The organism is Ruania alkalisoli (assembly GCF_014960965.1).
Classification (GTDB): Bacteria; Actinomycetota; Actinomycetes; order Actinomycetales; family Beutenbergiaceae; genus Ruania; species Ruania alkalisoli.
In genome coordinates, this window is the sequence record NZ_CP063169.1 from 574,489 (window position 1) to 689,831 (window position 115,343).

84 protein-coding genes, 3 tRNA genes, 1 pseudogene and 1 riboswitch (1 of these 89 running past the window's edge) are annotated in these 115,343 nt (G+C 69.4%); of the genes and pseudogenes, 52 read left to right on the forward strand and 36 right to left on the reverse strand.

The genetic code is table 11. The features are described from left to right. Positions 1 to 129: 129 nt before the first annotated feature. Positions 130 to 531, reverse strand: a complete 402-nt coding sequence (locus tag IM660_RS02390; RefSeq protein WP_193497845.1) for a WYL domain-containing protein — start codon at positions 529 to 531, stop codon at positions 130 to 132. A 102-nt stretch (positions 532 to 633) separates the two neighbouring features. Between IM660_RS02390 and IM660_RS02395 the strand changes: the two genes are divergently transcribed. From IM660_RS02395 to IM660_RS02410, 4 genes are all read left to right on the forward strand, one after another. Next, the gene (locus IM660_RS02395) at positions 634 to 2,337 is read left to right on the forward strand and encodes an HNH endonuclease signature motif containing protein (RefSeq protein WP_193497846.1); all 1,704 of its coding nucleotides are present in this window, start codon (positions 634 to 636) and stop codon (positions 2,335 to 2,337) included. A gap of 248 nt (positions 2,338 to 2,585) precedes the next feature. Beyond that, positions 2,586 to 2,726, forward strand: a complete 141-nt coding sequence (locus IM660_RS02400) for a hypothetical protein (protein ID WP_193497847.1) — start codon at positions 2,586 to 2,588, stop codon at positions 2,724 to 2,726. Between the two features lie 119 nt (positions 2,727 to 2,845). Further along, on the forward strand, positions 2,846 to 6,325 hold the full coding sequence (locus IM660_RS02405) for a hypothetical protein (RefSeq protein WP_193497848.1): 3,480 nt from the start codon (positions 2,846 to 2,848) through the stop codon (positions 6,323 to 6,325). A gap of 44 nt (positions 6,326 to 6,369) precedes the next feature. Beyond that, positions 6,370 to 7,434 carry a LacI family DNA-binding transcriptional regulator gene (locus IM660_RS02410; protein ID WP_193497849.1) on the forward strand — a complete coding sequence of 355 codons (1,065 nt, stop codon included), beginning with the start codon at positions 6,370 to 6,372 and terminating at the stop codon, positions 7,432 to 7,434. Between the two features lie 55 nt (positions 7,435 to 7,489). On the opposite strand, the gene IM660_RS02415 is transcribed toward IM660_RS02410, so the two are convergent. Beyond that, positions 7,490 to 8,620 carry an RNA polymerase sigma factor gene (locus IM660_RS02415; protein WP_193497850.1) on the reverse strand — a complete coding sequence of 377 codons (1,131 nt, stop codon included), beginning with the start codon at positions 8,618 to 8,620 and terminating at the stop codon, positions 7,490 to 7,492. Then, positions 8,620 to 9,030 (reverse strand): YciI family protein, encoded by a 411-nt coding sequence (locus IM660_RS02420; protein WP_193497851.1) that lies wholly within the window; start codon positions 9,028 to 9,030, stop codon positions 8,620 to 8,622. Before IM660_RS02420 ends, IM660_RS02415 begins: the two co-directional genes overlap by 1 nt. A 166-nt stretch (positions 9,031 to 9,196) precedes the next feature. Here IM660_RS02420 and IM660_RS02425 point away from each other — a divergent pair, with 166 nt between their 5' ends. Beyond that, complete coding sequence (locus IM660_RS02425) at positions 9,197 to 9,886, forward strand: hypothetical protein (RefSeq protein WP_193497852.1); 690 nt, start codon at positions 9,197 to 9,199, stop codon at positions 9,884 to 9,886. A 116-nt stretch (positions 9,887 to 10,002) separates the two neighbouring features. Here IM660_RS02425 and IM660_RS02430 read toward each other — a convergent pair whose 3' ends face one another. Continuing rightward, the gene (locus IM660_RS02430; RefSeq protein ID WP_193497853.1) at positions 10,003 to 11,277 is read right to left on the reverse strand and encodes a mechanosensitive ion channel; all 1,275 of its coding nucleotides are present in this window, start codon (positions 11,275 to 11,277) and stop codon (positions 10,003 to 10,005) included. A 258-nt stretch (positions 11,278 to 11,535) separates the two neighbouring features. Here IM660_RS02430 and IM660_RS02435 point away from each other — a divergent pair, with 258 nt between their 5' ends. The 3 genes from IM660_RS02435 to IM660_RS02445 all read left to right on the forward strand — a co-directional run bounded on the left by IM660_RS02435 (position 11,536) and on the right by IM660_RS02445 (position 15,407). Continuing rightward, entirely contained in the window at positions 11,536 to 13,401 is a 1,866-nt protein-coding gene (locus IM660_RS02435; protein ID WP_193497854.1) for a sigma-70 family RNA polymerase sigma factor, read from the forward strand. Positions 13,402 to 13,730: 329 nt separating this feature from the next. Further along, positions 13,731 to 14,852 (forward strand): alanine dehydrogenase, encoded by a 1,122-nt coding sequence (gene ald / locus IM660_RS02440; protein ID WP_193497855.1) that lies wholly within the window; start codon positions 13,731 to 13,733, stop codon positions 14,850 to 14,852. Positions 14,853 to 14,921: 69 nt separating this feature from the next. Further along, complete coding sequence (locus IM660_RS02445) at positions 14,922 to 15,407, forward strand: DUF1269 domain-containing protein (protein WP_193497856.1); 486 nt, start codon at positions 14,922 to 14,924, stop codon at positions 15,405 to 15,407. Between the two features lie 19 nt (positions 15,408 to 15,426). Here IM660_RS02445 and IM660_RS02450 read toward each other — a convergent pair whose 3' ends face one another. Continuing rightward, positions 15,427 to 16,401 carry a cation diffusion facilitator family transporter gene (locus IM660_RS02450; protein ID WP_193497857.1) on the reverse strand — a complete coding sequence of 325 codons (975 nt, stop codon included), beginning with the start codon at positions 16,399 to 16,401 and terminating at the stop codon, positions 15,427 to 15,429. A gap of 108 nt (positions 16,402 to 16,509) precedes the next feature. On the opposite strand from IM660_RS02450, the gene IM660_RS02455 reads away from it, so the two are divergent. Both IM660_RS02455 and IM660_RS02460 read left to right on the forward strand, forming a co-directional pair. Further along, the gene (locus IM660_RS02455) at positions 16,510 to 18,807 is read left to right on the forward strand and encodes a heavy metal translocating P-type ATPase (RefSeq protein WP_193497858.1); all 2,298 of its coding nucleotides are present in this window, start codon (positions 16,510 to 16,512) and stop codon (positions 18,805 to 18,807) included. 162 nt (positions 18,808 to 18,969) lie between these two features. Further along, positions 18,970 to 26,724: a DUF2341 domain-containing protein gene (locus tag IM660_RS02460; RefSeq protein ID WP_193497859.1), complete on the forward strand. Its 7,755-nt coding sequence runs from the start codon at positions 18,970 to 18,972 to the stop codon at positions 26,722 to 26,724. Between the two features lie 100 nt (positions 26,725 to 26,824). Here IM660_RS02460 and IM660_RS02465 read toward each other — a convergent pair whose 3' ends face one another. Then, positions 26,825 to 27,790, reverse strand: coding sequence for a diacylglycerol/lipid kinase family protein (locus tag IM660_RS02465; RefSeq protein WP_193497860.1), 966 nt, complete (start codon positions 27,788 to 27,790; stop codon positions 26,825 to 26,827). Between the two features lie 114 nt (positions 27,791 to 27,904). Between IM660_RS02465 and IM660_RS02470 the strand changes: the two genes are divergently transcribed. Next, entirely contained in the window at positions 27,905 to 28,816 is a 912-nt protein-coding gene (locus tag IM660_RS02470; protein WP_246465095.1) for a ribokinase, read from the forward strand. A 73-nt stretch (positions 28,817 to 28,889) separates the two neighbouring features. On the opposite strand, the gene IM660_RS02475 is transcribed toward IM660_RS02470, so the two are convergent. Further along, positions 28,890 to 30,458 carry a patatin-like phospholipase family protein gene (locus IM660_RS02475; RefSeq protein WP_193497861.1) on the reverse strand — a complete coding sequence of 523 codons (1,569 nt, stop codon included), beginning with the start codon at positions 30,456 to 30,458 and terminating at the stop codon, positions 28,890 to 28,892. 243 nt (positions 30,459 to 30,701) lie between these two features. Here IM660_RS02475 and IM660_RS02480 point away from each other — a divergent pair, with 243 nt between their 5' ends. Then, a complete protein-coding gene (locus IM660_RS02480; protein WP_193497862.1) occupies positions 30,702 to 30,983 on the forward strand; it encodes a HesB/IscA family protein in 282 nt (93 codons plus the stop codon). A gap of 74 nt (positions 30,984 to 31,057) precedes the next feature. On the opposite strand, the gene IM660_RS02485 is transcribed toward IM660_RS02480, so the two are convergent. Then, positions 31,058 to 33,022 (reverse strand): thioredoxin domain-containing protein, encoded by a 1,965-nt coding sequence (locus IM660_RS02485; protein ID WP_246465251.1) that lies wholly within the window; start codon positions 33,020 to 33,022, stop codon positions 31,058 to 31,060. Further along, positions 32,917 to 34,065: an EamA family transporter gene (locus IM660_RS02490; protein ID WP_246465096.1), complete on the reverse strand. Its 1,149-nt coding sequence runs from the start codon at positions 34,063 to 34,065 to the stop codon at positions 32,917 to 32,919. The genes IM660_RS02485 and IM660_RS02490 overlap by 106 nt, the downstream gene beginning before the upstream one ends. 79 nt (positions 34,066 to 34,144) lie before the next feature. On the opposite strand from IM660_RS02490, the gene IM660_RS02495 reads away from it, so the two are divergent. Then, positions 34,145 to 35,020, forward strand: a complete 876-nt coding sequence (locus tag IM660_RS02495; RefSeq protein WP_193497864.1) for a LysR family transcriptional regulator — start codon at positions 34,145 to 34,147, stop codon at positions 35,018 to 35,020. Between the two features lie 20 nt (positions 35,021 to 35,040). Here IM660_RS02495 and IM660_RS02500 read toward each other — a convergent pair whose 3' ends face one another. Further along, a complete protein-coding gene (locus IM660_RS02500) occupies positions 35,041 to 35,949 on the reverse strand; it encodes a class I SAM-dependent methyltransferase (protein ID WP_193497865.1) in 909 nt (302 codons plus the stop codon). A gap of 166 nt (positions 35,950 to 36,115) precedes the next feature. Between IM660_RS02500 and IM660_RS02505 the strand changes: the two genes are divergently transcribed. Both IM660_RS02505 and IM660_RS02510 read left to right on the forward strand, forming a co-directional pair. Continuing rightward, positions 36,116 to 36,772, forward strand: coding sequence for an MBL fold metallo-hydrolase (locus tag IM660_RS02505; protein ID WP_193497866.1), 657 nt, complete (start codon positions 36,116 to 36,118; stop codon positions 36,770 to 36,772). Positions 36,773 to 36,880: 108 nt separating this feature from the next. After that, the gene (locus IM660_RS02510; RefSeq protein ID WP_425503877.1) at positions 36,881 to 38,104 is read left to right on the forward strand and encodes an IS30 family transposase; all 1,224 of its coding nucleotides are present in this window, start codon (positions 36,881 to 36,883) and stop codon (positions 38,102 to 38,104) included. Between the two features lie 50 nt (positions 38,105 to 38,154). Here the strand turns inward: IM660_RS02510 and pgm are convergent, their stop codons facing one another. Further along, positions 38,155 to 39,834 carry a phosphoglucomutase (alpha-D-glucose-1,6-bisphosphate-dependent) gene (pgm, locus tag IM660_RS02515; protein WP_193497868.1) on the reverse strand — a complete coding sequence of 560 codons (1,680 nt, stop codon included), beginning with the start codon at positions 39,832 to 39,834 and terminating at the stop codon, positions 38,155 to 38,157. An 84-nt stretch (positions 39,835 to 39,918) separates the two neighbouring features. Between pgm and IM660_RS02520 the strand changes: the two genes are divergently transcribed. After that, the gene (locus IM660_RS02520) at positions 39,919 to 40,818 is read left to right on the forward strand and encodes a DUF5926 family protein (RefSeq protein WP_193497869.1); all 900 of its coding nucleotides are present in this window, start codon (positions 39,919 to 39,921) and stop codon (positions 40,816 to 40,818) included. A gap of 60 nt (positions 40,819 to 40,878) precedes the next feature. Beyond that, positions 40,879 to 41,661, forward strand: a pseudogene (locus tag IM660_RS02525) (glycosyltransferase family 2 protein); the annotation flags it as partial. A 151-nt stretch (positions 41,662 to 41,812) separates the two neighbouring features. Here the strand turns inward: IM660_RS02525 and IM660_RS02530 are convergent. Both IM660_RS02530 and IM660_RS02535 read right to left on the reverse strand, forming a co-directional pair. Continuing rightward, a complete protein-coding gene (locus IM660_RS02530) occupies positions 41,813 to 44,170 on the reverse strand; it encodes a hypothetical protein (protein WP_193497870.1) in 2,358 nt (785 codons plus the stop codon). 86 nt (positions 44,171 to 44,256) lie between these two features. Further along, the gene (locus tag IM660_RS02535; protein ID WP_193497871.1) at positions 44,257 to 45,369 is read right to left on the reverse strand and encodes a diacylglycerol/lipid kinase family protein; all 1,113 of its coding nucleotides are present in this window, start codon (positions 45,367 to 45,369) and stop codon (positions 44,257 to 44,259) included. Positions 45,370 to 45,406: 37 nt separating this feature from the next. Here IM660_RS02535 and serS point away from each other — a divergent pair, with 37 nt between their 5' ends. The 3 genes from serS (at position 45,407) to IM660_RS02550 (ending at position 48,577) form a co-directional block, all read left to right on the forward strand. Continuing rightward, a complete protein-coding gene (gene serS, locus IM660_RS02540) occupies positions 45,407 to 46,684 on the forward strand; it encodes a serine--tRNA ligase (RefSeq protein ID WP_193497872.1) in 1,278 nt (425 codons plus the stop codon). Positions 46,685 to 46,689: 5 nt separating this feature from the next. Then, the gene (locus IM660_RS02545) at positions 46,690 to 47,547 is read left to right on the forward strand and encodes an HAD family hydrolase (protein WP_193497873.1); all 858 of its coding nucleotides are present in this window, start codon (positions 46,690 to 46,692) and stop codon (positions 47,545 to 47,547) included. 85 nt (positions 47,548 to 47,632) lie between these two features. Next, the gene (locus IM660_RS02550) at positions 47,633 to 48,577 is read left to right on the forward strand and encodes an aldo/keto reductase (RefSeq protein ID WP_193497874.1); all 945 of its coding nucleotides are present in this window, start codon (positions 47,633 to 47,635) and stop codon (positions 48,575 to 48,577) included. A 43-nt stretch (positions 48,578 to 48,620) separates the two neighbouring features. Here IM660_RS02550 and IM660_RS02555 read toward each other — a convergent pair whose 3' ends face one another. After that, on the reverse strand, positions 48,621 to 49,205 hold the full coding sequence (locus IM660_RS02555) for a bacterial proteasome activator family protein (RefSeq protein ID WP_425503878.1): 585 nt from the start codon (positions 49,203 to 49,205) through the stop codon (positions 48,621 to 48,623). A 229-nt stretch (positions 49,206 to 49,434) separates the two neighbouring features. On the opposite strand from IM660_RS02555, the gene IM660_RS02560 reads away from it, so the two are divergent. Next, positions 49,435 to 50,670 carry an AGE family epimerase/isomerase gene (locus IM660_RS02560; RefSeq protein WP_193497875.1) on the forward strand — a complete coding sequence of 412 codons (1,236 nt, stop codon included), beginning with the start codon at positions 49,435 to 49,437 and terminating at the stop codon, positions 50,668 to 50,670. A 208-nt stretch (positions 50,671 to 50,878) separates the two neighbouring features. Here the strand turns inward: IM660_RS02560 and IM660_RS02565 are convergent, their stop codons facing one another. Then, positions 50,879 to 51,889 (reverse strand): NAD(P)H-quinone oxidoreductase, encoded by a 1,011-nt coding sequence (locus IM660_RS02565; protein WP_193497876.1) that lies wholly within the window; start codon positions 51,887 to 51,889, stop codon positions 50,879 to 50,881. Positions 51,890 to 52,004: 115 nt separating this feature from the next. On the opposite strand from IM660_RS02565, the gene IM660_RS02570 reads away from it, so the two are divergent. From IM660_RS02570 to IM660_RS02590, 5 genes are all read left to right on the forward strand, one after another. After that, a tRNA-Ser gene (locus IM660_RS02570) sits at positions 52,005 to 52,093 on the forward strand. A 38-nt stretch (positions 52,094 to 52,131) separates the two neighbouring features. After that, positions 52,132 to 52,524: a hypothetical protein gene (locus IM660_RS02575; RefSeq protein WP_193497877.1), complete on the forward strand. Its 393-nt coding sequence runs from the start codon at positions 52,132 to 52,134 to the stop codon at positions 52,522 to 52,524. A gap of 71 nt (positions 52,525 to 52,595) precedes the next feature. After that, positions 52,596 to 52,684: transfer RNA gene (locus tag IM660_RS02580), tRNA-Ser, on the forward strand. A gap of 493 nt (positions 52,685 to 53,177) precedes the next feature. After that, a complete protein-coding gene (locus IM660_RS02585) occupies positions 53,178 to 60,380 on the forward strand; it encodes a DUF5979 domain-containing protein (RefSeq protein WP_193497878.1) in 7,203 nt (2,400 codons plus the stop codon). Between the two features lie 284 nt (positions 60,381 to 60,664). Next, positions 60,665 to 63,454 carry a discoidin domain-containing protein gene (locus tag IM660_RS02590; RefSeq protein ID WP_193497879.1) on the forward strand — a complete coding sequence of 930 codons (2,790 nt, stop codon included), beginning with the start codon at positions 60,665 to 60,667 and terminating at the stop codon, positions 63,452 to 63,454. Here the strand turns inward: IM660_RS02590 and IM660_RS02595 are convergent. Further along, positions 63,396 to 64,343: a MurR/RpiR family transcriptional regulator gene (locus tag IM660_RS02595; protein ID WP_193497880.1), complete on the reverse strand. Its 948-nt coding sequence runs from the start codon at positions 64,341 to 64,343 to the stop codon at positions 63,396 to 63,398. The two genes, IM660_RS02590 and IM660_RS02595, sit on opposite strands and share 59 nt — an antisense overlap. 64 nt (positions 64,344 to 64,407) lie before the next feature. Here IM660_RS02595 and ligD point away from each other — a divergent pair, with 64 nt between their 5' ends. Beyond that, positions 64,408 to 65,334 carry a non-homologous end-joining DNA ligase gene (gene ligD / locus IM660_RS02600; RefSeq protein ID WP_193497881.1) on the forward strand — a complete coding sequence of 309 codons (927 nt, stop codon included), beginning with the start codon at positions 64,408 to 64,410 and terminating at the stop codon, positions 65,332 to 65,334. A 64-nt stretch (positions 65,335 to 65,398) separates the two neighbouring features. Next, positions 65,399 to 66,361, forward strand: a complete 963-nt coding sequence (locus IM660_RS02605) for a bile acid:sodium symporter family protein (RefSeq protein WP_246465097.1) — start codon at positions 65,399 to 65,401, stop codon at positions 66,359 to 66,361. Positions 66,362 to 66,380: 19 nt separating this feature from the next. On the opposite strand, the gene IM660_RS02610 is transcribed toward IM660_RS02605, so the two are convergent. Beyond that, positions 66,381 to 67,688, reverse strand: coding sequence for an FtsX-like permease family protein (locus tag IM660_RS02610; RefSeq protein ID WP_193497883.1), 1,308 nt, complete (start codon positions 67,686 to 67,688; stop codon positions 66,381 to 66,383). Next, positions 67,685 to 68,413, reverse strand: coding sequence for an ABC transporter ATP-binding protein (locus IM660_RS02615; protein WP_193497884.1), 729 nt, complete (start codon positions 68,411 to 68,413; stop codon positions 67,685 to 67,687). Before IM660_RS02615 ends, IM660_RS02610 begins: the two co-directional genes overlap by 4 nt. A gap of 202 nt (positions 68,414 to 68,615) precedes the next feature. Between IM660_RS02615 and IM660_RS02620 the strand changes: the two genes are divergently transcribed. After that, a tRNA-Arg gene (locus IM660_RS02620) sits at positions 68,616 to 68,688 on the forward strand. Positions 68,689 to 68,979: 291 nt separating this feature from the next. Here the strand turns inward: IM660_RS02620 and IM660_RS02625 are convergent. Beyond that, complete coding sequence (locus IM660_RS02625) at positions 68,980 to 69,459, reverse strand: hypothetical protein (RefSeq protein WP_193497885.1); 480 nt, start codon at positions 69,457 to 69,459, stop codon at positions 68,980 to 68,982. A 235-nt stretch (positions 69,460 to 69,694) separates the two neighbouring features. Here IM660_RS02625 and IM660_RS02630 point away from each other — a divergent pair, with 235 nt between their 5' ends. The 10 genes from IM660_RS02630 to ribH all read left to right on the forward strand — a co-directional run bounded on the left by IM660_RS02630 (position 69,695) and on the right by ribH (position 79,058). Beyond that, positions 69,695 to 70,102, forward strand: a complete 408-nt coding sequence (locus IM660_RS02630; RefSeq protein ID WP_193497886.1) for a hypothetical protein — start codon at positions 69,695 to 69,697, stop codon at positions 70,100 to 70,102. A 148-nt stretch (positions 70,103 to 70,250) separates the two neighbouring features. Continuing rightward, on the forward strand, positions 70,251 to 70,988 hold the full coding sequence (locus IM660_RS02635; RefSeq protein WP_193497887.1) for a sugar phosphate isomerase/epimerase family protein: 738 nt from the start codon (positions 70,251 to 70,253) through the stop codon (positions 70,986 to 70,988). Next, positions 70,988 to 72,085 (forward strand): Gfo/Idh/MocA family protein, encoded by a 1,098-nt coding sequence (locus tag IM660_RS02640; RefSeq protein ID WP_193497888.1) that lies wholly within the window; start codon positions 70,988 to 70,990, stop codon positions 72,083 to 72,085. The genes IM660_RS02635 and IM660_RS02640 overlap by 1 nt, the downstream gene beginning before the upstream one ends. A gap of 206 nt (positions 72,086 to 72,291) precedes the next feature. Continuing rightward, positions 72,292 to 73,668 (forward strand): dicarboxylate/amino acid:cation symporter, encoded by a 1,377-nt coding sequence (locus IM660_RS02645; RefSeq protein ID WP_193497889.1) that lies wholly within the window; start codon positions 72,292 to 72,294, stop codon positions 73,666 to 73,668. 63 nt (positions 73,669 to 73,731) lie between these two features. Then, complete coding sequence (locus IM660_RS02650) at positions 73,732 to 74,256, forward strand: helix-turn-helix domain-containing protein (protein ID WP_193497890.1); 525 nt, start codon at positions 73,732 to 73,734, stop codon at positions 74,254 to 74,256. A 111-nt stretch (positions 74,257 to 74,367) separates the two neighbouring features. Continuing rightward, a complete protein-coding gene (locus IM660_RS02655) occupies positions 74,368 to 75,036 on the forward strand; it encodes a rhamnogalacturonan acetylesterase (RefSeq protein WP_193497891.1) in 669 nt (222 codons plus the stop codon). 103 nt (positions 75,037 to 75,139) lie between these two features. Next, a riboswitch (FMN riboswitch) is annotated at positions 75,140 to 75,270 on the forward strand. Positions 75,271 to 75,362: 92 nt separating this feature from the next. Beyond that, on the forward strand, positions 75,363 to 76,526 hold the full coding sequence (ribD, locus tag IM660_RS02660) for a bifunctional diaminohydroxyphosphoribosylaminopyrimidine deaminase/5-amino-6-(5-phosphoribosylamino)uracil reductase RibD (protein ID WP_246465098.1): 1,164 nt from the start codon (positions 75,363 to 75,365) through the stop codon (positions 76,524 to 76,526). A gap of 57 nt (positions 76,527 to 76,583) precedes the next feature. After that, a complete protein-coding gene (locus IM660_RS02665; RefSeq protein WP_193497892.1) occupies positions 76,584 to 77,237 on the forward strand; it encodes a riboflavin synthase in 654 nt (217 codons plus the stop codon). After that, entirely contained in the window at positions 77,230 to 78,576 is a 1,347-nt protein-coding gene (gene ribB, locus IM660_RS02670; protein ID WP_193497893.1) for a 3,4-dihydroxy-2-butanone-4-phosphate synthase, read from the forward strand. Before IM660_RS02665 ends, ribB begins: the two co-directional genes overlap by 8 nt. Continuing rightward, on the forward strand, positions 78,573 to 79,058 hold the full coding sequence (gene ribH / locus IM660_RS02675) for a 6,7-dimethyl-8-ribityllumazine synthase (protein WP_193497894.1): 486 nt from the start codon (positions 78,573 to 78,575) through the stop codon (positions 79,056 to 79,058). The genes ribB and ribH overlap by 4 nt, the downstream gene beginning before the upstream one ends. 140 nt (positions 79,059 to 79,198) lie before the next feature. On the opposite strand, the gene IM660_RS02680 is transcribed toward ribH, so the two are convergent. Together IM660_RS02680 and IM660_RS02685 are read right to left on the reverse strand one after the other, a co-directional pair. Then, the gene (locus tag IM660_RS02680; protein WP_193497895.1) at positions 79,199 to 79,675 is read right to left on the reverse strand and encodes a DUF1801 domain-containing protein; all 477 of its coding nucleotides are present in this window, start codon (positions 79,673 to 79,675) and stop codon (positions 79,199 to 79,201) included. Positions 79,676 to 79,829: 154 nt separating this feature from the next. Next, on the reverse strand, positions 79,830 to 80,567 hold the full coding sequence (locus tag IM660_RS02685; protein ID WP_193497896.1) for a glycerophosphodiester phosphodiesterase: 738 nt from the start codon (positions 80,565 to 80,567) through the stop codon (positions 79,830 to 79,832). 165 nt (positions 80,568 to 80,732) lie between these two features. On the opposite strand from IM660_RS02685, the gene IM660_RS02690 reads away from it, so the two are divergent. Continuing rightward, positions 80,733 to 81,485, forward strand: coding sequence for a ParA family protein (locus tag IM660_RS02690; RefSeq protein ID WP_193497897.1), 753 nt, complete (start codon positions 80,733 to 80,735; stop codon positions 81,483 to 81,485). 85 nt (positions 81,486 to 81,570) lie between these two features. Here IM660_RS02690 and IM660_RS02695 read toward each other — a convergent pair whose 3' ends face one another. The 4 genes from IM660_RS02695 to recC all read right to left on the reverse strand — a co-directional run bounded on the left by IM660_RS02695 (position 81,571) and on the right by recC (position 91,964). Continuing rightward, a complete protein-coding gene (locus tag IM660_RS02695; protein ID WP_193497898.1) occupies positions 81,571 to 82,518 on the reverse strand; it encodes a PDDEXK family nuclease in 948 nt (315 codons plus the stop codon). A gap of 217 nt (positions 82,519 to 82,735) precedes the next feature. After that, the gene (gene recD / locus IM660_RS02700; protein WP_193497899.1) at positions 82,736 to 84,727 is read right to left on the reverse strand and encodes an exodeoxyribonuclease V subunit alpha; all 1,992 of its coding nucleotides are present in this window, start codon (positions 84,725 to 84,727) and stop codon (positions 82,736 to 82,738) included. Next, complete coding sequence (locus IM660_RS02705) at positions 84,724 to 88,485, reverse strand: UvrD-helicase domain-containing protein (protein WP_246465099.1); 3,762 nt, start codon at positions 88,483 to 88,485, stop codon at positions 84,724 to 84,726. The genes recD and IM660_RS02705 overlap by 4 nt, the downstream gene beginning before the upstream one ends. Then, positions 88,482 to 91,964, reverse strand: coding sequence for an exodeoxyribonuclease V subunit gamma (gene recC, locus IM660_RS02710; protein WP_210769062.1), 3,483 nt, complete (start codon positions 91,962 to 91,964; stop codon positions 88,482 to 88,484). Before recC ends, IM660_RS02705 begins: the two co-directional genes overlap by 4 nt. A gap of 100 nt (positions 91,965 to 92,064) precedes the next feature. Between recC and IM660_RS02715 the strand changes: the two genes are divergently transcribed. The 3 genes from IM660_RS02715 to IM660_RS02725 all read left to right on the forward strand — a co-directional run bounded on the left by IM660_RS02715 (position 92,065) and on the right by IM660_RS02725 (position 93,677). Beyond that, on the forward strand, positions 92,065 to 92,292 hold the full coding sequence (locus IM660_RS02715; protein WP_193497900.1) for a FitA-like ribbon-helix-helix domain-containing protein: 228 nt from the start codon (positions 92,065 to 92,067) through the stop codon (positions 92,290 to 92,292). Further along, a complete protein-coding gene (locus tag IM660_RS02720) occupies positions 92,292 to 92,708 on the forward strand; it encodes a type II toxin-antitoxin system VapC family toxin (protein WP_210769063.1) in 417 nt (138 codons plus the stop codon). The genes IM660_RS02715 and IM660_RS02720 overlap by 1 nt, the downstream gene beginning before the upstream one ends. Before the next feature lie 72 nt (positions 92,709 to 92,780). Further along, positions 92,781 to 93,677 (forward strand): SMP-30/gluconolactonase/LRE family protein, encoded by an 897-nt coding sequence (locus tag IM660_RS02725; RefSeq protein ID WP_193497901.1) that lies wholly within the window; start codon positions 92,781 to 92,783, stop codon positions 93,675 to 93,677. A gap of 90 nt (positions 93,678 to 93,767) precedes the next feature. Here the strand turns inward: IM660_RS02725 and IM660_RS02730 are convergent, their stop codons facing one another. The 5 genes from IM660_RS02730 to IM660_RS02750 form a co-directional block, all read right to left on the reverse strand. Next, positions 93,768 to 94,313, reverse strand: coding sequence for a cyclodeaminase/cyclohydrolase family protein (locus IM660_RS02730; protein WP_193497902.1), 546 nt, complete (start codon positions 94,311 to 94,313; stop codon positions 93,768 to 93,770). A 5-nt stretch (positions 94,314 to 94,318) separates the two neighbouring features. Beyond that, positions 94,319 to 95,104, reverse strand: coding sequence for a cysteine hydrolase family protein (locus IM660_RS02735; protein ID WP_193497903.1), 786 nt, complete (start codon positions 95,102 to 95,104; stop codon positions 94,319 to 94,321). Positions 95,105 to 95,114: 10 nt separating this feature from the next. Continuing rightward, positions 95,115 to 96,719, reverse strand: coding sequence for an amidase (locus IM660_RS02740; protein WP_210769064.1), 1,605 nt, complete (start codon positions 96,717 to 96,719; stop codon positions 95,115 to 95,117). A gap of 146 nt (positions 96,720 to 96,865) precedes the next feature. After that, a complete protein-coding gene (locus IM660_RS02745; RefSeq protein ID WP_193497904.1) occupies positions 96,866 to 97,477 on the reverse strand; it encodes a pyridoxine/pyridoxamine 5'-phosphate oxidase in 612 nt (203 codons plus the stop codon). 99 nt (positions 97,478 to 97,576) lie between these two features. Next, positions 97,577 to 98,200 carry a helix-turn-helix domain-containing protein gene (locus tag IM660_RS02750; RefSeq protein WP_193497905.1) on the reverse strand — a complete coding sequence of 208 codons (624 nt, stop codon included), beginning with the start codon at positions 98,198 to 98,200 and terminating at the stop codon, positions 97,577 to 97,579. A 107-nt stretch (positions 98,201 to 98,307) separates the two neighbouring features. Here IM660_RS02750 and IM660_RS02755 point away from each other — a divergent pair, with 107 nt between their 5' ends. The 7 genes from IM660_RS02755 (at position 98,308) to IM660_RS02785 (ending at position 106,127) form a co-directional block, all read left to right on the forward strand. After that, a complete protein-coding gene (locus tag IM660_RS02755; RefSeq protein ID WP_193497906.1) occupies positions 98,308 to 99,375 on the forward strand; it encodes an MBL fold metallo-hydrolase in 1,068 nt (355 codons plus the stop codon). Next, on the forward strand, positions 99,372 to 100,862 hold the full coding sequence (locus IM660_RS02760; RefSeq protein WP_193497907.1) for an amidohydrolase family protein: 1,491 nt from the start codon (positions 99,372 to 99,374) through the stop codon (positions 100,860 to 100,862). Before IM660_RS02755 ends, IM660_RS02760 begins: the two co-directional genes overlap by 4 nt. Before the next feature lie 3 nt (positions 100,863 to 100,865). Continuing rightward, positions 100,866 to 101,651 carry an ABC transporter ATP-binding protein gene (locus IM660_RS02765; RefSeq protein WP_193497908.1) on the forward strand — a complete coding sequence of 262 codons (786 nt, stop codon included), beginning with the start codon at positions 100,866 to 100,868 and terminating at the stop codon, positions 101,649 to 101,651. Beyond that, the gene (locus tag IM660_RS02770) at positions 101,648 to 102,676 is read left to right on the forward strand and encodes an ABC transporter permease (RefSeq protein ID WP_193497909.1); all 1,029 of its coding nucleotides are present in this window, start codon (positions 101,648 to 101,650) and stop codon (positions 102,674 to 102,676) included. Before IM660_RS02765 ends, IM660_RS02770 begins: the two co-directional genes overlap by 4 nt. A gap of 125 nt (positions 102,677 to 102,801) precedes the next feature. After that, complete coding sequence (locus IM660_RS02775) at positions 102,802 to 103,995, forward strand: hypothetical protein (RefSeq protein ID WP_193497910.1); 1,194 nt, start codon at positions 102,802 to 102,804, stop codon at positions 103,993 to 103,995. 3 nt (positions 103,996 to 103,998) lie between these two features. After that, positions 103,999 to 105,351, forward strand: coding sequence for an FAD-binding oxidoreductase (locus tag IM660_RS02780; RefSeq protein ID WP_193497911.1), 1,353 nt, complete (start codon positions 103,999 to 104,001; stop codon positions 105,349 to 105,351). Then, complete coding sequence (locus IM660_RS02785; RefSeq protein ID WP_193497912.1) at positions 105,351 to 106,127, forward strand: creatininase family protein; 777 nt, start codon at positions 105,351 to 105,353, stop codon at positions 106,125 to 106,127. Before IM660_RS02780 ends, IM660_RS02785 begins: the two co-directional genes overlap by 1 nt. A gap of 251 nt (positions 106,128 to 106,378) precedes the next feature. Here the strand turns inward: IM660_RS02785 and IM660_RS02790 are convergent, their stop codons facing one another. Beyond that, on the reverse strand, positions 106,379 to 107,485 hold the full coding sequence (locus IM660_RS02790; RefSeq protein ID WP_193497913.1) for an acetamidase/formamidase family protein: 1,107 nt from the start codon (positions 107,483 to 107,485) through the stop codon (positions 106,379 to 106,381). A gap of 45 nt (positions 107,486 to 107,530) precedes the next feature. Next, a complete protein-coding gene (locus IM660_RS02795; protein ID WP_193497914.1) occupies positions 107,531 to 108,088 on the reverse strand; it encodes a flavin reductase family protein in 558 nt (185 codons plus the stop codon). 145 nt (positions 108,089 to 108,233) lie between these two features. Here IM660_RS02795 and IM660_RS02800 point away from each other — a divergent pair, with 145 nt between their 5' ends. Together IM660_RS02800 and IM660_RS02805 are read left to right on the forward strand one after the other, a co-directional pair. After that, positions 108,234 to 109,664: an amidohydrolase family protein gene (locus IM660_RS02800; RefSeq protein WP_210769065.1), complete on the forward strand. Its 1,431-nt coding sequence runs from the start codon at positions 108,234 to 108,236 to the stop codon at positions 109,662 to 109,664. Continuing rightward, positions 109,661 to 110,698, forward strand: a complete 1,038-nt coding sequence (locus IM660_RS02805) for a methylenetetrahydrofolate reductase C-terminal domain-containing protein (protein WP_193497916.1) — start codon at positions 109,661 to 109,663, stop codon at positions 110,696 to 110,698. The genes IM660_RS02800 and IM660_RS02805 overlap by 4 nt, the downstream gene beginning before the upstream one ends. A gap of 118 nt (positions 110,699 to 110,816) precedes the next feature. Here the strand turns inward: IM660_RS02805 and IM660_RS02810 are convergent, their stop codons facing one another. The 4 genes in view from IM660_RS02810 to IM660_RS02825 are tightly spaced (at most 26 nt apart) and all read right to left on the reverse strand, a layout consistent with a single transcriptional unit that may run on beyond the window. Next, positions 110,817 to 111,818 carry a LacI family DNA-binding transcriptional regulator gene (locus tag IM660_RS02810; protein ID WP_246465100.1) on the reverse strand — a complete coding sequence of 334 codons (1,002 nt, stop codon included), beginning with the start codon at positions 111,816 to 111,818 and terminating at the stop codon, positions 110,817 to 110,819. Between the two features lie 26 nt (positions 111,819 to 111,844). Further along, the gene (locus IM660_RS02815) at positions 111,845 to 113,422 is read right to left on the reverse strand and encodes a glycoside hydrolase family 1 protein (RefSeq protein WP_193497918.1); all 1,578 of its coding nucleotides are present in this window, start codon (positions 113,420 to 113,422) and stop codon (positions 111,845 to 111,847) included. Positions 113,423 to 113,431: 9 nt separating this feature from the next. After that, entirely contained in the window at positions 113,432 to 114,355 is a 924-nt protein-coding gene (locus IM660_RS02820) for a carbohydrate ABC transporter permease (RefSeq protein WP_193497919.1), read from the reverse strand. Next, positions 114,352 to 115,343: the 3' portion of a carbohydrate ABC transporter permease gene (locus IM660_RS02825; protein ID WP_193497920.1), read on the reverse strand. Its footprint extends 181 nt past the window's final position; 992 of the gene's 1,173 nt are visible here — the last part of the coding sequence; its start codon lies beyond the right edge, outside the window; it ends in the stop codon at positions 114,352 to 114,354. The genes IM660_RS02820 and IM660_RS02825 overlap by 4 nt, the downstream gene beginning before the upstream one ends.

Consider the following 115,343-nt stretch of genomic DNA (forward strand, 5'->3'; position numbering starts at 1 on the left):
CGGCCAGGAAGGCGCGAACGTTCTGCCCGCCCTACCGAGCCGATCGATCCGCACCACTGTGGTGCAGATCACGGTCGGCGGCAACCGGAATGGGACACGAGATGTCACAGGAGTTCTTCACGATCGTGTTCACATTCCTGAAATGCCGGGATTCGCAGCCAGGATCTGATCCAGGCGGAACATCCGCTCCTCGCCCTTGGAGTGACAGAAGCCCAGCAGGTGTGATCCAGTGACCGTCATCTCGGAGACCAACCGCACACTGGTGCGCCCGGAGGCGTTGCAGTAGCGGATCTGCACCGGCCGCCCAGCACGAACGGCGTCGGCCAGTTCGTGTGATTCGGCGGAGGACCGGTGACGTGCCTGGGCGGCCACTGCCTCCTCCAGCTCGTCCGTGCCGTGGTCGGCGGAGCTCTCGACTACTTGCGGTAGCTCTTTGGGCGGCGACATATCGCGCAGTGCGGCGAGAGGGTTGTCGCCCGGGAGCACCTCGACCGGCACTCCATGGCAGAGGTCGGGTGTGCGGGTGGGCACGGGTGGCGTGCTGAGGGCGGTGGGGACCGTTGGCGTCGTGCTGTCAGTGGTGCGCTGTGAGTGGTCTTGCATGGTGTGGGCACATCACCTAGTGTGGAACACATGTTCGACGCATGGTGGGAGGAAGTTCCCGGGTCGCAGGAGACCCGGGAACGCCTGCTGCGCGAGCTGGGACGGTCCGAGGCCGAGCTCTCGGGTATCGAGGCGGGCATGCTGGCGACCCTGGTTGCTCACGAGACCCCGTGGCAGGACCGGTTACATGCCCAGGCTGGTAGCGCGGGGTTGCTGGCCGATCTGGAGGGCCTGGACCTGGAACAGCTGGACGAAGCAGGCCTGGTGGAGGTCGCCGCTGCCGCGCAACGGGTGGCATCCCGTGCCCAGCAGATCCAGCTGCGGGCTGCAGCGACACTCACCAGCCGTGAGCCGATGAATCCACAGGTGCTGGCCGAGCACACCACGGGCCCGGCTGGGGTGGCCGGTGACTGCCTGGCACTGCGGTTGCGGTGCAGCAAGCGTCAGGGGCATGACCTGGTCCGGCGTGGGCACCAGTTGTCGACCTACCTGACCCGGACCGAGGAGGCGCTCGCGGCCGGGGTGATCGATCAGGCCCGGGCAGTCGTGATCGCCGACGGGGTGGAGCACGTGCCCTGGCAGGTCGCTATCGCGGTCGAGGGCGAGGTGATCGAGCGTGCCCCGGGCCGCACCCCGGCGCAGCTACGTGCCGACGTCGCAGCCGCGTTGATCGCGGTCGACCCGGATGAGGCTCACGCGCGTGCCCAGCGGCGCCGCCACGAGCGGCGCGTCACTCGCCCCCGTGCCCACCCCGACGGCGTCGCCTCGCTGCGGGTGGAAGGCCCCGTTGGGGACGTGCTCGCCCTCGACCTTGCCCTGGACGGCGCCGCCCGAGCTGCGAAGGCCAGCGGGGATACCCGCACCCTGGACCAACTACGCTTCGACGCCCTGACCGGCCTCGGCCACCACGCCCTCGCCACCGGCACCCTCCAGACCGGTGCCCTCGATACACCCACCGCACCCACACCACCCACCGAGCAGAGCGGGCAGAACGAGCAGAGCGGGCGGAGCGGGTCGAATGCAGGGTGGCCGGTCGCGACCCGTAACGGGCACCGGCCCAGTGTTCACGTCACGATGAGCCTGGAACAGCTCCTGCCCGAACCTCTCGAGGGTGCTACCGGCCACCAGGGCGGTAGCAGCGCCAGCCACCGGCCCGAGCACACCACCGGACGCCCACCCGAGGACGCCACCGGACGCACGCTCGAGGGTGCCACCGATCCCGGGGCGCCGATCCCGATCGGTCAGGTACCCGTGATCGAGGGGTACGGTCCGATCGACCCGGCTACCGCCCGCGCCCTGGCGGCCGGTGGGATCTGGCGACGCCTGGTCACCGACCCCTTGACCGGTTCCCCGGTCGATATCGGCACCACCCGCTACACACCACCCGCGGCCATGGCTGACCGGATCCGCGCCCGTGACCGTACCTGCGTGCGCCCCGGCTGCACCCACCCTGCCAGCGAGGCCCAACTCGACCACACCACCGCTTACAACGACGGCGGCCACACCAGCGACGCCAACCTCGGCGCGTTGTGCACCCGTGACCACCTGATCAAAACCCACGGCGACTTCACCCTCACCCAACCCGAACCCGGCATCTTCGAATGGACCACCCCCACCGGCCACCGCTACCGACGAGAACGCGACGGCACCACCACCGACCTCACACCCGGCGGGCCACGCACCCCAGGACCCACACCAGCCCAACCCGGGGATGACGAGGACCCACCCTTCTAAGCGGAACCTCGCACTAGCACGCCGCACCACGAGCACGCCGCACCGCACCGCACCGCACCGTGCCGTGCCGTGCCGTGCCGCCGGCCGCCCACCGTCGACCGTCGACCGCCAGGAGTGCCCTGGCCGTCGCGATTCCTTCTCGTCCCCACCCGGGTTCGGTCACCGGCCCGTCGCGCGCCTGGAGCCCTCCCCGCGCGCACCGGACCCCACCGCACTATCGTCACCACCACAGGCGTGAGGAGGTCGCGATGTCCACACCAGCCGATCCGGCCGAGTACGACGAGGTGCAGCTGCTGGAGGAAGACGAGAACATCCCACCGCGGCCCGAGGAGGAGGCGGCCGACCTCTTGCGATCCGAGCCCGCGGATCGGACGCCGGACCAGCACTGACCAACCTCACGACTGCAGATCCGCACGCTCAGTGTTCAGTTGTGTGCAGATCCGTGCACTCCGGTCGAACGGGTGCCAGAGTCGGGTCGCCGACCTTCCTCTGCAAGGAGATCCCACCGATGTCGATATCCCTGCGCCCCCGACTCCGAACCGCGGCCGCGACCGTCCTCACTGCGGCGCTGCTGGCGGCGATCACTTCACTGGCACCGACGGCGGCCCAGGCTGCCGAACTCCCAGCCCTCACCAACCCCACCTTCGCCGACGTCAGTCCGAACGGAGTCCCGGCCGGCTGGGGAACCTGGGCACCTGCAGGCGCCGCCACGGTCACCGTGGACCAGAGCGCCGGCCCCGAGGGTGGCCCTGCGGTCGCGATCGCCTCGGACTCCGGCCCCGACGCCCGCCTCGCTCTCACCCAGCGCATCGACGTCGACTCCTCGACCGCCCGTGAACTCACCTTGACCGGCTGGGTCCGCGGCGATGGCCTGACCGGCGGCTTCAGCATGTTGCGGATCCAGGCCTATGACGCGGCCGGGAACGTGGTCGTGCCCGTCAACTCCGGGCCGTACCTCACCGGCACCTTCGACTGGCGCACCTACTTCACCGACATCGTGCTGCCCGAGAACGCGGCTCGGATCTCGGTCGAACCGATCCTCGACCGGGCCGGCGGCACCATCTGGTTCGCCGACCTCTCGATCACCGAGACCGTCGACGACGGCGCCACCCTCACCGCCTCCCCGAACGAACGCGGTCCGGTCGAGCTGTCGTGGGCCTTCGAGGACGTCCAGGCCGACCGCTACGCGGTTCACCGCACCGAGGGGACCACGCCGCCGACGGCGTCCCCCGAGACCCGCCTCAAGGTCGCCCTGGCGCCGACCACCGCCGACGCCACCGCCGAGCCCGGCACCACCTACACCTACCTCGTGCTCGCCCTCGACGCCGAGGGCGAGGTGCTCGCGACCAGCCCGTCCGCCACCACCACGACCGCCGGCACCTTCGCCGACCGGACCGTGCTGAGCCTGGTCACAGCCCTGGTCACCGACGACGGCACCCACATCAGCTGGGCGGTCGCTGATGGCGAACCCACCTCCGACCTGACCGTTCAGGTCGGGAGCGCGGGGCCGACCTCGGTCGAAGGTTACGAGGGCAGCGTTCAGGCGGCTGCCGCGAGCCCAGGCACGGAGGTCGTGTTGCGCTCGGGCGGTACCGAGCTCGCACGCGCCGAGGTCGGTGCCTCCCAGCATCCCCGCTCACTCGTCGACGCCGATGTCGCCGCCCGAATCCAGGCGGATCTCGCCGCCGGCGAGCCGACGATCACCGGTGCCTGGAATGCCCTCACCGCCCGCCTCGACGGGACCGGATCCGCCTACCCCGGCTCGGCCACCGAGCTCTACCGTGCCCGCGATGCCGCCTTCGCCTACGCCGTCACCGGCGAGCAGTCCTACGCCCAGGACGCCTACGACGCCATCATGGCCGGTGCCGACTGGATCACTGCGCGCGAGACGAACATGGGCCTCGAACTTGGGCGCGGGGCGCTGAATCTGGCACCCGCCTACGATCTGGCCCACGCGGGCTGGACCGAGGCCCAGAGCGCCGACGTACGCGACCTCATGACCCGCACCACCGACCTGCTCTCGACCTATCACCACGACACCCTCGACGGCGCCGACCGGGCCTCCAACTGGGTGGCCGTGACCCACGGCACCGAGCTCGCGCTGCTGCTCGCCGCCCGCGGCGACGGCGACTTCGGCACCCATGACGAGCGGATCACGTACCTGATCAACCAGGTGGCACGCCACCTGCAGGACGGCTACACCGAGACCGGATGGACCCAGGAGGGGTGGGACTACTTCCACTACGCCCAGCTCTACCTGTTCCCCTCCCTTTTCATGGCTCAGGATGCCGGAGTACGCGCCCTCGATCCGGTGCTGGCCGACGTCGACTTCTGGAACCTCGCCCTGCACGTGGTCTCCTCCAGGGCTGACGGCGATGTCTCCCAGTTCGGCGTCTCGGGGCCCGCGAACCAGGTCAGCGGCACCTTTCCGCTGCTGTTCTCGACCGCGCCCGACGGCGTCCTGCCGGGCCTGAAGCACCTGTACGACCACGTTCAGGGCGTCGCCACCGCCGAACCCCGCTTCGACGACGTGCACAGCATGTTCGCCGTCCTCTACTACCCGTCCGAGGTGAGCAGCGACCCGGCCGACATGAGCGGCGAGGCCGTGCAGCAGGCCCAGCAGGCGCTGCTCGACGACGAGGCGGGCTTCTACGCCTTCCGCTCCGACGTGGCCGGCACAGACGACACCCTTATCTCCACGTCCAACCGCAACACCCAGCACAAGGGCTGGGCCGCGGCGGAGACCTTCGCCCTCTCCTGGATGGGGCACGACACCACCTGGGCGCAGCAAGGCAGCAAATCTCATGACCCGCTGCTGTGGAGCAAACCGCTCGTCGACGGCGAGCTGGAGCCCTTCGAGAACCAGTACAACACCGTGCGCGGGGAGGGCGTGAGCCTGGCCTCCCGGGCATTCGAGGGGCAGGGTGGCGGGTACGTCCAGCTCGACGGCTCAGCCAATTTCGAGGTCACCACCGCTGAGCGCGAGCAGGTCGTCGACCTCGCACCGGGCGGAGACGCCGACGCGATCGTGGCCATCCACGACACCTTTGCCGACACCACCTCCCACAGTTGGGACTGGCAGCTACGCCCGGACGAGACCGTCACCATCGCCGCCTTCCCCGACGGCGCAGCCCACGAACCGCTCTTCACCTTCACCGGCACCGACGGAGCCACGCTGTCCGGATTCGTGCCCGATCGGGAGGACTTGACGGTCCAGGTCATCGACCAGACCCTGCGGCTGACCCGCACCGGCGCCACTGCGGAGTTCGGGATCGTGCTCGCCACCTCTGCCAGCGGAGCGTTGGAGGCAGAACTCCTCGACGGAGTCCTGCTACTCGACGGCCGCGTCATCGACCTGGCCGCCCTCGCCTCAGTCGAGGACGGTTTCCCCACGGAAACTGACGATGCGACGCAACCCCCCGCCGTCGGCGTCCTCAGCTCGGACAACGGCTGGGACACCGGTCTGCGCGACGGTGACTACACCATCACCATGAACATGTGGTGGGGCAGCAACGCGAGCCGGGTGCACCTGTATGAGGACGGCACGCTGATCGCCTCCGAGCGCCTCGACGCGGCGAGCCCGGCGGCTCAGGAGGTGGAGTTCGACCTCACCGGCCGCACCGACGGCGACTACGTCTACACCGCCACGCTCGTCAACAGTGCAGGATCCACCACGACGGCGCCCCTCACCGTTGCCGTGACCGATGCCTCTCCCGGGGTCCCCGTGCTCAGTCACGACAACTGGGACGGCGACGGTTCGTTCACACTCACCGCCGACCTGTGGTGGGGGACCAACGCCGACCGCTACCGGCTCTACCAGGGCGAGGAGCTCATCGCGAACGGCGAGCTCGAGACCGCAACCCCCGGCCACCAGCGGATGGCGCACGAGGTCGCCTCCCTTGAACCGGGCAGCCACGTCTACCGGGTGGAGTGGATCAACGATGCGGGGTCCACCTCGTCGCGGGAGCTGACCGTGCGCGTGCGCTGACGGGCGGGCGCTGACGGCACTGACGGCGGGGCACAATGGGCGCCATGCTCCCGACCGAGCGGCGCGCCCGGCTCCTGCGTGAGTTGCGGGTGCACGGCACCGTGCGCACCGAGGAGTTCGCGCTCAGGGTCGGCGCCTCCGGGATGACCCTCCGCCGCGATCTGGCCGAGCTCGAGCAACAGGGACTCCTCAGGCGGGTCCATGGTGGCGCGGTCTCATCGAGTGAACCCGCCACGTCACCCCGGTCCAGCGCACCCGTGGCCACGATCGGGATGGTCATCCCCTCGGCCAGCTACTACTTCCCTGACGTGATCCGCGGTGCGCAGGCTGCGATCACTGCCGCCGGGAGCAGGATGATCCTCGCCGTCTCGGAGTACTCACCCACGCGTGAGCGCGAGCAGATCACCCGGCTGCTGGACCGTGGAGTGGACGGGCTGCTCGTCGCACCTGCCTCGCACGCCACCGAGGACCCGGAGACCTACCGACTGCTCGCAAACGCTCCGGCGGCGGTGGTGGTGCTCGAGCGGAGCCTGGAGGGCTCGCCATGGCAGGGAGAGCTCGACGTGGTCCGATGTGATCACGAGGTGGGCGGACAGCGGGCGGCGACGCACCTTCTCGAGTCGGGCTGCACCCGGCTGCTCGTCGCCACTCGGCGCGGCCCGACGGCGCCACTGGTTCGAGCGGGCGCGCGCCAGGTCGCGCAGGCGGCCGGCCTGAAGCTGGAGGTGCTCACCCTGCCGCCGGCCACCGCACCGGGGGCGGAGCTGCACCAGGCATTGGCGGCGATCGCCGACCGGGCACGCACGGGGGACGTTGACGGAGTGATCGTCGTCCCCGACGAGGTGGCGATCGGTCTGGTCGACCTGGCCGAAGATGCGGGTCTGGCGGTACCTGGCGATCTGGCCGTCGTCGCCTATGACGATGAGGTGGCTGCACTGTGCGCGACACCGCTGACCGCCGTAGCGCCCCCTCGCCGCGACGCCGGCACGTCCGGCGCCGAACTGTGCCTGCGACGGGTGATGGCCCGCCTCAGATCCGACGTCGCTCCGGCACGGTCGAACCTGGCGCTGTCTCCCGCGCTGAAGATCCGGGAGACGACGATCAGCTAGTCGCATGTTCGACGCCGTAGTCACTGCCACCGCGCAGAGGGCCGCGACCCCTCGATCACCGCAACCGCGCCGCGCGCTTCAGCAGATGCACCCGCTCAGCCTCACTGCTGGCCGCATCCGCGGCCTCCACGTACAGCTCACTCGCCCGGTGGGCGTCGCCTGCGTGCTCGTGCAGCCAGGCGGCGACAGCGGCTCGGCGAGGGACGCCGTCGGGAACCTCCGCCAGGGCCCGCAGGCCCGCGGGTGGGCCGTCCACCTGCGCGACGGCCACGGCCCGGTTCATGACGATCGCCGGATTCCGCGGCACCAGGCGCGCCAACTCGTCGTACCAGGAGAGCACCTGCAGCCAGTCGGTCTCCTCTGCCCGGGTAGCGTCGTCGTGCAGTGCCGCGATGGCCGCCTGCACCTGATACTCACCGAGCCTGTCGCGGGTCAGCGCACCCTGCAGGATCTGCACACCCTCGGCGATCATCGCCGTGTCCCAGCGGGTGCGGTCCTGCTCGTCCAGCGGCACCAGTTCGCCGGTCGAGGTCAACCGTGCGGCCCGGCGTGCATGATGCAGCAGCATCAGTGCCAGCAGCCCGTCGATCTCCGGATGTCGGTCGGCATTGGCGAGCTGGCGTGTGAGGCGGATGGCCTCCTCGGCCACGTCCACCGGACCGGTGAACCCGTGGTCGAACATCAGGTACAGCACCCGCAGTACCGCAGCGGCGTGGCCGACCCGGTCAAACCGGGCATCACGCAGGGTGCGTTTGGCCCGGCTGATCCGCTGCGCCATCGTCGCCTCCGGCACCAGGTACGCGCGGGCGATCTGCGCCGTCGTCAGCCCGGCCACCGCACGCAATGTCAACGCGACCGCCGACGCCGGGCTCAACTCCGGGTGGCAGCAACGCGTCAGCAGCAGGAGAGTGTCGTCCGCCTGCTCCGCAGGCCCGGTAGGAGGCTCGACGGCGACTCTCACCTCCCGCTGCCGGCGCGCCTGCTCCGAGCGCACCTGATCGAGGAACTTGCGCCAGGCCACCCGCACCAGCCACGCGGGCGGGTCCTCCGGCATCCGTTCGGGCCAGCGGCGCACTGCCTCGATCAACGCCTCCTGAACCGCGTCCTCCGCGGCTGTGAACTCGGCCCCGCGCCGCACCAGCACTGCCAGCGTGCGGGGGCCGAGTTCGCGCAGCAGACCCTCCATCAGGCGATGGCAGGCGGTTCAGACATGAACGGCCGCACCTCGATCCACTCCCCGATCGGACGTCCACCGGGTCCGGGGGCCGAGGAGAGGAACGCCGCCGCCTCGTGCGCTCGCTCGGTCGAGTCGACGTCGATGATCATCCAGCCGGCGATCAGATCCTTCGACTCCGCGAACGGGCCGTCGGTGAGCGGCGGCCTGCCCTCGCCGTCGAAGCGCACGAAGGTCCCCTCCGGGGAGAGCGCCTGAGCATCGACGAACTCGCCACGCTCGCGCAGCGTGTCGGCTACGTGGTTCATGAAGGTGATGTGCGCGTCGATCTCCTCCGGGGTCCACTGGTCCATCGGCACAAAGTCCTCGCAGGCAGGTTCCGGTGCGCCGCGGTAGTGCTTCAGCAACAGGTACTTCGCCATGACTCTCTCCTCTGTCGTCCTTGCCGGCCGGTCCACCGACACCCAGGAGACGGAGCCGGGCCACCGTTCTCGACATCGTCGCTCGATGACCTCTCCGTCGGCGCCCGCTCGTCTCCGGATACGACTCCGACGTGGGTAGCCAGCGTTGAGCGCGTAGGTTGCGGGGATGCACTCCTTCCACCTGGTGCAGGTGCCTGCTCGAGTCACGGTACGGGCGATCACACGCCCGCCACGTGAGATTCCCGGGTTGCGGCACCTCGAGTGCCTGGCCACGATGCGACTTGGCGCGCCTGTCGTATCACCGGACCGGATGCAGGTGCGACGGTTGGCAGTGTTCGCTGCGTGGGAGACGGAGGCGGCGCTGGAGCGCTTCCTCCGTGAGCACCCCTGGGGTGAGCGACTTGCCACGGGCTGGCATGTGCGGTTGGAGTTCCTTCGCCGCTGGGGCCATGTCGCTGAGATGGGGGACCTGCCCGAGATCGCCGCCAGGTCCGATCCCGGTGAACCTGCTGTTGCGGTCACCCTCGCGCGCATGCGGATGCCTGAGCTGCCCCGCTTCGTCCGCTGGGGCCGGCCCGTGGAACGACTCGTCCGTGACCACCCGGGAACCACATTGGCGCTCGCAGCCGTACGCCCCCCACGGACGGTCTCGACGTTCTCGGTGTGGCGCTCGACGCGGGAGATGACCGACATGGTGCATGGCCGCAGCGATGTGGACGCCGCGGCGCGCCATGCCGACGCCATGGGTGAGCGTGAGCGTCGTGACTTCCACCACGAGTTCACCACCCTGCGGTTCCGGCCTCTCTCCGAGCACGGCGTCTGGGAGGGCAGAGGCGACTACACCGCGAGGCGCTGAGCTTCGCACGTGCCGGAGAAGCGCGACGTGGAAAGTGACACGACGGGGCACCCACCGCGAACGGTGGGTGCCCCGTCGTGCCCTGTCACGTGGTGGCGCAGCCGCGCCGGGCATCTTTACGGCCCAGTGGGAGGCTGCGGCGTCGAGGTCGGGTTCGAGGGCGGGGGAGTGTGACTCCCGTCGGATTTCTTCTCGTCGAGTTTCGCCAGCGTCCGGGCAGCCGCGTCCCGGCCGCCGAGACCGAAGGCGAGTGCCGCTGCCAGCGCGCCACCCACGACCACCGCACCGAAGGCGAGGTTGATGATCGAGTCGGCGATCTCCATGTACTTCAGGCCCATGGCTGTGAAGAGGGCGATCGTCACCCACTTGATCACCGTGCTGGCAGTGCCGCTGCCGACGAGGCGCGAGAGGAGACTCGCCACCAGGAAGCCGGCTGCGATGATCACGCCACCGAAGAGCACCTTGCCACCGAGCTCGAGCACCTCGTTCAGGATCGCGGTGACCTCGGGGAAGTCCAGCGCCCGCGCGGCCATGATGGCGAAGAACACCATGATCGCCACCTGAGCGATGCGGGTGATGATCGTCGATGCGCTCTGACCCTCCGGCACGATCTCCAGCTTGGCGATCGCACGGTCGGTGCCCAGGCCCTGCAGTGTGGACTCGAGCAGATTGCCGACGAAGGTGGAGATCAGGTACCCGAGGCCGAGAATGATGGCGGCCGCGATGATCGCCGGGATCGCGTTCAGAATGAGACTGAGCATCTGCTCGGCCGGATCGGAGATCGCGGAGATTCCCAGGATCTGCAGTGCGGCGATCGAGACGACGATCAGGATGATCGCGAAGACGAGGTTGCCGACGAGGCCGGCGATCTTGTTGGCGTCGAACCCGCTGCTCGGTTCCTGCGGCTGGCTCGTGGGTGCACCCGACTCGCTGCCCCTCGCCTCGTCGAGCACCGTATCGGTCCCCGACTTCACTTTCTCACTGAGCTTCGAGAAGTTGACCGCCCGGATCGCGGTCTCGACCAACTGGCGCACGATCTTCGCCAGGACGTAACCGATCACGAAGACGAATGCGGCTCCGATGAGATTCGGCAGGAACCCGAGAATGCCGCTGAGCAGCGACTGTATCGGAGCCAGCACCTGGGTGAGGGCGAACAGCTGCAGGATTGCTGTCAGGCCGAACAGCCAGACCAGCAGCGAAGCGACCGTGCCGATCGATTCCCCGAGTGATTGTCCATCTTGACCCTGCCGTTGCAGGAAGGACACCTTCCCGACAAGTTTGCCGATCGCCCATCTGACGACCCGGGCAAGGATCCATGTCACCAGAATGATGACGATCGCGAGAAGCACCTTCCCGAGAATCCCCCACCAGTCGATATTGTCGAAATCCATCGCCTACTCCTTTGTCACGTGTCTGACGCCGCTGAGGCATTGGTACGCGTCTGAGACGCTAGCAGTGGTCGGTGGCGGCTGCATATGGTGCGTTGTACATCCGGTCAAGCTCTTCGGCGGTGTTCAGGCCGTGGTGTTGCTCTCATTTGCTAGCGGGAGATTCGATTCGTTCGTAGCCTCGGGCAGAGAGTCAGCGCCCGAGGGCGGCGTGCAGCTGCAACGACGCCCGGCGCGCAAGCCCCCAGAAAGTGGACATCCATGTCACTCGCGCACGATGAGCCTGCTACGGCGGAGCCTGGTTCCGATCAGGCGATCGTCGACGCCGTGCGCGCCGGCCGCATCAGCGAGTTCGCTCTGTTGTACGAGCGTTACCGCGCAGAGGCCATGCGCATTGCCCGCCGCAGCGCCGCATCTGACGACGCGGCCGACCTCGTGCAGGAGACGTTCGCTCGGGTGCTGCGCGCGATCCGCAACGGTGGCGGCCCCACGCAGGATGTCGCCGGCTACATCTTCCGCACCTTGCGCAACCTCCGGATCGACCGGGGTGGGCGTCGTGAGGCCCCCTCTGACGACGTCGAGGCGCTCGGTCCTCCCGGACTGTGGGTGGTCGACGGCGAGGCAGAGCGCTCGATCGACCGGCGGTTGGTCGCCGAGGCGTTCGGAGAGCTGCCACCTCGGTGGCGTGAGGTGCTGTGGCTCACCGAGGTCGAGGGAATGGGCCCGGGTGAGCTTTCCGGCCGTATGGGAATGAAGCCGACGGCGATCGCCACCCTGTCCTCGCGAGCTCGCCGGGGCTTTCGGTCGGCGTGGCTGCAGGCTCACGTGCGCACGGGTGGCGTGCCGATCGCGTGCCGGCCGTTCGCTGCCCGGCTCGGTGACTATGAGACCGGCCGGCTCTCTCCGCGGCGTCGGCTCGAGGTGGAGCGTCACCTTGAGTCGTGTGATCGGTGCCCGGCCGTGGTCGCCGAGCTGGCTGCGGTCTCCGAGCGTCTCGGGGCGGCCATCCTCCCGGTTGTCCTCCTCGCTCCCACCTCCTTGTGGTGGGTCTTTGGCGGTGTCACCAAGGTCGGGCTCGTGCTGGCGGGGACTGTCAAGGCGGCGGCCTGGACGCTACGTGACCCGAAAGTTGCGCTCGGCGCCGGGGCGGGGACGGGGACCACGCTCATTGCCGCCGCGGCGTTGGCTGTCGCGCTCACCGGCGAGCCCCCGGTGGAGACCATCACCACCCCGCCCGCCCCCACCCCCAGTGCCAGCGCGTCGCCAGCGCCCTCCCGCCCGGACCCCGATCCTGTGGAGGATCCGACCCCCGTCGAGAACGCGACACCGGATGCGGAATCGCCGGCCGAACCGCCATCTCCCGATCCTGCCTCCCCGAGCCCGGAGCCGGTGGCGCCAACCCAGCCCTCGTCCGAACTGTCCGCACCCGCGGTCGAACCCAGCCCGGTCGCGCTGCACGCCCCTCCTGAAAGTCCGGACGCCGGGGCAGCCGCCGAGCCGGTGGACCCGGTAGACCCGGTGGACCCGGTAGACCCGGTCGAGGAACTGACGGTGCCGCCACCCCCGGTGATCACCACTATGCCCGCATCTGGCCTGCTCGTGGCGCCCACGATCACAGGCACGGCGCTTCCTGGTGCGCTGATCGCCCTTACGGGTGATGACGGATCCTCCACCACGACGGTCGTCGCCGGCGAGGACGGCGGATGGACTCTCGTCCCGTCGTCACCCGCTATGAACTACCACGCGACTCAGCTCATGGAAGCCGGTGGTTCGGAGCAGTACGAGGGTGAGTCCGAGCCCAGTGGGCCCGCCGGGCCGTTCGACTACTTGGTGCCGACCTGGCAACAGCCCGCCCCGGGAAGTACTGCTGTGCTGGAGGACCTCGACCAGGATGGTGAGGAGGATGACCTCCGGATCCTGGTCATGGGTGAGAGCGGTGCTCAAGTCGAGGTGAGGACCGATGGCAGTCTGCTCGGTGGTGTGGCCATCGGACCCGGTGTGGTCGGCCACCACGTCATCCCCGATGCCGAAGTTGGTGAACGCACCTTCGAGATCCGCTATGTCGATACGGAGACCGGTGCCGTAGGTCAGGTGGTTTCCGTGACGGTCACCGTCGTCGAACCCTGACGTCGTTCTGGTCGCGTCACCTGGCCCTGTGCGACGACCAACTCCCGTTGCTGTGACGTAGTTCACAATCTGGATGCGTGACGCATGCCCTCCTTCTGGGTCGTACTCCATGTGCGCGGGTCCTTCGCCGCACTGCCGCTCACGAGCGGCCCGGGTGCGGAACGCCGCAGGGGGGTGTTCCGCACCCGGGGCAGGGGCGAGCTGGTCGAGGACGAGCCAGCACCTGCGTGCGGTGGCGCTGGGACGTGGCCGGTGCGACGCTGTCCATGCCCGGACCTGGGCGCCGGAGTTCGTAGGCCCCTCACCCCGGGCCCGGAGAGCGAGTGCTGATGCGCGTCGGTGTCGTCACCGAGATCAAGAACAACGAGTACCGAGTATCGGCCACCCCGGCCGGTGTCCACGAGCTGGTCGGCCACGGTCACGAGGTGCGGGTACAGGCCGGTGCTGGCCTCGGATCCGCTTTCGACGACGAGGTCTACCGGCTGGCAGGAGCCGAGATCGTTGCCGAGGCAGGCGCGGTCTGGGAGTGGGCCGACCTGGTGCTCAAGGTGAAGGAGCCGGTGGCAAGTGAGTACGGCTACCTGCGTGAGGGGCTGACGCTCTTCACCTACCTGCATCTGGCAGCCGATGAGGATCTGACCCGGGCGTTGCTCGACTCCGGCGCGACCGCTATCGCCTACGAGACTGTCCAGGCGCCGGGTGGGGCGCTCCCGCTGCTGGCGCCGATGAGCGAGGTTGCCGGACGTCTGGCCACCCAGGTCGGTTCCTTCCACCTCATGCGCCCCCACCGTGGCCGGGGCCAGTTGCTGGGCGGAGTCCCTGGTACCCCGCGCGGTGAGGTGCTGATCATCGGCGGCGGTGTCGCCGGCGAGCAGGCGGCGACGATCGCGGTCGGCATGCAGGCCCGCGTCACCATCGTCGACGTCTCCCTTCCCCGGCTGCGGGCGCTCGACGATCGGTTCGGTACCCGGATTCAGACTGCCCGCTCCAGCCCATACATCATCGCCGAGCAGATCCGTCAGGCGGACCTGGTTATCGGGGCGGCGCTCGTCCCAGGGGCGCACACACCCACCCTGGTCACTGACGAGATGGTGGCCACGATGCGCCCTGGGTCGGTTCTCGTCGACGTCGCGATCGATCAGGGCGGCTGCTTCGAGGGGTCCCGGCCCACGACCCATGACGACCCGATCTTCTCCGTGCATGAGTCGCTCTACTACTGCGTGGCGAACATGCCCGGAGCAGTTCCGATCACCTCCACCATCGCGTTGACGAACTCCACCCTTCCCTACGCTCTGGCCATCGCCGATGCGGGATGGGCGGGTGCCGTCGACGCCGATCCTGCGCTCGCGGGCGGTGTGAACGTGACCGCCGGCAGCCTCGTCAATGCAGCGGTCGGCGAGGCGCACGGGATCCCGGCTGAGTCGCTCGCCGATCTGAACCTTCCCCGGTGACCGTTGGGCCTGCGGCGCCGCGTCCGGCGGGCCAGAATACGCGTGTACCCGAGTCCGAGAGGATGCATCATGACCACGTTCACTGCATGGAAGTTCGCCACCGTCGAGGGCGGGGAGACCGCCGCGCAGACGCTCAAGCAGGCATGGGGCGAGGGGCTGGTGAAGGTCGAGGACTACGCCGTCGTGGAGTGGCCCATCGGCGCTGACCACCCGAAGGTCAAGTACGAGGACCGGGACAACTGGCGCGCGGCCGGCTGGGGTGCGCTCATCGGCGCCGTGCTGGGCTCGTTGTTCTTCCTGCCCGCGGTCGGCGCCGCTGCCGGCGCGGCGATCAACCTGCTGCGCAAGCGCGCCGAGGGCATCGGCATCACCTCCGATCAGCTCGACGCGATCGGCAAGGAGGTCGTGCCAGGCACGTCGGCGCTGTTCGTCGTCACCTCCGATGCCGACCGCGACCGGCTCGCCGAGCGCTTCCACGGGCAGCAGGCCGAACTGGTCGCGAGCAACCTCGTGCAGGGTGAGGCCCGCGATGTCGAGCGGGCCTTCGAGAACTGAGGAACCGCCTCGTCGCGGCTCAGCCGTGCACAGCCGCCTCGTGCCGGACGTGGCCGACCGGTTCGATCTGGAACGTACAGTGCTCGACGTCGAAGTGTCCTTCCAGGCACTCGGCGAGACCGTCCAGAACCCGGCACTCGAGGTCGCGGTCGAGGTCGCGGCCAGCCTCGACGACCACGTGCGCGGAGAGCACCGGCACCCCACTGGTGATCGTCCAGGCGTGCAGGTCGTGCACGTCGACGACCTCCTCGATCGCCGTGATGTGCGCTCGCACCTCGTCCAGGTCGATCCCCCGTGGGGTCGACTCGAGCAGTACGTCGGCTACGTCCTTGAGCAACATCAGGGCGCGGGGCAGGATCAGTAGCCCGATCGCGAACGACGCGATCGCGTCGGCCCGGGCCCACCCGGTCGTCATGATCACCACCCCCGCCGTGATCACCGCAATCGAGCCGAGGAGGTCGCCGAACACCTCCAGATAGGCACCGCGCATGTTGAGGCTTTCGCCGCGGGAGCTCGTCAGCAGCAGCAAGGACACCAGGTTGGCCACGGCTCCGATCGCGGCCGCCACCAGCATCGGCGTGGTCTGAATCTCCGGCTCGCTGCCCCAGCGGGTGAGTGCCTCGCGGATCACCAGCACTCCGACGGCGCACAGGACCAGTGCATTGACCATCGCCGCAAGTACCTCGGCCCGCTGCCACCCGAACGTCCTCGCCCGTGTCGGCGGGCGCGTTGCCAGGTGGGCGGCGACGAGCGCGATCGCTACGCCCGCCGCGTCGGTGAGCATGTGCCCGGCGTCGGCCAGGAGTGAGAGCGATCCTGAGATCCACGCGCCGAACGCCTGGGCGACCATCGCTGTCAGCGTGATGCCCAGCACCAGCTGGAGCCGGCGCCGGTTCGCCTGTGTCGCGGTGATGGCGTGGTCGTGGTGGCGGCGGTTCTCGCGGGAGTGGCCGCCGTCGCCCGCCGCGTCGTCGTCATGGCCTGCGTGTGCCATCTCGTCCTTCCGCGATCGGCTGCTCGGTCCTTGCAAACTATACCGCCTAGGGGTATCTTTTCCATACCCCCTGGAGGTATCTGTTTGGGGCTGTGAAGGAGACAAACGATGAGCACCACTGACCAGACGCAGGGCGAGCTTCAGCGCATCGAGCTGGGGATCGGCGGGATGACCTGCGCCTCCTGCGCGGCACGGGTTGAGAAGCGCCTCAACCGGCTCGCGGGAGCCAGCGCGAGCGTCAACTACGCCACGGAGAAGGCCCGGATCTTCCACCCGCCGAGCATCACGGTCCCCGAGCTCATCGCAGCAGTCGAGCAGGCCGGATACAGCGCCCATGAGGTCCATGCTCCCGGAGCCTCCGACGGCGGAGCTTCAGCCGCCGAGTCAGGTGCGGCCGGGCAGCAGGAGGAGCAGGAGCAGACCGGCCCGCACAGTCTCGCCGCGATGCGTCACCGTCTCATCATCAGCGCCCTGCTCTCGGTCCCGGTGATCGTGCTCGCCATGGTGCCCGCGCTGCAGTTCACGAACTGGCAGTGGCTCTCCCTCGTGCTGGCCGCCCCGGTGGTGGTGTGGGGAGCTGCTCCTTTCCACCGCGCCGCCTGGACCAATCTCAAGCACGGTGCCGCCACGATGGACACTCTCATCTCGATGGGCACCTCGGCGGCGTTCGCCTGGTCACTGTGGGCGTTGTTCTTCGGCACCGCCGGCCACCCCGGGATGACGCACCCGTTCTCCTTCACGCTCGGATCCGCCGATCCCTCCGGTGCCCTCTATCTCGAGGTGGCGGCCGGCGTGACCACCTTCATCCTTGCCGGCCGGTACTTCGAGCTGCGCGCCCGCCGCAACGCCGGTGCGGCCCTGCGAGCGCTGCTCGATCTGGGCGCCAAGGACGTCGCGATCCGGCACGGCGGTCAGGAGATCCGCCGCCCGGTGAGTGAGCTGGCCGTCGGAGACGAGTTCGTGGTCCGCCCGGGCGAGACCATTGCCACCGACGGTCAGGTGGTCGAGGGACGCTCCGCCGTCGACGTCTCGATGCTGACCGGAGAATCGGTGCCGGCCGAGGTGGAGGCGGGGGACGCCGTCGTGGGTGCCTCGGTGAACGTGGGCGGCCGGCTCGTGGTGCGTGCGACCCGGATCGGAGCGGACACCCAGCTCGCCCGGATCGCCGCGCTGGTTGAGGAAGCGCAGAACGGCAAGGCGGCCGTGCAGCGGCTCGCCGATCGCATCTCCGCAGTCTTCGTGCCGATCGTCATCCTGATCGCGTTGGCGACGCTGATCGTGTGGTGGGCCGTCTCGGGCGAACCCGCCAGTGCATTCACAGCGGCGGTGGCCGTGCTCATCATCGCTTGCCCGTGTGCACTCGGACTAGCCACCCCGACGGCGCTGCTCGTCGGTACCGGGAGAGGCGCCCAGCTCGGCATCCTGATCCGCGGCCCCGAGGTGCTCGAGTCCACCCGCGCTGTCGACACTGTCGTCCTGGACAAGACCGGCACCGTGACCACGGGTGCGATGGCGGTGCGCAGCGTGCACCCGCTCGCCGGCACCAGCGAGGAGGAGGTGCTGCGTCTGGCCGGTGCCGTTGAGCACGCCTCCGAGCACCCGATCGGAGCGGCCGTGGCGCGGGAGGCGCAGGAACGGCTGGGTGAGCTGCCCGCCGTCGCCGACTTCGAGAACCTTGCCGGGCGAGGTGTGCGCGGAGCGGTGGATGGCACGACGGTGCTCGTCGGGCGGCCGTCGGTGCTCACCGACGAAGGATGGGATGTCACCGGTCTTGACGCTGCCTTCGCACAGGCATCGACCGGTGGGGCGACCGTTGTCGCGGTCGGTGCCGACGGCGTGCTGCGCGGGCTCATCGAGGTGGGCGACACCGTCAAGGAGACATCCGCCGAGGCTGTGCGGATGTTGCGCGGGCTCGGGCTCACACCTGTGCTGCTGACGGGTGACAACACGCGCGCCGCCGAGCAGGTGGCGGCCGAGGTGGGGATCGAGGAGGTCATCGCCGAGGTGCTCCCCGAGGAGAAGGTGAACGAGGTGCGGCGCCTGCAGGAGTCGGGCCGGGTGGTTGCGATGGTCGGTGACGGGGTGAACGATGCCGCGGCGCTCGCCACCGCCGACCTGGGGCTGGCGATGGGCACCGGAACGGACGCTGCGATCGAGGCCAGCGACATCACCCTCGTGCGCGGCGACCTGCGGGCCGCCACCGACGCGGTCCGCCTCTCCCGTCGTACCCTGGGCACCATCAAGGGCAATCTGTTCTGGGCGTTCGCCTACAACGTGGCGGCCATCCCGGTGGCTGCGCTGGGGTTGCTCAACCCGATGATCGCCGGCGCGGCGATGGCGTTCTCCTCGGTGTTCGTGGTGACGAACAGCCTGCGGTTGCGCGGCTTCCGGTCCGTCACGCGCTGACGAGTTGCCGCCGCGTGCGGCGCTGCCCAGGCGGGATCGCGGACTGCCATCGAGGTATTCGCCAGCCGTATGCCAGGCGGACAGGTGCCGGACATCTTCCCTGTATTGACTACCGGGGTTGCCCGCGCATTCCAGCACCCCTGTCGCGCCGATCACCAGCGCGTGGGCGACGTCGTGGCCGGCGCTGTGGAGATCTTGATGCGTCGCCTTGCCACCTCCGCGATCGGTCTGGCACTCGCTGCAGGCTTGGTTGTGGGCGCTCTCACTCCTGCCGCGGCTGCCGACCCGCTCGACGATGTCGAGGGCGCCGGTACAGCTGACTCGCCGTATCTCATCGAGACGGCAGCCGAGTTCGTGGCGGTGGCCGATCAGATCAATACCGGCGACGCCGCCTGGATCGATACTCATCTTGAACTCACCGCGAATCTCGACTTCGCTGGGCAGGAGTTCGGTGGCATCGACCGGTTCACCGGTGTGCTCGACGGAGCCGGGCACAGCATCCGCGACATCGTCTACGGACCGGGCGCGACGAGCAGCGAGTTGGGTCTCTTCCGTGAACTCGATGCCGCCGTCGTGCACGACCTCACCCTCGACGGCGTCAGTGCGCAGACCACGGCGGACACACGCGTCGCCGGCATCGCCGTCGTGGCCACGGGCGGAACCCGCATCGAACGCAATGCGATCCTCGACGCCACGCTCGTGTCCGGGCATCAGTACACGGCGGGTATCACCACGAACGCACAGGACGGCGTCAGTATCGTCGACAACGCGATCGAGGGAGTCTTCGACTCCGCGCGGTACCCGAGCGCAGTGGTGGGGTATGGGCGTTACGACGTCCAGATCGAACGCAACCTCGTCGACGCCACCGTCGTCTCGGGTGGGTCGCGTGCCCACGGCGCGATGCTGCTCGGATACGCCGGTGCCTACTCGGACACCTCGAAACCTGAGGTGGAGATCCTCGACAACGTCCTGATCGGGGGCGAGGTGACCTACCGCGGGGGAGACAGCGGCATCGATCCTGCCCGGGTCGCCGGAGTCATCCGGAGCCCCGGAGTGGTGGCCGAACGCAACCTGGCTGCCGTCTCCATCCTCGTCGCTGGTGAACGCCCGGAGGCGCCCGGTGAGCTGAACCGCCAGGGCGAGGACGCCACCGCGGAGGAACTACGCCGTCAGGCCACATATGAAGGGCTTGGCTGGGCCTTCCCTGGCACCTGGCGGTGGGACCAGGATCGCGAAGGACCAGTGCCTTCGCTCTCCGGGACCGGTGCAGACCTGCCCGAACCCGAGCCGCTGCCCGAACCCGAGCCCGGGGAGGAGCTCACGGGCGTGGACGGACGAGGTACCGAGGCCGACCCCTATCAGATCGCCGATGCCGATGACCTGATTGCCATCACCGAGGCAATCAACGGCGACATGGCCACCTACGGCGGCGCGCATGTGCGCCTCACCGCGAATATCGACTTCGGCGGTGGCGTGTTCGCTGGCATCGACCACTTCAGCGGTGTACTCGACGGAGCAGGTCACAAGATCTTCAGTATCGGCGACTACGCCGTCCGCGACAACGCGAACGGCGAGCCTCAGCGCGGCTTCATCCACACGCTGAATGGAGGCACTGTCCGTGACCTCACTATCGATGGACTCCGCGTGACCGACCGTGGGAACGTCCGCGTGGCGGGAATCGCGCTCGATGCGGTGAACGGCGCCGTGCTCGACGGCAACTCGGTCCTCGATGCCACCCTCATCTCCGGCAGCCAGTACGCGGCAGCGATCGCTGCCAAGGCCGAGGGTGCCGTCGTCACCGACAACTGGGTCACGGGAACCTACGACAGCGCCCGTTACCCCGCCGCTGTCGTCGGCTACGCCCGGCACGGTTCCGAGATCAGCAGGAATCTGATCGACGCCACCGTCGTCTCGGGTGGGGCACGTGCACACGGTGCCATGGTGGTTGCCTACCAGGGTGGCGGCAGCGTGGTCGGAACAACCCGGATCACCGACAATGTGCTCTACGACGGCGAGGTCACCTACCGCGGTGGGCGCACGGCGATCGCACCCGGCCGGGTAGTCGCCATTCACCGCGCTGACGGATTCGAGGTCGAGAACAACCTCGCGCGGGAGACGATCCTGGTCGCCGGAGAACTGCCGGACGCCCCCGGGGAGCGCAATATGCACGGCACCGATACCAGCGCCGCACAACTCGCCCAGCAGGCAACCTATGAGGGGCTCGGCTGGGACTTCTCCGGCCAGTGGACGTGGGACGTGTCCCGCGGTCACCCCGTGCCCGACCGCGAATACCTCCTGGGCGCCGGTACACGCGAGGTTCCCTTCGAGATCCGCAGCCCCGCTGACCTGCAGATGCTCGCCGATGGCCTCAATGGAGGCGACGCCACTCTTGAAGGCGACCGGCAGTTCACCCTCACCAGCGACCTCGACTTCTCCGGTCAGGACCCCTTCACTGGAATCGACCGTTTCGAGGGCGTGCTCGATGGTCGAGGTCATACCATCACCGGTCTTCGATACGCCCCGAGCGGAGCGCACGACTCGCTCGGACTGGTGCGGACGCTCACAGGAACCATCCGGAACATGCAGTTCGACGATCTGGTCGTCGGCGACAGCACCGAGCCCGTCGCGGCTGTCGCGGTGCACGCTGCGGGTACAGCCTCTCAGCGTGCCCTCATCGAGATGATCTCCGTCGACGTCACCGTCGACGCCCCGTCCTCCCCGCTGGCGGGCGGACTCGTGGCCACGGCAGAGAACGCGGACGTGACCTTCAACGAGGTCGACGCCACGGTCGCGGCTGAGACTGCAGCGGCGGCCGTGGCCCGGGCCGATGATGGTGCCCTGATCTCGACCCTCCTCGTTCACGGAGAGGTGACCGCAACCGAGGCGTCCGGCCTCGTGGTCGCCACCGTGCAGGCGGGCGCCGAGGTGACCCGGAACATCGTGCTCGGTCGCGCCGTCACCGATGCCGGCGGTGGTCGCGTGCTCGGTGACGTCAGTGCAGATGGCTGGGACGCCGCTGAGAACCTGGCGAACGTCGAGACCACGGTCGGTGGCGAGACTGTCACGGGCCCCGGTGAGCGCGGACGGCACGGGATCGACGTCAGCGCCGAGGATCTCGCTCTTCGTAGCACCTACGACGAGATCGGCTGGAGCTTCGTGGAGCATTGGCGGTGGGATCCGGAGACGGGCACCGCGTCGATCAAGCACACAGCACCCGAGGAGCTCCCGAACCGCATCACGACGACCTTCCATGGCGACCCCAGTACGCAGCGCGGCTTCTCGTGGTACCAGACCGTGGACACCGATGACGCGGCCGTGCTGCTCAGCACCGACCCCTCGTTCCCCGTTGGGGAGTCGACCTTCCAGGTCACGGCAGACCAGGCGACGACGCGCCACGACGAGTTGCACTACTCGGCGGTCGCCCACGGCCTCGTGCCCGGCAACACGTACTACTACCGCGTCGGCGACTCTCTCACCGGGGTCTGGAGCGCCACCGGCGAGTTCGTGACTCCGACGTCGGGGAGTGAGGACTTCACCTTCATCGACCTGACCGACACTCAGGCCAAGGCCGAAGAGGAAGCGGCGTTGGCCGCCACGACGCTGCGCCACGCTCTGGCGACCGTGCCCGAGGCCGAGTTCATGGTGCACAACGGCGACGTGGTGCAGGACGGTCATATCGAGGACGACTGGTCCGACATGCTCGGTGCCGCGCAGGACAGCCTGCTCGCCACCACCATCGCCCCAGCCGCCGGCAACCATGAAGACCGGAACAACTCCTTCGTCGACCACTTCACGCTGGAGGCCCCGAACGGTCAGAGCACCGAGACCGGCGCCTACTACGCCTACCGCTACCAGGGCGCTCACTTCATGGTTCTCAACACCAACGAGGATCCCGAGGAAGGGATCTCCGACGATCAGCTCCGCTGGCTGCGCGAGGAGGCACAGGCGGCACGCACAGACGGAGCCGACTGGTTGTTGCTCGTCATGCACAAGGGTCTGTACACGGCAGGCACTCATGCGACCGATGCCGACGTCCACGCGATGCGCGAGAAGTTGGTGCCGGTGATCGATGAGATCGGGATCGACCTCGTGTTCCAGGGCCACGATCACTACATGTCGCGCACTGAGGTGCTTCGCCACGATCCTGATGGCGCGGCGTTTGCAAGCCCGGTGGAGGCCTCGGTCATCACCGAGATCGTCGACGGGCACCGGTTCGAGTACACCGTCGATCCGGACGGGACGCTCTACTTCATGCCCAATACAGCGGGCGCCAAGCACTACGCGCAGATCGCCGAGGCGGAGATCTTCGACCTGGAGTCCTATCTCCGGCTCTTCGACCGACTCGGTACGCCGCGTGCCGGCACGGCCGAGACCTTCACCGCGGTCGACGTCACTGAGGAGCGGTTGACTGTCGAGGTGTACAACATCACCGATGGGGGCCAGCCGCGGCTCTCCGAAGGGTTCGGTATCGACCGTCAGCTGACCGGTGTCGAGCAAATGATCGAGGGCCTGCCTGCCGCCGAGAGCCTCAGCCTCGACGACCAGGTGCTTGTCGAGGCAGCGAGAGAGGGTGTCGCCGCCCTCACCAGCGGCCAGCGGGATGCGCTCGACCTCGCGCGACTGGAGGCTGCAGAACTGAGGTTGCGTGAGCTGCGCGGGCTCGTCTCCACCGATGGCATCACCCTGGCGTGGGCTGACCCCGAGGCGACCGCGCGCGAGCCGATCACCGTCCGCAACGAGACTGCGCGTGAGTTCCGTGATGTACCCGTGCGGCTGACCCTCGCCGACAGCCCCGGCGTCACCGGGGACGAACTCGCCTTCGCCGCCGCGGACGGCGCCTTGCTCGATTATGAGGTCGAGCACTGGAACCCGGGTGGCTCCAGCACCGTCTGGGTGCGGATGCCGCGACTAGCGGCTGGCTCGATCACTGTGCTGTGGGCCTACTACGGCGGCGGCGATGAGGGCAACGACCCCGCCGAGGTATGGAACGCCGACTACGCACTCGTCGAGCACTTCGACGAGGCCACGACGGCTGGCCAGACCCGGGTCGACTCCACCGGGCAGCACACCGGCACCCTCTTCGGGGCCGATCTGAGTGTGGAGGCGACCGCGGGTGGGGCGCTCGCGAGCCGCTTCGAGGGGTCCCTCCTGCAGTACCCGGGCAACGTAGGAGGGGGGCACCAGACCATCTCCGTGAGCGGGATCTACTCGTTCACCGACGAGGACGTCCTCGCGGGCGGCCAGGACGGCACGATCGTCGCCAAAGAGGACCCGGCTGGCGGCACGCCGTCGGCGTTCCTGCAACGCCTGAGCGGGGGAGAGGGGGCGGTGCGGACGACCCTGGGCTCCTCGGAGTTCATGGCCGCCGTTCCGGCCGACGGCGAACCGCACCTGGTCACCCAGCTCTATGACGGCATGACCTACGCGGTGTTCGTCGACGGCGTGCAGCAGTACGAGACGATGGCCGAACGCCGGCCGACGCGAAGCGACTTCGGCGTCCTGACAACCATCGGTGCGCTATCGGCAGAGGGCGACTCGCTCGTCGCGCCGTTCCAAGGCACCATCGAGGAGGTGCAGATCGCGAGCGCTCCCGTCCTGCCCGAATTCGAGCAGTTCCGGTATGCGAACTACTTCGGAGACGCCGTCCGCTACGGCGAACGCACCGAGCGCTCGCAGGACGGGCTGTCCCTGATCGCTGATAGCGCCGCCCCGGATGCTGAGATCGAGGCGGGGCTCGTCCCGATCACCGGTGCGCTCTCCCACGGAGCCGAGATCACGGCCACCGTCGGAGATCGCATCGTCTTCCAGGAGACCGTCGACGCGGGCGCCTTCACGCTCGACGTGCCGGTCCACCTGCCCGGTGATCAGAATGTCTCGTTGGTGGCGGCCCTCGGTGACGACGCGGCTGAAGCCACCGTTTCCCTCAGCGTGACCGACAGGGTGGCTCCGGAACAGCCTGAGGTGGACACCGAGCGGGTCGATTCCGCCGCGGACCAGGTACGCCTGAGCGCCACGCCGCTCAGCGACGGTCGTGAGCCCGTTGAGGCACGCTTCTTCATGAACGAGGCGATAGACCTGACCGAGGCGAACGTGAGTGTGCGTACCGGAGCCACCGAAGACCGGGTGCCCACGTCACTGACACCCGAGTCCGGCGAGGCGGCTGAAGACCTCCTACCGGAGACAGTCGGCGAGGATGCGAATCCCTACCAGATTTACTCCATCGCGCTGACCCCAGAGCAGGCAGAGGAGGAGACATTCCATCTCACCTGGACCGGAACCGGCGACGACCGTCGCATCTCCGCCTGGGTCTGGGACCACACGGCCGGGAGCTGGTTGGTCAAGGACAGTGATGCGGACATCTCCGGAGGTGAGGTCTCGCTGGACATCACCGCCCTAGCGAAAGAGAACGCTGTCGGGCCCGAGGCTGAGCTCCAGTTGCTGATCTGGCGAGGTCTCGTGGCTGAGCCGTTCGGAGACCGTGTACACGAGCAATACCCGGACCGGGCCGATTTCGACTGGGGCTTCAGCCACGTGCCGGACACCCAGCTCTACGCCGAGTCCACACCGTGGATGATGACCGAGATGTTCGAGCACCTCGTCGACAACGCCGACGAACGCCAAACCGAGCTCGTGATCCATGCCGGTGACTGGGTCAACCGTGAGTACCTGCGGGACGAGTACCAGTGGCGCGACGCGGAACCATCAGCCCGTGCACTCGAGGAGGCCGGCATCCCGCTGATGGTCTCGTGGGGCAACCACGACTACTCCGAGGACCGCAACGGTCGCCTGATGCTCGAGCAGTATTTCCCGATGTCCCGATTCCAGGAAAACGTCGAGGACACTCCCTTCACCTTCGGCGGGCACTACGACATCGACAACTATTACTACACGGCCGAGATCGAGGGGGCGCCGTTGTTGTTCCTCGCGCTCAGCTACTGGTCGGCGAACACCGACGACGACCCCGGGATCCAGTGGGCGAGGGAAGCCATCGAAGCACATCCGGATCACACGGTGATCCTGGCCACGCACGACTACATGTTCGCCCGTGACGCGAGCGACCCGTACACCAACCCGCGGATCAACGATCAACTCGTCGATCCTTATCCGAACGTGGCGCTTGTGCTTGCCGGTCATAACTCCGGAAGCTACGTGGCTGCTCGGGAGACCGATCACGGCACCACCTCCTACGGTCTGCTCACCGACTACCAGACGCGCCCCTGGGGTGGCCACGAGTTCTACAAAAACCTCAGTGTGGATGCGGAGAACGGTCTTCTGTACGTGAACACGTACTCGCCGTGGCTGGACTCATGGACCTCGGACGGGCGTTGGCATTCCCCCATCTCCTCGGAGAACGTGCCCGGGTTCCACGGTGACGACTCGGAGAACTTCGTCCTCGAGCTCGACCTCGGTGGAACAGGCGATGACCGTACTCTCGGCGCCCTCGGGCTCACCCTGGACGTCGGCGCACCGATACCAGTGGGTGAGGCGCAGACGGTTGTCGGCACAGATACTGCGGACGTCATCGTCGCTGATCTGGCACCGCAGGCCCGGCACTCGTGGTTCGCCGAGGTGACAGATGCTGCGGGGAACGTGACGCGCAGTGTCACCACGGTGTTCTCGCTGGCGGCTCTGTCGGAGCCGACCCCAGATCCGGAACCCACTGAGCCGGGCGACCCGGGCGACGGGCAGGATGGCACCGACCCCGGTGATGGGCAGGGTGGCGCAGACCCGGGTGATGGGCAGGGTGGCGCAGACCCCGGTGATGGCGGGCAGACGGACGGCTCCGGTTCGGACGGTGAACTCTCCGAGACCGGGACCGGCTTGCCGATGCTTCTCTGCCTCGTTGCCCTGGGCTTGCTCGTGAGCGGGGCCGCAGTGCTGATGATCAGACGACACCGGCGGCCTGGTCAGGGCTGATCCGTCCGCAGCATGGGTGGTGCCGACTCAGGCGGGTCGGCACCACCCATGCGCCTGTGACGGCGGGTGCGGCACTCGGCCCGCCAGATTCCTCGGTGGCCTACGTGCAGATCAGCAGCGACGCCTGCTGCACCTGCGCGTGCAGAGCGACGACCTTGCCCAGGTACTCGCCGTCCACCTGAAAGTGCTCCGGACGGCTCAGCACGACCCGCACGTCCTTCGCGCGGCGCAACTGGACCGCTTCCCCGGTCCGCAACGGCCGGCGCCGGCCGGTCCGGCGGCGGACCTGACGCACCAGCGAGTTCTCCTGCACGAACCAGGACGCGACCTCACTCCAGGTGCGCGCATCGTCGGCGTGCAGCATCAGGACGTCGAGCTCGCCGTCGTCCACCTCGGCGTCCGGCAGCAGCACCAGCCCGGCGGGAAGAGCGCCACCGTTGGCAATGGCCAAGGTGAGCAGCCGGGCCTCTTGCGGCGCTGCGCCGTCGAGTGAGTGGGTCACATCCAGCCGGTCTGGGCGGGTGACACCCCGGGTCACCCCGGCCACGTACGCCAGCCACCCCAGGTGTGCCTTCGCCTCGCTGGAGGTGTGCACCACCATCTGGGCGTCCACACCGAAACCGGCCAGGACCAGAAAGGTCCTGCTCGTGCGGTCCCCGTCCGCCAGGTCCACCCTCACCCGGCCGGTGTCGACCCGCCGGTGCATCCCCGAGAACGAGACACGCAGCGCGGCCACCTGGTCCAGCACCGGCAGGCCCACGTTGCGGGCGAACAGATTCGTCGACCCGACGGGCCATACCCCGAGCGGCTGGTCTGTGCCGACAAGCATCTCCGCGACGGCCCGCACGGTCCCGTCACCGCCGGCAGCGATCACCACGTCCGCCTCGCCGGCGGATGCCTCGGTCAGGCGCCTACGCAGGGAGGCTGCGTCGTCATCGGCCTGGGTGGGCACCCAGACGGACGGGCCCCACCCGGCGCGCCGCTCCTCACGTGCCACGATGCGCCGCCAGCGCTCACCGGTGAGCTTCTCCGGGTGGTAGACGACGGCAGCCATCGGTGGCGTCATCGTGTCTCCCTCCCAAGCCCCGGCTTCTGGTGCCAGTATCCGTCATCGGGCGGGTGGTGCGTGCGTTCTGGCGTAGTCTTCCCCGGTACGGCAGACGGAGGAGAAGGAGAAGTGATGGGCGTCGTCGTGGTGGGTTCGGCGAATATGGACGTGGTGGCACGAGTACCGCGCATCCCCGGGCCGGGTGAGACGCTCCTGGCGCGATCCTTCTCCCGCGGTGGCGGCGGCAAGGGCGCCAATCAGGCGGTGGCGGCAGCCCGTGCTGGTGGCGTCGAGACGGCGTTCGTCGGCGCGCTCGGGTCGGACGGGGACGGCCAGTCGTTACGGGAGTCGCTCACCGGTTCCGGAGTCGACATGAGCGTCGTGGCCCAGTCCGGCGAGCCGACCGGCACGGCCCTGATCTCGGTGGCCGACGACGGGGAGAACGCGATCGTCGTCGTCGGGGGCGCCAATGCCGACTTCACCGCGCTCGATGCCCGCCAGCAGCAGGTGATCGGGGCCGCGGACGTGCTGCTCGCCCAGCTCGAGATCGACGCCGACGTTGTCCTCGCGGCCGCGCAGGCCCGCCGCGAGGGGGCGGTATTCGTGCTGAACGCCGCACCCTCGCAGCCGCTGTCGGAGGCGATGTGGGCGCAGCTGGACGTTCTGGTCGTCAACGAGCATGAGGCCGCCGACCTGGCCGTCGCGCTCGGTGCGCCGGACCGGGAGCTCGACGGCGCCGTCGACCTCCTGGCCGGAAGAGTCGGATCGCTTGTGGTGACCCTCGGCGGGGAGGGCTCCCTCGTGGTCGAGGGCGGTGAGCGCACACGGGTACCGGCCGTACCGGTCACTCCGGTGGACACCACCGGCGCCGGGGACACCTTCGTCGGCGTCCTCGGGGCGCGTCTGGCCCTGGGCGACTCGCTCGTGGAGGCCGCCCGGTGGGGGTCAGTCGCGGCAGCACTGGCCGTTCAGCGTCCGGGCGCCCAGGATGGCGTCCCATCCGCTGCCGAGGTGCGCACGGCGTACACGAGCGGACAGAACTAACGGCCCACGAGATCTCCGTGCCACATGTGGCACGCGGGTCCCCTCGGCCGTCGGTTCCGTTCGGGGTGGTGACTCAGGGGAGCCAGGCGGGAGCGGGCAGATCGTACGGATGGGCCTCCCAGCCCCGCCACCAGCCGTCCGCCCCAGGCGGCAGCAACGCCGGGTCGGCGGCCACGACGGCGTCCCGCAGGTCGACCTTCAGTCTTGCCACCAGGTCGAGGTCGGGGGAAGCCTCCTCACCCGACTCCGTGCGGAGCGCATCGGAGTGGCCCTCGGCTGACTCCGGCTGCAGGACGGCATTCTCCACCGCCCAGATCCGCCGCCGGAGCTCGATGATCGCGCGGGTGGCCGCTCGTTGCGTGGCGGAGGCGGCCGTGCAGACCTCGGCAGCGCGGATCCAGCCGTAGTCCATCGCGATGCGGATGAGGCCGGGGTCCACGGTGAGGATGTCGTGGATGTCGAGTTCGGGCTGGATGACGATGGCTCCGGCGGCCTCGGCGCGGCGGACCTCATCGGCCTGAATCTCGTCGGTCATCACCCCGAAGCCGGCGCGCATCACGATCTCCAGCATGTCCTTGTCCGCGAAGCTCGATGCCGGGCTGAGCCCGGGTGGTGAGGCGACTACGGCGTAGCACCGGGTGACGCCCAGGTGATCGACAGCCACTTCCACAGGCAGGGACTCCCGGGCTCCGCCGTCGACGTAGTGCTCTGATCCGAGACGGATGGGTGCGAACACGCTCGGGATCGCACAGGAGGCACGGATGGCTGTCACGAGGTCGACCACCGGTTCGCCCGGGACGGGTTGATCGAGCCGGTCCCGGATCTCACCGGTCTCGGTCACATACCGCAACTCACCCGATTCCAGCGCGACCGCAGCGATACGCAGCTTCACCCCGGAGCCGGCCACTCGAGTGGGGTCGAACATGGTCGGGTCGACGAGGCGTTCTACCAGCGGCCCCGGGCGGAATGCCGCACGCTCGGTCTGGGCCCCGCTCAGGATGAGGTCGACGTCGGTGCTGGTGCGTCCCGCCTCCCACAGCGTGGCCATGGTGTCGAGGACGTTCGTTACCGACCATGACAGGCTCTGCTCCGGCGGTGTGCGCTGCTGGGTGACTGCGTCCGGAGTGCGGCGGCGTTCGCGCGACTCGGAACGGCTCGCGCGGTTGTCACGGGAACCGGCCATGCGAGCCGTGCGACCCGGGTTGCGGGTGCGGCCGGCCTGAGCGGCTCGCGCGTCCCGATGACGCAGCGCCATGACCTTGCGCCAGGTGGGCATGTGCTCGTTCAGCTTGGTGAACCACTCCAGCTCGGCGAACATGTCCGCTGAACTCTCCATGCTCAGCCACAACTGCCGTAGTTCGCCCACAGCCTGGTGCTGCTGGGTGCGAGTGGGATGCTGGGCCAGGACAGCCGCGAGGATCGACCCGGCAGAGGTTCCGGTGATCACAGCCGGGGTGATGCCCTCGCGATCGTAGAGGTAGTCTAGTGCGCCGATCTCGAAGCTGGAGCGGGCCCCACCTCCGGCGATCGCCAGGCCGACGATCTCGCGCTGCGGTGGTTTCGGCCGGGGCGGGACCTGCCCGCCCAAGGCTGTGATGAGTCGATGGCGCAGGTGGTCGAGGGGACCGGACGGGCCAGGCATGAACTCAGCGTAGGTCACATGTTCCTCACGTGTCCGGCAGACGGAGGGGAGCAGGCGGCCCGCCCGGTTCCATCCGCACCGGCATAGCGTCCATCATGTGAGCCCAACGATCTTGCAGACCGGACGGACCGGTTGCGGGCAGCACCCCGAGGGTGTTTCGGTGGAGTGGTCCCCAGGCGCCACGCGTGTAGTGAGCACGTACTGCTCGTCAGCGTCTATGCCGAAGGAACGAGAGGGAGCATCATGCTCACCCTGACCGAGAACGCCCAGACCGCGATCAAGTCGATCACCGAGCAGGCCGGGCTCCCGGCCGAGGGTGGCGTCCGGATCGCGATGGCCGAAAGTGGCACCGAGCTCCAGCTGTCGCTGGTCCCGGAGCCGCAGAACGAGGACCAGGTGATCGAGGAGGACGGTGCCCGCGTCTTCGTCGCCACCGAGACCTCGGAACTGCTCGACACGCAGCAGCTCGACGCCAATCAGAGCGCCGAGGGCACCGGCTTCACGCTCACCAACCAGGAGGGCTGACCCCCACCCGCGAGAATCGCTCGTCGATCTGGCTGCCGACCGAACGGGTCGAACCGCCAGATCGACGAGCGATTTCAGTTCGGGCCGCCGGCGAGCTGTCGGCGCAGATCCGCCACAGACGTCACTGGCAGGTCGCAGGTGAAGCCGCGGCACACATAGGCCGCGGACCGGCCGCCCACGAGGCCGCGTCCTTCGAGCAGCGGGTGGGTGGTGTCAGGGCCCGCTGCGAGCACCAGGCCCGGACTTGTCGCAGCCCGCGCGACGGCGAGCATCTCGCGCGCGCTGGCATCCTCGCCGACCACGGCCACCTGCAGCGGACCGGCGACGGCCGCCTCGGCGACCGCGAGGAACCAGCCCGCGAACCGAGGATCAGCGCTGACCGTCCGCGCCCCGGTAGCCAGTGCCCGTTCTGCCTCCTCCCGTCGCGTCCCGGTCAGCGCCGAGTACGTCAGCAACGCCCCCGCCAACGACGACGTCCCGCACGGTTCGGCGTTGTCGGTCACCCCTTGTAGTCGCAGCACCAGGCGCTCGGCGTCGGTCGCGGTGTCGTAGAAACCCCCGCCCGGGGCGGAGAACTGGTCGACGGCGGAGCTCAGGATCTCCCCAGCCGCATTCAGCCACTGCATCTGCCCGGTCGCCTGATGCAGGGCGAGCAACCCCTCGGCGAGATTGCCGTAGTCGTCGGCCACCCCGGCCGGTTCGCCTGGGCGACCCTCGCGGGAGGCTCGGAGCACGCGGACCTGGCCCTGCGCCGTCGTGGGGTGCTGAGTGTGCGCAGCGAGCAGCAGCTCGGCGCACGCGGTCGCCGCCTCCACCCACTCCGGCTCCTCCAGCAGCGCCCCTGCCTCGGCCAGTGCCGCGATCACCAGCCCGTTCCACGAGGTGACCACCTTGTCGTCCCTCGCCGGCTGCGGGCGCCGGGCCCTCGCCGTCAGCAAGGCTTCCCGCCACGCCGGCCACTCGGGAGGTGGCTCGGCCATCATCTGCAGCGTGGACGCGCCGCCCTCGAACGTCCCTGACTCGGTGACTCCCAGCAACTCGGCGGCACGAGCGCCGTCGGCGGCTCCGAGAACCTCGGCCAGCTGCGCCGGGGTCCACACATACGTCAGGCCCTCGACGCCGTCTGTATCGGCATCGAGGGAGGCGGCGAAGGCGCCCTCGGGGGTGCGCATCTCCCGCAGGAGGAACTCGGCCGTCTCACCTACCACGCGGCGGGCGAGCGGGTCGCCGGTGGTTTGGTACCAGTGCAGGTAGACCCGCAGCAGCAGCGCATTGTCGTAGAGCATCTTCTCGAAGTGCGGCACCACCCAGGCCGCGTCCACGCTGTAGCGGGCGAACCCGCCGGCGAGCTGGTCGTAGATCCCGCCGTGGGCCATCGCTGTGCACGTCCGGTTGACCAGCTCCAGCGCCGCCTCGCTGCCCGTGCGGGCGTGGTGGCGCAGGAGGTGCTCGAGCGTCATCGACGGCGGGAACTTCGGGGAGGAACCGAACCCGCCGTGGCGGGTGTCGGCATGAGCAGCCAGGCGCCCGACGGCGGAGGCCAGCATGGTCTCGTCCGGCACCTGGGCGCGCGGGGCGCCGGGATCGTTGGGGTTGCCGGGATCGGTGGCGGCCTCGGTGGCTTCCCGCAGCCGGCGGGTGATCTGCTCGGCTCCGGTGAGGATCTCCTCGCGCCGCTCGGACCACACCTCGCTGATCGCCTGCAGCAGACTGAGGAACTGCGTGCGCGGGAAGTAGGTGCCGCAGTAGAACGGCTCACCGGCGGGGGTGAGGAGGCAGGTCATCGGCCACCCGCCCTGACCGGTCATCGCCTGCGTGGCCTGCATGTACACCGCGTCGACGTCCGGGCGCTCCTCCCGGTCCACCTTCACGGGAACGAAGTGCTCGTTCATCACGGCCGCGACCTGCTCGTCCTCGAAGGACTCGTGGGCCATCACATGGCACCAGTGGCAGGCGGCGTATCCGACGGAGAGGAGGATGGGCACCTCGCGCTGCTTCGCCTCGGCGAATGCCGCCTCACCCCATTCGTGCCAGTGCACGGGGTTGTCTGCGTGCTGGAGCAGGTAGGGGCTGGTGGCCTGGCTGAGGCGGTTGGGCATACATCCAGCGTGACATGCTGGCTCCACTCATCCCGGTGGCGAGGGTGCCGATGCTGGTGGTCGCTTCCGATGGGGTTGAGCTGACCGGCAACGAGAGCCGCCAGAGCGAGGATGAAGCCGGCGAGCTGGGCCGGCGTGAAGGCCTCGCTGAGCGCGAGCGCTCCGATGAGCGCCGCGACCAGCGGGGAGAGCAGGCCCAGCAACGCGATCGCGGTCACGGGCAACCGTCCGATGCCGCGGATCCAGAGGGCGTAGGCGATGAAACCACCGACGCTGCCCAGCCACAGGTATCCACCGATGGCAGGGGCGTCGATGACGGGCGGTAGTCCGTCGACCAGAATCGTCAGCGGCAGCAGGATGAGCCCGCCCGCAGTGAGTTGCCAGCCAGTGAAGGCCAGTGGACCCACGTTCTCGGGGCGGCCCCAATGCTTGGTCAACGCCACGCCGAGGGCCATGCAACCGGCCGCCATGAGCCCTGCAGCGATACCGGCCCCATCGAGGGCGGCGGCCGGTCCGAGGGCGACGAGCCCGACCCCGACGATGCCCGCGCCGCCCCAGCCGATCCGCCAGAACGAGGGGGGTTCACGGAGCACGGCCACGGCCAACCCAGCCACGATCAGCGGTTGGACGGCACCGAGTGTTGCGGCGACACCACCCGGAAGACGCTCGGCCGCAACGAAGAGCAGCGGGAGAAAGGCACCGATGTTCAGGGCCCCCAGAACACCTGCCTTCCACCACCATTGACCGCGGGGAAGGGTGCGGGTGAGCAGTATCAAGACCAGCCCGCCGGGAAGCGCTCGCATCAGTGCTGCGAAGATCGGGTGGTCGGGTGGGAGCAACTCCGTGGTCACCGCGTAGGTGGTGCCCCATGCGGCAGGTGCGAGCGCGGTCGCGGCGATCAGCGCCGCCGTGGAGATCCGCAGCGGGGCTCTCGTCGGGGGCCGAGGCGTTTCACCTGGTGCGCGAGCTGCGTCAGTGGTCATGCGGGAAGTCTCGGTCCGGCCCAATCGATATGTCCAATACATCGTTGCGATGACATCAATCGTGTAGCACGATGAATCGATGGAGTTCCGCCAGATCAGGTATGTCCTCGCCGTGGCTGAGACCCGCAACTTCACCCGGGCCGCAGCTCAGTGTTACGTGGCGCAGTCGGCCCTGAGTCACCAGGTCAAAGCGCTCGAACGGGAACTGGGCGTGCCACTGTTCGCGCGCAGTAGCCGTCGCGTGGAACTCACTCCTGCAGGTGAGGCCTTCCTGCCCGCTGCACGGCGCTGCCTGGCCGAGGCCGAACACGCGGCAACCGAGGCGGCTGCGGCAGTCGGCGAGGTGCGCGGGCGGCTGGCAATCGGCATCATCCCCACTGTCGCTGCTGTCGACATTCCGGCGACCTTGCAGCGATTCCGTGGCCTGCACCCGCGGGTGCGAGTGAGCCTGCGCGTGGGAGCCAGCCACGAGATGGCCGCCGCCGTAGCCGCCGGGGACCTCGACATCGCCTTCCTCGGCCTACCGGTGAACGACCGTCCCCGCGGGGTGTCGGCGCGTGAGCTGGCCCGCCAGGACCTGGTCGCCGTCGTTCCGGCCGGCCATCCCTATGCCGACCAGGGCACCGCCACCCTTCATGACCTCGCCACGTCACCGTTCGCCGACTTTCCCGCCGGCAGCCCGGGCCGCAGCCAGAGCGATGAGGCCTTCGCGGCTGCGAAACTGGAGCGGGATGTCGCCTATGAGGTCTCCTCGGCTGAGCTGATGGTGCAGATCGTGAGTCAGGGGCTCGCGGTCGCCTTTCTGCCCGCACCGATCGTGCGCATCGATCCCGGCATTCGCGTTCTCACCGTCGCGGACGGTCCGAGCAGGGTCGAGCACCTCGTCTGGAGCGAGTTCAATCCAGCGGTGGCCACGAGAGCCTTCCTGGCCGTGTTGGAGCTCGATGGGCCGTAGAGTTTCGCCGGCCGCTGCGATCAGAGTGCCGGCTTGCGCGCCACGATCGAGAGGGTCATCGGTACCCGCTCGCGCCACGGCTGCGGGAGCACGAACGCGTCGCCGTCTTGCACCATCACCGGCAGCGCCTGCCACGGCAACGTGTCGTGCTCACCGACTGCGACCAGCTGCAGACCCGCATCCAGCAGCGCCTGCAGCGTCTCTGACACCGGATGTGGCCACTCGAAGTTGCGGGTAGAGGTGATCTGGTCGTGATCGCCATCCACGTAGGTGGCGCCGTCGTCGTACGTGAATGCCCGGCCCTCGGGCAGTGACCAGTACCGGTTCCCCACACGGACGTCGTCGGTAACCAGATCGTCCATCGTGGCCAGCATCGGGTGCTGGTCCCGGAAGAAGAACGTGCCACCCGGGCGCAGCAACGCGGCAATCGCGCGCGCCCAGGCACGGAGGTCTTGCACCCAGCAAATCGTCCCGATCGAGGTGTGCACGTGATCGAACGTCTCTCCGACGGCGGAACCCGCCTGCGTCACCTCGCTCTCCACCCAGCGGGCCTCCAGCCCGCACCGGTCGGCCAGCTCGCGCGCGTGCCCGAGGGACACCGGGGACAGGTCCACGCCGGTCACGCGAGCCCCGAGCCGGGCCATAGAGAGAGTGTCGGTGCCGATGTGGCACTGCAGGTGGCAGACGTCGAGGCCGTCCAGGAGTTGGTCCGGTCGATCGGCCCGCTCCCCGAGGTGCGGGGCGAGCAGGCCCATGTCCTCTCGGATCACCGAGGAGATACGGGTCGGGTCAGCGGCGAAGCCGTCCAGGTCGTAGGCGTTACTCGCGGCATGGACGTTCGCGCGGTCGTCCCAGTTGGCGCGGTTGGCGGTGTAGGCCTCGGCGGTGGTCGCATCGGTCTCGACGATCGGGTCGGTCGGCAGGCTCATGGAGGTCAGCCTGGCATGTACCCAGGTTGGGGCACACCGGAAATTCGGACCAAGCCGACGGCCCTCAGCGTCGCTGTGCCACATATGGCACGGACCCGCTGGGTGCCGTTAGTTCTGTGCCGGCGGGCACTCGCGGAGCATCAACCCGCGGCCTACGCTCGGCGGTATGGAGATCGTGCACCGTGGCCACGCCTGCCTGGATGTGACCAGCCGGGGCATGCGGGTACTCATCGACCCTGGGAGCTACTCGCACGTGCCCTCACTCGCTGGGGTCGATGCGCTCGTGCTGACCCATTCCCACGCCGATCATGCCGATCTTGAGGTCGCTCGCCGCGTGCATCACGAAAGTCCGCAGGCGGTGCTGCTCGCACCCCCGGATCTCGCTGCCACGTGGCAAGCCGAAGGACTACCGGTGGAGGCGGTGCGGCCTGGCACTGCCGTGACCATCGGCACGGTGGCGCTCGCGTTCACGGGCGGTCGCCACGCGGTGGTGCACCGGGATCTGCCGGTGGTCGACAACGTCGGCGTGCTCGTGGACGGCACGCTCTACCACCCGGGCGACTCCTTCGACCTGCCGGAGGCGCCGGTGCGGGTGCTGGCCGTGCCGGTGAGCGGCCCCTGGTTGAAGCTCGGCGAAGTACTGGACTTCGTGGCGCAGGTACGGGCCAGCACGGTGCTCCCCATCCACGAGGTGCACCTGTCCGAGATCGGCAAGCGAATGGTGCTCGCGCGCGTCGAGCATGTGACCGCCGAGTACGGCGGCCGGTTCGTCACTGGCCGCTGGCAGGAATCGACGGACAAGTCGCCCACCAGTCGGGACTAGGCAAGCCGTGTACACAACTGACGGCCCTCAGCGTCGCTGTGCCACATAGGCGGTGTCAGACGATGAGTGCACTGTGCTGGTCGTGTGGATGGGGTTGCTGTGGTTCGGGTGTTGTCGTGGGAGTTCAGGGTTGAGGCGCTGTCCAGGGTCGAGGATGGTGAGGCGTTGGCGTCGGTGGCACGACGGATGGGGTTCAACAAGGAAACTCTCAGGGATTGGGTGGCCGAGTATGGGTACCGGTTCCGCTCGGGCCGTCACGGGGGCGGGGCTCGCCCTCGGGTCGAGTTCGCTGATGGCTGGCAGACTCGGCCGGTGGTGCACACAGGTCATGGACGCCGGTTGGATATCTACCATCGAACGCTGATCGAGGTGTATCGGGCCCAGGGCAAGACTCATGCCCAGATCGCTGGGCTGGTGGGCTGCTCGGCCTCGACGATCACTCGCGAGATCAACAAGCATCGAACCGCTGGCGGGCACTATTTCGCCCGCCGCGCCCAGGTGGGGGCGGATCGGCTCAAGCGGCGCCCCAAGATGGCGAAGCTGGAGCAGAACACCCACCTGCGCCGGGTCGTGGTGGAGTGCTTGAATAAGCACTTCTCCCCGGGACAGGTAGTTTTGCACCTGCGGCGCCACTACCTCGACCGTGAGGACATGCGAGTGTCACACGAGACGATCTATCAAGCACTGTATGTGCAGGGGCGCGGCAGTCTGCGCGAGGAGATCCGGCGCGAGAAGGCCCTACGAACCGGCCGGACGACGCGGATCCCGCGATCACGGCTCACCACGGGCCGCACCCGCAGTTGGGTGGAGGGCTGTCATATCTCGACCCGACCCGCTGAGGCGGCCGACCGGGCCGTTCCCGGGCATTGGGAGGGTGATCTCGTGCTCGGGGCCAAGAACCAGTCCGCGATCATCACCCTGGTCGAACGTGCTTCACGCTTCACCTTGATCCGGCGTCTTCCTGCCGATCACCTCACCGGAACCGTCACCGCAGAACTCGTCGCGATGATGAGCTCACTACCGCAAGCCCTGCGTAAGAGCCTGACCTGGGACCAAGGCGATGAACTCGCTCGACACCGCGACTTCACGATAGCCACCAACATGGCGGTCTACTTCTGCGACCCGCACTCACCATGGCAGCGTGGCACCAACGAGAACACGAACGGCCTGATCCGGGAGTTCTTCCCCAAAGGCATCAACTTCCGCACCGTCTTTGACGCCGACATCCACACCGCCCAGGACCTCCTCAACATCCGACCCCGCGCGACCCTCGACGGGATGACACCGGCAGAGAAACTCGACCAACTCATCACCAGTGCACTCACCACTTGACACCGCCCATATGGCACGGACCCGCTGAGCGCCGTCAGTTCTGTACAGACCTACTCGCCCAGCGCGGCCGAGACCACGTCCTTGGCTGCCGACTGCACCTGCTCGAGGTGCTCGGCCGAGACGAAGGACTCGGCGTAGATCTTGTACACGTCCTCGGTGCCGGAGGGGCGAGCCGCGAACCAGGCATCAGCGGTGGTCACCTTCAACCCCCCGATGGCAGCGCCATTGCCCGGCGCCTCCACGAGCGAGGCCGTGATCGGCTGTCCAGCGAGTTCGGTGCTGGTGACGTCCTCGGCCGACAAAGCCGCGAGCTTGGTCTTCTCCTCCCGGGAGGCCGGTGCGTCCACCCGGGCGTACCAGCTCTCCCCGAACTCGGCCACCTGCTCCTCGTGCAGCTGACTGGGGGAGCGGCCGGTCACCGCGAGGATCTCCGCCGCGAGCAGCGACAACAAGATGCCGTCCTTGTCCGTGGTCCACACCGACCCGTCCCGGCGCAGGAACGAGGCGCCAGCGGATTCCTCGCCGCCGAAGCCGAGCGAGCCCTGCAACAGCCCCGGCACGAAGTGCTTGAACCCGACCGGCACCTCCACCAGTCGTCGCCCCGTGGCGCCCACCACCCGGTCGATCAGGGCAGAGGAGACCAGCGTCTTGCCGACACCCGCGTCTGCAGCCCATTCGGGGCGATTCCGGAACAGGTAATCGATCGCCACAGCCAGGTAGTGGTTGGGGTTCATGAGCCCACCGTCGCCGGTCACGATCCCGTGCCGGTCGGCATCGGCGTCGTTGCCGGTGGCGATGTCGAACGGTGGTGCGCCACCTTCTCCCCGCATCTTCTGCACCAGCGAGGTCATCGCCGAAGGAGAGGAGCAGTCCATCCGGATCTTGCCGTCCCAGTCCAGTGTCATGAACGACCAGCGCGGATCCACGTGCGGGTTCACCACGGTCAGGTCCAGATTGTGGCGTTCGGCGATCGCGGCCCAGTACTCGACGGCGGCACCGCCGAGCGGGTCCGCCCCGATCCGCACCCCGGCCTCCCGGATCGCATCGAGGTCGAGTACTGCCTCCAGATCGTCCACGTACGTCAGCAGATAGTCGTGCCTGTGCACGTTCGGGGAATCGAGCGCCTGTGCGTACGGCATCCGCGGTACCGACGAGACGCCGCTGCGCAGCAACTCGTTCGCGCGGGCCGCGATCGCTGAGGTCGCCTCGGACCCGGCCGGACCACCGTGCGGCGGGTTGTATTTGAAGCCCCCGTCTCGCGGGGGGTTGTGCGAGGGGGTTACCACGATCCCGTCGGCCAATCCCGGACCGCGTGTGCGCACCCCCTCGCTGGAACCCGCACCGTTGTGCCGCAGGATCGAGTGCGAGAGCGCAGGGGTGGGGGTGTAGGAGTCGCGGGCGTCGATGCGCACCTCAACACCGGCGGCGGCCAGCACCTCCAGCGCTGTGCGCTGCGCCGGATCGGACAGCGCATGCGTGTCCCGCCCCAGGTAGAGCGGACCGTCGATGCCCTGAGAGGCCCGGTACTCCACGATCGCCTGGGTGATCGCGACGATGTGCGCCTCGTTGAATGCCGAGTCCAGGCTCGACCCGCGGTGTCCCGAGGTCCCGAACACCACCTGCTGAGCGGGATCGTCGACGTCCGGGGTGCGGTCGTAGTAGGCGGAGACCACGGCATCGACGTCGATCAGGTCCTCAGGAAGGGCTACCTGCCCAGCGCGGGAATGCATGACGCCATCGTGCCACTCGCGCCGCCTGGAAGCAGCCTCGAAGCGATGCGAACGTCACAGCGCCGGTCTCGATAGGGTGAAGCCATGGCAAAGCGCAAGAAGCAAGGCCCGGTGAACGAGAAGGTCGCCGCACGGCGTGCTGCCCGCAAGGCGGCCAAGGCAGCGGGAGGTGCCGTCGCACCACGGCGATCCTTCGAGGGGCTTCCCGGCGAAGCCGACTGGGTGGCGATGCGCGAGGTCGTCCCAGCCGCCAGCGCGACAGCCCGTACCACCGCCGAGCACGGCTCCCGCGATGTCACGGTCGTCACCGTGCTTCCGGGTCTGCTGCCCGCGATGCACCGTGAGGACGGCCAGATCCTCGTCGCCCTCCAGAACGTCACGTCCAGCGGTGATCCGAGTCGGGACGTGGCCGCGGCATTGCTGCAGGTACTCGATTCCGAGCCCGGGACGAGCCTCACCCATCTCGATCTGCCGGGTCCGGGGCCGCGCCTGCAGGACGTGCTCGACCTCGACGCCCCGTTCGAGGTGACGCTGCACGAGACCTTCGACTTCGTCCTTCCACCGGACAGTGATCCCAGCCCCGAGGTGAACGATGCGCTGGAGGAGTTCGCCGGGGCGATCGTGCCCACCGTCAAACTCTCCTCCGTCGAGGGTGCGTATTGGTGCCGGATGGGTGCGCGGGAGTTCCTGCGCTGGTCCCGCACGGAGGACGAGGAGCAGCTCCTCGATGCCCTGGCCCGTCTGCACGCCGAGCGCCACTCCGCCGTCGACGATGGTGCCCGGTTCATCGGAGCGTTCCGCTCCTGCGGACTGGTGGTCCCGGTGTGGGAACTCGAGCCGGGGACCGAGGCGGAGGAACTGGAGAAGCCGGCCCCGCAGTTCGAGGCGAGACTCGCCGAGGCGCTGGCCGTGACCGACCCGTTGAACGCCGAAGAACGGCGGGCCCGGGCGGGTATCGTGTCGCGCCAAGTCACACTTCGCTGACGACGTTAGGCTGAGGGCGTGAGCCGGGTGTCGGGCGAGGGGATCAATCCCCTACGGATCATCCGTCGCCGTGCGCCTGAGACCGGTCCGATCCCGGTGCCACCAGCCGATCCCGATCATCAGCGGGTCGCCGCTGTCATCCCTGCCAAGGACGAGGCTGCCCGTATCGCCGCGACCGTGCGTGCCGTCCGGGCGATCCCGTACGTCGACCTGGTGCTGGTGGTCGACGACGGCAGCGAGGACGATACGCAGCATCTCGCACGCTCTGCCGGTGCGGTGGTGGTGCGCCACTCGCACAACCGCGGCAAGGCGTCAGCGATGGAGACCGGTGCCGCTGTCGTCGCCATGCGTGACATCGAAGACGGTCCTGCCCGGCTGCTGCTGTTCGTCGACGCGGACCTGGGCGCGACCGCCGTGAACGCTGCACCGCTCGTGCCGCCGGTGGTCACCGGCCGGGCCGACCTGTCGATCGCGACCCTGCCGAAACAGTCCGGTGCCGGGGGCCGCGGCATCGTCACGGGTCTGGCGCGCCGCGCCATCCAGCGCGCCACCGGATGGGCGCCCAGCCAGCCCCTCTCCGGGCAGCGTTGCATGACTCGCGCTGCGTTCGACGCCGCCACGCCCCTCGCGCACGGATGGGGGGTCGAGACCGGCATGACGATGGACGTCCTGATGCAGGGCTTCGCCGTGGTCGAGGTGCCATGTGACCTGCGGCACCGCGCCACCGGCAACGACCTGGCCGGGCAGCTGCACCGCGCCGGCCAGTACCGCGATGTGGCGATGGCCATCGCCGCCCGCCGGTTCCGCCACTACAAGCAGAAGGTCACCCGCGACGCGGCCGAGCCGGGGCCCGATCTCGACCAGGCCGATACTGACGGGACTCTGATCGACCAGGGCGATGGTCGTACCGGCGACAGCACCGGCGACCACCCAGCGCCATCGGGGCCACAGACGCCGGCCCCGCCACAGGAGCCCGGGCGCCGCTCCCGTTCGCTCAGGCGGGCGGTGGAGTCTTCCCGACGGCGCAGGTCGCGTCCTCGTTGACCTGGGCTTCGCGTAGCCCCAGCATCCAGGTGGCGCAGGCCGCGATCAGCAGCGGCACGCCGTGCGCCACCCCGAGCGCCGGGATCGCGATTCCGGAGTCGTTGACGGCCAGGCCGAGTCCGAGCGCGATCGCCAGGGCGATCAGCCCTGGTCGCAGCATGGGCGCCTGACGTCCCATCAGCGAGATCGGGTTGCCTCCGGAGAGCCAGGCGAAGTCGCCGCCACCCGGTGAGGTCAGCGCCACCCGGATCGGCCGGGACAGCACGAGTAGCACCGTGAGCACTCCGCAGATGGCAAGGATCGTCAGGGGCCGGTTTCCGAACAGGATGGAGATGTTCTGGTCGAGCTTGCGCCACACCACATCCCACAGCCCACCGTCGAGCACGGTCTGGAAGAACCGGCCCAGGTGCGTCGGGTCTGGGCGCAACCAGTCCACGAACGCGATAGCCATCGTCGCCACGGCCGCACCGACGAGCACCATCACCACCCGCTGCCACGTCAGCCGTACCCCGGCGGCGAGCAGGGCCAGTACGGCGAAGGCCGGCAACAGCGCAGGCGGGCCCCCGAAGTCGGCGCCCAGGCCAGGCGCCCCGTCGAGCACCACCACGACCGCCCCGACGGCGAGGGTGACCCCCGCGGCCAGCCTCCGGCGGCCTGCCCGCACCAGCGGGTTGGTGACCGCGATGGTCACCAGCAGCGACGCCGTCGTGAACAGGGCGAACGTGGTGTTGTTCATCCCGTAGAAGCGCCCCGCCACCAGCGTGGGCACTCCCATGACGGCGGAGAGCTGCAGCGTCGCTCCGGTGGCGACGTCCACAGCGAGCACGAGCGCCGTCAGGCCCGCGACCACGGTGACCGACCCGAAGAGGTGACGACGCCATGGCCCGGCTAGAGACGCCGTCACGATGATCGTGACGATGGCCGCTGTGATGCCGAGCAGCGCCAGCATCGGCGTCCCGGCACGCCACCAGGGCAGCAGATTCGTCAGGTACGAGGCCACGGGAATACTGGCGATCCCGAGGGCTACGGCACGCAGGACCCGCAGGGCCGGTTCGCGTTGGGCCAGCACTCGCCTCAGGGCGCGGCTGCCCGGGAGGCGGCCGAGATGGTCGGCCGTCCAGGCGCGCAGGCGCGCGGCAGCGGGGCGCTTCAGCGCCAGGGCCACGACGGCGAAGAGCACCAGGTTCAGGGCCACCAGCCCGGCGTAGAACACGGGCACGATGGGGCGGACGACGCCGGCGTGCACGGCGTTGTCCTCCAGCTGGGCGCGGCGATCTTCTGCGGAGGATCCGGGATCGGGTAGCACCTGAGTGACGGCGCCGATGGCCGATCCGGTCGGCCCGGCGTCCTCGATGTCCAGCAGCCGCAGCAGGGTCGGCAGCAGATCGGTGGTGAGAACGAACCCATCCTGGCGGGTGGAGGGGGAGGTGAGCAGCCCGGGCTCCACGCCGGGGCCGGTCAGCGCAAGGACGCGCAGGCCAGGCGTGTAGCCATCATCGGCCAGGCCCGCCAGCAGCACCGTGGGCTCTGCCGACTCTGCCGGCGTCCCTGGGAGGCCCTCGAGCACGTCGGCCACCCGGCGCTCGATCACCCGCAGCTGGTCCTCACGATAGGTTTGCGTGCTCGTGGAGAGGGTGAAGCCGTCCTCGCCGGTGCGCAGGGACCCGGCGTCGATCATCAGCAGATCGGCGCGAGTGAGGGTGTCGCTGGTCCAGCGTGTGAGGTCGGTGCCGGTCAAGGTGGTGTGCTCGGTGACGATGCCGGCGGAATCTGCCGCCGCGATCGCCGCCCCGGGCCCGATGCTCGCCGCGGTGACGTCACCGGCGGCCAGCAGCTCACCGAACAGCCCGGGCTCGGCCTGGAAGTTCTGCGATGCCAGCTCGGCTGAGTACTCCTCCCAGCCAGGGACCTGACCGGCCGAGGGCTCCAGGAGGAACCGGCACTGCCCCTGACTATCGGGCCCCTCGAGATCGGCGGCGCGCGTGCCGGTGCTCAGGGCGAGCCAGCCATCCGCCGGGCAGGTGAAGGACCGCACGCTGCGGACCACCAGGGATCCCACCGCCTGCTCGGTGAGAGACGCGAGTGCGGGGGTCGTCGCAGGGTCGATGTCCGACCATGCCAGCCCGCCGACGCCGATCACCACGACCGGCCCGGCGGACGCGGTGGCTGGCTGCGGGGCGGCATGGGCCGGGACGGCGATCCCGCAGGCGATCAGCACACCGACCAGGACCGCCAGGATCGAGTTGCCAGCTGCGGCTCGTGCGCGTTGGCCGGCACGGACCACAGGTGGCAACTCGTGTGTAGTCATCGCCGATCAGCCTACGGTTGCGGGTGTGGAGGAACGGTGAGGGCCCAGCGGAGAGTTCAGTAAGAGGTCTCGCGATCTCTCAGAGTTCAGCGGGTGCGCACCCGCAACCCGCCTGGCTGCACGCGTGCGGTCACGCCGGTCGCCTCACCGATGAGATCGCCGTCGATCTGCACGTGCTCGGGCTGTTCGCACGTGACCGACACCTCCCGCCCGCGCCAGAACTCGATCGAACTGGCCGAGACCGGCAGGTCGCGGCGGAAGCCGAGCCCCTGCGCCACCACCTTCCCGAACAGCGAAGCCCAGCCGAACACCCCACCCCGGGTGTCCAGTGCCGCCACGTCGAGCCATCCGTCGTTCAGCTCGGCATCGGGCAGCAGCACGATCCCGCCGGGCAGCCGGCCGCAGTTCGCGAACAGCAGGCTGCGCACCTTCAGGGGCCGCACCTCCCCCTCGCCCACGCGCATCCGCAACTTCAGCTTGCGGCCGTGCAGGTGACGAGCGCCGGCGAGGAAGTAGGCGAACCAGCCCACCTTCGACTTCAGTTCGTCATCGGCACCCGCCACCATGGCGGCGTCGAAGCCGATGCCCGCCATCACCAGGAAGAGGTGCTCGTCCTCCTCGGTGCTCAGGTCCGGGCCCTCATCCTCGGCAGGATCGAGCCGCCGCGGGCGGATCCAGCCGATGTCGATCGGATGGTCACTGCCCCCGAGCGCAGTCCGCACCAGCGACGCCGTGCCCTCCAGCGGCAGATCAAGGTTGCGGGCCAGCAGATTCCCAGTGCCCATCGGCAGCAACGCCATCGGGATGTCCGAGCCCGCCAGCGCGGTCGCCACGGCACGCACCGTGCCGTCGCCGCCGGCAGCCACCACCACCGATGCCCCGGCAGCCAACGCCTCGCGTGCCTGCCCGACTCCCGGATCCTCCGGTGTGGTCTCGAACCACAGCGGCTCCGGTAGTGCGAGCTCCTCGGCGATCTGGATCGCCATGCGGCGCAATCCCGCCGGATCGTTGGCCTTCGCCGGGTTCACCACGAACGCCGGCGGGCCCTGCGAGGGCACCCGGTCCGGTTCCGGGGGGCTGATCAGCGGTTCGACCCGGGCGCCCCGCTCCCGGATCCGCTTCAGCACCAGCAGTCCCACCACCAAGGCGGCGATCGCCACTGCCAGCGCCACCAGACTCACCGTCTGTTCCCAGGTCATGACCTGAACGGTAGCCCGTCCCCGATAGTCTCGGGGGGTGATCGACCTGAAGAGCCTGCGTGAGGATCCGGACGTCGCCCGAGCCAGCCAGCGGGCCCGGGGTGAGGACCCCGAGCTGGTGGACCGGGTGCTGGCAGCCGACGAACGCCGTCGGGCGCTGCTGACTGCCTTCGAGCAGCAGCGAGCCGAGCAGAAGGAGGTCTCCCGCTCCGTGGGGAAGGCCTCGCCGGAGGAACGCGAGCACATCCTCGCCAAGGCGAAGGCGCTCGCCGAGCAGGTCAAGGCCGCCGAGGCGGAGGCGGGCGCTGCTCAGAGTGAGCTGGACGAGCTGCTCGCGCAGTTGCCGAACCTCGTGCTCGACGGCGTCCCTTCCGGTGGTGAGGACGATTACGTCGTCCTGAAGGAAGTGGGCACGCCGCGGGACTTCGCCGCTGAGGGTTTCGAGCCGGCAGACCACCTCGACATCGGGAACGGCCTCGGCGGGATCGACACCGAACGTGGCGCGAAAGTCTCCGGTGCGCGGTTCTATTACCTCACCGGTATCGGCGCCCGACTGGAGCTGGCGCTGCTGAACGCTGCGATGGACACGGCTCTCGCAGCGGGGTTCACCCCGGTGATCACCCCGACGCTGGTCAAGCCCGAGATCATGGCCGGTACCGGGTTCCTCGGCGCGCACGCAGATGAGATCTACCGGTTGGAGGCCGACGACCTGTACCTGGTGGGGACTTCGGAGGTGGCGCTCGCCGGGTACCACGCGGGCGAGATCATCGACCTGAGCGATGGTCCCAAGCGGTATGCCGGCTGGTCGGCGTGCTACCGCCGCGAGGCCGGCTCCTATGGCAAGGACACTCGCGGCATCATCCGGGTGCACCAGTTCCACAAGGTGGAGATGTTCTCCTACGTCCGGGTCGAGGACGCCGAAGCCGAGCATCAGCGTCTGCTCGGCTGGGAGGAGCAGATGCTTGCCCTCGTGGACCTGCCCTACCGGGTGATCGACACCGCCGCCGGTGACCTGGGTTCCAGTGCCGCCCGCAAGTTTGACTGCGAGGCGTGGCTGCCGAGCCAGCAGCGATACCTGGAGCTGACCTCCACCTCCAACTGCACGACCTTCCAGGCCCGCCGCCTGGGTGTGCGCGAACGCGGCGAGCGGGGCACCCACCCGGTGGCCACCCTGAACGGCACCCTTGGGACGACCCGCTGGATCGTGGCGATCCTGGAGAACCACCAGAACGCCGACGGGTCGGTGCGCGTGCCGGAGGGTCTGCGCCCCTACCTGGGCGGGCTCGAGGTGCTCGAACCGGTCACTGCTCGATGAACCCGATGAGCGTCCGGGATGCAGGCGTGCGGCCGGTCACCGGGCCCGAGGGCAGGTCCGCACTGGCCCGGCTCCGGGAGGCGCCGGAGCAACTGGTGGCGCTCGACATCGACGGGACGATCCTGGGGCACGACCAGAGCCTGAGCGCGAACGTGACCGACGCCGTCGGGGCGTTGCGTGAGGCCGGTGCGCACGTGGTGCTCTCCACCGGGCGCTCCATCCAGGCGGTGCTTCCCGTGGCTGAGGAACTCGGGATCACCGATGCGTGGGCGGTGTGCTCCAACGGCGCAGTGACCGTGCGGCTGGCCGAGGGTGGTTTCACGATCGACGACGTCGTCACCTTCGATCCGGCGCCGACACTGCGATTGCTGCGTGAGCACCTGCCGGAGGGCATCTTCGCCGTGGAGGACCTGGGACGTGGCTTCCTGCTCTCGGCGCCGTTCCCCGATGGCGAGCTGACCGGAGAGCTGCGGGTGGTGGGCTTCGAGGAGCTGTGCGCCACCCCGGCTTCCCGCGTGACGCTCCGGGCTCCGGGCCTGGGATCGGACGACTTCCACGAGCTCGTCGACCGGTCGGGCCTGCACGGGGTGAGCTACGCCGTCGGGTGGACCGCCTGGCTGGACATCGCCCCCGAGGGGGTCTCCAAGGCGTCTGCGCTGGAGCGGGTGCGTGTGCGCCTGGGCGTCCCGTCGACGGCGACACTCGCCGCTGGCGATGGGCGCAACGATATCGAGATGCTCTCCTGGGCTCAGGTGGGTGTGGCGATGGGCGGGGCGGATGCCGATACCCGGGCGGCCGCCGACTTCGACGCAGCGCCGGTGAGCGAGGATGGGTTGGTGCCGGTGCTGACGGCGCTGGTCTGAGGGCTGCCTGAGCCCAGAGGGCGCCAATGACAGCGCCGGCCGGTTCTGCTGCACACTGGATCTCATCGACGACGAGGAGCACACCGTGAAGACGTTCACCCTGCCCGGTACCCAGATCACCGCACCGAATGTGGTGCTCGGTCTGATGCGGATCGCCGAGAAGAGCGACGAGGAGATCCGCACCCTGGTGGCCACCGCGCGTGAGGCCGGGATCGACTTCATCGACCATGCCGACATCTACGGCCGTGACCACGGCTGCGAGGAACGCTTCGGTGCGGCGATGCAGCTCACCGGCTCCCAGCGCGAGGAGCTGACGATCCAGACCAAGTGCGGGATCGTGCCGGGGCAGAACGGTCGACCGACTCATTTTGATTTCTCCTACGAGCACATCGTGGCGCAGGTGGAGGGGTCGTTGCGGGCGCTGCGCACCGACTACCTCGACATCCTGTTGCTGCACCGGCCCGATGCGCTGGTGGAACCGGAGGAGGTGGCGCGTGCCTTTGACGAACTGCAGGCCACGGGCAAGGTGCGTCACTTCGGCGTCTCCAACCACACGCCTCGTCAGATCGACCTGCTGAAGACGGCGGTCATGCAGCCGCTGGTGGCGAATCAGGTCCAGCTCTCGATCACGCACTCGCCGATCGTGGCGCAGCCGCTGGCGATGAACATGCAGGGCGAGGACCAGTCGATCGTGCGGGACGGCGGAGGCCTCGTCGAGTACTCCCGGCTGCACGACATCACCCTGCAGGCGTGGTCACCGTTCCAGGCGGGCTTCTTCGACGGGGTGTTCCTAGGATCGGAACGCTACCCGGAGCTGAACGCCGTGATCGATCGGCTGGCCGCCGAGTACGGGGTACCGCCCATCGCGATCGCGGTGGCCTGGATCACCCGGCACCCGGCGCGCATGCAGGTGGTGCTCGGTACCACCACGCCGGAGCGGGTGACAGGTGCGGCGCAGGGCTCGGACATCCCGCTGACGCGGGCGCAGTGGTACGAGTTGCTGCATGCGGCGGGATATCTGATTCCCTAGCTGCCTCGCGGGCCGGATCGCTCCGTCATCACAGGCACTGACATCACAGGTACTGACCTGTGCCGTGGTGCGGCTCGCTGCCCTCCTGCTTCTGCAGCCCCAGCGCCTGACCGGGGTGGACGCCGGGAGGCAGTGCCTTGCGCATCTGGGAGAGCTGGTTCTGGGCGGCCATCTGCTGGGCCACCAACGCCGTCTGGATCCCGTGGAACAGGCCCTCGAGCCAGCCCACCAGCTGCGCCTGGGCGATCCGCAGCTCGGCGTCAGAAGGAGCACGGTCGTCGGTGAACGGCAGGGTGATCCGGTGCAGCTCGGCGATGAGGTCCTCGTTGAGTCCGTCCTCGAGCTCGTGCAGGGACCGTTCGTGGATCTCAGCCATGCGTTCGCGTGCGGCCTCGTCCAGCGGGGCGCTCCGCACCTCGTCCAGGAGTTGCTTGATCATCGTGCCGATGCGCATGACCTTCGCGGGTTCCTCCACCATGGCGGAGGGGTCGCGGGCGTCGTCGGCGGAGGCGACGCCCAGGCCTTCGGAGGAGGAGACGACCACGCGAGGGCTCTTCTCCTCAGCACTGGCGGGATCGGACTGCTCGGACTGCACGGACTGCTCGGACTGCTCGGACTCGCTGGGCACGCCTTGGTCAGTCTTGTCCTGGTCGGTCTTGTCCCGGTCGGTCTCCCCTTGGATGGTCTGGTCCTGATCCGGCTCGTCAGCGCTCGCGTTCTCGTGCGCGGACTGTTCGGCCGTGTCGGGCGGGATGTTCTCGTCTCGACTCGCGGATTCCATGGCACCATCATGCCTGCTCCCGGTTCGTGGGGACGGGGAAGATCAGGCCCACGAGCAGAAGCACTAGCCTTCGGGTATGAACTGGTTGACCAACGCCGCTCACGCCCGCTGGCTGGAGAACGAGACCGATGCCCTGCTGGACTTCGCTTCCGGCGCGATGGTGGAGGAAGGTTTCGCCTACCTCAGCAGCGAAGGCGAGCAGATTCCGGCCGAGGGGAGCCAGCTGTGGCTCACCTGCCGAATGATCCACTGCTTCGCACTCGGGTCCCTCCTGGGGCGGCCTGGTTCGGCCACGATGGTCGACCACGGCCTGCGGGCTCTGTCCGGGCACTTCCGTGACGACGTCAACGGCGGCTGGTATGCCCAGGTGGGTCCGGACGGGCCGATGGATGACACCAAGGCGGCCTACGCGCACGCCTTCGTGATCCTTGCTGGAGCCAGCGCTGCATCTGCGGGCCGCCCAGGTGGCAAGGAACTGCTGGAGGAAGCCCTGACCGTCTCCCTCCAGCGGTTCTGGCGGGAGGACGAAGGCATGGTCGTGGAGTCCTACGACCGGACTTTCACCGATCTGGAGGACTACCGCGGCGTCAACGCGAACATGCACACCGTCGAGGCCTATCTCGCCGCCGCTGACGTGACCGGCGACGACACCTGGCTCGAGCGGGCCACCCGCATCTCCCGCCGTGTGGTGGACGATTTCGCACGCAACCAGTCCTGGCGGATCCCCGAGCACTTCGACGCCAACTGGCAGCCGCTGCTCGACTACAACATGGACTCCCCGTCCGATCCTTTCCGGCCGGCAGGGGCCACGATCGGGCACTGGTTCGAGTGGTCCAGGCTGGTGCTGCACGTGCGGGCCGCGTGGGCTGCCCGCGGTGTCTCGGCCGAGGACTGGATGCTCGAAGGCGCCCAGGCACTGTTCGACCTCGGCGTCACCGAGGGATGGGATGTGGACGGCGCCGACGGCTTCGTCTACACGGTCGACTGGGACGGCAAGCCACTTGTGCGGGAGCGGATGCACTGGGTGGTGACCGAGGCGCTCGCAGCCGCCGCAGCGCTGTACCGGGTGACTGGGGACGCGAACCTCGCCGCCTGGTACCAGCTGTGGTGGGAGTACGCGGCCGTGCACCTGATCGACACCGAGAACGGCTCCTGGGTGCACGAGCTCGCCCCGGACAACGGGCCCAGCGCCACCGTGTGGGCCGGGAAGCCGGACACGTACCACGCGGTCCAGGCGACACTGATCCCGCGCCTGCCCCTGACCCCGGTGCTGGCTCCGGCGCTCGCGCAGGGCTTGCTCGATACGCACTGACGCTGAGCCGGCTGTACTCCCACTGCCGGTCGTACTCCCACTGCCGGCTGTACTCCCACTGCCGCCCGTACACCCACTGCCGCCCGTACACCCACCGGGGGTGAAGTTGATGTCGATGATGGGCCCATAACCGACGTCAACTTCACCCCCGGTGGAGATCCGGTCGGTCCTTGTGTCCGGCAGGCGCCCCCGACGGCGTTCCCCCGCCTCAGGGGAGGAGTAGCACCTTCCCGAACACCTCGCCTTCGGCCATCATTCGGTGTGCCTCGGCCGCTTCGGCCAGTGGCACCCGTGCGTGCACGACCGGGCGGACCTTGCCCTCGGTGACCAGTGGCCAAGCACGCTTGCGGAGGTCGGTGAGGATCGCCGTCTTCTGCTCGGTTGGGCGCTGGCGCAGCACCGTGCCGTGGATCGATAGCCACCGGGTGAGCAGCCGAGCCAGGTTCAGTTCGCCGGTGGCTCCCTTCTGCATGCCGAGGACCACGAGGTGGCCGAACGGGGCCAGCACGTCGATGTTCTGGTGCAGGTACTTCGCCCCGACGACGTCCAGCACCACGTCGGCGCCCGCGCCGCCGGTCTCGGCGCGCGTGATCTCGACGAAGTCCTCGTTGCGGTGGTCGATGGCGCGGTGGGCCCCCAGCTCGGCGCACCGGGCGGTGCGGTCGGGGCCACCGGCCGTGGTGAGTACGCGGGCACCGAGGGCGGTCAGCACCTGGATCGCGGCGGTACCCACACCGCCGGAGCCGCCGTGGACGAGGCTCGTGATGCCGGGGAGGGCGTGCGGGGCCAGGCCGACCGTGGCAGGCAACTCGGGGACTGCGATCAGGTTCGACCAGAGTGTCGCCAGGGCCTCGGGAAGTCCCGCAGCGTCGACGAGGTCGAGGCCATCCGGGACCGGAAGCAGATGCTCGGCACGGGCGAGCGCCTGCTCGGCGTACCCTCCGCCGTCGACGAGGGCGCAGACCCGGTCGCCCACGTGATGACCGGTGACGCCGTCGCCGAGCGTGGCGATCGTTCCGGAGACCTCCAGGCCCGGCCAGTCGGGCGCACCCGCGGGCGGCGGGTGCAGACCTTTGAGCTGCAACAGGTCGGCCCGGTTCACTCCGGCGGCTGCCACATCGATCAGCACCTCGCCCGGCCCGGGCGAGAGGGTGGGGACATCGGATCCGGTCAGCGTGGCGGCCGAGGACTCGGGGGAGGAGATCAGCATCGCGCGCATGGCTCCACCCTACGAACGCGGCACGCGTGCGCACACCCGGAGCGGCCCGGCGAGAGGAGCCGTCGGGTTACCGGTTTGGGCCTCCTCGTCGGTGTGGGACAGAATGGGGTCACCAGGAGGGTTGACAGAGCGGCCGAATGTGACGGTCTTGAAAACCGTTGTGCCTCAACAGCACCAAGGGTTCGAATCCCTTACCCTCCGCCAGGTTCCGGCGTACGGTGGCAGACAGGAGGGATGCCATCGTGCCGCGCGGATGGGAATGGTTCAGGTTTGCCGCCGGAGTGGTCGTTGCACCGGGGATGGCCCATGGCGTCGTGTGGTGGGCCTCCTGGTTGACACCGCTGACGATGGCGGTGGCGCTCGTGGTCTTGGTCGCTGTGGTGATCGTTGCGCTGGTGCATGAGCAGCGCGCAGCGGGGCAACGGACCGTGCCTCAGCAACGGCGCCGCGAACGTGTGAATCTCGCGTTCGGCCGCGGTATGGCGCTGGGTGGGATGGGAGCTCTCCTCGCTTCACTGCTCGGGGTGCCATGGCTTGAGTCAGCCCAGGTGGCGTGCGTGGTGATCGCTGGGGGTGGAGCGGGTATGGCCGGCGGCGCGCGAGTGCGTCTGGGCCGCCTGGAGACGGCGACATGACAGCGTTCCCGGCGCCTCGGGAGGGGTGGTTCGCATCATCCCGGTGAGCCCGTTATCCTGGTGGGCACCTAGGAGACGTCGCATAGTCTGGTCTAGTGCGCATCCCTGCTAAGGATGTGAAGGGGCAACCCTTCCGTGGGTTCAAATCCCACCGTCTCCGCCCTGTGATGAAGCCCCGCCCACGCGTTTCGGGCGGGGCTTCATCACATATCTGGCTTGTGGGATTTGGGAGGAGCGAGCGCCAGCGAGGGACGGCTCCCACCGTCTCCGCCCTGTGATGAAGCCCCGCCCACGCGTTTCGGGCGGGGCTTCATCACGTGCTGCAGAGGGGATTTGAGAGGAGCGTCAGCGACGAGCGACGGCTCCCGCGGCCTCCGTGTGACGCGATGGGCATGCAGCAGCGTGCGCATCACCCCGGCTGATTGCCTTACCACGGAGATGTCATGTTCGTCACATCCGAGGGTCGTCCCCGGAGCGTGAATCGTGGCGTTTAGCCCGCAATCGTGCGGGTCAGCGCGCCTCGCGGCCGCTGCTGCCACCTTCCCTCGCTGGTAGTTGAACGAATGAGAAGTCGTGTGACGCTGTCCTTAACTCCTGCCCAGCCAGTCAATCGGGCGGGGCATTCCACACTCTCCGGGGGAAGGTCCATCACTGTGCTGCGCGCAACGAACTCGCCACACCGAGGTATCCGACGGGTGCTCGCGAGCGCCCTTGCGCTCCTACTGACCGGCGGTGCGGTGATCGCCGGAACGACGCCCGCCGTCGCGGACGTCGGCGATCCGCAATACCTGACCGTCGACAAGCGCGTCAGTGCGGACGAGATCTCCGTAGATGAGCCGTTCACCTACACGATCGAAGTGAACTGCTCCGAGGCGACCTGCCTCGAGGCGCACCTGCAGGACCAGTTCCCGGCAGAGCTGGATGGCTACGCCCTGCAGAACGTGACCATCACCCCGTCTTCGTCCGCCGTGCCGCGGGACGTCACGTGGACCGTCGACGGAGCCGAGACCTCACAGCCGAGCGTGCTGACCGATGACACGGTGCTCGACATCCACTTCCAGCAGGAGGGCACCAACCCCGAGGGGACTGGACTCGAGTTCGGCACCCGCGTGAGCGTCAGCATCACCCTCCAGGCACCGGAGAAGGCCCCGGGCGAGTACGCGTTCACCAACACCGCCACCACCGAGGCGTCCAACTCCAACCCGGATTCCTCCGACGCCACCACCACGCTGATGGTCCCGTCCGTGCTCGACGTCGACGTCACCAAGGACTGGGCTCCTGCTGAGGAGACCTTCACCCCCGGCGCCGAGTCCACCATCAGCCTCGGCGTGACGAACACATCCAACGGCCCGGTCGAAACCCTCACCATCCAGGAGCCGCAGAACGCTCCCGACGGCGCCACCTCCCTCGACCCCAGCAACCCGTTCACCCTCACCGACCTCGCCGGACCCGACGGCTTCTCCGCGACCATGCCCCCCGGTGCCGAGCAGGCGCAGGTGGACGTGTACGTGCTGCAGTCCGACGGCAGCTACGGCTGGGAGACCGGTACGCCCGACGCCACCCCCGCGCTGCCCGTCGGCGTCGACCCCGGTGACGTCGCCGGTATCCGGATCACCTACACCGGTGCGGCGATCGAACGGCAGGCGAGCTCCGCCGTCGAGCTGGACCTCGCCCTGCGCGAGACCCACCGCGACACCGGCGACGACCTCTCCGTGGCCACGCACACAGTGGACAACACCACGGTCGGAAGCGCCGCCGTCGCCGATCGTGACCCGGCCACCGCTACCGCCGACGCCAGCTACACGGTGACCCCGCCGGCCCTGGGTGTGGAGACCAGCAAGAACATCAGCCCGAACCGGATCGCCGCTGGTGACAGCGCCGAGGCCACCCTCACCGGGACAAACGCCTCCGACATCCCGGTGGCCGAACTGCGTCTGGCCGACCTCGACTACTTCACCGCCGACCTCACCTTCGATGGCTTCACGGCGGCACCCAGCTGGCCGGCGGGCGCCACCGGCGCCGAGGTGATCTACCACCCGCTTGACGGTTCCGACCCGGTCAGCATCCCGTTCGCTGACGGCGAGACACCTGCCGCGCCGGCCGAGCCGATCTCTGGCTTCGAGCTGGTGTTCACAGCCGACGCACCCGGGATCGAGCCGGCTGCGAGCACGAGCGCCGACTTCGTGATCGGCTCGACCGAGGCTGCCGTCAGCACCGGTGAGACGCTCCCCACCACGAACACCGTCGACACCAGCATCACCACGTTCAACGACCGCACCGCCGAGGCGAGCGACGACGCGAACCTCACATTGGTGGCCCCGGCCGTCGAGGTCGAACTCACCAAGACGATCCGCCCGGGCGCCACCGTGCGCCCCGGTGAGGATGTCGTCACCGAACTGCGCTCGAACCTGACCACCACCTCGGATTACGTCACGGCCACTCAGATCGTGGTCGAGGACTCCCTCACCGGTGACGGCGGCTTCTGGGACGCCTTCAACGTCGACTCCGTGGCACCCACCCAGGTGCCGAGCAACACCGACCTGACCGTCGAGGTGCAGTTGCCCGACGGTAGCTGGACGTCCGTGGCCGTCTTCGACGCCCAGGCCGGTCCCTTCCTCGCCTCGCTCAGCCAGGCCGAGATCGCCGCCGCGCTCCCCGGCGGCGTGACCACCGAGGACCTCACCGGCATCCGGTTCATCTTCGACAACGCCGACGGGTTCGCCGCCGACACCACCGTGACCCCCTACGTGGTCTCCACCGCACGCGACGCGCTGCGCTCGGGCGGTGAGATCACCGAGGACGGTGTGGACGTGGAGAACCTCGCCACCACCACCGGTACGGGTGAGACCGAGGCGGGTACCCCGCTCACCGACACGGATGAGGACGTCGACTCCGCCGGCGTCGCGCCCCAACCGGGCGGACCCGGACCCGGAGTCGGCATCGACAAGTCCTGGGACCGGGCCACCATTCCGGCCCAGACCGACCAGCAGGCGGGTACCACCCTCTCCTGGCGTGTCTCGCCCGGATTCGAGCAGGTGGTCATCAGCGACCCCGCCGCGCCCGTGCCCGGCGATGTGTCCGACACCGTGTACGACACCTTCGACCTGGTCCAGCTCGACCCGATCGCCGGCAGTGACGAGCCGTACAGCAACGGCTGGTTCCTGAAGTACGACACCATCACCGCCGTCGAGCTTTACGACGGCACCAGCTGGCAGACCGTGGCCGAGCCAGCGGACGGCTGGCAGTCGAACGGTGCCTTTGTGGGCTACACCCTCACCACGGACGAGCGGGCCTCCACGGTGGCGATGCGGATCGTCCTCGAAGAGAACACCGCCGCCCGCGAGGCAGCGGCCACCGCCGGTGGTGCCTACGACCCGTACGCGCCGACCCCCGGCACCGGCGTGGCGACCAGCAGCGTCGACCGTACCTTCGACCAGACCTGGCGCCTGCGCGACCAGTTGCGCTCCGACGGATCCTGGATCACCGATGAGGCGGTCTACAACGCCGGTGAATCCGGCGTGGTGGACAACACCACCAGCGTCACCGGCACGCCCATCGGCGGGGGCGACCCCGTGACCGACAGCGACAACGCGGTGATCACCATCACCACCACGCCGCCGGGGGTGCAGGTCGGCAAGAGTGTGGATCCCACCAGCGAGCTATACGTGCCGATGGAAGGCACCACCGAGCCCGGTGACTACCCGACGGCGACGTTCACGCTCACCGCGCGTAACGACTCGGTGACCCCCGCCTCCTACGTGCGCCTCATGGACCCGCCCGCATGCACCGATGCCGAGAGCATCTCCGTCTGCCAGAGCGAGGCGAGTGAGGCCGGTGCCCTCGCCGACCCGTTCACCGCCGACATCGACTGGCTGCGGGAGGGGAGTCCGTTCGACCGGTTCAACCTGACCGGTCTCGACATCTCCGCCGGGATCGCCGACCAGGTGGATCTCGCCGAGAGCGTCGTGTGGCTGCTGCACGAGGACGGCACCACCAGCCAGGTCACGGCCGAGGAGGCCACCGCGCGCACCGCGCAGGAGCTGGCCGATGTGATCGGCCTGAGCGTGACCTACGCCGGTGCAGATCTGGCGACGATCACCTCAGACAACACGCTCACCGTGGTGCTCGAGACCCAACTGCGCACCACCCTGCGGTCTACCGGTGAGCTCCAGGTGCTCTCGGCGAACGACCACCTGCAGATCCCGAACCGGGTATTCGCCCAGTCCTACGACCCGCTGCTCAACGACGGTGCACTCACCGGCGCCAACGCGAGTGCCGCCGTCGGGCTCACCGGCGGGGACATCAACGTGGCCCCCTCCAAGTCGGTCTCCCCGGATGCGCTCACCGAGCCCACCCGAGACGAGCCGGTCACGGTCACCCTGGGGGCGGACCAGGGCACCGACCCGGTGAGCACGCTGGCACCGGCCGAGGTGCGCCTCACCGATGACGTCACGACGTCGCCGGACTTCTGGAACACCTTCAACCTCACCGGCCTCGGGGAGATCACTGCTCCCGACGGCGCAGACCAGGTCGCGATCGGGGTGTACGGACCGTTCGGTACCGACGGCGAGCTGGAGTGGGTGAGCGGCGCGCCTACCGGTATCGACACGGCCGCCCTGCCGGATGTGGACCTCACCGAGGTGCAGGGTGTCCGGTTCGCGTTCTCCCGCGCAGACGGCGAGTTCTTCTCCGACGATGTGCCGGCGCCGGGCTGGTCGGCCAACGCCGCGTTCACCGTGCAGCTGCGCGAGGACTACCGTGACTCCGGCGAGGCCGTGCAGCTCGAGGGAGAGGTGACCAACACCGTCACCGTCATCAGTGACCGGTTGAACGGAGAAAGCTCCGAGGCCAAGGCGACGGACGCCGTCGTGGGCCTGAGCGAAGGCACCGCCGAGCTCGAGGTGAACAAACTCGCCAACGACGGCAACCGCACGGCAACTGTGGGCGACCTGGTGCCGTGGGACCTGACCGTGCACAACTCCGGAACCGGATACCTGGACCTCACCGAGGTGCGGGATGCACTCCCGGAGCACCTCGCCTACCTCGGCGACGAGCCCACCTACACCGCCGACGACGACGGCGCGCTCAGTGAGGACGTCACGCTGACCCAGGAGGGTGAGGAGCTGGTCTTCACCTGGCCCGAGGGTGAGAACCGGATGCTGCCGGGGGAGACGTTCACCATCCGGGTGCTGCTCGAACTTCAGCCGGGCCTGAGTTCCGGAGAACGCACCACGAACACGATGGTCGCCTCCACCGTTCAGACGCTGGAACGGTGCGAGAACGTCGTCTCCGGTGGGTCCACCACCGACGACTGGGCCGGTGATCCCACGACCTGTGGCGCCACCGACTACGTTCAGCCCGCCCAGGGGACCAACCTCTACACCCTCAAGGGTGTGCGCGGGGAGCTGGAGGGTGCGCACCACAGCTCCTCGGTGGACCGGCTGTGCGAGCCGACGCTGACGGCCACCGGCGGCGACTACTACCGCGCACCGTGTGCCGCCAACAGCGTGATCGGCGGGACCGACGACTGGGTGCTGCAGACCGTGAACGCCGGCACCACCGATATCACCGAGATGGTGGTCTTCGACCAGCTACCCGTGGCCGGGGACCTCTCCCTGGTCGCGGGCAGCGACCGCGGCTCGGTGTACCGGCCGCAGCTGCTGGACAACCTGCTGGTGACCGCCCCCGAGGGCACCGAGACCGTCATCGAGGTGACCACCAGCGACGACGTCTGCGTGGGCACCTGGTCGGAGGTCACCACGGCCGAGCCCTGCACCGCCAGCGGTGAGGAGTGGACTGAGCTGACCGACGGCACCGACCTCTCGCAGGTGTCCGGCCTGCGGATCTGGCTGGACTTCAGTGCCACGGCTGCGGGTGCTCTCGTGCCCGGACAGGGCGTGGACGTGACCTACTCCAGCGAGAACGTCCCGGCCACTGATGTCGATCCGAGCGGTGCCCCGGTGGACGTGCCGGTGACCGACACGTACGCGTGGAACCAGTTCGGGGTCAAGTACCAGGTGGCGGGCGAGGACCGCTACGAGAGGCTCGCACCGTCCCCCGTGGGCGTGCACCTGCGTACGGGCTCGCTCGAGGTGGTCAAGGACGTGACCGGCCCCGCTGCCGGCTACGCCGCGCAGGAGTTCCTGGCCGACCTGGTCTGCACCGTGCAAGGAGCGCCGCTCGACATGGGCGAGTACTCCACGCTGACCCTCATCGACGGTGAATCGGTCCGGGTGGACGGCATCCCACTCGGGTCAGAGTGCGTGGTCACCGAGCAGGGTGAGGTCGGCGAGTTCGGCGAGACCAGCCGGGAACCGGGTTCGGTCACCCTCGACATCACCGAGATGACCGGTACCGAGGACGAGGTTCCTGCTGCTCAGGTGGGCCAGCTCGGCAATGACTACCAGTACGCCGGCCTCAGCGTCACCAAGAATGTCGACACCCAGGCCACCTCCGGTGAGCTCGGACCGTTCGACTTCACCCTGACGTGTACTACGGCACTGGGCGTTCCGGTCGACTTCGGCAACGGCGCGACGGAGCTCGCGTTCACGCTTGCCGACGGCGAGACGTTCGACGCGCCGGCCGGCACTATTCCTGCTGGTTCCGACTGTGTGCTCACCGAAGCCGACGCCGCCCAGGACGAGGTGGTGATCGTCGGCACCAACGTCACCGACAACGGCGACGGGTCGGCCACGATCGGCGTCGATGTCACCGGCGCCGAGGTCGAGGTGACCAACGGGTACGACGCGGGTGTGCTGTCGGTGACCAAGGTTGCCGAAGGAGACGGGGCCGACCTGTACGGCACCGGGCCGTTCGGTTTCGAGGCCGTCTGCACCTACGACGGGCAGACCCTGCTCGAGGAGTCCTTCGAACTCGCGGCCGGCGGGGAGCGCTCGTTCGGCACCTACCCGGCCGGCACCGAGTGCGTCGTCACCGAGACCGCGACCGGGGGAGCGAACGCCTCGGCGCTCGATCCTGCTGATGGTGTGGTCACCATCGCGGGCCCGGAGACCGACGACGAGAACGTGGGCACCGTGGGCGTGACCGCCACGAACACCTTCGTCCTCGGTGAGGTCGCCATCGAGAAGGTCGTCGATGGGCCGGGTGCTGAGCTCTATGGCGCCGGTCCGTTCACCGCGCAGGCGGTCTGTACCTGGGACCGCGACGGCGAGCAGGTGAGCGTCGAGCTGCCGAACGACGGTCTCATTCAGCTCAATGCTGCGAACGGTTACGCCGCCACCATCGGCGACCTGCTGGTGGGCACGGAGTGCGTAGTGACCGAGGTTGCCGACGGCGGAGCTACCGCAACGCAGATCCTCCCGGCCGACGGGGTGGTCACCGTGGGAGAAGAGACCGCTGTGGTCACACTGACCAACACCTTCGACGTGACGTCACTGACGGTGACCAAGCAGATCGAGGGTGAGCCTGCCGGTGAGGCGAGCTTCGCCGTCACCCTGGTCTGTTCCTGGATGGTGGACGGCGAGGAACGCGACGTCGAGATCCCCGGTGGTGCAGTGCGTGAACTGCAGGCTCCAGATGACCTGACGGTCACCTACCAGGACCTGCCGATCGGCGCCGACTGTGTGGTGAACGAGTCCGAGACCGGTGGTGCGGACGCGACCACGATCACCGTGACGGCCGCTGGTGAGGAGGTCACTACCGAGGGCGACTCGGCTGAACTGACCACGCTCGCCGACGCCGGTACCACGGTCACGGTGACCAACGTCTTCGACCCGGAGCCGGGCGCCGGTGACCTGCCGGGCACGGGCACCGAACCGGTGTGGTGGATCGCCGGTGCGGCGCTGCTCATGCTGGCCGGAGGCATCCTGCTGGGGGTGCGACGGCGACAGATCTGATCACGCTCCCCCGAGCCTGATCACGGGTTGCACCATGGTGCGGCCGATCCGCAGGCGTGCCCCATCCGACAGGGTGGGGCACGCCTGTGGCGTTTGGTGCGTCCTCCAGGAGCAGATGTGTCCTCGTTTATCCACCGCTCGATCTGGGCGCGGTTCCGCAACGTGAGTGCTTCGCAAGGAATGAAAGTGTGTTTCACACAATTGACATTGTCGTGGAACAATCACTAATCTCATCGTGACAGTGGCGAAGGCGTCACGAGAGCACAGTCACAAGGGAGAGGCTCATGCGGGATCGAACCCGACGGGTGTCCGGATCGAAGAGAGCGGCAGGGACAGGGCTGATTGCTGCGCTCGTGGGCTCGTTGCTGGTGGGTGCTGCCGCACCTGCATTCGCAGCGCCGGACCCGACGTCCGTGGATTCCTATGCGCCTGAGGGGACCGCCAACCTCGCCCTGGCAGGTCTCGTCACGGTGAGCAGCTCCCAGGGCGGCGCGTCTCCGGATGTCCTCAACGACGGCGAATCGGGCAGTCCCGAACTCGGCGTGTGGGTCGCCGCTGAGACCGGACCCGATGCCGGCGGCTTCGTCCAGGTGGATCTGCCGCAGGAGGCCGAGATGTCCAGAGTCGTGGTCTTCCCTCGCGGCGACCCGGGCTTCTACGGCGTCTACTACCCGATCGACTTCACCGTCAGTGTGCTCGACGCCCAGGGCGAGACCGTCGTCGAGGAGCGGATCGAGCACGAGGACAGCGCCGAAGCGGTGGTGAGTGAGCCCGACGTCGTCGACTTCGACGGGCCCGTGACAGGCGTCGCGGTGCGGATCGACGTCACGACGCGGCAGTCCCGTGAGGGCGGGGTGCTGCAATTCTCCGAGATCGCCGTCTTCGGGATCGGGCAGGAGGCGCCCGACTATCAGCCAGATGGCACCGACAACCTCTCCCTGACCGCATCGGTCACCGCCTCCTCCAGCTATGAGCAGCCGGGCGAGTCCTGGTCGGCACGCTTCGCCATCGACGGCGATACCGGGCGAACCAGCGGCTGGAGCACCGATCCCTACGCGCGCGTCCAGGACCCGAGCACGAGCGCCAGCCTGCTGCTTCAGCTGCAGTGCGCATCGGATCTGTCCCGGGTGGTCGTGTTCCCGAGAGACAAGTCCTTCCCCCGCGACTATCGCATCGAGACTTCCGACGACGCTGTCACGTGGACAACAGTCGCCGAGAGTCTCGACAACCCGCCGAACCAGTCCGAACCGCAGGTCTTTGACCTGGCGGCTGGGACCACGGCCCGCTACGTACGGCTGTTCGTGGACACCCGCAACGGACCCGCCGGCGTGGACGGCTATCTCGTCCAGCTCGCCGAGATCGCGGTCTACGGCCAGGGCGCAGGCTGTGTGAACCAGGTGAAGCCGGCATTGCTGCTGGAGCCGGGTGCGAGCGATGACACATGGTTCGCCGACACCGCGGAAGACGGTCAGTACGACGTGACCTCCTCGGCGCCGGAGGTTGCCACCGTCGGCGCCGACGGCACGATCACCGCCGTCGCACCGGGGCAGGCGACTATCACGTTGGTGGCCGGTGAGACCACGCTGAGCGTGCCGGTGGAGGTCGCAGCCGACGTCGAACGCATCGGTGACGACTTCGCGATCACCGTCTTCTGGGCCCCGCTGCCCGAGTACGTCAACGACGAGCAGTACGACTATCTCGCCGACGCCGGGATCGACATCGTGCAGGCTTCGCAGCTGACGGCCACGCGGGAGATCAATCTGGAGATGGCCCGCCTCTCTCACGAGCGTGGGATGCAGACCATCGTCCAGGATCAGTCGGCCACCGGTGCGTTCACCACCTGGTCGGAGCAAGAGGCCGGCGACTGGGCGCAGAGCTATACCAACGTGCCCGGAGTGGGTGGCTTCTACCTGATCGACGAGCCCGCTGACGCGACGCAGTACGCCACCGCATTCAACGGCATCCGCGATGCTGCTCCGGAGTACTACCCGCACCTCAACTTCTTCCCCTACGGCTATTACGGCGGCGCCGATCAGAGCGATGCCGCGATGTGGGCCTGGCTCGATGCCACTGCACCGCACGCGATCGATGAACCCGACTACCTCATGTATGACCTGTATCCCTTCCTGATCGAGGGCACGAACTACGAGGGACTGTTCACCAACCTCGACACGGTGCGCGAGGTGGGCCTCGAGTACGACATCAAGACCGCCATGTACCTGCAGAGCGTCGGGATCCCGGGCGCCTACCGTCGTACCAACCCCACCGAGATCACCTACGAGGCGAACCTCGCCATGGCGTACGGGTACAAGCAGCTGTCCTACTTCACCTGGTGGACGCCGACCGACCGGGGTGAGCCGTTCACCGATGCGATCATGACCGCAGACGGACGGCCGACCGACCTGTATGGCCCGGTCCGTGAGCTCAACGCGCAGATCCACGCCCTCGGCCCGACGCTCATGCGATTGGATGCCCGGGAGGTGTACCTGGCGGGGAACACCCATGGTCAGCAGCCCGTGCCGGAGGGTTTCTTCGTCCAGCCACAGAGCGAAGGTGACCTGGTGCTCTCGCACATGGTCGACCGCACGAACGGTGATGAGTACCTGTTCGTGGTGAACAACAGCTTCACGGATGGTCAGGACGCTGCGCTCGCGTTCACCGACCCGCAGACGAGGCTGCAGGAGGTGAGCCGCGCTGACGGTTCGCTCGGTTCTGTGTTCGACCTAGCGACGGGAGACGGAGCTACGGCAGTGCTGGAGCGGAGTTTCGCCCCCGGGGAGGGTGTGCTCTACCGGATCGCGACGGATGACCTGCAGGAGCCTGAGCCCACGGAGCCTCCGACCGAGCAGCCCACGGAGCAGCCCACCGGGCCGGGTGAGGAACCCACGGGTTCACCGTCGCAGCAGCCGGCCGATGGCGAGGACGGCGGTCCCGTGACCGGCGGTGGCTCGAACGACGGTCTGCCTGCCACCGGTGCTCAGGACCTGGCTGCCCTGGCCGCGCTGGCTGCGATGGTCACGGTCGGTGGCGTGCTGCTGGTCCGCCGGGGGCAGGTTTCCCGCCGAGCCGGGTGACTGCCTCGCGAGCCCGGCGGGCGTGCTCCTGCGAACGTTCCTGGTCGTGCCAGGAGACGAGCAGGTAGAGCAGGTCGGCGGCGAAGACCTGGGTGTGCGAGGCGGTCAGCTGACCCAGATCGCGGTAGTCATCCGGTGGTGCGGTGCGGATGAGCAGGTCGGCCAGGTCCGCGAGCGGTGAACGGTCATCGCTGGTGATGGCGATGGTTGCCGCACCGGCGTCGCGGGCTACGGTCAGCATCGTGATCGTCTCGGTTGTCACGCCCGAGTTGGAGACGCCCACGGCGACGGACGAACTGCTCAAACAGGCTGCGCTCATCGCTCCCATGTGCAGGTCGGACCAGCTGCGTGCGTTGATGCCGACCTGAAACAGCCGCTCCACGAGCCCGCTGGCCACCGAACCTGATCCGCCGACGCCGTAGACGTCCACCCGCGAGCTCTCGGCGATCAGCTGCGCCGCCTCGCGGACCTGACGTAGGTCAGTGAGGTCGGCCGAGGCCTGCAGCGCTTGGACGTGAGTCGAGAGAAAGGTCTTCAGCAGCTCTTGGTCGTCCATCTCCGGGTGCACCATGGCTCCGGGCTCGCCGGCCAGGCCGTCTTGTGCGACGGAACGACCGACATCGGCCGCTGCTCCGACTCGTAGTTGGAGGTAGCCGCCATAGCCGAGAACCTTGCAGAACCGGCTCAGTGTGGGCGGTGAGACCCCAGCCCGGGCAGCCAGGCCAGAACTCGAGAGGTTGATGGGTAGCTCCGGGTTCTCCAGCAGCAGTGCTGCGAGGCTGGCCATGCCGCGCGTCAGTCGTGGTTGGGCCGCCTGGAGTCGTGCCCTCAGGCCGAAATCGGCCGGGAACGTCGACGGTTCGTCTCCTGGATCGCGCGGATGCCCCATTCGCACTATTCTCCCTGTCCTGAAAGTGATTTTCAAGACGGGATGGCGTGCGTACGCTGAGGTCATGGCCGATGACGCCGCCGAACTCACTGTCGGAGATCGCACGATCCGCATCTCCCACCCGGACCGGGTCATGTTCCCCGCCCGCGGGGAGACCAAACTCGACCTTGCCCACTACTACCTCGCCGTCGGTGACGGCATCACCCGGGCGCTGCGCGAACGGCCATGCATGCTGCACCGGTTCCCCACCGGGGTGAGCGGCGAGAAGGTGCACCAGAAGCGCCTGCCGCGAGGGGCGCCGTCGTGGGTGGAGACGGTGCAGGTGTATTTCCCCCGGTACAAACGTACGGCGGACGAGTTGTGCGTGACCGAACCTGCCAGCGTGATCTGGGCGGTGCAGATGGGCACCGTGGAGTTCCACCCCTGGAACTCCCGCCGCGAGCATGTGGAAGAACCCGATGAGTGGCGCATCGATCTCGATCCGATGCCGGACTGCCCGTTCGACCGGGTGCGCCGGGTCGCTCACGTCGCCCACGAGATCCTCGACGAGCTCGGCATCACCGGCTACCCCAAGACGTCCGGCGGATCCGGCCTGCACATCTACGTACGGATCGAGCCCCGGTGGGGCTTCGATGAGGTCAGGACGGCGGCTCTCGCCTTCGCGCGCGAGGTCGCCCGGCGTGCTCCCGACGACGTCACGACCGAGTGGTGGCGCAAGGACAGGGACCCGGCGTCCGTCTTCGTGGACTACAACCAGAACGCACGTGACCACACGATGGCCGCCGCCTATTCGGTACGCGGCAACCCCGAAGCCACCGTGTCCACTCCGATCGCCTGGGACGAGATCGCCGAGGTCGACCCCCGAGAGCTGACCCTCGCCACCGTGCCGGACCGGTTCGCCCGCCTCGGGGACCTGCATGCCCGCATCGACGAGGTCGCCCACACGATCGAACCGTTGCTGGAGTGGGCCGAGCGCGACGAGAAGTCCTGACACACGCCCGTCATCTTCGCCCGGTTACTGTGGCGATCATGTTCGTTCACTCCCAGGCGGTCGCGTGAAGCGGCTCCGCGGACTCTGGTCGGCGATCGACCCCTTCGTGCTCCTCATCCTGACCGCGCTCGTGCTGGGCTTGGTGCTGCCCTTGTCGGGGCCCGTGCTCGATGGCGTCACGACCGTGGGCGATGTGGCGATCTTCGTGTTGTTCTTGGTGTACGGCATGCGCTTGCGCACCACCGAGGTGCTCGGGGGCCTGCGGAACTGGCGGCTGCAGGGCGGCATCCTCGCTTCCACGTACCTGCTCTTCCCGGCACTGGGGGTGCTGATCGGCTGGGCCACCGAGCCGCTGGTGGGGGCTGCCTTCGCCGCCGGTCTGCTGTACCTGAGCCTGCTGCCCTCCACGGTGCAGTCTTCGGTCGCCTTCGTCTCCGTCGCGCGCGGGAACGTGGCCGGGGCGATCTGCGCGGCGACGGTCTCTAATGTCGTCGGGATGGTGCTCACCCCGCTGCTGGTGCTGTGGCTGATGGGCGCCTCTGGGGCGACCGGCTGGGGTGGTCTGCAGTCAGTGCTGCTGCAGTTGCTGCTGCCGTTCGTGATCGGCCAGCTGCTGCAGCCGTTCGTGGGGGAGTGGGTGCGGGCGCACGCCCACCTGACCAAGGTGCTCGACCGGGGCACTGTGGTGCTGCTGGTGTTCGGAGCCGTCGCCCATGCCACGGCCGACGGCGTCTGGGGCCAGGTCACGCCCCTCACCCTGGTGGTGCTGCTCGCCGTCAGCGCCTTCCTCCTGACGGCGGTGCTCGCCGCGACCTGGTGGGGCGGTCAGGGCCTCGGGTTGGATGTCGAGGACCGCATCGCGCTGCTCATGTGCGGGTCGAAGAAGTCTCTGGCCACCGGGTTGCCGATGGCGCTGGTGCTGTTCCCTGCCGCGACGGCCGCAACGATCGCGGTGCCGGTGATCATCTTCCACCAGCTGCAGCTCGTGGTGTGCGCGGCACTAGCCCGGCGGTTTGCTGCCCGCTGACCGGGCGGACGCGGGCAGGTCAGGTGAGTACGGTCCGCACCACCCGGCCGGAGGCGAGTACACCGAGCAGCACCAGGGTGCATGCCCCGGCGACGCTCAGCGCGAACTGGATGAGCACCGGTGCGGCGGTGACGAAGGCGAAACCGAGTGCCGGGACCATGAACAGCAGCGCGGAGGCGGTGGCCAGTCCCACGGCAACCGCCAGTGGCACGAGAGTCTCCTGCAGGCGGGCGGCGTCGAGCACGCGCCGATCCGTGCCCGCCAGTCGCAGCGCCCGGTACTCCCCGGCCTGGTCGATCACCCGGCCCGCCTGCATCACCCCGGTTGAGACGGCCGCGACCACGCCCGCGATCGCGAGCGTCAGGAAGCCCCCGGTCGACATGTCGCGGGCCATCTGGTCGCCCTGATCGCCACTGAACATCGCGATGGCGGCCGTCATTCCAGCGATGAACGTCGCCAGCGCGACGCCCCCGACGCTGCGCCACGCTGTGCGCGGGGAGTCGATGATGCGCCGAGCCGCGATCAACGTGGCGGGCGTGCGGGCCCGCCATGCAGCGAATCGGCCGATCAGACCCATGACCCACGGCCCGAGTGCGTTCATCATCGCGAACCCGCCGACAACAAGGACCACCAGCACACCGAGACCCGCCTGGCCGCTGTTCAGGAGAACGGCGAACGCACCGCCGAACGCGACCATGGGGAGCACGCGTGACCAGTGCAGCGGACTGGGCGACGTCCGTGCGGCCACGCCGAGCGGTGTGATCGCGACCTTCCGCAGGCTCCCGCCCGCAGAGAACAGCGCCACCAGAGTCACCACAGCGACGATCGCCACATAGACCCACCACGGGGCGACGAGCTCGCCGTAGCTGAACGGCACGCCTTGGAACGAGATCTGCAGCACCAGCGGGATCAGCGCGAATGTCCCGGCGGTTCCGAGGAGAGCTCCGGTCAGCGCCTGGCCCGTCGCATCGAGGATCGTCAACAGGGATACCTGCCCGGTGGTGGCGCCCGCGAGACGCAGGGCGGCCAATCGTTCGTCCCGCCGTGCGACGGCGAGCCGGGCCGCGGCGCCACCGAGTGTGATCAGCGGGACCATCAGCAGCGCCGAGGCGGTCCCGGCCAGCGTGATGTAGAAGCCGGCCTCGTCCGCTGCCCCCGGTGCCTGCCCACGTTCGACGAATGCCAGGAGGCCCCCGAGCACGACTCCGGTGACTGCCGTCGTGACAGCGAACGCCAGCACGGCCAGTGCCGTGGTGAGGCGCTGCGGATCGCCGCTCCCGGCGGTGCGCCGGCGTAGCAGCAACCACAGGTCGACTGCCGCCTTCATCGGGTGGCCCGGACGTCGTCGGGGGATGACGCTTCGCGCCGGTGCTCGGCCACGATCCGACCGTCCTGCATCTGAACGGTGCGCTCGCACCAGCGGGCCACCTGCGGATCATGGGTGACGATCACCAGCGCCGCCCCGGTGGCGCGGGTGGCGTCGGTGAGCACTCGCAGCACCTCGGCTCCGGTCTGCTGGTCGAGTGCGCCGGTGGGTTCGTCGGCGAACACCACACCCGGCGAGCCCACCAACGCGCGCGCGATCGCGACGCGTTGGGCCTGGCCGCCCGAGAGTTCGCCCGGGCGTCGGTTCGCCATTCCGGCGAGGCCAAGGAACTCCAGCCAGCGCTGTGCGGTCTGGACCGCAGAAGCGCGTGGGACGCCGCCGAGCATCAGCGGCAGGGCCGCGTTCTCCTCGGCCGGGAGCTCCGGAAGCAGCTGCCCGGATTGGAAGACGAACCCGAAGTCGGTGCGGCGCAGGGCGGTGCGGGCGGCGTCGGAGAGCGAGGCCAGGTTCTGGCCCGCCCAGAGCACCTCGCCCTGGGTCGGCGTGAGCACACCGGCGAGGCAGTGCAGGAGCGTCGTCTTGCCGGAGCCGGAGGGGCCCATGACGGCGACCGACTCACCTGGGGCGATGGTCAGGTCGACGCCGGCGAGCGCCGTGGTGGTGACGCCGTCGGTGCCGTAGGTCTTCACCAGATGGTGGGCGGTGAGAGGGGTGCGTGTGGTCATGTCCTCACTCTGGCGCCGGTCTCACGGTGGCGGTATCGGCCCCTGGGATCGAGGTTCATCGTGGGGATCCACCCCTGGTCTGGTGCGATCTGCGACCCTGGGCGGAGGCGAGTGCGGTGGTGCAGTGTGATCGGTCCGACAACGGCTGGATTGGTCAGCGGCGCCCGGGACCGGTAGAGTGGCACGCGGCCTTGAGCCATGAGCGCCCGTAGCTTAATGGATAGAGCATCTGACTACGGATCAGAAGGTTGGGGGTTCGAGTCCCTCCGGGCGCGCTCGTTGAGACAGCGACACAGAAGGGCCGGAATCATTGAGATTCCGGCCCTTCTGCGTTGTTGGGTGATCCTGCATCGCTGTACTCCGGCCCCGGGGTGGTTCGGATGGTGAGGAGCCATCTCCGTCGCCTGTGATGCAGATCACAGGCGATCTCGCGTGAGCATTCCTGCGCTGATGTGTCGTAGATGGTGAGCGTAGTCGTTGCGGTCTCTCCCCCGGGCCTGCACGTGCGTGCGCTCCAAACCCGGGCGGGCCGTTCGCGGCCCGCCCGGGGCCATTTCTGGCCTCAATCACTGAGGGGTGGCGAGGGTGTTCACTCCGAGCGCGGCGAGCGTGCCGAAGGCGACTCCCCAGATTGCGATCGAGGCGATCTGCCAGCCGATCACGGCATTGCGAGATGCGCCGAAGGAGACCATCGCCATCGACGTGATCTGGCTGGGCAAGACGGTCTGGCCCAGCAGGCTCACGCCAGGGACGCCGAACCTGTCGAACATCCGCTTGAGCCGCTCACGCCGCGGGCTGTGCTCCGGCTGCCGGTTCTTTGTCGCGGCGTTGCGCACGCGGGAGGCGCCGAGTACGAGGATCACCATCGAGGCGACGTTCCCCACGATCGCCGCAGGGATCGCGACGAACGGGCTGAGTCCGGCGAGCACGCCGATGACGGAGCCGAAGTAGGACTCCACGAACGGGATCGCGCTCGCGAGGACTACTCCCAGCCACTGGATCACCGGGGGAAGTCCTTCGGTGAACTCACGCAACGACTCGATCATGATGGTGCTCCTTCTGGGCAATTGGCCGGGCGATTCCGGCCGGCAACGGGTACTAGACCAGGTTCCCGCCGTCGCTGTGCTGGAGGTAGTGCGCCGCCGCACGAGATCGCAGCCGCACTGTCACCTCCCGTCCATGACACCCGTCATGTTTGTCGTGTGAGGCGTATCACAGCAGGTTTCGCGTCATGGATCGCTGCTTGCCGGGTCATGAGCAGATATGAGGGGTGAGCACTGGGTGAGTGAGGTAGACCAGGTTCCTGGCCTGGTGACATGGCTGCTGTCTCCCGAGCGGCAGGCTGCTGCCGTTCTGGTCAGCATGGCGCGTTCGACCGCCACGCCGCTGGTCCAGGTGGGCCGGTTGATGTCCGAGCTCGACGGTGTGGCCGAGGTGGTGGTGATCGCCTCGCACGAGGCGGGGGGTGTGCTGCGAGCGCAGTTTGGGCCCGCGCGCCATCTGTACGGCGGCGCGGCCCGGGTCATTCCCTCACGGAGGTATATCGGGCTGCTTCCGAGGTTGCACCTTCCCTTCGGGTCTGCTGATAGTGCACGCGTGACTGACGCGATCGTCGCTGACGTGCGCCGACTTCGCGGTGGGGCGGCGGGGATGGTGGCGGCACCAGGGTCGGCCCCGTCGGGCGGATGAGAGCTCAAGGGCTCCCGGTCCCAGGCTCCTGATGGGGGTTGTCGCGCCGCGTGCGACGTAGAAGTCGAAACGTTTCGTTTTTTCGGCCATTCCTAGTAACGTGACGGCTGCACCTGTATCGAGCTGACTCATCGAGGAGAGCCCCCACATGACCGGAGCACCGATCTCCGTCCAGCTGTACTCCGTCCGCGAAGCCATGAAGGTTGACATGTCCGCCGCGCTGCGACGGATCGCCGACATCGGCTTCACCGAAGCCGAGGCATTCGGCTTCGCTGATCGGGTGGAGGAATTCCAGAAGGCCAAGGACGAGTCAGGGTTGAGCCTGACGTCCGGGCACGCCAAGCTCGTCACGGCCGACGATCCCGCCGCCATTCTCGGGGCTGCCCGCACCCTGGGGATGTCCACTCTCATCGACCCGGCCATCCCGGCCGAGCAGTGGGAGACCCGCGAGTCCGTGGAGGGCTTGGCTGCTCGTCTCAACGAGCTCGCCGTGCAGGGAGCGGACCAGGGCTTGAGGATCGGGTACCACAACCACTGGTGGGAGGTTGCTGAGATCGAGGGCACTCCGGCGCTGGAGATCTTCGCCGCTGCGCTCGATGAGCGGGTCATCCTCGAAGTTGATACTTACTGGGCCGAGGTAGGCGGCGTCTCCGCCGCCGCGCTGCTGGAGCGGCTCGGGTCGCAGGTCACGCACATTCACGTCAAGGACGGCCCGCTCACGCGTGACAACAAGGCACAGCTGCCTGCCGGTGCTGGCCAGGCCCCGGTCGAGGCGATCCTGGCCGCAGCCCCGAACGCCGTCCGCGTGGTGGAGTTCGACGACTATGACGGCGACGTCTTCGAGGGCATCGCTGCCAGCTTCGCCTACCTCAAGGACCGCGCCTGATGCCCGGCCGTGTGGGAGTCGGCGTCATCGGCGCCGGCGTGATCAGCACCCAGTACCTGACGAACCTGACGACCTTTCCTGACCTCGAGGTGCTCTTCATCGCCGACCTCGACGTCGAGCGCGCCCAGGCCAAGGCGGAGGAGTTCGGTGTGCCGGGCCATGGCACGGTGGCCGACCTGCTGGCCGTGGACGAGGTCGAGATCGTCGTGAACCTGACCATCCCGGCGGTGCATGCCGAGGTGGGTCAGCAGATCATCGCCGCTGGTAAGCACCAGTGGAGCGAGAAGCCGTTGGCGTTGGACCGGGCTTCGGGCCGTCAGCTGCTGGAATCGGCCGAGGCTGCTGGCCTGCGGGTCGCGTGCGCGCCTGACACGGTTCTCGGCTCGGGTCTGCAGACCACGATCCGGGAGTTGCGGGCCGGGCGGATCGGCACTGCGCTGAATGCTCTGGTTCTGTTCCAGACGCCTGGGCCGCATTCCTGGCACCCGAGCCCGGAGTTCCTCTTCGATGTCGGTGGCGGGCCGCTGTTCGATATCGGTCCGTATTACCTGACGGCGCTGGTTCACCTACTCGGTCCGGTCGCCTCGGTCAGTGCGACCGCCTCGACGGCGCAGGCCACCCGGGTGATCGGAGCCGGCCCGAAGGCGGGCACCGAGTTCCCGGTGAACGTGCCCACCCACCACGGCGCGCTCATCCAGTTCGAGTCCGGTGCCGCGGCCCAGGCGGTGTTCAGCTTCGAGTCCGAGATCAAGCGGACGTTGCTGGAGGTCACGGGTTCAGCCGGTTCGGTCGTGGTGCCCGACCCCAACAAGTTCGAAGGCGCCACCACGCTCTGGGCGCCCGGGGTCGGCGAGGCCGAGGAGATTCCCTCCGCGGGGGTGACCACCACGCGCGGCACTGGCGTGGTCGAGCTCGCACGTGCGATCCGCGCCGGTGAGGCTGAGCGCGCATCCGGCGAGATCGCTTTCCACGTGCTCGACGTGATGATCTCCATCGACGAGGCGGCGGCCTCCGGCACCGCGGTCGAGGTGGGCAGCACAGTCACCGTCCCGGACGCACTCCCGGCCGAGTGGGACCCCACCGCCGCCACCCTCTGAGCCGTCACGGACCGAACTGCGGGCCCGGGCTGTCCACATCATGGACGGCTCGGGCCCGTCGCACGTTCTGGCCGTCCCGCCTGTGCAAGATGCTCTGCGGCTCACGCACCAGCGTGGCCGTCCGTGCCCTCCCGACGGCGCCCCATCTGGCCCCGATCGCGAGGTCACACCGAGCATCCGCCTACCCCGCGCGAAAGGCCTGACCCGTGTCGACCGGCACCACCTCTGAAGCTCCACGTCGCTCCCGATTGCGACTTCCCTCGTTCAGCGTCCAGATCATCCTCGGCCTGGTCCTCGGCGCCGTGCTCGGATGGGTCGCCCTGCAGATGGGTACCGTCGGGGCCGACGAGAACCCGAACTGGCTCACCGAGACCCTCGCCACGATCGGCGGGTCCTTCGTGACCCTCCTGCGCGCGATCGTCCCCCCGCTGGTCTTCCTGGCGATCGTTGCCTCGATCGCGAACCTCCGGAAGGTCTCCAACGCGGCGCGGCTCGCCGGTCAGACCCTGCTGTGGTTCGCTATCACCGCGGGTATCTCCGTGGCCATCGGTATGGCGCTCGGCCTCATCACCCGGCCCGGTGAGAACACCTCGATCAGCGCCGACCTCGCCGAGGCGCCCAGCCGCACGGGTAGCTGGGTCGACTTCCTCACCGGCCTGATCCCCAGCAACGTCCTCGGGCTCGACGCCGGGCTGCGTGGAGACTCGGTCTCGCTGAACTTCAACGTGCTGCAGATCGTGGTGATCGCCCTCGTCGTGGGGATCGCGGCTCTGCGTTCCGGCCAGAAGGCTGACGCCTTCCTCAGCTTCAACGCCTCCGCTCTCGCGGTCATCCAGAAGGTGCTGTGGTGGATCATCCGCCTCGCACCGATCGGCACGCTCGGTCTCATCGGGCGGGCGGTGGCCACCTATGGGACGGAGCTGTTCGCGCCGTTGGCGACCTTCGCCGTCGCGATCTACATCGGTCTGGCCATCGTGCTGTTCGTGCTCTATCCCGTGCTGCTGCGGGTCAACGGGCTGCCAGCGCTGCCGTACTACAAGGGCGCGTGGCCGGCCATTCAGCTCGGCTTCGTCTCCCGCTCCTCGATCGGCACCCTGCCGGTGACCGAGCGGGTGACCGAGCGCAACCTCGGAGTCCCGCGCGAGTACGCCTCGTTCGCCGTGCCGCTGGGGGCGACCACGAAGATGGACGGCTGCGCCGCGATCTACCCGGCGATCGCTGCGATCTTCGTCGCCCAGTTCTACGGCATCGACCTGTCGGTCACCGATTACCTGCTCATCGCCTTCGTCTCCGTGGTCGGATCTGCCGCGACAGCGGGACTCACCGGGGCGCTGGTGATGCTCACCCTGACCCTGTCCACCCTCGGGCTGCCGCTGGAGGGTGTGGGTCTGCTGCTCGCCGTCGATCCCATCCTGGACATGGGGCGCACGGCCGTGAACGTGGCCGGCCAGGCGCTGGTGCCCACGATCGTGGCCAAGCGGGAGGGCATCCTCGACGAGGATCGCTATCGCGCCGGCAACGCCGAGAACCTCTTCGCCGACGAGGCCGTGTCCGACCGGGAACCGGAACCGGCCAACGCCTGAGAGGCGACGCCTCGGGCCGCCGGGGAACTCCCCAGCGGCCCGAGGCGTTGAGAGGGTGTGAGCATGATCGACGACGTCCGAGACATCAGCGCCGACGCCAGCACTGCACTATCCGTGGTGAACGTCCGTGACGCGGCCCCGGTTGCGGGGGTGAACGAGATCCTCTCCCTGGCTGACGAACTCAGTCGCATCGGCGATGCCGGGTCGCAGCTCGCGCGGGCGATCGAGTCCGCCACCGGGCTGCGCGCCGGCGAGGTGCAAGTGCTCGCAGCGGTCGCAGCGGGGGCGGAGCACCACCGGGCGATTGCCAGCACCATCGGTCAGGTACCCGAGGCAGCGGAAGCCACCGTGGATGGGCTCGCCGAGCGTGGGCTCATCGGGCGGCACTCGCACGAGTCCGATCCCAGCGGAGAACTCGGCCTCGTCCACGTCTCCCCGAGCGGGCAGGCCGTGCTGGAACAGGTCGAGGCCGTGCGCATTCGCCTCGCCGACGCGCTCTTCGGGGCGCTCGGACTCGAGAAGGCGCAGGAACTGCGGCGGACCCTGACGGCGGTGGCCGAGATCGTGGAGACGCCCGCCTTGCGCTGAGGTGCGGGGAGCACCTTGACCACCGTCTTGGCCCCTTCTACTGTGAATCCATTCAACGGCAAGCCCTGACCCGATGACGGGTCAGGCGTGGGTGGGCGGAACGGAGCATGTATGACCATCCATCTCGCAGGTGACTCCACGGTGGCACCCGGCCCGCTCGACGGGTCTGGTGTGATCGGCTGGGGCGGAGTGCTCCAGGAGTTCGTCGACGAGCCGGTCGTCAACCGTGCATTCGGCGGCGCCACGACCGATTCCTTCGTGGCGCAGGGGAACTGGCAGGCGACCATCGACGCGGTCGAGGTGGGGGACGTCGTCGTGATCCAGTTCGGGCACAACGATCAGAAGGACGCCGATCTCGAAGCCGATGGGCGCTACACCGAGAATCTTGGACGGTTCGTCGCCGAGGTGCGCGAACGTGGCGGGTCGCCGGTGCTGGCGACGTCAGTGGAACGGCTGCTGCGCGATGACGGGGGAGCGGTGAGCGTCTCCCACGGCTCCTACCCGCGGGCCGTGCGCCGCCTCGGACGCCGCCTGGACGTCCCGGTGATCGAGCTCACCGCCTTCACCCGGTGGCTCTACGAGTGGCTCGGTACCGAGGCGGGCCCGCTGCTGTTCCCGCACGGCAAGCCGGACCGAAGCCCGGAGGAAGCCCGCGACACGACCCACTTCGGACTCGCCGGAGCACGGGCAGTGGCCGGCTTCGTCGCCCAGAACCTGCGAGCGATCCGGGGCCAGGACGACGACCACGAACCGCTCGGGCTCTGGGTCATGCAGCAGTAGATCCGCCCGCCACCGTCCGGAGACTCTCACGAGATGGGCAGTGGGGACGCTCACTCACTGCCCGGCCACACGCTATGCCACACTGAACAGGTCGAACTGAAGTTCGCGCACTCCGGGGTCGGTGTAATTCCGAACCGGCGGTTACAGTCCGCGACCCGGCCGCAGCCAGCGGCCGGTTGACCAGGTGAAACTCCTGGACCGACGGTGAAAGTCCGGATGGGAGGAAGTGCGCGCGCGGTGGTCGGCTCTTGCGCCGGAGTAGGTCCGCGTGGGGAGCCGTTCGTCGTCGCCGGCCCCGGGCTGCGCCCTAGCGCAGGAGGAACCCGGTGGCCCACCCCGACGGCGGAGCCCACGATGCCCGCTCCGGTGACCATGATCGTGTGGTCGCCGCCCTTGAGCGCGCCGTCGAGCTGAGCGCCCGCGGTCTCGGCCGGGTCAGCCCGAACCCTGCCGTGGGATGCGTGATCCTCGACGCTGAGGGTCACATGGCCGGCGAGGGCTGGCACGCCCGCCCCGGTGGCCCGCATGCCGAGGTTGTTGCGCTGGACGGCGCCCGCACCCCTTCCAGCGCCGCGGGCGGGACCGCTGTCGTCACTCTCGAGCCGTGCCCCCACACCGGCCGCACGGGCCCATGCACGCAAGCCCTGCTCAAGGCTGGGATCTCGCGTGTGGTCTATGCCGTCGCCGATCCGCTGCACGAGGGTGGGGGAGAGGTGCTGCAACAGGCAGGCGTGGAGGTGCACGGCCCCGGCAGCGACCTCGTGCCCGCCGAGTTCACGCAGTCAGCCGCCTTCGTCAACGAACCCTGGCTGACGGCGCAGCGCACCTCCCGCCCGCACGTCACCTGGAAATTCGCCGCCACCCTCGACGGCCGGTCCGCGGCCGCCGACGGCACTAGCAGGTGGATCACCGGAGACGAGGTCCGGGCTGACGTGCACCAGCTGCGTGACAGCGTCGACGCGGTGCTCATCGGGGCAGGCACCCAGCGCACGGACGACCCGCAACTGACCGTCCGGCCGGCGCCGCAGGACGGACGCCAGCCGCTCCGGGTGATCCTCGACCCGAGCGGTACCACGGCTCCCGGTTCCCGGGTGCTGGACGCCGCAGCGCCGACGCTGCTGGTGCTTGGCACGGATGCACCCGAACCCGATGCCCCGGACCGCGTGCAGATCGCGCGCGTGCCCAAGGCGATGAAGGAGGCAGGCGGTCTCGACCTGGACTCGGTGCTCGCCACCCTCTACGCCCGCGACGTCCGATCGATCCTCCTTGAGGGTGGCCCGAGCCTGGCCGGCTCGTTCCTCGCCGCCGGTCTCGTCGATCGCGTCGTCGCCTACCTCGCTCCCGCACTCCTTGGCGCCGGCCCGGCAGCCCTCGCCGACGCCGGTGTGGCCACGATCGCCGGCACCCACCGCCTCGAGCCGATCGACGTCACCACCCTCGGCCCCGACATCCGACTCATCGCCCGCCCGACCCGCCGAACGGACCGTTGAGCGGACTCCGTGCCCGCCGCCCACTATGCCAACGGCCTCGATCACCAAGGAGAGACCATGTTCACCGGAATCGTCACCGACCTCGGCACCGTCACCGCCCTCGAACCTGCGCCGGGAGGGGCCCGGCTGCACGTGCAGGGCCGGCTACCCCACGACGTCGCCCTCGGTGACTCGATCGCCGTCGACGGGGTCTGCGTGACCGTTGCCACCCTGACCACAGTGGATGGTGCCGCACAGGAGCTCGGAAGGGACGCCGTCGTGGAGTTCACGGCCGACCTCATGCCCGCCACGCTCGGACGCACCACTCTCGGCCAGCGCGAACCCGGAGACAGGGTGAATCTCGAGCCGGCGCTCGCAGCGAACGGGCGCTTCGGCGGCCACGTGGTGACCGGCCACATCGACGCCGTGGGCACCGTGGTGGGGCGCACCGCCGGCGACCTGGCTGACCGCCTCACCATCGCCGTGCCCGCGCACCTGGCGCGCTACGTGGTGGCGCAGGGATCGATCGCGATCGACGGCGTCTCCCTCACCGTTGCCGAGCTCGCCGACATCGATGATGGCTGCCTGGTGACTGTCGGCCTCATCCCCGCGACCCTCGAGGCCACCACCCTCGGGCATCGCACCCCACCGGACCGGGTGAACCTCGAGGTGGACGTGCTCGCCAAACAGGTGGAACGTCTGCTCGCTGCCGGGGAGTCCGCTCATGCGTGAGGTCGAGAACGCGATCGCGGCGATCGCCGCTGGGCGGATGGTGATCGTCACCGACGATGCTGACCGCGAGAACGAGGGTGATCTGGTGGCCGCCGCCGATGCGATCACGCCAGAGATCGTCGCGTTCATGGCCACCCACGGGCGCGGACTGATCTGCGCGCCGATCACTGCCGAGACCGCCCAGCGGTTGGAACTGGCGCCGATGACCCGCCGCAACACCGAGGCGCATGGGACGGCGTTCACCGTCTCCGTGGACGCCGTCTCGGGTATCACCACCGGCATCAGTGCCGCCGATCGCGCCCGCACGATAGCCTTGCTCGCCGACCCGACCACCGCGACCGACGACCTGGCCCGGCCGGGGCACGTCTTTCCGCTGGTGGCCGACCCTGACGGTGTGCTCGGCCGGGTCGGGCATACCGAGGCGGGTGTGGACCTGGCACGCCTCGCCGGACGCGCGCCCGCCGCCGTGATCTGCGAGATCCTCACCCCCGACGGCGTTTGTTCCCGTGGCGAGCAGCTGCGCGAGCTGGCCGCAGCTCACGATCTGCCGGTGGTGAGTGTGGCCGAGCTCGTCGCCTATCGCCGGCGCGAGCCCGGAGCGCGGTCCACCCAGGTGCAGCGTGGAGCCACCCAGGCGCATCGTGCGACGGCCCAGGTGCATCGTGCGGCGGCAGCCATGCTGCCCACGGCGGCCGGCGCGTTCCGGGCTGTCGTCTTCACCGATCCCGCGGGTACCGAGCACGTGGCCCTGTGCCACGGGCTTGACTCTTCCGACCGCTTCGCAGGCGAGGAGGACGTGTTGGTGCGGGTGCACTCGGAATGCCTGACCGGTGAGGCGTTCGGATCGTTGCGCTGCGACTGCGGCCCCCAGCTCGACGATGCGCTCGCGGCCGTGGCAGCCCGTGGGCGAGGCGCGGTCGTGTACCTGCGTGGCCACGAGGGACGCGGCACCGGGCTCAGCGCGAAGGTCCGTGCCTACGCACTGCAGGAGCAGGGGCGCGACACGGTCGAGGCGAATCTCGACCAGGGCCTGCCCGCCGACGCCCGTGACTATGCGGCGGCCGCCGCCATCCTGCTCGATCTCGGCGCCCGGAACGTGCGCCTGAAGTCGAACAACCCGGCCAAATCGGCGGCGCTCGCGCTCGGCGGCGTGACGGTACGCGGCCACGAGCCGGCGCCGGCACCGGTCGGCGCCGACAACCTCGCCTACCTACGGACCAAGTCCGAGCGGATGGGGCACGTGCTGCCCTGGCTTCCAGATGTTGCCGACCCCATCGACTCGGCCGCTTCCAGGATCACCTCCGACGATCCCGCCACCCATGAGAGGACACCCGTATGAGTACCCACGCCCCCCACACCGGACCACAGATCCAGGTGCCGCACGTACCCCACCTGAGGGTCGCCGTCGTGGCAGCCCGCTGGCACGAGGAGATCACCACCGGCCTGCTCGATGGGGCGTTACGGGCGCTCGCGGACGCGGGCATCGAGGAACCGCAGGTGGTGCGGGTGCCAGGCAGCTTCGAACTGCCCGTGGCTGCCGGCCGGCTGGCGCGGGGAGGGTTCGATGCCGTGGTGGCCCTGGGGATGGTGCTGCAGGGCACCACCGCACATTTCGAGTACGTGTGCCACGGGGTGACGGCGGGGCTCACCCAGGTGGCCACGTCCACCGGCGTCCCGGTCGGGTTCGGGGTGCTGACGTGCTCGGACGAAGCGCAGGCGCGCGACCGGGCCGGGCTGCCCGGCTCGAGGCAGGACGTCGGCTATGAGGCGACAGTGGCGGCGATCAGTACCGCGGTGGCGCTCGCGGGGGCCGGGGTCTGATGGCGTTTCTTGCCTTCCCGTCCTCATCTCCCCGTCCCCACCATCCCGAACCCGCCACCACCTGAGCCGAACGCTGAGTTGATCGGCGTCCCGGGCCGATTCGCCGAAGAGCTCAGCGTTCGGTGCGCGGAATGTGAGCGTCAGCTCACCGCGCGCTCGACCAGAGTGGCGAGCTGCTCCCACGCCGCTTCGGTGGGTTCGGTGAGGGCATAGGCCGTCGGCCACAGTCCGGAGTTTTCGTCGAGGTTCGCGAGCGTGCTGACGCCGAAGGTGGAGTAGCGCTCCTTGTCCATCTGGCCGCTGCGGAAGAAGCAGACCACCTTGCCGTTGCGGGCATAGCCGGGCTGCCCGTAGTAGAGCTTGGGTGCCAGCTCCGGCGCTGCGGTTGCGACGATCGCGTGCACCCGCTCGGCGAGCTGGCGATCCCCGTCAGGCATCTCCGCGATCTTCGCGAGCACATCGGCCTCGTCGGCTGCTGCCTTGGCCTCGGCCTTCTCGGCGCGGCTGCCGCGCCGCGCCTGAGTCTTGAGTTCGGCGGCGCGTTGCTTGATCGCCTCCCGCTCCTGCTCGGAGAATCCGTCGGCTGGGGCCGTGCTCTTCTTGGCGGATGTGGACATCGCCGATCCCTTCGTCTGCGCTGGTGCCATCACCGTAGGCGGAGGTCGGGGCCGTGCACTTCTCGATTCCTGATCGATGGACAGGATGGGCGTCGAACGTTCCGACCGATGCGGCGCGTGAAGGGGGAATTGCGTCCGTTGTCGAGTGTGGCTGTCAGGAGGCCTGGCTGGCGGCGAGCCATCCGGCGAGCCGATCCGGCCGGTCGGTGATGATGCCGTCCACTCCTGCTGCCACCAACGGTGCCCACTCGGCTGCCTCGCTGGAGGTCCACGTATAGATCTGCATTCCCGCCTCGTGCACGCGGGTGGCGGCCGACGGGTCGGCGATCACACTTGCGGAGGACGGGTTGCACGCGACGGCGCCCAGCTCGGCGCAGGTCGCCAGTGCCTGGGTGTCTGCCTCCTGGACCAGCAGGGCCCGGCGCATGGCGGGCGCCAGGGTTTGCAGGGTGCGCAGCATCTCCACCTCGAAGGACTGCGCGAGCACCCGATCGGTGAGACCGGCTTCCTCAATCTGTGCCAGCAGCGCTTGTGTCGGCTCTGCGGGCCAGGATCCCTTGAGTTCCAGCAGCAGTTCGAGCTCGGGGTACCGCAGCAGCAGGGAGACGATATCCCCGAAGAACGGCAGCGCCGTGCCCTCGTAGGCAGGGTCGAACCACTCGCCTGCATCGAGGTGGCGCACATCCATGGCGCGCATCTCTGCGACGATCCCGGCGCCGTCGGTGGTGCGATCGACACTGGCGTCGTGGATGACCACGGCCGAGCCGTCGACGGCCACCTGGACGTCGATCTCGATCATGTGGGCGCCCGCGAGCGCGGCAGCGGCGAACGCGGGCAGGGTGTTCTCCGGTGCCACGGACGAGTTGCCCCGGTGGGCGATGATCTGGGTCATGCGGTGCTCCTGTCTCTCTCGGCACCACGGTAGGCGAGGGCGGTGACAGGGGCAGACGGTGGAGCGAAGTGTCGCTGGTCGTTCAGCGAACGTTCATCTAGCTCGACCCTGATCGCCGCGGGGTCGGCAGTGACAGCGTGATCGACGTGCTTCTAGGGTGAGTGCATGAAGGTCGTCGCGGTGTACTCCACCAAAGGTGGAGCGGGAAAGACGTCGGCAGCGCTCAACCTGGCCTGGGAGGCAAGTAAGTCCGGCCGGGTGCTGCTGTGGGATCTTGACGCTCAGGGAGCAAGCACGTACCTGACCGGCGTGAAGCCCAAGCTCAAGGGCGGGGTCGCGAAGCTCCTGACGGGGAGCAACGGGATCTCGGAGGTGGCTCGCAAGGCCGATCTGCCCAGCGTCGACGGTCATCACCGGATCGACGTCGTCCCCGCTGATGACTCCTACCGCGAGCTCGAGGTGAGGCTTGACGCCGCGAAGGGGTCCCGTCGGCGGCTGCAGAAGGTGCTCAAGGATGCTGCCGGTAGCTACGACACCGTCATCCTGGATTGCCCGCCCGGCGCCTCGCTGGTGGCCGAGAATGCGGTGCGCTCGGCTGACGTGATCGTGACGCCTGTGCCTCCCGCAGCGCTGTCGCTGCGCTCGCTGGAGCAGGTGCGCGAACTGGTGGCAGACTCCGCGAAGCCGGCTCCGATCCTGGCGTTCCTCTCCATGGTCGACCGGCGCAAACTCACCCACCGCCGGGCCGCCGAGGAGCTTCCCGCCGAGCACTCCGAGATCGTCGATGTGATCGTTCCGGCCAGCGTGGTGGTGGAGCGGATGGGTGACGAGCGCGCTCCGGTGGCGACGTTCGCGCCCCGGCACCACGTGGCGCAGGCGTACGCCGACTTGTGGAGGCTCGTCGCGCAGCATGCCTGAGCGGGACGTCTGGGCGGCACGGGTACCGCTGTGATGTGCTCCTGACGTGTCGTGCGCGTCAAACGGACACCAGTTCGGCAGAGGATCACCGGCAGTGTGGGCACTTGCGCAGAGAACCCTTCCACCCGCCGCGCCGCAGGACCTCCGCGACCCACGTGGCAGTGCGGCACGGGGTCCGGAACACCAGGCCGAACGTCAACCGCGCGGTGGCGGTACCAGCGGCGGCGAGTTCGGCCAGATCGCGTGCTGCGTCGTGGTCGCGACTGACCGAGGACGAGTGGAAAACGTAGCCGTCGAGCTCGACCACGAGGCCATACTCTGCGTAAGCGACGTCCTGATGGGTGCGCCTGCCGGTTGCCTCGCTGGCGTGCTGGCGCCGCGCTCGGGGAAGACCGTGCGCGCGCTCGAGATCCCGGTAGCCACGCTCCAGCACTGAGCAGACACCGTCGCGTACGTCGGCCAGCATCGCCGCGATGAGCCGGCGCCCGGTCATGCGCTGCCGCTTGCCCAGTGCGTCGAGGATGCGCTCGACCGTGGTGTGACGGGACTGGATCACCTGCGCGAGCACCGCGAACGCCGCAGCGACATCACCACCGCGACAATGGCTCGCGACGACATCCAGCACAGCATGCTCGACACGCTGCCGCGGAGGCGATCGCTGCCACTGCACCTGCTCGCTCAGCTGACTCCGGCACGAGACATCGACCCACTCGGGCACGCGCACCCTCCGGCCACGTTCGATTGCGATGTGGACCCGACCCGGCGCTGGACTGGGAAGCGCGGATTCTCCGGCCAGGGCGGCTGGCCAGGCGGCGAGGACCGCCACCCACTCACGCTGACGTTGAGTCAGGGGCCCGGTGTGATCGGCGAACACACCGCGATGAATGCGCCGCAGTTCCCGGCGACGCAGCAGACGCTCCAGGTCATGGTGCCTCGCTCCGGCGGCGACGAGCTGGCGGCGGGAGATCACACCGTCCTGGGCCGTGAGTGTCTCGTGGACCGTGCCGACCGCGAGGGTGAACCGAGGTGTCATCGCCGCACCGTGGCACGGAGGATGGCCGCGGTGGTGAGTCGACCGGTGGGGTTGTGGACGACACGTCATGCGAACCGCGTTGTGGTGTCGCATGGACGTGTCGAGTACGTCGAGTCGACACCATACGTGCCGTGCCGTGCCGTGCCGTGCCGTGCCGTGCAGTGTCGAAGTCGGTGGCGGGTCCACTGAGCGACTCACATCGCCCCAGCGGCTCACATCAACCCAACGGCACCCGCAGCCCGCTCGCCCGCCGCACCGGGTGCTCCACTGCCACCCGCACGGCCTCCTCGCTGCCCACCACGCGCACGGACTCCTGCGCCCGCGTCACAGCCGTGTAGAGCAGCTCGCGCGAGAGCAGTGGCGACGTGGCCGGCGGCAGGATCAGCGACACCCGCTGGAACTGGCTGCCCTGCGCCCGGTGCACGGTCATCGCGTGCACCGTCTCCACCGGGGGCAGGCGGTAGGGGCGCACGAGCATCGGGCGGCGCGGGTCCCCGAACGCTGCCACCACGCTCTCCCCGTCGGCCACCAGCACCCCGGTGTCGCCGTTGTAGAGCCCCACGTCTTTGTCGTTGCTGGTCACCAGGATCGGCCGGCCCACCGTCCACGGGGAACCGGACAGTCGCGCCGGCATCGTGGGCGCGGTCGGCGCGGTCGGCGCGGTCGGCATGGTCCCCGCAGCCGCGCGTGCCCCCTCCTGCACCCAGATCTCCACCTGCGCCGCCCACCGGGCCACCCCGGCCGGCCCGCGCCGGTGGGCAAGCATCAGCCGGTGCTCATTCAGTGCGTTCAACGCCCCGGCCGCGTCCCCGGCCTCGGCCCGCGCCATCAGCTTCTCCCCAGCGGCCACCGCATCACGGCGCAGGTCCGCGATCGCCTGCTCCTCCAGGTGCTCGACGTCAGCCGTCACCAGCTCCACCCCGTGCCTGCCGGCCCGCAACAGCTCCAGCACCCGATCGGCGTCCCCAGCCCGGATCGCAGCCGCCAGCGGCAGGATCTCCGAGCCCTGCTCCTGCCGGTGCACCGTGGTCAGGCGAACGACACCGTTGCCGAGATCGGCCGCCGTCTCACCGCGCTCAGGCGCCGCCCCCACCGTCTCCAGCCCTACCGGCGCCTCCGCGACCGGTGGCCGTGCCACGAGGTCACCGAGCACCGCACCGGCCTCCACCGACGCCAGCTGATCCGGATCGCCCACGAGCACCAACCGGGCGTCCGGGCGCAACGCCTCCAGCAGCCGCGCCATCAGTGACAGCGGCACCATCGAGGTCTCGTCCACCACCACCACGTCGTGCGGCAGGTGATGCGCGGCGTCGTGCGCGAAGCGAGTGCTGCTCCCCGGCTTGAAGCCGAGTAGCCGGTGCACCGTCGTCGCCTCCGGGATCCCCACCCGGTCCCGGTCGGAGTCCTCCAAGAACCCGACGACCTCGGCTGCCGCCTCCTGCAGTCGCGCCGCCGCCTTCCCCGTGGGTGCGGCCAGCGCCACTCGCACCGGCCCCGCGGCGTCCTGCAGCACCGCCAGCAGGCGCGCGACCGTGGTCGTCTTTCCCGTTCCCGGGCCCCCGGTGAGCACCGTCAGCCGCCTGCGCAGCGCGTGCGCGGCCGCCAGGCGCTGCCGGTCGTCCCCGGCCTCGGGGAACAACCGGTCCAGTGCTCCGCCGGCATCGCCGGGCACATCCAGGTCCGGCGCCGTGAGCCGGGCGTCGATCAGCCGCCGCACGGTCAGTTCATCCCGCCAGTACCGGTCCAGGTATAACCGCCCGTTCACCCAGCGGGCGGGCCGCACGTCGGGCTGCGAAGGTCCCGCGCCATGGTGGCCGCTGTGCCCGCTGTGATCCTCACTCCCGACGGCGACCATCGGGCTGGCCTGCACCGCTGCCACCCATCCAGGGTGCTCGGGCCACGGCGGAGGCTCCGCTGCTTGCTCGCCCAGCACGGCGTCGTCGGGCAGCCGCAGCGCCTCCAGCTCCGCTTCGTCGCCTAGGTGCAAGCACACCGACCCCCCACGGAGCGCTCGCACGGTCAGCGCGACCGCGAGCAGTACCCGCTCGTCACCTTCCCCGGTGAGCGTGCCCAACCGGGTCGCCACCTGGACATCCGTCGCGGTCACCAGCCCGGCGGCGTTGAAGCGCGCTAGCAGGGGAGGGGCCCCGACGGCGGTGCGCACGTCCCCGTCGACGCTCGCCAGGGTGGAGGTGGTCACCGTGCTCATACAGTCCGCCTTGTTCCCTGAGTGCGTTGAGTGCCCACCCCATCGAGCACCTCCGACAATGCCGGCACCAGTCCGGTCGGGGGCTGCCACGCCAGCACCCCGAACGGCGAACCGTCCGGCCCGGCCGGGGTCTGCGGACCTGCCATGCCCCGGACGAAGAGGTACAAGCCCCCGCCCAGATGCACGTCGGGGTCGTAGCCGCGCAACCGCCACCGCAGGTATCGGTGCAGGCCCACCAGATACAGCAGCAGCTGCAGCGGATAGTGCGCGTGCAGCATCGCCTCCACGACCGCCTCGGGTCGGTAGTCGTGCACTGTCAGGTCCGCGCCTGGCGTGCCCAGCCGGTTCGTCTTGTAGTCGCACACCAGGAACTGCGTGCTCTCTCGCTGTGCCGGGCTACCCGCCGACGACCCGCTGCCGTCGGAGGGTGCCTCACGCACCCGCAGCACCGCATCGATCGATCCGGTCAGATACCCGCGCAGCTCCACCGGTCCCTGCGGGTCCGCGGCCAGGGCCCGGAGCATCTGCGGGTAGGGCGCGAAGGGGTCGCCCGCCTTGAGGTGGCCCTCGAGCACGTCTGCGATGTCCAGCAGTGTCGCCGCACGCAGGGGTGCCGCCGGAGCCGTCGCAGCCGCCGGAGCGGACGCAGCCGCCGCCCTGACCTGACCGCCATCCTTACCACCATCCTCGCGCCCACCTGGCACATCACCACCAGCCAGGGGCAGTTCGAACTCCAGCTCGGAGAGCCGGTCCGCCGGATCGATCTGCGCCAACGTCCGCCCGCCGGCCAAGGGGCCCAGCGGGGTCCGCATCACCGTCCCGAGTGCATCGGCGAGCGACTCCACATCCAGTCCGTCCACCCGAGCGGACGAGGCCGCCCGGCACCGCGCCAGGAGCTCGGCGTCCAGGTCCGCGGCCGCGGTATCGGCGTACTCGAGCACCTCGTGCACCAAGGTGCCGAAGGCGGCCCCCGCGGGCTGGTCCGCCATCGGCGAGGGCAGGTCGAGCCCGGGAGCATCGCCGGCCACGGGTGCGACGTCAACCACGAATCCGTCCTCTGCGCTCGCCTCGCTCGCAGGTTCGTCCAGCACTCCCGCACCCTCCGGTTCGCTCACCACCCCCGCCGGCCGGGCTGTCTCACCGTGGCCCGCAGCGGCCGCTGGACCTGCGTGGTGCGCCGCCGCCGTCAGGGCCGTGTACGACGCTCGCCGCCAGCTGACATCCGGCAGCCGGTCCAGGTGCGCCACAGAGAGCTCCGGGGCGTCCCGGGCCGGCGGCACCCACCGCTCCCGGCTCGCATCCGCCGGTGCCAGCTCCGCCGCGATCGCCGGGGACCGGGCAGCAAGCGCCTCGAACGCCTCCCGGGCCGCGTCGTCCCGCATCGCTGAGGTGTCGGCCGCCACCGCGGGGGCACCACCGAGCTCCCGCGCCCCGAGTAGCACTCGTGTGAGCGGTCCCTTCGCCGAGTTGCCACGGGTGGGCGCCCAGTGCGCCACCACCTGGTGCCGGGCGCGGGTCAGGGCGACGTACAGCAGTCGCAGATCCTCACCCCTGTCCTCACGCTGGTACCGCTCGCGCGCCTCCCGGTACAACCGTGAGCCCTGCCCGCCTACGTGCAGGATCCGGCGGCCGTCGTCGGCATGAAAGCCCAGCACCGACGGGGTGGCCGACTCGTAGCGGTCCCACGCGAACGGCACGTACACCACACCGAACTCGAGGCCTTTGCTCGCGTGCACGGTCACCACCTGCACGGCCGCCGCATCCGTTTCCAGCCGCCGGCTGCGTTCCTCCTCGAAGTCGCGCGTGGCCTCCCGGATCCGACGGCGCAGCCACCCCGTCAACGCCGCCGCACCCAGCCCCTCGGTCACCGCGACCGTGTGCAGCACTTCGCCCACGTGCCGCAGGTCGGTCAGGCGACGCTCCCCGGTTGTGGTCGCCATGAGCCGCTCGGCCACCCCACTGCGGGTGACGGCCTCGTGCAGTGCCGCCACCCCGCGGGAGGCGAGCAGGCGCGCCCAGGTGCGCACCGTCTCGGCGAGCCGGTCACGGTCACGGTCCTCCGCCGTCGCCAGCCGTGTGGCGTCCCAGCCGACGAATGGGGTGAGCGCCAGTGCCGACGCACGCTGCCGTGAGCCCGGTTGCTCGAGCGCATCGAGCAGGGTGAGCCACTCCCGGGCGGCCGGCGTGGCGAACACGCTGGACAGCCCCGAGACCACGGCCGGCACACCGCGGGCGTTGAGCTCGGCCCGTACCTGCTCCGCCTGCGCGTTCGTGCGGGTCAGCACGGCCACGTCCCCCGGCTGCAACGCCCGCCAGGCGCCACCCACCTCGTCCCGGATCCGCGCCTGCCCGAGCCGGGCCACGATGTCCGCGGCCGTGTCGGCCGCGACGAACGATCGCGCCTCGCCCACGTAGGCGTCCTTGCCGGGGCGCACCCCCATCGCCTCCCTGGTGACCTGCCGGATCCGCAGTGCCGGTCCGCCGTCGAAGCGTTCCTCGCTGTGGGCGGGGGTCACCGGTCCCACGGTGATCCGGTCGTCCCCGAGCGCCGCACCGCCGATCACCGTGTGCAACGCCTGCAGCAGCGGGGCGTCGCTGCGCCAGTTCGTACCCAGCGTCGCGGTCGCCGCCGCGTCGCGTTTGGCGTCCAGGTAGGCCACTACGTCTGCCCCCCGGAAGGCGTAGATCGCCTGCTTCGGGTCTCCGATCAGCACCAGCGTGCGATGGCCGTGGAAGGCGGTGCGCAGGATCTCCCACTGCACCGGGTCGGTGTCCTGGAACTCGTCCACCATCACCACCCGGTAGCGCTCACGCACCCGCTGCGCTGCCGCCGGGCCATGGACCGGATCCCGGAGCGCATCCCGCAGCAGCACCAGCAAGTCGTCGTAGTCCAGCAGGTGGCCCACGCGCTTGCGCCGTTCGGTCTCCTCGCGCACCGCTACGGCGAGCCGGTACCGCAGTGCACCAGAGTCGGCACTGTCGGCACTGTCGGCACTGTCGGCACTGCCGGCAGTGCCCGCAGCACCCTTCGGCTCCAGCTCCGCGCCATGATCGCTGACGGCGGCCTTCCCCAGCGCGTAGAGCTCGTCCGGGGTCAGCTGGGGGTGCTTCTCGTCGGAGAACTCGCGTACGTACAGGTCGTCGGTGACCTCCCGTACGAGGTCCGCCACGTCTGCGACGAACGTCGCCGCCGGGTCCACGTCTGCGGCGATGCCCAGCGCCGTGAGCATCTGGTGGCAGAACCCGTGGGTGGTGGTGATCGTGGCCGCATCCAGTTGGGAGAGTGCCCTCGCCAACCGGGCACGACGGCGGTCCAGCTCGTCGGGATCCACATCCGCCAACATCGCCACCAGCGGGTCGTCGCTGCCGGCCGGGTCCGCGGCCCGCAGCGCCCGTTCGGTACCGACCAGCCGTTCGCGCACCCGGTCTCGCAGCTCGGAGGTGGCCTGACGTCCGAAGGTCACCAACATCAGGTCGCGCAGTTCGGCCACGCCCTCGGCCACGTAGCGGGCCGCCAGCGCCGCAATCGTGAACGTCTTCCCGGTGCCGGCGCTGGCCTCCAGCACGGTGGTGCCCTCCGGCAGCGGGCCGTATACGTCGAAGGTGGCCGCGTCGATCGGTGCCCGCGAGGTGTCACGGTCGTGGGCGGGACCACGGGCGGCACCGTGGGCGGGCACGTGGTCGGGCCCGTGATCAGGCCCAGCGGTGTCGGCCGGATCGGTTGTCTCGGCCCGGCTGGTGTGCATCCGGTCGGTCATGACGTGATCCGCTCCTCACAGGCCAGCAGCGGGTCCCATACCCGCCGGGCCAGCGCCCCCAGGCGCGTCGTCTCCTCCGGGTAGCGGGCAAGATCCTGCTCCGACGGTGCGCCCGCCACCTGCTCCAGACTGGCCGCCTCACCGAAGCAGAGCACGTGGAACGGGTCGTCCGCCTGGTAGTCGTACCGCCACCCGCGGCGCACTTGTGCCAGTGCGGAGTCCGGGCTGGCCCCCTTGGAGCGGGCGGTGGCGTAGCGTTCGGCGATCTTCGGTGGGATCGGCACCGGTATGCGGGTGGCCTCGGCATGCAGGGCCACCAGATCGGCGAGCACCGCGCCGGCATCTCCGGGCGGACGCAGCTGGCTCGCTGCCGCTGTCGGCACGTCCTCGCCGTATCGGTTGCTCTCCCCGCGGCCGATGGTCACGGTGTGCCAGGCCCGGTCGGGCTCGCTGACCGCCAGGGCAAGCAGCTGTACCCAGGCGCGCAGGCGGTGCTTGGCCCCGAGGCGCGAGTACTCCGCGCGGACGACCCGTTCCCCGTGCACGCCGGGAACAGTGCCCGCTATGAGCACCGTGCTGGATCCAGAGCCGGTCTCGGCCAGCACGTCCACCCCGGTCGAGGTGCCCACACGGGCGGCCTCGGTGGCCATCGCGTGGATCGGGCGGATCCGCTCCATCACTTCGAGCAGGGCGGCGTTTCCCAACTGCCGTGGCGGCATCTGCCCGCGGCGCCACTCCGCCTGAAACGCCTGCCGCGGTTCGGTTCCCTGGCGTACCGCGGCCAGGATGCGATCGCCGGCTGCCCAGGAGTCCAGACCTCCGGCCGTCAGGGGTAGCCGGTCGTCCACCTCGTCTTCGTCGCGCACCAGTTGCACGCCCAGCCGCCGCCGCACGAACCAGCGCGCCGGGTGCTCGAGCAGTTCCACGAGCTCGTCCAGGTCCAGCACGGGCGGAGCAGCACTCTCCCCGGCACGAGCCCCCGTACCGGCGGAACCACCGTGCAGGTGAGGGCCCGGCAGTGCGGAAGGGACGCCGTCGGGAGCCGGCAGGGGTTCGGTGACCAGCACCCCGGGGGTGACCCGTTCCCCCCGCCCGGCCACCGCACCGCGGAAGGCGGCCGCATCGAAACTGAACGGACCCGGGGCACCCAGGGTGCCCGGGGTGAAGGAGCGCTCGTCCACCGTCTGCAGCGGATGGTGCACCACCACGTGGTCGCGAACCGGCCCGCCGCCTGGCGCGGTGGCCACCCGGTCGAGTGCGTCCACCAGCTCGGCCACCGGAACCGCCGGCGGCCGCGGTGCGCCGGTGCGCTCGTCCGCCCCGGTGTGCACCACCACCAGATGCTCTTCGGCGGCGGTGATCGCGTCCAGGAAGATCTGTCGGTCCTCGCTGCGCAGGTCCCGCTCACCCAGGCAGGGATCGCGTGCAAGCAGGTCGTCGCCGCTCGGGGTGGGGGAGCGGGGGAAGGCGTTGTCGTCCATGCCCAGCAGGCACACCACCCGGTGGGGGACGGCGCGCATCGGCTCCAGCGAGCACACCGTCAGCGCCCCGGTGCGAAAACCCGAGCGGCTGGGGCGTCCCGCGAGCCGGTCCGCGAGCAGCGCCCGCACATCCGCCAGCAGCAGTGGCGACTCCTCACCAGACGCCGAGGTCCCGCCCGAACCGCCAGCTGTGCGCACGTCGGCCAGCACCCGGCGGGCATGGATCGTCTGCCACGGCTCCTCCGCCTCGGTCAGCAGCGTCACGGCGTCATCGAGAGTGTCCAGCCAGTGCCGTAGTGGATGCGCCCCATCCAGCCGCGCCAGCAGGCTCGTCAGGCGGTCCACGAACTCGGCGAACCGGCCCGCCACCTCCACGTCGGTGGAACCGACGTCGTCCACCGGGAGCGCGGCTCCCACGTAGCGGGAGTCCTCCTCGGCCATCGCCACTCCGAGCAGCACCCGGTCCAGCGCCGCCTCCCAGGTGCCCTGCCGTATGGAGGCGTCGATGCCGTAGCGGGTGCGGCGGGCACCGTTCTCACCCCAGCGCACACCCACCTCGACAGCCCAGGTGCGCCAGCGGTCCAGATCGTCCTCACTGAGGCGGAACCGGCGCCGCACCGGCGTCGTCGCCGCCAGGTCCAGCACCTCCGGCGCACTCACCCGGCTGTCGGCCAGGTGGAGCACCGTGTCCAGCGCTGCCAGCACTGGGTTCGTGTTTCGGGCGCCCCGGTCGGCCAGGCTCACCCGTAGCTGTTGCCCCGGGTGCGCCTGCCCGGCGTCGGGGGTTGTCTCCCCGGGAGCGGCGCCGAATGTCGCCGTGATCAGCGGGGCGAAGGCGTCCACATCCGGGCACATCACCACCACGTCCCGGGGTTCCAGGCTCGGATCGGCGGCGAACAACCCGGTGAGAACCTCCCGCAGCACCTCCACCTGCCGGGCCCGGCCGTGGCAGGCATGGACCTGCACGCTGCGGTCGCCTGCGGCCAGCGCTTCGTGGCCCAGTTCAGGCTCGTCTTCCCGCAACGATCGCTGCAGGCGACCGAGCAGGGTGGCGGGCGGCTCCGGGGCCGGGTGATGGTGCGTGGCCGCACCCCGCTGCACGCGCTGCTGCAGCTCGCTTCCATCGGTTCCCATCGAGACCAGCAGCGGGTGACGTGCCACCGGTTCCTGATCCGCCCGACGGATCCCGGGCGGGGGCATGGTCGCGACGGCGTCCCACACCACCGTGGAGGGGTGCGGCAGCCACAGGTGCACCTCCCGGTGGGTGGCGAGACTGCGCAGCACGCGCAGCTGATCCTCCGGCAATCGGGTGGGCCCGAAGACCGAGAGCCTGCCCGGCAGCTCGACCACCTCCGGATCCGCTTCGATGGCGGTCAGCGCCGTCGTCAGTGTCTCCGCCGGACTGGGGGTGCCGATGTGCTCGCGCACCCGCCGCCAGAGTTCCGGCTGCCAGTGCAGATCGTCCGGGACCGCGATGCCGTGGCCGTCGGCGTCGCTGCCTTCCCGCCACGCCGTGATCAGATCTGGACGTTGGTGAGCATAGGCAGAGAACAGGCCGGCGATGCGCTGGGCCAGCGCGACCCGGCGGGACCGGCGGATGGCGTCGCCCTGCCCGTCGTCTGCTCCGCCCACGAACCGAGACAACGGTGCGGCCCACTCCTCGTCCAGGCACGCGTCGACGGTCTCCAGGACCGGCCACACCAGCCGGGCCGAGCGCCACGGATCCTCATCCGGGTCCACCCCGGTGCTCGCGCACAGCACCGCCTGCACCAGCCGCCCGGGGGAGCGGAAGTCGACATTCGCGCATACGCCCGCGGAACCTGCGCCGTCGGGGACCCCCAGATAGTGGGAGAGGCGCTGGGCGAGCCACCGCTCGATCCCGCGCGTGGGCACGGCCACCACGTCCGGGGTGAAGGGATCCTCCGGTGCCTCGGCGAGCACCTCCGCGAGCGGCGCGACCAGGGCGTCGGTGCGCTCGGAGCGGTGGATGTGCAGCACGCCGGCCATGCTACGGGGGCGGTGTGACATCCGGGGCTAGGTCTGTGGACAGAGCACTTCACGGGCCGATATCATCGTGTTGATATCGGAGGCGGCCGCCATGGAACAGATCGTGATTCGCAATCTTCCGGCAGGAACCAAGGCTGCCCTCAAGGCGAGGGCGCAGCAGCACCACAGGTCCAGCGAGGCCGAGGCGCGCGCCATCCTCGCCGAGGCGATGGACAGTGAGCCCGCCACGATGGTCGACCTGCTGAATACGGACGAGGGAGCGGATATCCAGTTCGAGCCAGAGCGCCTCGGACTGGCGGCGAGGACTCCCGATCTCTGATGTACGTCCTCGACACCGATGTCATCTCCGCGCTGCGCGTTCGGGGGCGTGAGCCAGCAGTCGCGGCGTGGGCGGCGTCGGTGCCGGTGGCCGACCAGTTCGTCACGGCACTGACCGTCGCCGAGGTCGAACGAGGTGTCGTGGCCAAGGAGCGTTCCGACCCGGAACAGGGCGCGGTGTTGCGCCGGTGGTTCTCGGGGCGGGTCCTCCCGGCCTTCGCGGACCGGGTCCTTCCGTTCGACCTGCGGGCAGCTCGAATTCTTGCCACCTACCGCGTTCCGGAGCACGCGCCGCTGGACGATGCCCTCATCGCGGCCGTCGCGCAGGCGGCGGGGATGACGGTGGTGACGCGGAACATCAAGCACTTCGAGCCGCTCGGCGTTCGATGCTTCAATCCGTGGGAGTCGAACAGCTGAACGAGTGACACCTGGCAACTCGGTGGCCGCAGGATGCGGTCGCGCCGGCCGTTTCTCTGCCAGGCTGTGTGCATGGTCGAACTGTTCACTGAGCCGGGCGCCGAACTGCGCCGCCTCTACACCGGCAGCGTCTGGGCAGAAGGCCCGATCTGGCTGCCCGGCCCCGCGACCGCCGGACGCGTGCGCTGGAGCGACATCCCCAACAACCGGATCCTCGAGCACGAACTGACCTCCGGGCGCACCCGCGTCTACTCCTCCGGCGCCGAGTACACCAACGGCCGCACCCGCGATCTGACCGGTGCTGTGGTGCAGTGCTCGCACGGACGGCGCGCGGTCGAACGCGACAGCATCGACGCGACCCCCGCCCCGGTCACCCTGGTGGACTCCTGGCAGGGCCACCGGTTCAACTCCCCGAACGACGTGGTGGTCGCCTCCGATGGCGCGATCTGGTTCACCGACCCGCCGTACGGGATCCTCACCAACAAGGAAGGCCGCCAGGCGCCCCAGGAGTATGGCGGCTGCTACGTCTTCCGCCTGGACGAGAGCACCGGCGAGGCAACCGCCATGGTTACCGACATGATTCACCCGAACGGGCTGGCCTTCTCACCGGACGAGTCGGTCCTGTATGTCTCCGACACCGGGGAGGGGGCGCGCCATATCCGCGCCTACGACGTGCAGATTCCCGACGGCGGATCTCCCGTGTGCGTGAACGGCCGGGTCCTGGCCACGGTCCGCCCGGGCGCCTCCGACGGATTCCGCATCGACACCGAGGGCCGCATCTGGACCTCCGCCGGCGACGGCGTGCAGATCTACTCGACCGAGGGTAATCACCTCGCCACGATCGAGGTGCCGGAGACCGTCTCCAACGTCTGCTTCGGCGGCCCCGACGGGCGGGAGCTGTTCATCACGGCCACGACAAGCCTGTATACGATCCGGGTCACCGCGACCGAGGCGCCACGGCCGGCTTGAGACACCGTTGAGGATGCGTTGATGTGGCACCCAGCGTTGATCGCGATGCAGCACTCACCCGGTGCGGCCGCGTTGAAGAGCGTGGACCTTTTAGTCGGCGCCGGCGCGCGCGACCGTCCCTGACTCCGCTGCTGCTCGCGCGCCTGAGCCCGCTGCCAGGGTCGCCGCCCCGGTGATCTCGCTGGCCCGGATCACCGCGCCGGTGAGCTCGGCCGCCACGGCGACGTCCGCCCGGACCGCGGCATTGCCGATCACCTCCAGGCGGTCCAGATCAGGCAGCAAGCGCCGCGCCGCCGCACGGCATTCGCTCACCCGCGCGTGGGCCACCTCCACGGCCAGCTCGATCGCGGCCTCCCGGTGCCGCCGTTCCACCCGGGTGGTCTCCGGCAGCCGGAACGCCTCCGCGAACCGGGCGGAGGCGCGGGCATCGGCATCGATCAACTCGGTCGCCTCCTCCTGCACGGCCTCCGCACGGGCGGCGATCGCGCGGCTCTCGTCACTGTCCGGCGCGTAGCGGGCGACCATGCCCGTCAGGGCGGCGGCCAGGGCGAGTGCGGCCGCCGTCGCGGCACCACCCCCGGGGTCGGGACGGGCGGCCCCCAGGTCCCCGAGCCATTGCGGATCGAACACGGCCATGTCGATCAGCCCTGCTCCTGTGCCGCCAGTGCCGCCTCCAGGTCGGACCCGAGAGCCGTGAACCCGAAGCACTGTCGCACGTTGTACACCGTTGCCTGCATGCAGAACTCCGGGCTCGTGGTGCCCACGCCGTCCTCCAGCATCACCACGTCATATCCCAGGTTCGCGGCATCGGTGAGCGTGGCCAGTACGCACTGGTCGGCGTTCACCCCTGCAAAGAGAAGCGTGTCCACCCGCAGATTCCGCAGGATCGAATCCAACGGTGAGTCCGGGAAGCCGCTCATCCGGTACTTGTCCACGCACACGTCCTCGGGTGCGATCTCGAGCTCGTCAACCACGGCCGCGGCCCAGGCGTCTGTGGTCAGCACCGGGCTCCCGGAGGGCGAAGCGGTCGAGCCGATGCCGCCGCCGGTGCCATCGCCGTCGTAGACGTGCCGCACCCCGGGTGGCAGGTTCGCCTGGTCGGGCCGGTTCCCCCAGTTCACCCACACCACCGGCACGCCGGCCTCGCGCAGCACCGGCAGCAGTCCGGCGATCGGCGCGATCGGCTCGCGGGCACCACTGATGTCCACGCCAATCCCAGCCAGCCACCCCTGCGGGTGGCAGAAGTCGTTCTGCATGTCCACCACCACGACGGCGGTCCTCGCCAGGTCCAGCACGAGCCGTTGCGGATGGGCCGCCACGGTGAGCGGCCGTTCCGGCCGCGGTGGGCGCCGCAGGTCGACGGCGTCCGGGGAGAGCCCCCACCGGTTGCGCTCGAGTGCCGGTGCAGGCGGTGCTGTCGTCGTCATCGTGTCCTTCTCATCGGTCCAGCATGTCGAGCAGGCTCAGGTCACTGCCGGGCGGCCCGATCAGGGAGAGCCCGGCAGGCAACGGCCCCACGCGCGGCGTCGGTGCGCTCACCTGGGGGAAGCCGGCCAGCGAGGCCAGGCACGTCAGCCGCAGCGTTCCGGCGCGGGCGGTGGCGATCTCCTCCTCGCTCGCATCCCGCACCGGAGCGGGAGCCGAGGTGGTGGGCAGCGCAAGAGCGGCGTCGTCGAGCAGGTCGCGCAACTGGTCGCGCGCGTGGTCGAGCACCGTGCGGGCGGAGGTGACGGCTTGGGCGCTCACCTGTGCACCGGTCCGGAAGCGTTCACGCACCGCCGGATCGAGCGATTCGCCATGGTGGGAGACGAACCCGCCGTGCATCGCCCAGGCCTCCGCCTGCTGCACGATACGGAAGGCGGTGAACCAGGTTTCCAGCTCCTCCGGGTCGAGATGCACCTGGCTGACGTCGGCGGGGATGGCCCGGAGTGCGGCGATCGTCGCGGTTTGCGTCTCCTGCTCGGCCAGGGCCAGGAGCGCCGGGGCGAAGATCAGGCGGGTCACGGCGGTGGGGGCGGAGGTGGGCAGCAGTGCGGCCGACGCGGCGCGCAGGGTGGCGATGTCACGGGTGAGCACGCCCACGGTGTCGAAGGACGGGGCGAGGCCGAGTAGGCCACGGCGCGGGACGTCGTCGTGGGTGGTGCGCAGGCCGTACAGGCCGCAGTAGGCGGCCGGCACCCGGATCGAGCCGGCGGTGTCCGTGCCGAGCCCGATGGTGGCGGCGCCGGTGGCCACGGCGGCGGCCGGTCCGCTGGTGGAACCGCCGGGGATGCGGCCGGGAGCGGCGGGGTTGGGGGGCGTGCCGTAGTGGATGTTGGTGCCGGCGAGGGAGAACGCCAGCTCGTCGGTGTGGGCGATGCCGATCACGTCCGCCCCGGCTTGCGTGAGCAGCTCCACGGCCGCCGCATGGCGCTGTTCCGTCGGTGCCTGGGCGAGCCAGGCCGGCGTGCCGCCGCCGATCTGCTGCCCGGCGATGGCGAACAGATCCTTGACGGCGACGCTCGCCCCGGTCAGGGGTCCTCCGGGCCTGCCTGAGACGAGCGGGGACGATCCGGGTGGAACCCGCCAGATAGTCGAGTCGGAGCCGGAGAGCAGGCGGATCGTCGCAGCGCGCCACTCTTCGCCTGGGCCGTCACTAGAGACGTGGGCGGCGGTGACCTGCCACCGGCCCTCCAGGAGCTCCCAGACCTGCGTCTGCACCCCGGTCGAACCCGTGGGGCGAATGGACTCGGCCACCACCAGCGTGCACCCGGGGCCGAGGTTGCGTAGGTGCACGCGTGTCAGTCGCCGTTGGGGTGCCCCGCCGCGGGCGGCGCGCATCCGGGCGATGTGCGCGTGACCGACCAGGGTGGCGCCGCCGGTGGAGCGCAGTGTGGTGGTGCTCGCGGCGAAGAGGTCGTCCAGTGCGGCGACGTCGTCGGCCATCAACGCAGTCTCGTAGCGCCAGAACGCGCGCTCCAGCTCCCGGTCGGGCCAGGCTGGGTTTGGTCCGAGGGGCTCCTCGAGGGGGCTGGGTGGGTCGGCAATCATGGTGGTGCTCACCTTCCCGACGCTAACCCCGGGTGTTGACCGGGCGAACATCGGATACGAAGTTCTTACCTGCGTGAAACACCCGGCGGCGCGACTGACACAGCTGCGTGGGGTGCGGGCTCATGCTGCCGCAGACCGACGGATCCGTGTCGAGCCGATCAGGGCAGGGTGTCCACGACGCGCCAGGCATCCGCGCCGTCCGGCCGGGTGAAGCGGGTCTTGGTCGGGGGTGTGTCCTCGGTGCCGGCCTGCCAGAAGTCGATCCGCCGGGGTGAGAGCTCCAGCGTGGTCCAACCGGCGGGCCGGGTCAGCGGTTCACGCGAGGCCGCCGCATCGAAGCGCTCCCGGATCCGGGTCTGATCGATTTCCCCGTCCGTTCCGGGCTCCTGGGTCGCGAGATCCTGATAGGCCCAGGCCACGAGCTGCAGTTGCCGGGGCCGGGTGGGGTAGGCAGCGTCGGAGACCTCGGCCGGGAGCTCGCGGGCGGTACCGGTCAGGATCACCTGCCGGCCGAGGGCCGGCCAGTGGAAGACGGCGCTGACGCGGGGGTTGGCGGCGATGTCCTCGGTCTTGCTGGTCGGGGTCGAGGAGTGGAACCGCAGGCCTTGGTGGCCGATCTGGGTCACCAGCACCGTCCTGGCGTGCGGGGCGCCCGCGGCATCGGCGGTCGCGAGCGTCATCGTGCTCGGAAGGGGAAGGCCGGCGGCATCGGCTTCGGCGACCCAGCGGTCGAGGATCGGTAGCGGGGCGCCGGTGAGGTTCTCGGGCACGTGCTCTCCTTGGATGCAGGGGGGTGAGGGAATGCTCAGGTGCAGGGGAGTGCCCCGCACGTGCCGGCGTGTGGTCCGGATGTGGGGCCAGGTCGTTCGTCAGGCGCTCTTGGGGCCGTCCGGTGTGTGCACCACCAGCACCACGCTCGGGTCCGGCCCGTGCCGGCGGAACCTGTGATCGGTCTCGCCGGCATAGCCGATCGAGTCCCGCGGGCCGAGGGTGGTGATGGTGGAGATGCCTTGATCGTCGAGGATCTCCACGTCGATCGAGCCGGAGACCACGTAGAGCAGCTCGTGGCGGGAGTGGCGGAAGAAGTCCTCGAACTGGGGCGGTGCGCCGAGGAACTCGGTGACCCCGGTGCCGCTGGGTGTCTGCATCAGCAGCCGTGCCCCTCCGGAGTCGACATCGACCAGCGGCGCCGCGCTGCCGCGTTGCACCTCGTCCGAGGGTGGCCGTGCGGCGGCCAGCAACTCCTGTTGCGTGGTGCCCAGCGCCTGCGCGATCTGGAACAGCGAACGCATCGACGGCCGGGCGCGGCCGTGCTCGAGCTGAGACAGAAACGGGTGGGAGAGGCCGCTGGCGGCGCCGACCTGCACGAGGGTCATCCCGCGCTCCTTCCGTGCGGTGCGGATGGCGGCACCGAGCAGCACGTCGGCTTCCGACTGTTTCGTCGGTTGTCTCCTGCGCGTTCTGCGCGGGCTCTTCGGCGCGGTGGTCGTCATGTTCACACATCCGGTGCTGATCGGTTACGCCAGCGAAATAGTCGCTGCTTACGTTGCTCGATGTTACCCACATCAACATTTCGAGTCGGAAGCACCCGGGAGGTGGCATGCAGGTTCAGACAACCAGCTCGTGCGTCGAGGCGATGAGCGGCTGGTATCCGGCCGGCTCGGCGGACGTGTCGAGTTCAGGAGCCGGCACCCCTCGTGGCCACCGCACCCACCCCGCCGTGATCCCCGAGCCGGAGGACCAGATCGCGATGTCCCGACCTGCCGGCCACGCCCGTGCCGCCGACTGGTTCGACGTCCGCGACCTCGGGGGCGGGCAGCTGATCGCCGAACCCGGCCACGTCAACAGCTATCTCCTCACCGGCCGCGAACGCGCCCTTCTCATCGACTCCGGGATGGGCATCGCGCCGATCAGCGAGATCGTCGCTGATCTGACGACGCTGCCGGTGCTGGTGGTCTCCACCCATGCGCACGCCGATCACCGCGGCGGCCACGCCGACCTCGCCCGCGCCCACCGGGAGGGCCGACTGGAGGTGGCGGGATTCGCCGCGCACCCTTCCTCCCAGCTCGTGGAGGTCGACGCCGCCTTCCTGGCCCGTTACGCCCGGGTCATGCGCGAGGTCGTGGCCGAGCACCACACGCTGCGCGAGATCGACGACCAGTCCTTCTTCGCTCTCGCCGGCCTGCCGCGCATGCGGGACCTACCCGACCTGCGTCGCTGGCAGATCCCCGCGACCCCAGCCAGCGTCCCCCTCGCTGACAGGCAGCGGATCGACCTCGGTGGCCGCATCGTGACGATCCTGCACACACCCGGCCACGCACCGGACGCCCTGAGCGTCTGGGAGGAAGCCACCGGCACCCTTGTCACCGGCGACACGGTCCTCAGTGCCGCTCATTGGTTGCACGGATCTGAGGCCGATCTGACGGCGTTCGCGGCCTCAACGGCCCGCCTCGCCGCCCTCGGGGCACAGCGGGCGCTGGTCGCGCACAATCTGCGTCCGGAGATGCCCGGTACTCACGTCCGGAACGTGGCCGCGGCCGCCGAGGCCGTTCTGGACGGCGTCACTCGCCCCGTGCCGGGGCGTGACCTGCTCGGGGGTCGGGCCTGGCGGCACGAGCACGACGGCGTCGTGATCCTGACCGATGCGACGTCCGGAGGGCCACGATGACCGGCCCTGCAACCGGCCCAGTCTCGTTGGGTGCCCCCGACGCATGGGCGGACCTCACCGGCACCGTGGTCACAAGCCTGTGCGGAGTACGTCTGCTCGACGGCACGATCGCCGACCTCACCCTCGCTGGCGGCACGATCACCGCGGTCACACGTGCCGGCGCCGGGCCTGAGGCGACGACTGGGCGCGGTGCAGCCACAGCGGCCAGCGGCACGCGTGATGCCCCCGGTGCCCCCGGTGCCCCCGGTGCACTCGGTGCACTCGGAGCGGTCGAGTCGACCGGAGTTCTCGACGCCACCGGTTGGCGGTTCGTCCCGGCCGCGAGCGAACCCCACGCTCACCTCGACAAGGCGCTGACGGCGAACCGGATCCCGCCCGGGACCGGGCACGACCTGGTCGGGGCAATCGACGCCTGGCGGTCCATCACCCCGACCATTGACGCCGGTGACATCACTACCCGCGCACGGGCCACCGTCGGGCGCTATCTCGCCCGCGGCATCACCACGGTGCGCACGCACGTGGACGTTCACATGACGGGCGACCCGCTGCGCGGGGTGGACGCCCTGGTGGCCCTGCGCGAACAGCTACGTGGGACGCTCACGCTGCAGGTGTGCCTGCTCGCGGGTGAGCATGCCCCGGACGCGGTGGTCGCCGAGGCTGTCGACCACGGCATCGACGTGATCGGTGGCTGCCCGCACCTGGCCAGCGACCCGCGGCACGAGACCACCCGCATGCTCGACCTCGCCGAACGGACCGGCCTGCCCGTCGACCTGCACACCGACGAGCAGACCACCCTCGACGAAAGAAGCGGCGTTCCTGACATAGCCGACCTCGCCCAGCAGGTGCTCGCCCGAGGGCTGATCCAGCGCGTCACCGCCAGCCACTGCGTGCGCCTGGGCTCCCTGCCCCCGGCGGATCTCGCCCCCGTGCTCGACGTGGTGGCGCGCGCGGGCCTGGGAATCGTCACCCTCCCGATCACCAACCTCTACCTCCAGGGCTGGCATGACACCCGCCTCATACCCCGCGGGATCGCCCCGCTGCGGGCGATCCTCGATGCGGGCATCGACCTGGCCGCCGGGGCAGACAATCTGCGCGACCCGTTCAACCCGGTTGGGCGGGCCGACCCCTTCGAGACGACCTCGTTGCTTGTGAGCGCCGGGCACCTGCGCCCGGAGGAGGCGCTTGCGGCGGTCACCACGTCCGCCCGGACCGTGCTCGGTCTGCCGCCGGTGGGCGCCACACCCGGTGCGGCCGCCGACTTCCTGCTGGTGCCCGATGCCGACCTCGGGGAGGTGATCGCAGGCGGGACCACCGCGCGCGTCGTGGTCTCCGGAGGCCGGGTAGTCGCCGACACCCGGGTGCGCAGCTCCCTCGATCACCCTGCCCTCGACCCCACAGAGTCCAGACCTCGCGGTGCCACGGCCACGGCACCCACGACGACCCCGTCATCCACCCCCACTCGTCGCCCCACCCCGATCGGAAGGTGACCCATGACTGCCCCGACCGCTTCCGCCCCCGCTCCCACCGCCTCACAACCGGACTCCATGACCCGCACCCTGGTGCTCGACGGCGTCTCCAAGCAGTTCGCCACCGGCACCGTGGCGCTCACCGACGTCGACCTGCACCTGCGCTCCGGGGACTTCGTCTCGGTGGTCGGCCCCTCCGGCTGCGGCAAGTCCACGCTGCTACGACTGGCCTCCGGGCTTGACGACGTCACCGAGGGCACCGTCGAGGTCAACGCCCACGCCACCAGCTACGTCTTCCAGGAAGCGACACTGCTGGAGTGGCGTACCGCCGCCAAGAACGTCGAACTGGCTGACGAACTGCGCGGACTGCCGACCTCCCAACGTCGCTCCAGAGCCCAGGAGGTCCTCGATCTCGTGGGCCTGACGGGCTTCGAGAAGCAGTTCCCCCGCCAGCTCTCCGGCGGTATGCGCATGCGCGTCTCCATCGCCCGGGCGCTGGTGACCGACCCTGATCTGGCGCTCTTCGACGAACCCTTCGGCGCACTCGACGAGATCACCCGGCTGCGCATGCAGACCGAACTCCAGCGGATCTTCCAGCTGAAGAAGTTCGCCGGCCTGTTCATCACCCACTCCGTCTCCGAAGCCGTGTACCTGTCCACCCGCGTGATCGTGATGAGCGGACGGCCCGGTCAGGTCGTCGCCGATATCCCCATCCCCTGGGATTACCCCCGCCCGCCGGAGCTGCGCTACTCATCCGAGTTCGCCGCCCTCACCGGCGAGGTCTCCACCGCACTGGGAGAGCACTCATGACCGCCACCCACGCACGTACCCAGCACACCGCAGCCCAGCATCCACCAGCCCAGCACGTACCAGCCACTCAGCCGGCCGACCGGCCGGAGCCGTCCACCGAGACCGGGCAGACAAGCCAGAGTCCGGCCAGCAACGATCGCCCCGTCGGCATTCCGGGCCCGGCCACGCGCCCCAGCGCTCCCGAGGTGGAGGCGCGCACTCTCGGCACGGCACCCGCGACCGCTGTCACCGGACCTCCCCGGTGGCGAGCCGCGCTCGGCAAGGCGGCTCCGATCCTGCTTGCCCTCGCCGGGATCGCGGCCATCTGGTACCTCGTCTCCTACCTGCTGCTGCCGGCCGAGCAGCGGTTCCTGCTCCCGCCTCCGCACGAGGCGTTCGGGAACACGGCCACGAACCCGGCGGTGATGACTCCGATGCTCGAGGCGCTCGGGCGCAGTGTGTCGGTGGCGATGGTCGGGCTGGTGATCGCGGTCGCCGTCGGGATCGCCTACGCCGTGCTGATGTCCTCGGCCGGGTGGGCCGAACGGATTCTCTATCCCTACGCCGTCATCCTGCAGACCATCCCCATCCTCGCCCTGGTGCCGCTCATCGGCATCTGGTTCGGCTACGGCCTCGGTGCTCGGGTGATCGTGTGCGTGATCATCGCGTTGTTCCCGATGATCTCCAACACCCTGTTCGGGCTGCAGTCGGCCAGTGCCGCCAGCCACGACCTGTTCACTCTGAACAAGGCCACGGCACTGCAGCGCCTGACCAAGCTGAAGTTCCCCGCCGCCCTGCCCGCCATCTTCACCGGGCTGCGCAATGCGGCCGGGCTGTCGGTGATCGGCGCACTGGTCGGCGACTACTTCTTCCAGCAGGGCCCCGTGGGCATCGGCGGACTACTGCGCACCTACACGCTGCGGATCCAGATGGACGCCCTGTTCACCGCTATCGCGCTGACGGCCGTGTTCGGCGTGGCGGTCTTCACGCTCTTCGCCGTGCTGGACCGGCTCGTGATTGGCCGTTGGTACGGCCAGCGGCAGTAACCAGCCGGCGACGGCGCAGCACGCGCCCCGCACCAGCCTCACCTGTTCCCGGCCTACCCGGGCGCGACCGCCCCGGGTAGCCGCACACCCCCAACCCCCGTCCCTCCTCCGAAAGAGAGATCCCCATGAAGCGACACCTCCTCCTGTCTGCGACCACCGCGGCCGGCCTGCTCGTCCTCACCGCCTGCAGCGGCAGCAGCGACGCCACCGAACCCAGTGACACCGGTTCCGGGGACGTAGCCGCCGGCACCACCGCAGCCGAGGCGGGCAGTGCACTCGATCTGGCGGGCGTGTGCCCGGCCACCGTGGTCATGCAGCAGGACTGGCAGCCCGAGGCCGAGCACGGCGCCATGTATCAGCTGGTGGGGCCCGACTACGAGATCGACACCGACAACAAGTCAGTCAGCGGTTCACTCGTGGTCGACGGCACCGACACCGGGGTCGACATCGAGGTGCGGCCGGGCGGCCCGAACGTCGGATTCCAGCCCGTTCCGGCGTTGATGTACCTGGATGAAGACATCACCTTCGGTGCGGTCAACACCGATGCGGCCATCGCCGCGCACGAGGCGCAACCCACCGTGGCGGTCACCTCGCAGATGACCCATAGCCCCCAGATCCTCATGTGGGACCCCGAGACCTATCCGGGTGCGACCACCATCGAAGAGGTCACCAGTCAGGGAGCTGTGGTGGTCACCTCCGGCGACGTGATCCCGGCGCTGCTCGCCGAGACCGTCGGTTTCGACCTGGCTCAGTCCGACACCAGCTACGAGGGCACCCCGGCTCGGTTCGTCTCCGACACCACGATCATGCAGCAGGGCTTCGCCACCGCCGAGCCCTACATCTACGAGAACGAGATCGCCGAATGGGGCCGCCCGGTGGGCTACCAGCTGATGAGCGAGGTCGGGTTCTCGATCTACCCCGAGCCGCTGGCCGTGCGCGCCGACAAGCTGGAGGAGCTCTCGCCCTGCCTGGAGCTGCTGGTGCCGATCATGCAGCAGTCACAGATCGACTATCTGGCCGACCCGGAGCCCACGAACGAGCTGATCGTCGAGCTCGTGGAGGCCTACGACCTCTCCTGGACCTACTCCGCCGGGGTCGCGGCCTTCTCCGCGCAGGCTCAGCTGGACGAAGGGATCGTCACCGACGATCCGGCATCCGGCGTCTTCGGTCAGCTCGACCCCGACCGGATGGCGGAGATCGTCGACACCTTCGCCCCGTTGCTGGAGGCGCAGGGCACCATCACCGACGCCGGAGCGGTGGACCCCGAGGCGTTGTACACGAACGAGTTCATCGACACCTCGATCTCGATGGGGGAGTGACACATGACGGAGCGCACCATCGCCGAGCGCACCGCACGACTCGCCGGCCTCCTCGCCCTCGAGCTGGGACCGGACGCCGTTTCCACCGATCCCGAACTGGTCCGGAAGGTCTCCTCGGACTGGTCGAAGATGTCGCCGATCCTGGCCGAGAAGGTGCCCGCCGGGCGCTACCTGGCTGACCTGGTGGTCCGGCCCAGCACACCGGAGGAGGTGCCGGTCATCCTGGCGCTCGCCTACGACGCCCGTGTTCCGGTCACCCCCCGGGGTGCCGGGACCGGGAACTACGGGCAACTGACCCCCTTCGACGGCGGGATCACCCTCGACCTGCGGGGGCTGGACCACATCGCCGTGGAGGGCGACCTGGTCCGGGCCGGAGCGGGTGCCAAGCTCACTGCCATCGACGTCGCGGGCCGGGCGGCCGGGCGCGATATCTGGATGTTCCCCTCCACCAAGGGCTCCACCATCGGCGGCTTCCTCGGTGGCGGCAGCGCCGGCACCGGCACGATCGCCCGGGGGACCACCGGCGATGGCTGGGTGGAGTCACTGACCGTGGCGCCGATGGACGGCAGCGGACGCTCCGTCGTCGTGACGGGCGACGAAACCCAGGCCTATATTCACGCCTACGGGGTGACGGGTGTGATCACCGAGGCGGTCGTGCGCACCGACCCTGCCCGGGAGTGGGTGGCGATATACGCAGCGCTGCCCACCTATGAGGCTCTGGTCTCGGTGCACCGGTCCCTCCTGGACCTGCCGGTCCTGCCGCGGCTGGCTTCCGGGGACGAACCGGCTTTGGTGGCCACGCTGCCCGCGGACGTCGAGCTGGATCCGGCCTCCTACAGTCTGCGGGTGATCGCCGAGGTCTCCACGGTCTCGGAGATCAGCCGCCGTGTCGGGGCCGCCGGGGGAGAGGTGGTCGGTGTGCTGGAGGACTATGCCGCGACCGACAAGCTCTCCTCCCAGTCCTACAACCACCCGATCTACTACTGGCAGCAGGCTGTGGGTGAACCCACCTGCTTCCACCTGGAGACCGGGGGGACGGTCCTGTGGGACGACCCGGACGCCGTCCGGGCGGTCTACGGGCCGAGCACCAGGCTGCACCTGGAACTCATGGGCAGCCAGCCGCTGGCGATGGTGGTGGCCGACTACGAGAGCGAGGAGCAGGTGCTCGCTGGTATCCCGCGGCTGGAGGCGGCGGGACTCGGGGTGCACTCCCCGCACCAGTGGTACGTCGACCGCAACGTGGAGTTGGTGCTCGAGACGGTGAAGCGCACCGACCCGCGTGGCCTGCTCAATCCCGGCAAGCTGGACACCTCGCTCGCCCGGCCCGACACACGCACCACGATCGGAGCCCGCTGATGCCGGCACCCCGCTTCGTCGACCTGACGTTCCCCGAGGTCGCCGAGCTGCCCGAGGGCACGGTCGCGGTCCTCCCGCTCGGGGCGATCGAGCAGCACGGCCCGCACTTGCCGGTTTCGACCGACTACGTCACCGCCACCTCGGCCGCTGAAGCAGCGGTGGCCGAGGTGGCCGAGGCCGGCGCGGCGCCGGTGGTGCTGCTGGAGGGCCTGGCCTACACCAAGTCCGATGAGCACCACTGGGCGCCGGGCACGATCTGGCTCTCGTGGGACACGCTCATGCGCACTCTGGTGGACATCGGGCGCTCGCTGCAGACCTCCGGGATCACCCGGTTGGTGTTCGTCAACGGGCACGGCGGGAACTCAGCACTGGGGCAGGTGACGTGCCGGGAACTGCGGCGCCAGTTCGGGCTGGCGACGTTCTTCGCGCACCTGTCCGTGCCGGGGGACCAGGTGCGGGACGTGTCGAACCCGCACGAGCTGGGCCTGGGCATCCATGGCGGGCACAGCGAGACGTCCCTGATGCTGCACCTGCGCCCGGACCTGGTGAAGATGGACCGCGCCGTGCGGCGGGTGCCCGAACAGTTGACCGCCTATGAGCAGATCGGGTTCGGCAAGCCCGTCAGCTTCGGGTGGCTCTCGGACGATTTCGGGCCCGACGGGCACATCGGCGACCCGACTACGGCTACTGCCGACGCCGGCAAGGTGCTGTTCGAGGCCGGAGTGCAGCGATTGGCTGCCGCGATCGTCGAGGCGAGTACCTTCCGGGTGCGGTGAGGGGCGGGCCGGACCGCACCGTGGGCGAGAACGCGAGCCCCTGCCAGAGCCTCGCCCCTGAACCGAACACCGACCGGAACCTCGCCCCGGGTGAGGTTCCGGTCGGTGTGGGGCCGTTCACAGCGGCACCGCCTCGCTCCGTGCTCGCTCGACGACAGGGCTCCCCGTCTCACGTGCCTGGATGACGGTCGCCGCCGGCCCGCTGCTGTGGTCAACCCTCGTGGGTGTGCGATCCCGAGTGGTCCAGGGCCTCAGAGCTCGGCCAGATCGGCCTTCCGGATCTTTCCGTGCACGCCGCACACCCGGTCCACCACCTGCGAGACGGCGAAGTCCCCTGCCGCCGAGAGGTAGGCGTAGGCGTGCGCGGTATCCATCCCGCGGCCAGTCAACAACGTCAGCGCCGAGCGCACGCACGCCCGCATCGCCTCGTCCAGATCGGCATCCAGCCCCACGGGCACCAGCAGCTCCGGCGTCTCGGCCCAGATCATCGGCGGGTGCGGCAAGGACTCAGCCGGGATCACCTCGAAGCGGAGCCGTGCACGCAACGGCGCCTCGAACGCCGTCAGTGCCACCTCGCCGTCCCCCTGCGCGAAGTGTGGATCGCCCACGTATGCCAGCGCGCCGGGCACCTGCACCGGCAGGTAGAGCGTCGACCCGGCCGTGAGCAGGGAGATGTCCAGGTTGCCGCCGTGCGGTCCAGGCGGCACTGAATGCGCGCGCTCCGACCCGGCCGTCGCTACCCCCATCGTGCCGAGGAACGGGCGGAGAGGGAAGCGCACCGTGGCCTCGCTCCGGGCGCTGGCTGCCATATGGCCGTACGCCGTCGTCGTCGCGTCGCCTGAACCCCCGGGGCCCGTCCAGCACGGCACCGAGACGACGTCCTCACCCCCGGCCGGGAGTTCCTCCGGCAGCGCACCGCGCCCGTGCCGGTTGGAGACCAGCCCGTAGTCGCAGCGCAGCGCCAGATCCAGCACGGTGATCGCCAGCACGTCCCCGGGCCGGGCTCCCCGCACGTGTACCGGACCGGTCACCACGTGCGGACCCTGGGTCGCAGGGTCGTGCGGCACCATCGCCGCGATCTCGACCGCATCGGTCAGCACCCGCTCCGCCGGCACGCCCAGGCCTGCGAAGTAGGCGAGCGGGTCGCGCCCCTGATCCTCCAGGATTCCCTCGTGCGAGACGGTATCGATCACCAGCTCCTCGCCCCGGTTGACCTCGACGACGGCCCTGTCAGTCCCGCACGGCAACTCGCCCCACAGCACGGTCGCCGGGGTTGCCGGCAGGTAGCCCGGGCGTGGTGAGTCCGGTTGCAGGACGGGAGGGCCGCCGTCGGGAATCCGGATGGACGGGGTGGTCATGGCGGGTGGGGAGGCGGGCATCCGCGTTCTCTCCGTCAGACTGGGTCAGGGTAGACGAGGCAGGCGGTGGAATGCCCGGTCGCCGTAGGCAAGCATGGACTGCGCGGTCCCGGGGGTACCTGCGCTGCCCGGGCTGGCGTGCACGGCCCCGACGGCGCCCACAATCAGCAGGTGGTCACCGGCCTCGGTGGTGGAGTTGATCGTGCACTCCACGGCATGCGCGGCGTGCCGGTCCAGCCACGGCAGCCCCGTCCCAGTGCGGGTGTAGCCGGTGCGGTCGAACTTGTCGATGGCGCGCGAGGCGAAGACGGCGGCGGCCTCCTCGGCGTCGCCGTGCAGGATGTTCGCCACGAACGCGCCGCGTTGCAGTAGCACCGGTAGCGTGCGGGCGCGCAGATCGATGCAGAGCCCGAACATCGGAGGGGTCACCGAGACCGAGAATCCGGTGCTGACCGTCAGCCCGCTGGGGGTGCCCTCGGAGTCTGCGGTGGTGATCACGCAGACTCCGGCCGGGAGGGTGGACATCGCCCGGCGGAACTGGGCGCTCCGCTCCTGAGTCTCGTGGCTGTCTACGTGGTGTGCCGGCCGGGCTGTCACGGTCATATCCCGTCCTCTCTGTCACTGACTCATCGTCGATGCGACGATCGCGAATGTTGATGTGATCAACATTGAGACTAGGGACCGGATGTTTCGCCCGCGTGACGGCAGCGCAATCTTCCGGTGACACGCGCGGCGGACGATGACGCTCATGACCTCCTCCCGCCCGCTCCTGCTCACCCACGCGTTGCTGCTCCCGATGGCCGACGATCCGCATGGCCTACCCGACTGGTTCCATGGCTGGATGCGCGTCGGCACCGACGGCCGCATCGAGTCTCTCGGCGAGGGTGATCCACCGGCCGACGCGCTCGTGGCCGGTGACGGCGGCCCGGTGGAGATCCTCAACGCCGCCGGTGCCATCGTCGCCCCGGGTTTCGTCTCCGCCCACTCGCACCTGTTCACCTCCGGGCTGCGCGGGATCGCCTCCGGATCGACCCTCTACCCCTGGGTGGGGGCCATGATGGAGGTCTTCGCGCAGACCGGCGCGGAGGACATGTACTGGTCCACCTTCCACGGCAGCCTCGACTTCCTTGCCAACGGCATCACCTCCGCCTACAACTTCACCCAGTCGCGGGTGACCTGGCGCTACGACGCGGCCGCGGCCCGGAACGAGCTCGTCGGGGTCCACCCGCCCGAGTACCTCACCCGGCAGTTCGACGGTGCCCGTGACGCCGGCCTGCGCACCGTCCACGCCATCCGGCTCGATGACGAAGCGGCTCCCGAGTCCCAGGTCCGGGCGACGTTCGCGGACATGGTCGGCGCCGCGGCGGAGCACACGGGGCTTGAGCTGTACCTCGGCTCCTCGGTGATGGGCGCCGTCCAGTGGGCTGCAGGCCCGCGTACCGCCGAGCTCGAGGCCGAGATGATGGCCGAGCACGGCATCACCAACCAGGCCCACTTCGTCGAGACCGCCGAGGGGATCGACGTGCAGCGCTCGAAGTTCGATTGGTACGTGCAGGCGGGCGCACTCGGGCCGGAGTTCCTCTTCGGTCACTTCATCCACCCGACGGACGAGATGGTCGCCCAAGCCGCCCGCGCGGGCGCGCGAATGGTGTGGCAGCCGACCTCGAACGGCCGCCTCGGTTCCGGGGTGGCCGATGTGGTCCGCTACCAGCGAGAAGGGATCGAGGTCGGCATGGGGTTGGATGATCAGTCCTGTACCGACATCTCCGACCCGTTCGCGAACATGCGTCTCGGGATGTACTCCCAGCGTGCCCTACACCACGAGGCGGCTGTGATGATGCCGCGGGAGGTGCTGCGCCTGCACACGCTGGGATCGGCGGAGGTGCTCGGGGTCGCCGACCGGGTGGGAAGCCTGGAGGTGGGCAAGTACGCCGACTTCGTGGTGGTCGATCCCCGGCGCCCGGACACCGGCCCGATCTGGGATGTGTATGCCACCTACGTGCTCGCGTGCGGACTGCGGAACCTGGCCCAGGTGTACGTCGGCGGGCGGCTCGTCAGCGAAGGTGGTGTGGCCACCGCTCCCGGTGCGGCCGACGCCCCCGCTGAACTGGCCGAGCGCGTCACCGTGGCGGCGCACCGGGCCGGGATGCGGCTCGCCCTGGACGAGTCCACGCCATGACGACCTCCCTGGCTCTCTCTACCGTCGGGGGTTGCCCCAAGCGTATGACCTACGGACCGTGCGGGGGAGTGGCCGCGGACGGAACCTGTGAGGTGACGCCCGAGCCCTGCCCGTTTGTGACTGAGGCGACCGTGCCCTGGCCAGGACCGGGCCCGGCGACCACACCCCCGACGGCGGAGGGTCTTCAGATCCTCGACCTGCTGCAGCGCCGTCCGATCGTGGTGGCGGGGATGCCCGCCCGGGCCATGGACGTCGCCTCGGTTGAGGCGTGCGGGCGGCAGCTGGCGGGGCGGGTCGACGCCGTGCTCGCCGGTGACTCCGGGCGGGCGCGGGTGCAGTTCCCGCCCACCTACCGGGCCGAGCTGATCCGGCGGGCTGGATTGCGGGCGTGGCCGGGACTGAACTGCCGGGACCGCAACCGGGTGGCATTGGAGGGAGAGCTGGCCGGGCTGGCTGCTGTGGGTGCGGCGGGAGTGCACTGCGTGACCGGCGATCACCCGGCCGGTGGGCACCGGCCGGACGCGCAGCCGGTCTTCGACCTGGAGTCGACCGAGCTGGTGGGGCTGGCACGTAAGCACGGGTTGCTGGTCTCGGTGGCCGAGTCCCCGGCGTCGCCCCCGGTGCATCGCCGGGCCGAGCGGCTGGCCGAGAAGGTGCGGGCCGGGGCGCAGCTGTGCTTGACCCAGTACTGCGGGGGAGCCGACGAGGTGAGGGCCTTCGTGGCAGCGATGCGGCAGGCCGGGGCTGACGTGCCGCTGTTGCCCGGGGTTCCGGTGGTGCTGGACGTGCCCAGTGCTGAGCTGCTGGCCTCGTTCGCGGCCGCGGTGCTGCCGGCTGGCTATGTGGAGAGCGTGCTGACGGCGTCCGATCCGTTCCGCGCCGGCGTGGAAGCCGCCATCCGGTACGGGGAGGAACTGCTGGCCGTCGCCGGCGTGGCGGGTGTGGTGGTGGCTGGAGCCGCCGAGCACGGGACCGAGGAGGAGACCTCCGCCGCGATCGGGCAGATCAGCGCGGCGCTGGGTGGGGGGAGTTGAGCCCGTCCTCCGGCTGACGCAACTGACACAGATGCGTCGGGCTCCGCAGCATGGTGCGCACCCAGACGCGGGCGTGTCGATCCGGTCAGGGCTATCGGCCGAGCTGGGCCAAGGAGGGCTACGCAGTCCCGCCCTCGACCAGGTATGGGCTGAGCACCTGCGGCCCGGCGGGTGCGGGGGCACCGTCCACCATGTCCAGGAGCGTGGCGGTCGCGGCTGCCACCATCTCCACCAGTGGGTTGTAGACGGTGGTCAGGCGCGGGGTGGTGCGCTCGGCGACCCCGAGGTTGTCGTACCCCATCACGGCGATGTCCTCCGGTACCCGCACTCCGCGTTCGGTCAGCACCTGCATCGCCCCCAGGGCCATCAGGTCCGAGGCCACGAAGATCCCGTCCAGGTCGGGGTGAGCCTCCACCAGCTCGACCGTGGCCCGGGCTCCACCCTCGACCGTGAAGTCGCCATGCGTGACCGCATCGGTGGCCCGTCCCGCGCGGGTCATCTCCTGCTCCCAGCCGGCCAGCCGGTCCAGGCCGCCGGGCATGGTCATCGGACCGGTCACGGTGCCGATCCGGCGGCACCCCCGTTCCAGCAGCCGCCGGGCCGCGATCGCCCCACCGGCGACGTTGTCGGCGTCGACGTAGTGCAGTCCTGAATCCGACAGCGGTCGCCCGACGAACACCACCGGGAGCGCGGCATCGGCGAGTTGGTCGTCGAGGTGGTCCTGCTCGTGATGGGAGGCCACGATCGCACCGTCCACATGCCCACCGCGCAGGTACCGGGCGGTGCGTCCGGGGCGCTCGCCCTGCCGCGAGATCAGCAGCACCAACTGCAGATCGGTACCGGTCAGCCCGTCGCTGACTCCGCGCAGCAGTCCCGCCAGGAACGGGTCCGAGAGGATCCGGGCGTCCGGCTCGGGTACGACCAGCGCGATCGAGCCGGTCCGCCGCGTCACCAGCGTGCGAGCCGCCGGGTTGGGTGAGTACCCCAGCATCGCCACCGCGTCGTCGACCGCCCGCTGCGCCTCCGGGGAGACCTTCCGGCCGCCGTTGATCGCCCGCGAGGCGGTCGATCGGGACACGCCCGCAGCGCGGGCGACGTCGTCCAGCGTGACGGTGGGCATGGACCCGGAGCCTAGTCGCGTCAGCGTCATCGTGGCTGACCGTCAGGTGATTCGCGCGGCCCGGCGGGCGTCGCGGCCGGACCTGCGTCCACTGCGTCCACTGCGTTGGCTGCGGCCACCTGCGCATACCAGCGCCCCGAGGCCTTCACGGTGCGCCGCTGAGTCTCGTAGTCCACCCGCACGATCCCGAACCGTTTGCTGTAGCCCAGCGCCCACTCGAAGTTGTCCAGCAGCGACCACACGAAGTATCCCCGCACGTCCGCCCCATCCTCGATCGCGGCGTGTACGGCCCGCAGGTGCGCATCCAGGTAGGCGATCCGGTCAGGGTCGTCCACCGAGCCGTCCGGCTCCACCACATCGGGATAGGCCGCCCCGTTCTCGGTGACGTACATCGCAACCCCACGGGGCCCGGCGTAGTCGGCCTGCAACCGCTGCAGCAGCCGCGTCAGGCCCTCCGGCTGCACCTCCCAGCCCATATCGGTCGTGGGCAGGCCCCGGCTGCGCGGGTGCACTGGCCCCACCGGCTGTGGCGGCGACACCTCACGGTGAGGTCCCTCGCTCACGGAACGGACGCCGTCGGGACGGTTCTGGCCCTGAGGAACTCCTTGCTCCGGGCGGGCCGAGACGGCCGCCCCGTTGTAGTAGTTCACGCCCAGCACGTCGATCGGTGCCGAGATGAGGTCCAGGTCCCCGTCCTGCACGTGATCGGCCAGCCCCAGATGGGCCACGTCGTCGACGATGTCCGCCGGGTAGGCGCCGCAGAAGATCGGGTCCAGGAACATCCGGTTGAAGAACCCGTCCTCAAGCCGGGCTGCGTTCACGTCCGCCGGATCGGAGGGGTCGAAGGGGTCAGCCACGGTGAAGTTCAGCGTGATCCCCAGGCTCGCCTCAGCGTCCCGACGGCGCAACTCGCCCAGGGCCAGACCGTGCCCCAGCAGCAGGTGGTGGACCGCCGCCACCCCGTCCGCCGGGGACTGGCGGCCGGGAGCGTGCACCCCCGCCGTGTACCCGAGGAACGCCGAGCACCACGGTTCGTTGAGCGTGGTCCACGTTCGGACCCGGTCCCCGAGCGCATCGTGCATCACCGCGGCGTACTCGGCGAACCGGTAGGCGGTGTCGCGGGCGGGCCAGCCGCCGGAATCCTCCAGGGCCTGCGGCAGGTCCCAGTGGTAGAGGGTCAGCCACGGCGCGATACCGGACGCCAGCAGTTCGTCCACGAGCCGGGAGTAGTAGTCCAGACCGGCCCGGTTCACGGTGCGCCCATCCGGCATCACCCGCGCCCACGAGGTAGAGAACCGGTAGGAATCCACACCCAGATCACGGAGCAGCGCCACGTCCTCGCGGTAGCGGTGGTACTGGTCGCACGCCACTGCGCCGTCATGGCCGCCGTGCACGGCTCCTGGGACCCGGCAGAAGGTGTCCCAGATCGAGGGCCCGCGGCCGCCGATGGCAGCCGCGCCCTCCACCTGGTAGGCGGCGGTGGCCGCACCCCATGTGAAGCCCTCCGGGAACCGGGCCGCGGCCGGTCCGGCAGCGGGCAGGGGAGTGGTCGGCGTGAACGGAACCTGTGGGCTCAGGGCGCGGGTCGTCGGCTGTGTGGTCATGATCCTCCCTCAGCCCTTGACCGCACCGGTCATGATCCCGGCCACGAGCTGCTTGCCGACGATCGCGAAGATCACCAGCAGCGGGAACGTGACGAGGAAGATCCCGGCCATCACGAGCGAGTAGTCGGTGAAGTACTGGCCCTGGAGTGACTGCACCACCAGTGGCAGCGTCGGGTTCTGCGAGTTGAGCACGATCGAGGGCCAGAAGAACATCGTCCACTGCATCACGAACCAGAACAGGAACAGCATCGCCGCTGCCGGGGCTGCCGCAGGCAGCGCCACCGAACGGAACGTGCGCAGCATCGACGCCCCGTCCACACGGGCGGCCTCGATCAGCTCGAACGGTAGTGCCGAGGAGAGGTACTGGGTCATCCAGAACACCCCGAACGGGCACAGCATCGCCGGCACGATGACCGCCTGCAGCTTGCCCACCCAGTCCAGGTCGGTCATCAGGATGTAGAGCGGGATCACGCCGAGCTGGGTGGGCACCGCCATCGTGGCGATCACGAACACGAGCAGACCCCGCCGCCAGGCGAACCGCAGCTTCGCGAACGCGAATCCGGCGAGGGTGGAGAACAGCACGACCGCGAGCGAGGCGGTGACCGAGATGATCACCGAGTTCGTCAGCGCCTTCCAGAAGTTGATCTGGCTGGCGTTGACCACCGTGGCGAAGCGGTCGAACAGGCTCAGGTCCGGTAGCCACTGCGGCACCGCGTTCTGGGAGACCTCCTGTTGCGTGGACGAGCCCAGCAGCAGCGTGTAGTAGAGCGGGAAGATCGAGATCAGCAGGGCGATCCCGAGCAGGGCGTAGGTGACCCAGCCGGGGCGGCGCTGGGCCACACGGGTGGCGCGCGATCCCCGGTTGCGTCGGCGCACGGCCGCCCGGGCGGCCGCCTTGCCGGCGGTCTGTGCGGTGACAGGTACCGAGCTCATCGTTGCCCTCCCGAATCCCTCGTCGATCTGGTGGTGCGCCCCGGCGGAGCCTGGCCTGGCGGGCCGTCGTCCGGTAGCGCAGCGGCGTGAGCGGGCAGGGGTGCCGTGGGCGCCTCGGCCCGCGAACCTGCGCGTGCCTTGGCCTGTGCCTGGGCGATGAGCGCCTGGGTGCGGCGCCGGCTCACGGCCGACCGGTCGCCGTCAGCGGCTGCGATACGAGAGGTGAGATAGAAGTTGATCAAGCCGATACACACGATCAGCAGGAACAGCAGCCAGGCGACGGCCGCCGCGCGCCCGAAGTTCTTCTGGTTCCCCCAGGCCACGTCGTACAGGTAGAGCACGGTGGTCATCCAGTTGCGGCTCGGCCCGCCCAAGCCGATCGGGTCGTACATGCGGACCTCGTCGAAGATCTGCATCCCGCCGATGGTGGCGGTGATGACCACGAACACCATGGTGGAGCGGATCTGCGGGATGGTGACGGAGAAGAACTGGCGGAACCGGCCGGCGCCGTCGATCACGGCCGCCTCGTACAGCTCGCGTGGTACGGCCTGCATCGCCGCGAGAAGGATGAGGGCGTTGTACCCCGTCCAGCGGAAGTTCACGATCGTCGCGATCGCCACATGGCTGGCGAACCGGTCGCTGTGCCAGCCGACCGGGTCCAGGCCGATCCCGCCGAGGATGGCGTTGATGAGGCCGTACTGGTCGGCGAACATCCGCCCGAAGATCAGCGAGACCGCTACCGGGGCCACCACGTAGGGCACCAGGACGCCCATCCGCCAGAACGTGGCCGCGCGCAGGTTCTGGTCCAGCAGCGCCGCGATCGTGATGGCCAGTGCCAGTTGTGGGGCTGCGGAGAGCACGAAGATCGAGAAGGTGTTCCCCACGGACTTCCAGAAGATCGCCTGCCCGAGCACGTCGGCAAAGTTCTGCAGGCCCACGAACTCGCCCTGCCCGCCGAGCAGGTTCCACTCATGCACCGAGACGTAGG

Coding starts and splice junctions, on each gene's coding strand:
- IM660_RS02395 (WP_193497846.1), top strand. CDS start 634: ATGTTCGACGCATGGTGGGAGGAAGTTCCCGGGTCGCAGGAGACCCGG.
- IM660_RS02400 (WP_193497847.1), top strand. CDS start 2,586: ATGTCCACACCAGCCGATCCGGCCGAGTACGACGAGGTGCAGCTGCTG.
- IM660_RS02405 (WP_193497848.1), top strand. CDS start 2,846: ATGTCGATATCCCTGCGCCCCCGACTCCGAACCGCGGCCGCGACCGTC.
- IM660_RS02410 (WP_193497849.1), top strand. CDS start 6,370: ATGCTCCCGACCGAGCGGCGCGCCCGGCTCCTGCGTGAGTTGCGGGTG.
- IM660_RS02415 (WP_193497850.1), bottom strand. CDS start 8,620: ATGGAGGGTCTGCTGCGCGAACTCGGCCCCCGCACGCTGGCAGTGCTG.
- IM660_RS02420 (WP_193497851.1), bottom strand. CDS start 9,030: ATGGCGAAGTACCTGTTGCTGAAGCACTACCGCGGCGCACCGGAACCT.
- IM660_RS02425 (WP_193497852.1), top strand. CDS start 9,197: ATGCACTCCTTCCACCTGGTGCAGGTGCCTGCTCGAGTCACGGTACGG.
- IM660_RS02430 (WP_193497853.1), bottom strand. CDS start 11,277: ATGGATTTCGACAATATCGACTGGTGGGGGATTCTCGGGAAGGTGCTT.
- IM660_RS02435 (WP_193497854.1), top strand. CDS start 11,536: ATGTCACTCGCGCACGATGAGCCTGCTACGGCGGAGCCTGGTTCCGAT.
- ald (WP_193497855.1), top strand. CDS start 13,731: ATGCGCGTCGGTGTCGTCACCGAGATCAAGAACAACGAGTACCGAGTA.
- IM660_RS02445 (WP_193497856.1), top strand. CDS start 14,922: ATGACCACGTTCACTGCATGGAAGTTCGCCACCGTCGAGGGCGGGGAG.
- IM660_RS02450 (WP_193497857.1), bottom strand. CDS start 16,401: ATGGCACACGCAGGCCATGACGACGACGCGGCGGGCGACGGCGGCCAC.
- IM660_RS02455 (WP_193497858.1), top strand. CDS start 16,510: ATGAGCACCACTGACCAGACGCAGGGCGAGCTTCAGCGCATCGAGCTG.
- IM660_RS02465 (WP_193497860.1), bottom strand. CDS start 27,790: ATGACGCCACCGATGGCTGCCGTCGTCTACCACCCGGAGAAGCTCACC.
- IM660_RS02470 (WP_246465095.1), top strand. CDS start 27,905: ATGGGCGTCGTCGTGGTGGGTTCGGCGAATATGGACGTGGTGGCACGA.
- IM660_RS02475 (WP_193497861.1), bottom strand. CDS start 30,458: ATGCCTGGCCCGTCCGGTCCCCTCGACCACCTGCGCCATCGACTCATC.
- IM660_RS02480 (WP_193497862.1), top strand. CDS start 30,702: ATGCTCACCCTGACCGAGAACGCCCAGACCGCGATCAAGTCGATCACC.
- IM660_RS02490 (WP_246465096.1), bottom strand. CDS start 34,065: ATGACCACTGACGCAGCTCGCGCACCAGGTGAAACGCCTCGGCCCCCG.
- IM660_RS02495 (WP_193497864.1), top strand. CDS start 34,145: ATGGAGTTCCGCCAGATCAGGTATGTCCTCGCCGTGGCTGAGACCCGC.
- IM660_RS02500 (WP_193497865.1), bottom strand. CDS start 35,949: ATGAGCCTGCCGACCGACCCGATCGTCGAGACCGATGCGACCACCGCC.
- IM660_RS02505 (WP_193497866.1), top strand. CDS start 36,116: ATGGAGATCGTGCACCGTGGCCACGCCTGCCTGGATGTGACCAGCCGG.
- pgm (WP_193497868.1), bottom strand. CDS start 39,834: ATGCATTCCCGCGCTGGGCAGGTAGCCCTTCCTGAGGACCTGATCGAC.
- IM660_RS02520 (WP_193497869.1), top strand. CDS start 39,919: ATGGCAAAGCGCAAGAAGCAAGGCCCGGTGAACGAGAAGGTCGCCGCA.
- IM660_RS02530 (WP_193497870.1), bottom strand. CDS start 44,170: ATGACTACACACGAGTTGCCACCTGTGGTCCGTGCCGGCCAACGCGCA.
- IM660_RS02535 (WP_193497871.1), bottom strand. CDS start 45,369: ATGACCTGGGAACAGACGGTGAGTCTGGTGGCGCTGGCAGTGGCGATC.
- IM660_RS02545 (WP_193497873.1), top strand. CDS start 46,690: ATGAGCGTCCGGGATGCAGGCGTGCGGCCGGTCACCGGGCCCGAGGGC.
- IM660_RS02560 (WP_193497875.1), top strand. CDS start 49,435: ATGAACTGGTTGACCAACGCCGCTCACGCCCGCTGGCTGGAGAACGAG.
- IM660_RS02565 (WP_193497876.1), bottom strand. CDS start 51,889: ATGCGCGCGATGCTGATCTCCTCCCCCGAGTCCTCGGCCGCCACGCTG.
- IM660_RS02590 (WP_193497879.1), top strand. CDS start 60,665: ATGCGGGATCGAACCCGACGGGTGTCCGGATCGAAGAGAGCGGCAGGG.
- IM660_RS02595 (WP_193497880.1), bottom strand. CDS start 64,343: ATGGGGCATCCGCGCGATCCAGGAGACGAACCGTCGACGTTCCCGGCC.
- ligD (WP_193497881.1), top strand. CDS start 64,408: ATGGCCGATGACGCCGCCGAACTCACTGTCGGAGATCGCACGATCCGC.
- IM660_RS02610 (WP_193497883.1), bottom strand. CDS start 67,688: ATGAAGGCGGCAGTCGACCTGTGGTTGCTGCTACGCCGGCGCACCGCC.
- IM660_RS02615 (WP_193497884.1), bottom strand. CDS start 68,413: ATGACCACACGCACCCCTCTCACCGCCCACCATCTGGTGAAGACCTAC.
- IM660_RS02625 (WP_193497885.1), bottom strand. CDS start 69,459: ATGATCGAGTCGTTGCGTGAGTTCACCGAAGGACTTCCCCCGGTGATC.
- IM660_RS02635 (WP_193497887.1), top strand. CDS start 70,251: ATGACCGGAGCACCGATCTCCGTCCAGCTGTACTCCGTCCGCGAAGCC.
- IM660_RS02640 (WP_193497888.1), top strand. CDS start 70,988: ATGCCCGGCCGTGTGGGAGTCGGCGTCATCGGCGCCGGCGTGATCAGC.
- IM660_RS02650 (WP_193497890.1), top strand. CDS start 73,732: ATGATCGACGACGTCCGAGACATCAGCGCCGACGCCAGCACTGCACTA.
- IM660_RS02655 (WP_193497891.1), top strand. CDS start 74,368: ATGACCATCCATCTCGCAGGTGACTCCACGGTGGCACCCGGCCCGCTC.
- IM660_RS02665 (WP_193497892.1), top strand. CDS start 76,584: ATGTTCACCGGAATCGTCACCGACCTCGGCACCGTCACCGCCCTCGAA.
- ribB (WP_193497893.1), top strand. CDS start 77,230: ATGCGTGAGGTCGAGAACGCGATCGCGGCGATCGCCGCTGGGCGGATG.
- ribH (WP_193497894.1), top strand. CDS start 78,573: ATGAGTACCCACGCCCCCCACACCGGACCACAGATCCAGGTGCCGCAC.
- IM660_RS02680 (WP_193497895.1), bottom strand. CDS start 79,675: ATGTCCACATCCGCCAAGAAGAGCACGGCCCCAGCCGACGGATTCTCC.
- IM660_RS02685 (WP_193497896.1), bottom strand. CDS start 80,567: ATGACCCAGATCATCGCCCACCGGGGCAACTCGTCCGTGGCACCGGAG.
- IM660_RS02690 (WP_193497897.1), top strand. CDS start 80,733: ATGAAGGTCGTCGCGGTGTACTCCACCAAAGGTGGAGCGGGAAAGACG.
- IM660_RS02695 (WP_193497898.1), bottom strand. CDS start 82,518: ATGACACCTCGGTTCACCCTCGCGGTCGGCACGGTCCACGAGACACTC.
- recD (WP_193497899.1), bottom strand. CDS start 84,727: ATGAGCACGGTGACCACCTCCACCCTGGCGAGCGTCGACGGGGACGTG.
- IM660_RS02705 (WP_246465099.1), bottom strand. CDS start 88,485: ATGACCGACCGGATGCACACCAGCCGGGCCGAGACAACCGATCCGGCC.
- IM660_RS02715 (WP_193497900.1), top strand. CDS start 92,065: ATGGAACAGATCGTGATTCGCAATCTTCCGGCAGGAACCAAGGCTGCC.
- IM660_RS02720 (WP_210769063.1), top strand. CDS start 92,292: ATGTACGTCCTCGACACCGATGTCATCTCCGCGCTGCGCGTTCGGGGG.
- IM660_RS02725 (WP_193497901.1), top strand. CDS start 92,781: ATGGTCGAACTGTTCACTGAGCCGGGCGCCGAACTGCGCCGCCTCTAC.
- IM660_RS02730 (WP_193497902.1), bottom strand. CDS start 94,313: ATGGCCGTGTTCGATCCGCAATGGCTCGGGGACCTGGGGGCCGCCCGT.
- IM660_RS02735 (WP_193497903.1), bottom strand. CDS start 95,104: ATGACGACGACAGCACCGCCTGCACCGGCACTCGAGCGCAACCGGTGG.
- IM660_RS02750 (WP_193497905.1), bottom strand. CDS start 98,200: ATGACGACCACCGCGCCGAAGAGCCCGCGCAGAACGCGCAGGAGACAA.
- IM660_RS02755 (WP_193497906.1), top strand. CDS start 98,308: ATGCAGGTTCAGACAACCAGCTCGTGCGTCGAGGCGATGAGCGGCTGG.
- IM660_RS02760 (WP_193497907.1), top strand. CDS start 99,372: ATGACCGGCCCTGCAACCGGCCCAGTCTCGTTGGGTGCCCCCGACGCA.
- IM660_RS02765 (WP_193497908.1), top strand. CDS start 100,866: ATGACTGCCCCGACCGCTTCCGCCCCCGCTCCCACCGCCTCACAACCG.
- IM660_RS02770 (WP_193497909.1), top strand. CDS start 101,648: ATGACCGCCACCCACGCACGTACCCAGCACACCGCAGCCCAGCATCCA.
- IM660_RS02775 (WP_193497910.1), top strand. CDS start 102,802: ATGAAGCGACACCTCCTCCTGTCTGCGACCACCGCGGCCGGCCTGCTC.
- IM660_RS02780 (WP_193497911.1), top strand. CDS start 103,999: ATGACGGAGCGCACCATCGCCGAGCGCACCGCACGACTCGCCGGCCTC.
- IM660_RS02785 (WP_193497912.1), top strand. CDS start 105,351: ATGCCGGCACCCCGCTTCGTCGACCTGACGTTCCCCGAGGTCGCCGAG.
- IM660_RS02790 (WP_193497913.1), bottom strand. CDS start 107,485: ATGACCACCCCGTCCATCCGGATTCCCGACGGCGGCCCTCCCGTCCTG.
- IM660_RS02795 (WP_193497914.1), bottom strand. CDS start 108,088: ATGACCGTGACAGCCCGGCCGGCACACCACGTAGACAGCCACGAGACT.
- IM660_RS02800 (WP_210769065.1), top strand. CDS start 108,234: ATGACCTCCTCCCGCCCGCTCCTGCTCACCCACGCGTTGCTGCTCCCG.
- IM660_RS02805 (WP_193497916.1), top strand. CDS start 109,661: ATGACGACCTCCCTGGCTCTCTCTACCGTCGGGGGTTGCCCCAAGCGT.
- IM660_RS02810 (WP_246465100.1), bottom strand. CDS start 111,818: ATGCCCACCGTCACGCTGGACGACGTCGCCCGCGCTGCGGGCGTGTCC.
- IM660_RS02815 (WP_193497918.1), bottom strand. CDS start 113,422: ATGACCACACAGCCGACGACCCGCGCCCTGAGCCCACAGGTTCCGTTC.
- IM660_RS02820 (WP_193497919.1), bottom strand. CDS start 114,355: ATGAGCTCGGTACCTGTCACCGCACAGACCGCCGGCAAGGCGGCCGCC.